This window comes from Capnocytophaga sp. H4358 (assembly GCF_002302515.1).
In the GTDB taxonomy this organism is placed as follows: Bacteria; Bacteroidota; Bacteroidia; order Flavobacteriales; family Flavobacteriaceae; genus Capnocytophaga; species Capnocytophaga canis.
This window is the reverse complement of record NZ_CP022380.1, coordinates 1-115,343: the sequence shown is the minus strand read 5'-3', so window position 1 is coordinate 115,343 and position 115,343 is coordinate 1. Positions and strand designations below refer to the sequence as shown.

Annotated in this window: 101 protein-coding genes and 1 pseudogene (1 of these 102 running past the window's edge); 39 read left to right on the top strand and 63 right to left on the bottom strand. The window is 34.8% G+C overall.

Annotation, left to right across the window (positions count from 1 at the left end):
- The 3 genes from CGC49_RS00505 to CGC49_RS00495 all read right to left on the bottom strand — a co-directional run.
- Positions 1-235 carry the start of a hypothetical protein gene (locus CGC49_RS00505; RefSeq protein WP_042345215.1) on the bottom strand. It extends 251 nt beyond the left edge of the window, so the window shows 235 of its 486 coding nt (coding positions 1-235); it begins with the start codon at positions 233-235; the stop codon falls past the left edge of the window.
- Positions 236-315: 80 nt separating this feature from the next.
- Complete coding sequence (locus tag CGC49_RS00500; protein WP_095893123.1) at positions 316-591, bottom strand: TRL-like family protein; 276 nt, start codon at positions 589-591, stop codon at positions 316-318.
- Positions 592-752: 161 nt separating this feature from the next.
- On the bottom strand, positions 753-2,018 hold the full coding sequence (locus CGC49_RS00495; protein ID WP_095911613.1) for a M64 family metallopeptidase: 1,266 nt from the start codon (positions 2,016-2,018) through the stop codon (positions 753-755).
- A 187-nt stretch (positions 2,019-2,205) separates the two neighbouring features.
- On the opposite strand from CGC49_RS00495, the gene CGC49_RS00490 reads away from it, so the two are divergent.
- Positions 2,206-3,234: a glycosyltransferase family 9 protein gene (locus CGC49_RS00490; protein WP_095912646.1), complete on the top strand. Its 1,029-nt coding sequence runs from the start codon at positions 2,206-2,208 to the stop codon at positions 3,232-3,234.
- Positions 3,235-3,276: 42 nt separating this feature from the next.
- On the opposite strand, the gene CGC49_RS00485 is transcribed toward CGC49_RS00490, so the two are convergent.
- From CGC49_RS00485 to CGC49_RS00460, 6 genes are all read right to left on the bottom strand, one after another.
- Positions 3,277-4,146, bottom strand: coding sequence for a hypothetical protein (locus tag CGC49_RS00485; RefSeq protein WP_095911612.1), 870 nt, complete (start codon positions 4,144-4,146; stop codon positions 3,277-3,279).
- 149 nt (positions 4,147-4,295) lie between these two features.
- Entirely contained in the window at positions 4,296-4,856 is a 561-nt protein-coding gene (locus tag CGC49_RS00480) for an AAA family ATPase (protein WP_042009460.1), read from the bottom strand.
- A complete protein-coding gene (pnuC, locus tag CGC49_RS00475) occupies positions 4,802-5,494 on the bottom strand; it encodes a nicotinamide riboside transporter PnuC (protein ID WP_042345205.1) in 693 nt (230 codons plus the stop codon). Before pnuC ends, CGC49_RS00480 begins: the two co-directional genes overlap by 55 nt.
- Complete coding sequence (locus CGC49_RS00470; protein ID WP_042009463.1) at positions 5,478-5,738, bottom strand: hypothetical protein; 261 nt, start codon at positions 5,736-5,738, stop codon at positions 5,478-5,480. Before CGC49_RS00470 ends, pnuC begins: the two co-directional genes overlap by 17 nt.
- A gap of 66 nt (positions 5,739-5,804) precedes the next feature.
- Entirely contained in the window at positions 5,805-6,938 is a 1,134-nt protein-coding gene (gene bshA, locus CGC49_RS00465) for an N-acetyl-alpha-D-glucosaminyl L-malate synthase BshA (protein ID WP_095911611.1), read from the bottom strand.
- A 169-nt stretch (positions 6,939-7,107) separates the two neighbouring features.
- Positions 7,108-7,809: an IS1 family transposase gene (locus CGC49_RS00460; RefSeq protein WP_095911610.1), complete on the bottom strand. Its 702-nt coding sequence runs from the start codon at positions 7,807-7,809 to the stop codon at positions 7,108-7,110.
- A gap of 312 nt (positions 7,810-8,121) precedes the next feature.
- Here CGC49_RS00460 and CGC49_RS00450 point away from each other — a divergent pair, with 312 nt between their 5' ends.
- Complete coding sequence (locus CGC49_RS00450; protein ID WP_042009465.1) at positions 8,122-8,967, top strand: hypothetical protein; 846 nt, start codon at positions 8,122-8,124, stop codon at positions 8,965-8,967.
- Positions 8,968-9,051: 84 nt separating this feature from the next.
- Here CGC49_RS00450 and fbaA read toward each other — a convergent pair whose 3' ends face one another.
- The 9 genes from fbaA to CGC49_RS00405 all read right to left on the bottom strand — a co-directional run bounded on the left by fbaA (position 9,052) and on the right by CGC49_RS00405 (position 19,584).
- Positions 9,052-10,119: a class II fructose-bisphosphate aldolase gene (gene fbaA, locus CGC49_RS00445; RefSeq protein ID WP_042009466.1), complete on the bottom strand. Its 1,068-nt coding sequence runs from the start codon at positions 10,117-10,119 to the stop codon at positions 9,052-9,054.
- A gap of 128 nt (positions 10,120-10,247) precedes the next feature.
- Positions 10,248-11,243, bottom strand: coding sequence for a C40 family peptidase (locus CGC49_RS00440; RefSeq protein ID WP_095893117.1), 996 nt, complete (start codon positions 11,241-11,243; stop codon positions 10,248-10,250).
- Between the two features lie 136 nt (positions 11,244-11,379).
- A complete protein-coding gene (locus CGC49_RS00435; protein ID WP_095911608.1) occupies positions 11,380-12,531 on the bottom strand; it encodes a tetratricopeptide repeat protein in 1,152 nt (383 codons plus the stop codon).
- A gap of 243 nt (positions 12,532-12,774) precedes the next feature.
- On the bottom strand, positions 12,775-14,328 hold the full coding sequence (locus CGC49_RS00430) for a flotillin family protein (RefSeq protein ID WP_042009467.1): 1,554 nt from the start codon (positions 14,326-14,328) through the stop codon (positions 12,775-12,777).
- Between the two features lie 471 nt (positions 14,329-14,799).
- Entirely contained in the window at positions 14,800-15,585 is a 786-nt protein-coding gene (locus tag CGC49_RS00425) for a zinc ribbon domain-containing protein (RefSeq protein WP_042009469.1), read from the bottom strand.
- 6 nt (positions 15,586-15,591) lie between these two features.
- Positions 15,592-16,686, bottom strand: coding sequence for a Nif3-like dinuclear metal center hexameric protein (locus CGC49_RS00420; RefSeq protein ID WP_095911607.1), 1,095 nt, complete (start codon positions 16,684-16,686; stop codon positions 15,592-15,594).
- Positions 16,687-16,951: 265 nt separating this feature from the next.
- The gene (gene ychF, locus CGC49_RS00415) at positions 16,952-18,043 is read right to left on the bottom strand and encodes a redox-regulated ATPase YchF (RefSeq protein ID WP_095893115.1); all 1,092 of its coding nucleotides are present in this window, start codon (positions 18,041-18,043) and stop codon (positions 16,952-16,954) included.
- Positions 18,044-18,211: 168 nt separating this feature from the next.
- Complete coding sequence (locus tag CGC49_RS00410; RefSeq protein ID WP_095911606.1) at positions 18,212-18,877, bottom strand: SIMPL domain-containing protein; 666 nt, start codon at positions 18,875-18,877, stop codon at positions 18,212-18,214.
- A 65-nt stretch (positions 18,878-18,942) separates the two neighbouring features.
- Entirely contained in the window at positions 18,943-19,584 is a 642-nt protein-coding gene (locus CGC49_RS00405) for a rhomboid family intramembrane serine protease (RefSeq protein WP_095911605.1), read from the bottom strand.
- 57 nt (positions 19,585-19,641) lie between these two features.
- On the opposite strand from CGC49_RS00405, the gene CGC49_RS00400 reads away from it, so the two are divergent.
- The gene (locus CGC49_RS00400) at positions 19,642-20,505 is read left to right on the top strand and encodes a lysophospholipid acyltransferase family protein (RefSeq protein ID WP_042348190.1); all 864 of its coding nucleotides are present in this window, start codon (positions 19,642-19,644) and stop codon (positions 20,503-20,505) included.
- A 13-nt stretch (positions 20,506-20,518) separates the two neighbouring features.
- On the opposite strand, the gene CGC49_RS00395 is transcribed toward CGC49_RS00400, so the two are convergent.
- The 3 genes from CGC49_RS00395 to CGC49_RS00385 are packed head-to-tail and all read right to left on the bottom strand — an operon-like array spanning position 20,519 to position 22,531.
- Complete coding sequence (locus CGC49_RS00395; protein ID WP_095911604.1) at positions 20,519-21,130, bottom strand: fumarylacetoacetate hydrolase family protein; 612 nt, start codon at positions 21,128-21,130, stop codon at positions 20,519-20,521.
- 14 nt (positions 21,131-21,144) lie between these two features.
- A complete protein-coding gene (locus CGC49_RS00390) occupies positions 21,145-21,762 on the bottom strand; it encodes a DUF4230 domain-containing protein (protein WP_095911603.1) in 618 nt (205 codons plus the stop codon).
- 1 nt (position 21,763) lies between these two features.
- A complete protein-coding gene (locus tag CGC49_RS00385) occupies positions 21,764-22,531 on the bottom strand; it encodes a 3'-5' exonuclease (RefSeq protein ID WP_042009481.1) in 768 nt (255 codons plus the stop codon).
- A gap of 279 nt (positions 22,532-22,810) precedes the next feature.
- Between CGC49_RS00385 and CGC49_RS00380 the strand changes: the two genes are divergently transcribed.
- The gene (locus tag CGC49_RS00380; RefSeq protein ID WP_095911602.1) at positions 22,811-24,970 is read left to right on the top strand and encodes a S9 family peptidase; all 2,160 of its coding nucleotides are present in this window, start codon (positions 22,811-22,813) and stop codon (positions 24,968-24,970) included.
- A gap of 235 nt (positions 24,971-25,205) precedes the next feature.
- Positions 25,206-25,337 carry a hypothetical protein gene (locus tag CGC49_RS11325; RefSeq protein WP_255318320.1) on the top strand — a complete coding sequence of 44 codons (132 nt, stop codon included), beginning with the start codon at positions 25,206-25,208 and terminating at the stop codon, positions 25,335-25,337.
- Positions 25,338-25,412: 75 nt separating this feature from the next.
- Here CGC49_RS11325 and CGC49_RS00370 read toward each other — a convergent pair whose 3' ends face one another.
- The 7 genes from CGC49_RS00370 to CGC49_RS11170 form a co-directional block, all read right to left on the bottom strand.
- Positions 25,413-26,390, bottom strand: a complete 978-nt coding sequence (locus CGC49_RS00370) for a hypothetical protein (RefSeq protein ID WP_095911601.1) — start codon at positions 26,388-26,390, stop codon at positions 25,413-25,415.
- A gap of 4 nt (positions 26,391-26,394) precedes the next feature.
- On the bottom strand, positions 26,395-26,892 hold the full coding sequence (locus CGC49_RS00365) for a 3'-5' exonuclease (RefSeq protein ID WP_042345063.1): 498 nt from the start codon (positions 26,890-26,892) through the stop codon (positions 26,395-26,397).
- Entirely contained in the window at positions 26,892-27,992 is a 1,101-nt protein-coding gene (locus CGC49_RS00360; protein ID WP_095911600.1) for a hypothetical protein, read from the bottom strand. Before CGC49_RS00360 ends, CGC49_RS00365 begins: the two co-directional genes overlap by 1 nt.
- 82 nt (positions 27,993-28,074) lie before the next feature.
- Positions 28,075-28,422: a hypothetical protein gene (locus CGC49_RS00355; RefSeq protein ID WP_095911599.1), complete on the bottom strand. Its 348-nt coding sequence runs from the start codon at positions 28,420-28,422 to the stop codon at positions 28,075-28,077.
- 33 nt (positions 28,423-28,455) lie between these two features.
- Positions 28,456-29,427 carry a leucine-rich repeat domain-containing protein gene (locus CGC49_RS00350; protein ID WP_157908979.1) on the bottom strand — a complete coding sequence of 324 codons (972 nt, stop codon included), beginning with the start codon at positions 29,425-29,427 and terminating at the stop codon, positions 28,456-28,458.
- 947 nt (positions 29,428-30,374) lie between these two features.
- On the bottom strand, positions 30,375-30,845 hold the full coding sequence (locus CGC49_RS00345; RefSeq protein ID WP_095911597.1) for a hypothetical protein: 471 nt from the start codon (positions 30,843-30,845) through the stop codon (positions 30,375-30,377).
- A gap of 193 nt (positions 30,846-31,038) precedes the next feature.
- On the bottom strand, positions 31,039-31,215 hold the full coding sequence (locus CGC49_RS11170; protein ID WP_157908978.1) for a hypothetical protein: 177 nt from the start codon (positions 31,213-31,215) through the stop codon (positions 31,039-31,041).
- Between the two features lie 317 nt (positions 31,216-31,532).
- On the opposite strand from CGC49_RS11170, the pseudogene CGC49_RS00340 reads away from it, so the two are divergent.
- Positions 31,533-32,733: pseudogene (locus CGC49_RS00340) on the top strand (IS256 family transposase).
- A gap of 108 nt (positions 32,734-32,841) precedes the next feature.
- Here CGC49_RS00340 and CGC49_RS00335 read toward each other — a convergent pair.
- Both CGC49_RS00335 and gyrA read right to left on the bottom strand, forming a co-directional pair.
- Positions 32,842-34,101, bottom strand: coding sequence for a lipopolysaccharide assembly protein LapB (locus tag CGC49_RS00335; protein ID WP_095911596.1), 1,260 nt, complete (start codon positions 34,099-34,101; stop codon positions 32,842-32,844).
- 38 nt (positions 34,102-34,139) lie between these two features.
- Positions 34,140-36,668, bottom strand: a complete 2,529-nt coding sequence (gyrA, locus tag CGC49_RS00330; RefSeq protein WP_042009187.1) for a DNA gyrase subunit A — start codon at positions 36,666-36,668, stop codon at positions 34,140-34,142.
- 288 nt (positions 36,669-36,956) lie between these two features.
- Here gyrA and CGC49_RS00325 point away from each other — a divergent pair, with 288 nt between their 5' ends.
- The 10 genes from CGC49_RS00325 to CGC49_RS00280 all read left to right on the top strand — a co-directional run bounded on the left by CGC49_RS00325 (position 36,957) and on the right by CGC49_RS00280 (position 46,216).
- Complete coding sequence (locus CGC49_RS00325; protein ID WP_095911595.1) at positions 36,957-38,507, top strand: helicase HerA-like domain-containing protein; 1,551 nt, start codon at positions 36,957-36,959, stop codon at positions 38,505-38,507.
- 174 nt (positions 38,508-38,681) lie between these two features.
- On the top strand, positions 38,682-39,242 hold the full coding sequence (locus CGC49_RS00320; RefSeq protein ID WP_042009192.1) for a hypothetical protein: 561 nt from the start codon (positions 38,682-38,684) through the stop codon (positions 39,240-39,242).
- Between the two features lie 11 nt (positions 39,243-39,253).
- The gene (locus CGC49_RS00315; RefSeq protein ID WP_095911594.1) at positions 39,254-40,027 is read left to right on the top strand and encodes a Rossmann-like and DUF2520 domain-containing protein; all 774 of its coding nucleotides are present in this window, start codon (positions 39,254-39,256) and stop codon (positions 40,025-40,027) included.
- A complete protein-coding gene (locus CGC49_RS00310) occupies positions 40,008-40,517 on the top strand; it encodes an HAD family hydrolase (RefSeq protein WP_095893107.1) in 510 nt (169 codons plus the stop codon). The genes CGC49_RS00315 and CGC49_RS00310 overlap by 20 nt, the downstream gene beginning before the upstream one ends.
- A gap of 162 nt (positions 40,518-40,679) precedes the next feature.
- A complete protein-coding gene (locus CGC49_RS00305) occupies positions 40,680-41,039 on the top strand; it encodes a hypothetical protein (protein WP_231549986.1) in 360 nt (119 codons plus the stop codon).
- 107 nt (positions 41,040-41,146) lie between these two features.
- Positions 41,147-43,435, top strand: coding sequence for a TonB-dependent receptor domain-containing protein (locus tag CGC49_RS00300; protein WP_095911593.1), 2,289 nt, complete (start codon positions 41,147-41,149; stop codon positions 43,433-43,435).
- 72 nt (positions 43,436-43,507) lie between these two features.
- Positions 43,508-43,696, top strand: coding sequence for a hypothetical protein (locus tag CGC49_RS00295; protein ID WP_095911592.1), 189 nt, complete (start codon positions 43,508-43,510; stop codon positions 43,694-43,696).
- Positions 43,697-43,783: 87 nt separating this feature from the next.
- Positions 43,784-44,458, top strand: coding sequence for a hypothetical protein (locus tag CGC49_RS00290; protein WP_147362945.1), 675 nt, complete (start codon positions 43,784-43,786; stop codon positions 44,456-44,458).
- 30 nt (positions 44,459-44,488) lie between these two features.
- Positions 44,489-45,199: a DUF4625 domain-containing protein gene (locus CGC49_RS00285; RefSeq protein ID WP_095911591.1), complete on the top strand. Its 711-nt coding sequence runs from the start codon at positions 44,489-44,491 to the stop codon at positions 45,197-45,199.
- A 126-nt stretch (positions 45,200-45,325) separates the two neighbouring features.
- Positions 45,326-46,216 carry a hypothetical protein gene (locus tag CGC49_RS00280; protein WP_095893103.1) on the top strand — a complete coding sequence of 297 codons (891 nt, stop codon included), beginning with the start codon at positions 45,326-45,328 and terminating at the stop codon, positions 46,214-46,216.
- 58 nt (positions 46,217-46,274) lie between these two features.
- Here CGC49_RS00280 and CGC49_RS00275 read toward each other — a convergent pair whose 3' ends face one another.
- On the bottom strand, positions 46,275-46,799 hold the full coding sequence (locus CGC49_RS00275; protein ID WP_042009213.1) for a hypothetical protein: 525 nt from the start codon (positions 46,797-46,799) through the stop codon (positions 46,275-46,277).
- Positions 46,800-46,855: 56 nt separating this feature from the next.
- Entirely contained in the window at positions 46,856-47,866 is a 1,011-nt protein-coding gene (locus CGC49_RS00270) for a M28 family metallopeptidase (protein WP_095911590.1), read from the bottom strand.
- Positions 47,867-47,999: 133 nt separating this feature from the next.
- Here CGC49_RS00270 and CGC49_RS11365 point away from each other — a divergent pair, with 133 nt between their 5' ends.
- The 4 genes from CGC49_RS11365 to recG all read left to right on the top strand — a co-directional run bounded on the left by CGC49_RS11365 (position 48,000) and on the right by recG (position 53,975).
- Positions 48,000-49,583, top strand: a complete 1,584-nt coding sequence (locus CGC49_RS11365) for a sensor histidine kinase (protein WP_369801093.1) — start codon at positions 48,000-48,002, stop codon at positions 49,581-49,583.
- Positions 49,568-50,461, top strand: coding sequence for a response regulator (locus CGC49_RS11360; RefSeq protein ID WP_369801092.1), 894 nt, complete (start codon positions 49,568-49,570; stop codon positions 50,459-50,461). Before CGC49_RS11365 ends, CGC49_RS11360 begins: the two co-directional genes overlap by 16 nt.
- Before the next feature lie 102 nt (positions 50,462-50,563).
- Positions 50,564-51,820, top strand: a complete 1,257-nt coding sequence (locus CGC49_RS00260; protein ID WP_095911589.1) for a dihydroorotase family protein — start codon at positions 50,564-50,566, stop codon at positions 51,818-51,820.
- Between the two features lie 34 nt (positions 51,821-51,854).
- Positions 51,855-53,975 (top strand): ATP-dependent DNA helicase RecG, encoded by a 2,121-nt coding sequence (gene recG, locus CGC49_RS00255; protein WP_095911588.1) that lies wholly within the window; start codon positions 51,855-51,857, stop codon positions 53,973-53,975.
- A 161-nt stretch (positions 53,976-54,136) separates the two neighbouring features.
- Here recG and CGC49_RS00250 read toward each other — a convergent pair whose 3' ends face one another.
- From CGC49_RS00250 to uvrA, 7 genes are all read right to left on the bottom strand, one after another.
- A complete protein-coding gene (locus tag CGC49_RS00250; RefSeq protein WP_095893099.1) occupies positions 54,137-56,899 on the bottom strand; it encodes a sodium-translocating pyrophosphatase in 2,763 nt (920 codons plus the stop codon).
- A gap of 434 nt (positions 56,900-57,333) precedes the next feature.
- Entirely contained in the window at positions 57,334-58,002 is a 669-nt protein-coding gene (locus CGC49_RS00245) for a PAS domain-containing protein (protein WP_042005977.1), read from the bottom strand.
- A 185-nt stretch (positions 58,003-58,187) separates the two neighbouring features.
- Complete coding sequence (locus CGC49_RS00240) at positions 58,188-58,661, bottom strand: Dps family protein (RefSeq protein WP_042005975.1); 474 nt, start codon at positions 58,659-58,661, stop codon at positions 58,188-58,190.
- Positions 58,662-58,769: 108 nt separating this feature from the next.
- Positions 58,770-59,462 carry an NAD-dependent deacylase gene (locus CGC49_RS00235; RefSeq protein ID WP_095893098.1) on the bottom strand — a complete coding sequence of 231 codons (693 nt, stop codon included), beginning with the start codon at positions 59,460-59,462 and terminating at the stop codon, positions 58,770-58,772.
- Between the two features lie 5 nt (positions 59,463-59,467).
- Entirely contained in the window at positions 59,468-60,187 is a 720-nt protein-coding gene (locus CGC49_RS00230) for a DUF4369 domain-containing protein (protein ID WP_095911587.1), read from the bottom strand.
- A gap of 28 nt (positions 60,188-60,215) precedes the next feature.
- Positions 60,216-61,490 (bottom strand): DUF819 domain-containing protein, encoded by a 1,275-nt coding sequence (locus CGC49_RS00225; RefSeq protein WP_095911586.1) that lies wholly within the window; start codon positions 61,488-61,490, stop codon positions 60,216-60,218.
- 83 nt (positions 61,491-61,573) lie between these two features.
- Positions 61,574-64,405: an excinuclease ABC subunit UvrA gene (gene uvrA, locus CGC49_RS00220; RefSeq protein ID WP_042346896.1), complete on the bottom strand. Its 2,832-nt coding sequence runs from the start codon at positions 64,403-64,405 to the stop codon at positions 61,574-61,576.
- A gap of 480 nt (positions 64,406-64,885) precedes the next feature.
- On the opposite strand from uvrA, the gene CGC49_RS00215 reads away from it, so the two are divergent.
- From CGC49_RS00215 to CGC49_RS00200, 5 genes are all read left to right on the top strand, one after another.
- Positions 64,886-66,055, top strand: a complete 1,170-nt coding sequence (locus CGC49_RS00215) for a hypothetical protein (protein WP_095911585.1) — start codon at positions 64,886-64,888, stop codon at positions 66,053-66,055.
- A gap of 186 nt (positions 66,056-66,241) precedes the next feature.
- Positions 66,242-67,423 carry a hypothetical protein gene (locus tag CGC49_RS00210; protein ID WP_095911584.1) on the top strand — a complete coding sequence of 394 codons (1,182 nt, stop codon included), beginning with the start codon at positions 66,242-66,244 and terminating at the stop codon, positions 67,421-67,423.
- A complete protein-coding gene (locus CGC49_RS00205; protein WP_095911583.1) occupies positions 67,420-67,776 on the top strand; it encodes a DUF1573 domain-containing protein in 357 nt (118 codons plus the stop codon). Before CGC49_RS00210 ends, CGC49_RS00205 begins: the two co-directional genes overlap by 4 nt.
- Before the next feature lie 106 nt (positions 67,777-67,882).
- Positions 67,883-68,005: a hypothetical protein gene (locus CGC49_RS11320; RefSeq protein ID WP_255395912.1), complete on the top strand. Its 123-nt coding sequence runs from the start codon at positions 67,883-67,885 to the stop codon at positions 68,003-68,005.
- A 1-nt stretch (position 68,006) separates the two neighbouring features.
- A complete protein-coding gene (locus CGC49_RS00200; protein ID WP_157908976.1) occupies positions 68,007-69,335 on the top strand; it encodes a hypothetical protein in 1,329 nt (442 codons plus the stop codon).
- A 182-nt stretch (positions 69,336-69,517) separates the two neighbouring features.
- Here the strand turns inward: CGC49_RS00200 and CGC49_RS00195 are convergent, their stop codons facing one another.
- Together CGC49_RS00195 and ppk1 are read right to left on the bottom strand one after the other, a co-directional pair.
- Positions 69,518-70,492 carry a transposase gene (locus tag CGC49_RS00195; protein ID WP_095911581.1) on the bottom strand — a complete coding sequence of 325 codons (975 nt, stop codon included), beginning with the start codon at positions 70,490-70,492 and terminating at the stop codon, positions 69,518-69,520.
- Positions 70,493-70,636: 144 nt separating this feature from the next.
- The gene (gene ppk1 / locus CGC49_RS00190; RefSeq protein ID WP_095911580.1) at positions 70,637-72,718 is read right to left on the bottom strand and encodes a polyphosphate kinase 1; all 2,082 of its coding nucleotides are present in this window, start codon (positions 72,716-72,718) and stop codon (positions 70,637-70,639) included.
- Positions 72,719-72,988: 270 nt separating this feature from the next.
- On the opposite strand from ppk1, the gene CGC49_RS00185 reads away from it, so the two are divergent.
- From CGC49_RS00185 to CGC49_RS00170, 4 genes are all read left to right on the top strand, one after another.
- Complete coding sequence (locus CGC49_RS00185; protein WP_095911579.1) at positions 72,989-73,870, top strand: DUF4835 family protein; 882 nt, start codon at positions 72,989-72,991, stop codon at positions 73,868-73,870.
- A 65-nt stretch (positions 73,871-73,935) separates the two neighbouring features.
- Positions 73,936-75,594, top strand: coding sequence for a DNA repair protein RecN (gene recN / locus CGC49_RS00180; RefSeq protein ID WP_095911578.1), 1,659 nt, complete (start codon positions 73,936-73,938; stop codon positions 75,592-75,594).
- Between the two features lie 24 nt (positions 75,595-75,618).
- Entirely contained in the window at positions 75,619-76,182 is a 564-nt protein-coding gene (locus CGC49_RS00175; RefSeq protein ID WP_042010335.1) for an NfeD family protein, read from the top strand.
- A gap of 145 nt (positions 76,183-76,327) precedes the next feature.
- Positions 76,328-76,828, top strand: coding sequence for a DUF4112 domain-containing protein (locus CGC49_RS00170; protein WP_095912645.1), 501 nt, complete (start codon positions 76,328-76,330; stop codon positions 76,826-76,828).
- A gap of 84 nt (positions 76,829-76,912) precedes the next feature.
- On the opposite strand, the gene guaA is transcribed toward CGC49_RS00170, so the two are convergent.
- From guaA to CGC49_RS00155, 3 genes are all read right to left on the bottom strand, one after another.
- Positions 76,913-78,442: a glutamine-hydrolyzing GMP synthase gene (guaA, locus tag CGC49_RS00165; protein ID WP_095893088.1), complete on the bottom strand. Its 1,530-nt coding sequence runs from the start codon at positions 78,440-78,442 to the stop codon at positions 76,913-76,915.
- A gap of 260 nt (positions 78,443-78,702) precedes the next feature.
- Positions 78,703-78,933, bottom strand: a complete 231-nt coding sequence (locus CGC49_RS00160; protein WP_042010327.1) for a hypothetical protein — start codon at positions 78,931-78,933, stop codon at positions 78,703-78,705.
- A 45-nt stretch (positions 78,934-78,978) separates the two neighbouring features.
- On the bottom strand, positions 78,979-79,905 hold the full coding sequence (locus CGC49_RS00155) for an ABC transporter ATP-binding protein (protein ID WP_095911577.1): 927 nt from the start codon (positions 79,903-79,905) through the stop codon (positions 78,979-78,981).
- A 179-nt stretch (positions 79,906-80,084) separates the two neighbouring features.
- On the opposite strand from CGC49_RS00155, the gene CGC49_RS00150 reads away from it, so the two are divergent.
- Both CGC49_RS00150 and CGC49_RS00145 read left to right on the top strand, forming a co-directional pair.
- Positions 80,085-80,453, top strand: a complete 369-nt coding sequence (locus CGC49_RS00150; RefSeq protein ID WP_013998121.1) for a BlaI/MecI/CopY family transcriptional regulator — start codon at positions 80,085-80,087, stop codon at positions 80,451-80,453.
- Positions 80,454-80,490: 37 nt separating this feature from the next.
- Positions 80,491-81,687, top strand: a complete 1,197-nt coding sequence (locus CGC49_RS00145; RefSeq protein ID WP_232745187.1) for a M56 family metallopeptidase — start codon at positions 80,491-80,493, stop codon at positions 81,685-81,687.
- Positions 81,688-82,072: 385 nt separating this feature from the next.
- Here the strand turns inward: CGC49_RS00145 and pheS are convergent, their stop codons facing one another.
- Entirely contained in the window at positions 82,073-83,092 is a 1,020-nt protein-coding gene (gene pheS / locus CGC49_RS00135) for a phenylalanine--tRNA ligase subunit alpha (RefSeq protein ID WP_198540569.1), read from the bottom strand.
- Positions 83,093-83,489: 397 nt separating this feature from the next.
- Here pheS and CGC49_RS00130 point away from each other — a divergent pair, with 397 nt between their 5' ends.
- A complete protein-coding gene (locus CGC49_RS00130; protein ID WP_095911575.1) occupies positions 83,490-84,710 on the top strand; it encodes a 6-bladed beta-propeller in 1,221 nt (406 codons plus the stop codon).
- Between the two features lie 95 nt (positions 84,711-84,805).
- Positions 84,806-86,026, top strand: a complete 1,221-nt coding sequence (locus tag CGC49_RS00125; RefSeq protein WP_095911574.1) for a 6-bladed beta-propeller — start codon at positions 84,806-84,808, stop codon at positions 86,024-86,026.
- 262 nt (positions 86,027-86,288) lie between these two features.
- Here the strand turns inward: CGC49_RS00125 and purH are convergent, their stop codons facing one another.
- Positions 86,289-87,821 carry a bifunctional phosphoribosylaminoimidazolecarboxamide formyltransferase/IMP cyclohydrolase gene (gene purH / locus CGC49_RS00120; RefSeq protein WP_042005533.1) on the bottom strand — a complete coding sequence of 511 codons (1,533 nt, stop codon included), beginning with the start codon at positions 87,819-87,821 and terminating at the stop codon, positions 86,289-86,291.
- Between the two features lie 76 nt (positions 87,822-87,897).
- On the opposite strand from purH, the gene CGC49_RS00115 reads away from it, so the two are divergent.
- Positions 87,898-89,142, top strand: a complete 1,245-nt coding sequence (locus CGC49_RS00115) for an ABC transporter permease (protein WP_042005541.1) — start codon at positions 87,898-87,900, stop codon at positions 89,140-89,142.
- A 19-nt stretch (positions 89,143-89,161) separates the two neighbouring features.
- Here CGC49_RS00115 and CGC49_RS00110 read toward each other — a convergent pair whose 3' ends face one another.
- Together CGC49_RS00110 and CGC49_RS00105 are read right to left on the bottom strand one after the other, a co-directional pair.
- On the bottom strand, positions 89,162-89,521 hold the full coding sequence (locus CGC49_RS00110; RefSeq protein WP_042005531.1) for a YraN family protein: 360 nt from the start codon (positions 89,519-89,521) through the stop codon (positions 89,162-89,164).
- Positions 89,522-89,523: 2 nt separating this feature from the next.
- Positions 89,524-90,924: an MATE family efflux transporter gene (locus CGC49_RS00105; RefSeq protein ID WP_232745186.1), complete on the bottom strand. Its 1,401-nt coding sequence runs from the start codon at positions 90,922-90,924 to the stop codon at positions 89,524-89,526.
- A 126-nt stretch (positions 90,925-91,050) separates the two neighbouring features.
- Between CGC49_RS00105 and CGC49_RS00100 the strand changes: the two genes are divergently transcribed.
- Positions 91,051-92,031 carry a D-alanine--D-alanine ligase gene (locus CGC49_RS00100; protein WP_095893080.1) on the top strand — a complete coding sequence of 327 codons (981 nt, stop codon included), beginning with the start codon at positions 91,051-91,053 and terminating at the stop codon, positions 92,029-92,031.
- Between the two features lie 64 nt (positions 92,032-92,095).
- Positions 92,096-92,557 (top strand): pantetheine-phosphate adenylyltransferase, encoded by a 462-nt coding sequence (coaD, locus tag CGC49_RS00095; RefSeq protein WP_042005529.1) that lies wholly within the window; start codon positions 92,096-92,098, stop codon positions 92,555-92,557.
- Between the two features lie 12 nt (positions 92,558-92,569).
- Here the strand turns inward: coaD and dusB are convergent, their stop codons facing one another.
- The 6 genes from dusB to CGC49_RS00065 form a co-directional block, all read right to left on the bottom strand.
- The gene (gene dusB, locus CGC49_RS00090; protein WP_095911573.1) at positions 92,570-93,547 is read right to left on the bottom strand and encodes a tRNA dihydrouridine synthase DusB; all 978 of its coding nucleotides are present in this window, start codon (positions 93,545-93,547) and stop codon (positions 92,570-92,572) included.
- Between the two features lie 6 nt (positions 93,548-93,553).
- Positions 93,554-94,294 (bottom strand): 23S rRNA (guanosine(2251)-2'-O)-methyltransferase RlmB, encoded by a 741-nt coding sequence (gene rlmB / locus CGC49_RS00085; RefSeq protein ID WP_198540639.1) that lies wholly within the window; start codon positions 94,292-94,294, stop codon positions 93,554-93,556.
- A 114-nt stretch (positions 94,295-94,408) separates the two neighbouring features.
- The gene (locus CGC49_RS00080) at positions 94,409-96,067 is read right to left on the bottom strand and encodes an MBOAT family protein (RefSeq protein ID WP_042005524.1); all 1,659 of its coding nucleotides are present in this window, start codon (positions 96,065-96,067) and stop codon (positions 94,409-94,411) included.
- 8 nt (positions 96,068-96,075) lie between these two features.
- Positions 96,076-97,530 (bottom strand): lipase, encoded by a 1,455-nt coding sequence (locus CGC49_RS00075; protein ID WP_042005538.1) that lies wholly within the window; start codon positions 97,528-97,530, stop codon positions 96,076-96,078.
- A 399-nt stretch (positions 97,531-97,929) separates the two neighbouring features.
- Positions 97,930-99,051: a 3,4-dihydroxy-2-butanone-4-phosphate synthase gene (ribB, locus tag CGC49_RS00070; protein WP_095893076.1), complete on the bottom strand. Its 1,122-nt coding sequence runs from the start codon at positions 99,049-99,051 to the stop codon at positions 97,930-97,932.
- 55 nt (positions 99,052-99,106) lie between these two features.
- A complete protein-coding gene (locus CGC49_RS00065; RefSeq protein ID WP_042346451.1) occupies positions 99,107-99,661 on the bottom strand; it encodes an RsmD family RNA methyltransferase in 555 nt (184 codons plus the stop codon).
- A 343-nt stretch (positions 99,662-100,004) separates the two neighbouring features.
- On the opposite strand from CGC49_RS00065, the gene CGC49_RS00060 reads away from it, so the two are divergent.
- Positions 100,005-100,511 carry an outer membrane beta-barrel protein gene (locus tag CGC49_RS00060; RefSeq protein WP_042005518.1) on the top strand — a complete coding sequence of 169 codons (507 nt, stop codon included), beginning with the start codon at positions 100,005-100,007 and terminating at the stop codon, positions 100,509-100,511.
- A gap of 82 nt (positions 100,512-100,593) precedes the next feature.
- Positions 100,594-101,559 carry a CPBP family intramembrane glutamic endopeptidase gene (locus CGC49_RS00055; protein WP_095893074.1) on the top strand — a complete coding sequence of 322 codons (966 nt, stop codon included), beginning with the start codon at positions 100,594-100,596 and terminating at the stop codon, positions 101,557-101,559.
- Between the two features lie 356 nt (positions 101,560-101,915).
- Here CGC49_RS00055 and CGC49_RS00050 read toward each other — a convergent pair whose 3' ends face one another.
- The 3 genes from CGC49_RS00050 to CGC49_RS00040 form a co-directional block, all read right to left on the bottom strand.
- The gene (locus tag CGC49_RS00050; protein ID WP_042344594.1) at positions 101,916-103,196 is read right to left on the bottom strand and encodes a Glu/Leu/Phe/Val dehydrogenase; all 1,281 of its coding nucleotides are present in this window, start codon (positions 103,194-103,196) and stop codon (positions 101,916-101,918) included.
- 653 nt (positions 103,197-103,849) lie between these two features.
- Complete coding sequence (locus CGC49_RS00045; protein WP_232745185.1) at positions 103,850-105,970, bottom strand: beta-N-acetylglucosaminidase; 2,121 nt, start codon at positions 105,968-105,970, stop codon at positions 103,850-103,852.
- Between the two features lie 71 nt (positions 105,971-106,041).
- Positions 106,042-106,722 (bottom strand): SDR family oxidoreductase, encoded by a 681-nt coding sequence (locus tag CGC49_RS00040; RefSeq protein WP_095911571.1) that lies wholly within the window; start codon positions 106,720-106,722, stop codon positions 106,042-106,044.
- A 364-nt stretch (positions 106,723-107,086) separates the two neighbouring features.
- Between CGC49_RS00040 and CGC49_RS00035 the strand changes: the two genes are divergently transcribed.
- Positions 107,087-109,015: a S9 family peptidase gene (locus CGC49_RS00035; RefSeq protein ID WP_095911570.1), complete on the top strand. Its 1,929-nt coding sequence runs from the start codon at positions 107,087-107,089 to the stop codon at positions 109,013-109,015.
- A 328-nt stretch (positions 109,016-109,343) separates the two neighbouring features.
- On the opposite strand, the gene CGC49_RS00030 is transcribed toward CGC49_RS00035, so the two are convergent.
- The 6 genes from CGC49_RS00030 to dnaA all read right to left on the bottom strand — a co-directional run bounded on the left by CGC49_RS00030 (position 109,344) and on the right by dnaA (position 115,343).
- Entirely contained in the window at positions 109,344-110,867 is a 1,524-nt protein-coding gene (locus tag CGC49_RS00030; RefSeq protein ID WP_095911569.1) for a catalase, read from the bottom strand.
- 239 nt (positions 110,868-111,106) lie between these two features.
- A complete protein-coding gene (locus CGC49_RS00025) occupies positions 111,107-111,826 on the bottom strand; it encodes a YebC/PmpR family DNA-binding transcriptional regulator (RefSeq protein WP_042006955.1) in 720 nt (239 codons plus the stop codon).
- A gap of 58 nt (positions 111,827-111,884) precedes the next feature.
- Positions 111,885-112,538: a phosphatidylserine decarboxylase family protein gene (locus tag CGC49_RS00020; protein WP_042006957.1), complete on the bottom strand. Its 654-nt coding sequence runs from the start codon at positions 112,536-112,538 to the stop codon at positions 111,885-111,887.
- Positions 112,539-112,691: 153 nt separating this feature from the next.
- Positions 112,692-113,402 (bottom strand): SAM-dependent methyltransferase, encoded by a 711-nt coding sequence (locus CGC49_RS00015; RefSeq protein WP_095893068.1) that lies wholly within the window; start codon positions 113,400-113,402, stop codon positions 112,692-112,694.
- Complete coding sequence (locus CGC49_RS00010; protein ID WP_095911568.1) at positions 113,402-113,869, bottom strand: low molecular weight protein-tyrosine-phosphatase; 468 nt, start codon at positions 113,867-113,869, stop codon at positions 113,402-113,404. Before CGC49_RS00010 ends, CGC49_RS00015 begins: the two co-directional genes overlap by 1 nt.
- A gap of 55 nt (positions 113,870-113,924) precedes the next feature.
- Complete coding sequence (gene dnaA, locus CGC49_RS00005; RefSeq protein WP_042006962.1) at positions 113,925-115,343, bottom strand: chromosomal replication initiator protein DnaA; 1,419 nt, start codon at positions 115,341-115,343, stop codon at positions 113,925-113,927.

Genomic DNA, 115,343 nt, shown 5'->3' with positions numbered 1-115,343 from the left:
TAGTTAAATATATTTTATTTGTACCAGATTCAATAGTTCGGAAAATAGGTAATTGTTCCTCTTTAAAATATGTTGAAAGCACTTGTCTATGTATTTCGTTATCAGGAACATTTTTAACGATGCGTTGATTGAATTCCAACGAATATTGAGCTATTCCAAAGAGATCGATAGATGATTTATTAGTTGATTTACAACCAATAAATATTAAAAATAAACCTACGAAAATCTTTTTCATTTCTTAAATAACTTTGAATTAATAAAAATAAAAAACTACCTGAAATCTTTCAGATAGTTTTAATGATTTTTTTTCGGCGATTACTCTCCTGTAACGATTGTTTCAAAAGTAACGATAAGCCCTAAAATGTTTTTTTGTTTAATATCAACAGTTGAAATTTTTGTGATACCTGCATTTTTAGCCGCTGTTTTGATACTTGCGTCAGCATCGAAGAAAAGTACTCCCAAATATCCAGTAGCTGTAGATGTTCCTGTTTTACTACCTACTGAATTACTTGTAGCGTTTACTGGTAATGTTAAAGAACAACTTGTTAAAGCTAATGCAAGTACTGAAGCTGTGATAAATTTTTTAAGCATAATTATTAAAATTTTAATAGTGAATCTTACTCTTTTGGATTTTCAGTTCCTCCCTGTTTTTAGTTTTCAGCTCTACGTGGGGGCAAATATATAAAAACAAATCAGAAACTTCAAAAAAAATTAACAAATTTAAGGTAATAACTTAACAAAGAATAGGATTATTAGTTAGTGTAAAATTTCACTACCCTACGAATGGCTCGTTCACAAACTGGACAAAATCCTTTAGGTACGTTTGATTTCATTCGGCAATCTTGTACTGGACTAAAAATTCCTTTCGAAACATAACCACCTCCCTCAAAAACGCCTATAACATCTCTATATTCAGCTGTTCGAGGTGTAGGAACAGGTGTTTTTTCGTGAACCATATCCTTCCATTTCTTATCAAAATTAATCATTGAAGTAATGTTTTCCTCCCACGGCTCTACATTGAGATTATAGTAGGAATCAAACGCTGTAGAAGTATAATATTCATCCGCTAAGCCTACTAATCCGTGTCCAAACTCGTGAACAAATACTTTATCAGACAAATCATGATCGGACGTAGCTAAATTCAAGTGATTGTAAAATCCACCTCCTCCGTAGGTTTTTATATTTACCAAAATGTATATCTGATCATACGGTACAAGTGAAGCCGCATCAGCTATAGCTGTCATATTATTGGTTGTTAAATATCGTTCCATATCAAATGTATAAAACGATGCATCGAAAGCCGTTTTTTTAAAAATATGTTTACCAGGAATGTCTGTTCCTGATTCTTGCGAAGGAACTCCTATCGCATAAACATTAAAATCTTTTTTGAGAACATCAAATGGCGGGATAGTAAACATATAATCGGTCATGCGTTTTGCATCAGCATAGAATTTTTGCATTTCATCGGCTGTATATCCCTCTGCCAATATCACCAAATCAACCTTTTTAGATGGCTCACCGTTTTTGAGGATTTCTATCACAGGGTGTGTTGCTACTTTCTCTTTTTTGATGAAATAATCGGTACGTTTTATGGTTTTTTCAAGAATTTTATCGAAATTCCCTTCAGAATTTCGCTTATCAATATGTAATTTTAAGTTTTTTACAGGAAAAGGCACTTGAATAGCATGTGAGAATATTTTTTTTTCCGTTTTTGCAGCTTCTACGTGTAACCATTCACTAAAAAGAGAGTTAAACCCTTTTGAAAAAACTACTTTTTTAGTATCAATATCAATTAATTGTAATCGAAATGTTCCATAATTTGGGAATATTAGATTCTTTTTTGAGCCTCCCCAAAAAGGTTCTTGTTTGAGTTGCGTGACGATTACATCTAAGTTTTCTGCATCACCAATTAATTGAAAATCAATACGAAGACTTTTACTAAAGTCAAATACACTTTTGGATTGTGAATAGGATTGCACAAAAAATAAAAATCCGAAAATAAATAAAAAACGTCTCATCTAATAAAACTTTAATATATTTGTACCTCTATCTTTAGAAAAGAGCATGTCGAGATTTTTTAATGCGTTGTGCCACTCCTCTCTAAAGAGGAGCTGATAGTTCGCAGAAAAAAGATTTTTAAACAAACTCTTTTTTAAAGAAAACACCGTGTCAAATGTACTAATTAATTTCAAAAAAATCAAAAATATGACGAAACATATCGCTGTAATTCGAATGTCTGCTATGGGTGATGTTGCCATTAGTGTTCCTGTGCTTACTGCCTTTGCAGAGCAATATCCACAGGTAGAACTTACTGTGGTTACACGTCCTCTTTTTGCTCCGATATTTTCACATATACCTAATTGTAAGATATTTACTCCTGATCTGAAAGGAAAGCACAAAGGCGTTGTTGGTCTGTTTCGTCTGTACAAGGATTTAAAAAATCAAGGGATTAACGTTGTTGCAGACATACATAATGTATTAAGAACCAATATATTAAAATTATTCTTCTGCCTATCTGGAACTCCTTTTGAACAGATTAAAAAGGGTAGAAAAGAGAAGAAAAACTTAATACGAAGTAAAAACAAAATTTTTAAACAGTTAAAACCTTCTTATGAACGTTATGCAGACGTATTTGCAACCTTAGGCATGCCCATTTCGTTAGAGAAAAAATATTTTGCTCCTCAACCTAAATTGTCAAATTCTGTAAAAAATATACTTTCTAATGGAAAAAGAATAGGAATAGCACCTTTTGCGGCTCATTTAGGAAAGCAATATCCATTTGAAAGAATGAAAAAAGTGATTTTTGAGTTATCACAAGGCTATCCAAATGGTAAAATATACGTTTTTGGTGGGGGAAATCATGAAAAAGAAAAAATAAACGAGCTTATCGAACTAAAAAATGTAGAAAATACAGTTGGAAAATATAATTTTTCAGAAGAATTACAACTAATCTCCCGACTTGATGTGATGGTTGCAATGGATAGTGGCAATGCACACCTGTCGGCTATGTACGGTGTACCCACCATTACACTTTGGGGTGTAACTCACCCTTATGCAGGATTTTATCCGTATCAACAACCAGTTGAAAATGCCCTTTTAGCAGATAGAAAACTCTATCCACTTCTCCCAACATCCATCTATGGGAATAAACATCCGAAAGGCTATGAAAACGCCATCGCGACCATACAAATTGAAGATATTTTGAGAAAAGTAAAAGAGATTCTTGAGGAATAAAGGCTATATATTGGACTGATAAATATGGTTATATTCATTTGCTTACTCTGATATTTTTACTTTTATCAGTTCTGTATTCCCTTGATCGTCATCTGTAATAAGCACCAATTCAGAATCCTTTGCTGAAGTCGAAATGACCGCAACCGACTCTACTTTCAAGTTTTTTTCCAAGTTAGATATATTTCTAAATTTCAGCACTTTAGGTTTTTCAAAATCAGAAAAATCTAACAATCCGATAAGACTTCCCATGATTTCCCCATCATTGTAAGCATCATCCGTAGCTTCTACTGAAGCTGTGAAAACGAATGTTTGGTCTCTCAAAATAGTAGCTCCCGAAAAACCTGCTTCTACCCCTTCAATGGAAGGCAAAGGTACTCGTACGTAACTCAGATTTGGTTTTTCTTGAGTTTTTAAACTCTCCAAAAAATTCTGATAAAAGACTTTAATGATAACATTATTACTTCTGTTAAACAGGTACAAAAAACCATTAGCAAAGGCTGTAGCTTCGATGTTAAGTTCTTCATTTTTCAGTAAATCACTATTTCTAATAAGGTCATAAAAATCTGAAATTGAGTATTTTTCGACGATGATATTTTTATCTAAAAGCACTCGAAAAAACATATCACGCTGAGGAGACTTGGATCCCGAACCAAAAATTACTAATTCCTTTTCCGAAATTACTTCTAAAGTTTCGAAATCCATTTTTCTTTTCTTTTTAATACGATTTCCTTTGAAGTTTTCTTGATTTTCTTCATATAAAAGAATCTTTTTATCTAACTTAAAATCAGAATTAATAACGTATAAGTAGGGAGAGTCGTCACCTATGGCATATATTTTATTATTTATATATGCTACTCCCGAACCACTCGGGAAGTCAACTATTGTTTGGATGTTTTCTATGGAAATATTCATGTTTTTGGGTGTAAATGTACAGTTTATAAAAAAAAGAAATAAACTCAAAACTATTCGCATAATTCTAATTATTAATGTAAAACAAATCAATTTAAGGCTCTTAGGTTCTATTCCTAGATTCAGCTTACAAGAAGTAATGCTTTCGGAAATTACAAACAAGAATAGTTATCGATAGTATCAATTACTTTTTTCATCCGTTGCTCGTGGTTTCCTTCTAAAAGTATATACGATTTTTTATGTTGGTTGAGCATTTGTTTGAATTGCTGAAACATATATTCCCTTTCGTTGGGTTTGTCACGTAAATCATCGGGCAACCAAGGAACATCAATATAGGTTAGAAAAATGAAATCATATTGATTATCAATGGCATACTTCTCAATTAAAGGATCACATTTTCCGTAATAAATATAGGAATAGGTCATCAATTCAAACAAGTTAGTATCACAAAAAATAAATTCGTTTGCTTTTTTGATCAATTCATTTTCCATAACCATCTGTCCTTTTGCAATAGGAAGTAAATCCTCCCAATCACAAACTTCTCGTTTTTCGTCCCATTTTTGTTGTAAATATGTACGCATAAACTCAGGTACCCATTCCGTTTGGTACTTTTGAGCCAAAGCCTGACTGATAGTTGTTTTCCCCGTTGATTCAGGCCCTACGAATGTAACTCGACAGATGTTCGTTGCTGTTTGTTTAAGTTTTTTTTCCATTCAATGTATCCAAAAATAGCTATTACTGTGAATAATAAATACTGAAACGAAGTGAAAAACAGCCCTTTATATGCGTAAACAGGAACAGAAATTACATCGCCAATTATCCAAAAAATCCAGTTTTCTAACTTGCGTTTCGCCATGAGCCACATTCCTACTAAAAATATCGCCGTAGTAAAAATATCTACGCACTCTACCCAACTAAAATACTGAAAACCCATGACAATATTTTTTGTTGAAAATCCATTTTGGATATAGGGTTTTAGGTAATACACCGTTGTGACTAGTACGAAACTGAATAGAGCTAACAGAGAACAAACAAGTACATCATACCGAGTAGTTTTAGAAACATCCACATGAATGTGATCTTTACTGCTTTTTGTCCACAGTATCCATCCGTAAATACTCATTATGGTATAGTAAAAATTGATAAGCATATCTCCCCATAGAGTAAAAACAGCAAGTAAGTACGTGAATATCAATGTGCTAATAATCCCAGTAGGATATACCCAAATATTTCCTCTTTTGGCAAACCACACGCTGAGAAATCCAAAAATTACCCCAATAATCTCTAATACAATCAAATGGGTATCAATACCTTTATACTGAGAAAAAAACCAATCAAAAATGAGGTTCATAGTCATGTCTGTCGGTCTTAACTATTTTCATATACATCAGTCCTATATCTACGAGTTCCATCGCTTCTTTAATTTCTACCATAAGTACCCTCATCACCTGATCATAGTCTCCATAAACTTGTGTACTTAACGGATTTTCAAGTATTGTTAATCCTGAAGCTCGTAGTTTCTTGATAAAATGAATTATTGGTTGTTCAAAATCGTTCTGTAGTGGACTGAATGTTAGTTCTACTGATATTTTCATTTTTTTCTCTTCTGTTTATGACTTTGTTATATTATAAATCTTTCTGATTGCTAAATATTTTTTCACTTACTGAGACTCTCGGCTTCGTATAGTTTTCTCGTATAATTCTTCATAGATAGGTATAATTTTTCGTTCATCGAAACGAGAGGCTGATATCTTAGCTTGTTGTTTAAACCGTTGTAAGCGTTCTTCATCTTCCAAAATATAAATAGCGTTCTTACTCATATCATCGACATTACCAATTGGACTTAAGAATCCTGAAAAACCGTTTTCATTCACCTCATGTAACCCACCTGCATTGGAGGAAATTACAGGTACGCCCGATACCATTGCTTCTAATGCTGAAAGTCCAAAACTCTCTGATTCTGAGGGAAGTAAAAATAAATCGGACATACATAAAATACGGTCTATGTCAAGTGTGTTTCCTAAAAAAAGTACTTTGTCTTTAATTCCGAGTTGTTTACATTGATACTCCGCATGTTCCTTTTCAGGGCCGTCTCCCACCATGATAAGTTTGGCTGGTATTTTTCGCTGGATACGATAGAAAACATTTACCACGTCCGAAATACGTTTCACAGGGCGAAAGTTGCTAATATGCGTGATGATACGCTCTTCTTTTTTTGCCATAATAGAGCGTTTACACGGGATAATATTAGTTTCTTTTTCTACACTAATAAAATTCGGAATCACAACTATATCTTTTTCTATCTCAAAAAGTCGTAATGTATCTTGCTTCAAACTTTCTGAAACTGAAGTTACTACATCCGAAGCATTAATACTAAATGTAACAGCGTGTTTATAGTTTGGATGATTTCCTACTAAGGTAATGTCTGTACCATGAAGCGTGGTGACCATCGGAATATCAATACCTTCTTTTTTAAGCATCTGCTTTGCCATATATCCTGCGTAAGCATGCGGAATAGCATAATGTACATGTAAAATATCTATATTATAATTTTTAATTACATAAGCCATTTTGCTTGACAATGCTAATTCGTACGGTTGATAAAGAAACAACGGATACTCCTCCACATGCACTTCGTGAAAGTGAATATTTGCCTCTAAAAAATCCAAACGCACAGGAGAACTGTACGTTATAAAATGCACTTGATGTCCTTTACGAGCCAATACTAATCCCAATTCAGTAGCTACTACCCCACTCCCTCCAAAGGTTGGGTAACATACGATTGCTATATTCATTTTGAATGTTTTTATTCCAAAGCGTAAAAGTAGAAAAAAATGTCGATATAGCAGAAATTTTTCTTAGTATTTTATTTTTCCGTATGGCTAAAAGCAAAGTATCTAGGTTTCTTATTAGTTTCTTCAAGTGTAATTTAAAAAATTGGTAGTGTTTCCCAAAGTATGATACTCAAATCCACCCAAAATTGATGTAGAAAAACACAATTTCAAAGGCTTTTATATGGTTTTCAAACTTTTTTGAAAAACAACAAGTTTTCCTCACCGCTCGGCGTATCCGATGTCTCAAAAGTGTGTTGTTTCCTTCAATATCAGTAGTGTATTTTTTACCTACTTTATGTGTATATTCTTGAAAAACAGACGCAAAAGCTTCCCAATTGTCTGTACAAATCTCATCAAAACTAACGCCCAATTTCTTCAATTTCTCACGAAGTTTTTGGGCTGTTTTTATGTTTCGTTTGCCCCATACCCACGCTACAATTTCCTTTGTTTCAGCAGAATAAGCATAAATCAACCACTTTTTATTCTTCTTTTTTCCCACAAAAGTCCAAAGTTCATCAACTTGTAACGATTTGTATTTGTTTTGTTTGGGTTTGATTTCTCGATTGAAATTTACCAAAACCGAAAGTACTTTTTTGATGCTAACTTTTTCAATTTCAGCAATATCACGAATACCTACATTTCTTGCCAAAAGCAAGAGAATTTTCGCAGCAATATGCGAAGCCCAACCTTTGTAGGTCAGATTATGATCGCCGATAAATTGGCGTTTACAGGTTTTGCAAAGATAGTTTTGTTTTTTGTTCTTTTTATTCCCATTTTTGACTATCTTTGTGCTTTGACAATTGGGGCAATGGAGTTTAATTGTTATTAGCATTCAACAAAAATACAACTTTATTCCCTGATTGTCAAATTTTTATACCATCATACTTTTTAAAACACGACCAAAAAATTAAATGTAAGTTTAGAAGTCTTGTCTTTCTTTCGAGAGTTTATGTTTTCATAATTTCTAAATTCCATAAAATATTCAAAATTTCGGTAACCAAATGAATTTCAACCTTAGAAGTATTCAGTTGTTCTGTAGATAGAGATTTATAGAAAAATCCTCTTGTGAAAAAAAAGAGGATGAGTTTTTTTGTTACACAAAAAAGGGATATTTTTGTCGCCCAATTTAATATAGTTTTAAGCAATGAAAAAGAATATTTTTTGTTTTATTTTAGGAGGAATGACTTTCTTCTTAGGGACGGCTCAAACTCAAAATCCTTCCCCTGATTTGTACACAGCAAATAACAAAGGGAAATTTTTTATTTTTTGGGGAGGAAATCGCGGTTATTATTCCAAATCTGACATTCAATTTAAAGGAGAAAATTATGATTTCACAATTAAGGATGTAGCTGCCATTGACCGTCCAAAAGGTTGGCACATTGATTATATCAATCCACTTCGGATGACTATTCCTCAAACCAATGCTCGTATTGGGTACTTTATAAATAATAATTATGCCATTTCAGCAGGGGTTGACCACATGAAGTATGTTATGAAACAAGATCAAACTGTAAAAATGAATGGGTACATTAGAAACTCAGGTACAATTCATGACGGCGTTTATAACAATGTTGATAAACAACTTACAGAGGATTTTCTTACATTTGAACATACAGACGGACTGAATTATGTAACAATTGAAGCCTCTCGTGTTGATGATATTTCACGTTGGTTTGGTATTCGCAACACTGATTTTTTTCAAGCAAATCTGACCGAAGGAATTGGCATAGGAGCATTGTACCCTCGTTCCAATACCAAATTGATGAACAAGGAGCGTTATGATCAATTCCATATTGCAGGGGTTGGAGTAAGTGCTAAAGCAGGATTACATTTAGTGTTTTTTAAACATTTTATGATTATTGGAGAGTTAAAAGGAGGATACATCAACATGTACGATATTCGAACAACTTATGATATAGCCGATAAAGCTAATCAGACCTTTTATTTCTTTGAAACAATCATTGCTTTTGGAGGAATATTCAGATTGTAGTTTCCCGAAAAGAAAAAAGTTGTCCGAAAAATAAGAATCATAAAGATTCTACTTTCGGACAACTTCAATTATTATAGCAGAAAATTACAAGGTGTTTACATTATTCAAATCCTCAAACGCTTTTTTCAAACGAGCTACAAACGTTTTTTCGCCTTCTCTAAGCCATACGCGTGGATCGTAATATTTTTTATTAGGTACTTCCTCACCTTCTGGATTTCCAATTTGGCTCATTAGATAATCCTTTTTAGCTAAAACGTAGTCTCTAACTCCTTCTGTAAAAGCATATTGCAAGTCAGTGTCAATATTCATTTTAATTACTCCGTAAGAAATTGCCTCACGAATTTCCTCTACTGATGAACCAGAACCTCCGTGGAAAACGAAATCAACTGTGTTGTGAGGAACATTATAATTTTTAGAGATGTATTCTTGAGAGTTTTTCAAAATTTTTGGTGTCAATTTTACGTTTCCTGGTTTGTAAACTCCATGAACATTTCCGAAAGCAGCTGCTATGGTAAACTGTGGGCTTACTTTCAATAACTCTTCGTAGGCAAAAGCTACCTCTTCAGGTTGCGTATAAAGTTTTGAAGATTCTACATCCGAGTTATCCACACCGTCCTCTTCACCACCTGTAATTCCTAATTCAATTTCCAATGTCATACCCATCTTACTCATTCTTTCAAGGTATTTTTTGCAAATTTCGATATTTTCATTCAGAGGCTCTTCCGAAAGATCAATCATATGCGAACTGAATAAAGGTTTACCCGTTTCTGCAAAGTGCTTTTCAGAAGCATCCAACAACCCATCAATCCAAGGGAGTAATTTTTTAGCACAATGGTCCGTGTGAAGAATAACGCTAACTCCGTAAATTTCCGCTAATTGGTGAATATGTTTTGCTCCTGCAACTGCACCAGCAATGGCTGCTTTTTGGTTTTCATTTGACAAACTTTTTCCTGCCATAAAAATAGCTCCTCCATTTGAAAACTGGATGATTACAGGTGCATTCATTTCTTTTGCTGTTTCCATTACAGCGTTAATTGTACTTGAGTTTACCACATTGACAGCTGGTAAAGCAAATCCTTTTTCTTTGGCATATTGAAAAACTTCTTGTACTTGTTTTCCAACGATTACGCCTGGTTTAATGTTATGTGCCATCTGTTATATAAAAAATTAATATTATAGTACTATTTTCAAAAATCGTAACAAAGATATGAATTTTTGATTATATAATCAAACACAAATTCTATTTTCCTTTTTAAGCAGATTTATAAAAATAAACATGTCTAATTTTTTGTGTAAAATTCATTTTCTCTAACGTATTCAATACCAAAGGAATTTATAGAGCCTAGTATGCGTTTTGTACGCAAGTATCGGTTGGTATTAAAAGCGTCGTACAAAGGGTCATGTGGATAAAAACTTGCTATTTTGACATAATCCGAAGCATGTATGAATCTACCGTTTCCGAGATATATTCCTACGTGAGTTACACGCTCTTGAGGTTGTGACTCATCGGCTTTTGTTCCGAAAAATACCAAATCACCCACTTGAAGTTTAGAAAAATCACCCTTTTCATCGACCAATTTTCCTGTTTTTACTTGTTGTGATGAATCTCGTAAAAGGATTACCCCATGCATAAAGTAAATCAATTTGGTAAATCCACTACAGTCCAATCCTTTGGAAGAAGTACCTCCCCAAACATACGGAATACCCGCCATTTGTTGAGCTAATGACGCAATGCTTTGTTCTGTTAACTTTATATTATTCAGCCATTTATCAAAATGCACAGCATCATTCTTTTTGATGTATGCTTCTCTTCCATCAGGATATATTACTTTGAAAAAATTTCCTTTACGACCTTTCACTTCTAATATATTTCCCATCACTAAATCTGAAATAATAGCCGATTTCAATGAATTTTCTTTATAAGAATGGGTGTAGAGACTGGTAACGATAATTTTCCTCTTTTGATTATATTCTTTTAGTTCCGAGTGCGTCATTTCAACAATAGATTCTGAAATCCAACCTACATACCCCTCAGAGGTTTTGATTTTTCGCCAACCTTTATCTCTATTCAAAACCATTACTGGCATTCCTAATAGCACTTCAGTAACTATTTCGCTACGATGATTACTTTCAGCATGTATTTTCCCTACAGAATTATAGACTACACCCCATGTTTTCCCTTCAATAGGTTCGCAGTTTTCTGAAGAATTTTGTGCCGTAAGAAAACTAAATTTTATAGCACATATCATGCAGAATAGTATTATTTGTTTATTCATTTTCAGTTGTTTCGGATAATTGTCAAAATTACTGGTTAAAACCTACATTTTCAAAATATAGATAGGCATCGTATTCCCTAAAAAGGACATAGTATAGAAAATTTAATGTTTTATATAGCCTCTTCGTAGTTATTTTTTACTTTTTTGACTGTAATAAATTCGTCAGATGAGCAAACGTACTCATTGAATTATCTCCATAATGAATAGCTTGTTTAAAGGCGTATTCAGATGATTTTAAGTCATTTATAATGGTACATATTTCTCCCATACGTCTCCAATAATGAAAATTGTCATCTTCAATAAGCAGTGCTTTATTGATATATTTCAAAGCCTTTTCATAGTTTTTCTGTTTGTAATAAAAATCGGATAACGTAACCCATGCTTTGCTCAATTGAGGGTCTTCATGAACGGCTTTCAGATAGTAGCGTTCAGCCATTAAGCAATCGTTCATTTTTTCATAGCAACGTCCTATATGTAAATAAGTTAAAGGAGAAGCATCGTCCAATGTGAGTGTAATTTTGTAATTTTCAATAGCTTGGATATAGTCTTGCATCTTTTCCAATACCTTAGCTTTTTCGAAATATGCTCCTGTAAAAGTGTCATCACTTGCGATAGCAAAATTGAAGCAATTTAAGGCTTCCGTAAAATTTTCTTTGATAAGATGTTGTTTTCCAAGGTAATGCCAAGCTACTTCACAATATGGATTTCTGTCTAAGTAAGCATTTAAAAAAGAAATTGCTTCATCATTTTCTTCCAAGATATCATAGCAGAATAGCAGTTGCTGCAATGACATATAATCTTCAATATCCTCCATTAAACATTTTCTAAAGTATTTTTTGGCCTTTTCATAATTTTCAATGAATAAGTATTCCATAGCTATTAAAGCATAAATATCCACCAAATCATCTGTCAGAGGCAAGGCGAATTTCAAGAGTTCAATAGCTTTTTCATGGTCATTAAGTTTGGAATAAAGATTCGCTTTCTGCACATAAACCTCTGAATTATAAGGTTCTACTGCTTCGAGTTCGGCAAGTAAATGCGATGCTTGTTGCAAATTATCTTCAAAAATCATTACTTCAATCTCAAAGAGTTTTAACGAACTTGCTGACGGGTGTTGATTTCGACCAATTTGCAAAGCATGTTTTGCCTTAGTCATCTTACCTAATTCTAAATAATATTCTACAATTTCTTCAAATTCATCAACATCAAAGAAAGAAATATGATTTTTTTTCAACATTGACTCGAATTTTGATACAGAATAGTTTTCTTCTTCTGAGAAATGATGCATAAAATACTGCTTTATTTTAAATTTTATGGGTAAAGGTAAGAAAGTTAGTCTGAATAGTCAATTTTTTAGAGAATTATTTATTAACAGAAGTTTACAACGAGAATATACAACCAAGAGTTAATAATAATAATACATCTTGTGATTTACTAACATTAAATTCAAAAAGAGGTGCTTAAAAAGTTGGATTTTTGCTCTAACTTTCTAAGCACCTCGTGTTTACTAAGAATTTAAAATTCCGGATTATTATTTTTCTTTCGTTTCGTTACCTCCGATTGGTTTTGCATCTTCAGGATTTTCACCTTTCAAATAAGTAGGTAGATTCAACCCTGCCATATTGAACAAGTCATTTAAAGGAGGAACAGTTTTCATCATCCCTGATACGAAATTAGCTGTTGAATTAGCTCCATTTTCGTTATTACCTGAATCCCAAACGGTAATTTTATCAATTTTGATATTTTTAACCGCTTCCACTTGTGTTTTAACCAATTCAGGAAGTTTTTCAATTAATAGTAATTGGAAAGCTTTTGTAGGATCACCACCAGCAGCTCCAACCACATCTCTATATCCTTCAGCTTGTTTGGTTAAAATTTCGAACAAACCCTTAGCTTCGGCTTCCATTTTAGCATAAATCGCATCGGCCTCCCCTTTAGCTTTCTCACGAATGCGTTCAGCTTCAGCTTGAGCTTCTATAATAGCTTGTTGTTTAGCAATTTCCGTTGGAACGATGATATTTGCAATTTGCGTTGAGCGTTCTCTTTCCGAACGGGCTAACTCTGCTTTTTGTTCTGCTACATATGCTTCCTCTAAGGCTTTTGCTTGTTGCACTTTCTCTGCAGTAATTGCAATACGTAACGATTCAGCTTCTTTTTCACGTCGCAACGCTTCTGAGTTTGCAATGGCAATTTTAGCTTCATTTTCCCCTTTTATGGCTACCGCATTTGCTTCTGAAATTTTAATACGACTATCTCTTTGAGCTTCAGCTCTACCTATTGATTCAAACTTTTCAGCCTCGGCAATACCAATTGATTCATCTTTTTTGGCCTCTGCAATGCTGATTTCTTTATCTTTTTGGGTGATAGCGATTCTTACGTCTCTATCTCTATGGGTTTCAGCAATTTGAGTATCTTTTTCTCGGTCGGCAATTGCTTTTCCTGTTTCCCCTATTTTTTCTTGTTCAGCAACACTAATTTTTGCCTCGTTGATGGCTTTTGCAGCAGCTTCTTTCCCTAATGCTTCAATATATCCCGACTCATCTTTGATGTCCGTAACGTTTACGTTTATGAGCTTCAAACCTATCTTTTTAAGCTCACTATCAATATTTTTAGAAATATTATCTAAGAATTTATCACGGTCTGAATTGATTTCTTCGATAGTCATGGTAGCAATTACCAAACGCAACTGACCAAATAAAATATCTTTTGCTAACTCTTGAATTTGCTCGGGCAACAATCCTAACAAACGTTCCGCAGCAGCATTCATATTTTCGGTTTCAGTTGAGATTGCAATCGTAAAACGACAAGGTACATCCACGCGAATATTCTGACGTGAAAGAGCGTTCGTTAAATTCGCTTCGATGGAAAGTGGACGTAAGTCTAAATACGCAAAGTCTTGAATCACAGGCCAAACGAAAGCTCCTCCTCCGTGGATACACTTGGCTGAACTACCTCCTGTTTTTCCATAAATCACGAGAATTTTATCAGACGGACAACGTTTGTAACGTGCCACTAATGACGAAATTGTCACGAAAATGACAATTGCAAAAATTACAATTAGCGTAATGGGAGTTAATGTTTCCATAATGGTATAGTTTATTTGTTCATTATTACGATTTTATGACTTCCATTTTTGTATTATCATTACTTTATTATAGCAAATTCAATATTTATTATCGATTTCAGCCGTGGGAGAATTCTTTACTATAAATTTTAAAATATTATTTTTCAGTATCTCCTTTTAGCTTTAAGAAATTCGCCATAAATAATAATAATCTCTAAAAAAGAGATTATTAAATTTTGAATGACATCAAAAAATATCACATTCTTACATAATCTCATATTTTATTGCGAAAACGAAAAGTCGAAAGCCGAAAATCAAATACTTTTGATATTTTAAATTGAAAAATCTTCATGGGTCCGATTCCCCTAAGCCTTCTTTTAATTTCGTTAGTAAGGGCTATTTTCAAGCCCTTACCTCATAAACTATTTATTATCAGTTATTCTATAGCGAAAAATGTTTTGAATGTGAGATAACTTTTGGAAAATCAATTATTTATTGTTTAATACTTTCGAATAGAGCATTCATTTTTTCTTTTTCCTCTTCAGCGAGAGCTGCATCTACTAAAATTCGTCCGCTGTGTTCATCGGTGATGATTTTTTTACGAGTAGCTATCTCAACCTGTACCTGTGGAGGAATCGTAAAAAATGAACCTCCCGAAGCTCCACGCTCCACAGGAACTACAGCCAAGCGGTTTACAACGCTACCTCTAATGCGTTGGTACGCTTTTAGTAGACGTTCTTCAATTTGTTCCGCAAATTCAACTGCTTTTTCACGTAGAATAGCCTCTTCTTTCTCTGTTTCAGCTAAAATGGAATTTAATTCTTCTTTTTTATGTTTCAGGTGAGTTTCCCGCTCTGATTTTTTGTTCTCGATTTGTTTGATACTTTCTTTTTTCAAATCCACTTGAGCCTTGAACTCTTTGATGCGTTTTTCGGCTAATTGAATTTCTAATTCTTGATATTCAATTTCTTTTGTGATTGAGTTGTATTCACGGTTGTTGCGTACGTTTTTCTGTTGAGCAACATATTTTTTTATCAAAATTTTAGCCTCTTCAATTACATTTTTCTTTTGGGTAATGCCCGATTGTAATTGCTCTAACTCTTCTTTGAATTTTACTAAGCGACTTTTGAGACCCTCCACTTCGTCTTCTAAATCAGAAACTTCTAACGGAAGTTGCCCACGAACGTTCTGTAACTCATCAATTTGTGAGTCGATTAGTTGTAAATCATACAACATTCTTAGTTTTTCTTCTACTGTAATCTCGGCTTTTTTTGTCATATCTATTTAGTAATACTTGATGGGATTTGTGTTTATCTTGGATAAAATAATGGCAAAGTTAGGAATTTTTTTTGTAAGATAATCAAATAAAAGTAATTTTGTGTATTGTTCACTTTCAAAATGTCCTATATCGGCCAGTAATAGTTGTTTTTCTGCTTTGAAGAAATCGTGATATTTGAAATCGGCACTTACAAAAGCATCAACTTTTGCAGCTTTTGCAGCATCGATGGCAAACGCTCCGCTACCTCCTAAAACGGCTACTTTTTGAATCATTTTGCCCGTTAGTTCGCTATAGCGTACACAACTTGTTTGCATTTTATCTTTTAAGTGGTAAAGAAAATCGTTTTCGGTCATCGGTTTTGAAAACTCGGCAACAACTCCCAATCCAATATGTTGATGAGCATTTTCCAATACATATACTTCATAGGCAATTTCCTCGTACGGATGGCTTTGACGCAAAGCATTTAGTACCTTGCTTTGTAGATGTTTTGGGAAGATAACCCCAATTTGGGTTTCATCTTCTTTGTGTAGTATATTTCGCTCTCCAACAGTCGGGTTTGAGGAATCATTGCCTTGAAACGTACCTTTTCCTTCTAAATTGAAACTACAATGGCTGTAATTTCCAATATTTCCAGCACCTGCGTCAAATAAAGCTTCTCGCACGATATCGGATTGATTTTTAGGAACATATGTTATTAATTTACGTATTGTATGCTTTTGTGGAATCAATATACGAGTGTTTCGTAGTCCTAAAGCTTCACAAATAGCTTCATTTACTCCAAAAAGAGTATTATCCAAAGCTGTGTGCATACTATAAATAGCAATATTATGTTGAATAGATTTGATGACCACACGTTCAACATACGTTTTTCCTGTCAAACTTTTTAGCCCATTAAAAATGATTGGATGAAAGCTAACTATAAAGTTACATTCTCTGCTAATAGCTTCATCAACAACCTCTTCGGTAGTATCTAAGGTTATCAAAACCCCTGTAACATTCATTTCAGCATCCCCTACCAATAATCCGACATTGTCAAAATTTTCGGCATAGTCAAGAGGGGCTAACTGTTCCAACCGTTGGATGATATGCTTTACTTTCATAATTTTTATATAGATAATAGGACTGTCCAAAAAATTAATACTGAATATAAATCAGATTTTACCAACTTATTTTTATTATGTTATAAAAGACTGATAAAATCTGACTTTTCGGACAGTTTTTAGACATGTTTAAAAATTTCACACATTGTATAAAGGCGAAGTTTTAAAGGTAAGAAACAATGTCTTTCATAAATTTACAAATTGTCACATAGAAACTTAGGAAAAGTTCTCTACTATCAGAAGTCAAACACCTTAGTATGAGTAACTATACGTTGAAACGGAAATGCATTATGTCTCCATCTTTAACGATGTATTCTTTTCCTTCTACACGCATTTTTCCTGCTTCTTTGACCTTACTTTCGCTTCCATAATGTATAAAATCATCGTAGGCAATTACTTCAGCACGAATAAATCCGCGTTCAAAATCAGAGTGAATCACACCCGCTGCCTGTGGTGCAGTATCCCCTTTATGGATAGTCCACGCTCTTACTTCTTTCACTCCTGCCGTGAAATAGGTTTGTAAATTTAGTAATTTGTATGCTGCACGGATAAGTTTTGACGCTCCTGGTTCGTCCAATCCTAAATCTTCCAAAAACATTTGACGTTCTTCATAACTTTCTAGCTCTGTGATATCAGCTTCAGTAGCCACAGCTAATACGATTACTTCTGCATTTTCGTTTTTAATAGCATCACGAACCTGTTCCACATATGCATTTCCAGATTTAGCAGAGGCTTCATCTACATTACATACGTATAGTATCGGTTTGGCAGTCAAAAGCTGAAACGAATCCATCAATTCTCGTTCATCATCAGACACCTGTACAGCACGAGCTGAATTTCCAGATTCTAATGTTGTTTTGATACGATTTAACAATTCTTGTTCTTTCGCAGCTTTTTTGTCACCGGCTTTAGCGGCTCGGTTTACTTTATCAAGGCGTTTTTCTACAGTTTCTAAATCTTTGAGTTGTAGCTCTACATCAATGGTGCCTTTATCGCGGATTGGATTTACACTTCCATCTACGTGAACGATGTTGTCGTTCTCAAAGCAACGCAACACGTGAATGATAGCATTACACTCACGAATATTTCCTAAAAACTGATTTCCTAAGCCCTCGCCCTTACTAGCTCCTTTCACTAACCCTGCAATATCTACAATTTCAACTGTAGCGGGTTGCACACGCTCAGGATTTACGAGTTCTTCCAATTTCTGCAAACGTGGGTCGGGAACATTCACCACACCTAAGTTAGGTTCGATGGTGCAAAATGGAAAATTTGCACTCTGTGCTTTTGCATTTGATAAACAATTAAATAAGGTGGATTTGCCTACGTTTGGTAATCCTACAATTCCTGCTTTCATCTGTGTTATATTTAATTAGGGGTAAGTGAATAGTTAATGTTTCTATACACTGCTACTAAACGCTTTTTTTCAAGTTTGCAAAAGTAATAAAAAATATGGTACAACAAAACAATAAAATTTTAACATTTTATATACGTGTGAATCAAGGGAATATAAAAGACAAAAAAATTACTCTTTCAGTAATTCAAATGAAATATTGACATTAGCTCTAATTTCAATCACACCAACAGCTATTGTACTGTTCATAACATCGTTTTTTGCAAACATAGCAACGTTTTCAAAACGCGGTGCATTGGAATTCAATTCGCTTATAAACAACGCTTTACCAATGTTTTGTTCTAAACTAACGGCATAAAATAACGCTTTTTGACGTGCATTGTAAATTGCTAATGATTGTGCTTCACGTATGAATTTTTCTCTATCTTTAACATCAAACGTTACGCTGTTTATTTCATTAACTCCTGCTTCAAATAAACATTCCATCAACCATTCGTACTTAGAAATATCTTCCAATTTAATATTTATGCCTTGGGAGATGTAATATTTATTTATATGTTTCTCATAATTATAATGTTTTCTCAAGGATACATGACTAGTTTGGAAGTTAGATTTGGGTAATTCATCGGCTAAAGTGTGTAGAACTTTGGCTACGGCTTCTTCGTTTACTTTTTTTAGATGTTTTACATTATCTCCTTCATTTTCAACGTTTAAAGATATATATACAATATCAGGAGATGCAGTCACAACACCTTCACCCACAACGGTTACGCTTGGAACAGATTGTGCTATCATAGTCAAAGGAATAAAAAATAATATTAGCAAAAATGATTTCATATTTGTATGTTTCAAATTATTTGTTTCACGTAAGAAATATTCTATTTTGATACGGATTGTATTTGCTACATCAATCGTTTTCTAAACACAAACAATAAGACGATAGGTACTAACATACCTATAATCAATAGAGGTTGAGTTGTAATCAAATGAGGTTTGAGTATTAATGCATAAAGTAATCCACCAACAGCGCCTCCAAAATGAGCTGAATGACCGATGTTTCCTGACCTTGTTTTCATACCATAGATGGAATAAAGCAAATACCCAATTCCAAAAATATAGGCAGGCATTGGGATGAAAAACACAAAAATCAACATATTGGGAGCAAACAAGATGGAGGCATACAAAATTCCCGTAACCGCTCCACTGGCACCAACGGCAGAGTAATAAGGTTCATTTTTATGAAAATACAAAGTAAAAATATTACCCAAGAGTAGCGCGAGAAGATATGTTATCACAAATGACAATACTCCCACATTGTAAATAACTACATTGGCAAAGAAAAAAAGTGTTAGCATATTGAAAATCAAATGTTGCCAATCGGCATGTAGGAATCCACTGGAAAACATCCGAACATATTCTCCTCGTTGAACATCACGGACATTGAATTTGTATTTTTCAAAAAGAGTATAGTTCTTAAACCCTTGCATTGAGAAGAGGGCGTTTGCTCCTATGATAATAAAAGTGATTAAATGTAAATCTCGCATATTGATTTTGATTTTTTCGGTCAAATATAACTATATTTGCGGAAATTTCCACATCTGATGAATTTATTGATATTTATTTTGGCATTTCCCTTAATATGGTTAGTCTCTGTTTTGCCATTCCGATTATTGTACGTTTTGTCTGATTTTTTTTACATTGTTATATATAAAATTCTGAAATTCAGGGTTAAAGTAGTTCGTAAGAATTTATCCATTGCCTTTCCTTTTAAGAGCGAATCGGAACGATTATCCATAGAAAAAAAATTCTACAAACATTTCTGTGATATATTTTTAGAAATGGTAAAATCTTACGGAATGTCGGAAAAAGAGATGAAAAAACGGATGATTTATTCCAATCTGGAAATTCTCAAAAAATACGAAACTGAAAATCGAAGCATTATTTTCATATGTGGACATTATGCGAGTTACGAGTGGTTGTTGTCGTTGGCGTATTCTTTAAAACATACGTCATATGCGCTTTATAGTCCGTTGAGCAACAAGTACTTCGATAAACTAATCCAGAAAATCCGCATGAAACATAAAAGTTTTTTGATGTCGCGTTACAAGGCTTCTGCGGAAATGAAACGACATAAAGACGAAGGGCTTATTTGCTGTTACGGATTTGCCGCTGACCAGGTTCCTAACAGTTCCAAAAGCTATCGTCGTCCGTTTTTAGGATTACGGGTACCAGTCTTCACAGGAGCGGAACGCATTAGTAAACAGTTAAATACGGTAGTCGTATTCGCTAACATTGAGAAAATAAAACGAGGGTACTATCGGACTACTTTTGAAGTTCTTTCCGAAAATCCGATCGAAATGCCTGATTATCAAATTACAGATATGTTTTTTGAACGTCTCAACAAACAGATTTATTCACAACCTGAATACTATCTGTGGACTCATAACCGTTTCAAACGCATGTAAAATTGTTCTCGAATCATCCCTTTATAGCAAAAGAAAACATCTTTTTATCACCCAAAAAACCTTCTAAAATATCGTTTGCAAGTACTTGTCCTACGTTAGCAGGGGTTCCCGTAAAAATCAAATCCCCTTTGCGTAGCGTGAAATACTTTGAACATTCGGAAACTATTTGGTCAAAGTTCCATAGCATTTGATTTGAACTACCCTGTTGTACCGTTTGTCCGTTTTTCTCTAATCGAAATGAAATGTTAGTCAAATCCAGTGTTGATTTTTGTACAAAATCTCCTATAATAGCAGAACCGTCAAAAGATTTGGCTTTTTCCCAGGATAGTCCGTCCTTTTTTAGAGATGATTGTATGTCTCGAGCCGTAAAATCAATCCCCAAACCAATTTCATCATAGTACTTGTGAGCGAATTTTTCGGAAATAAATTTACCATTCTGATTAATTTTCAATATCAACTCTACTTCGTGATGCAAATTGGAAGTGAACTCAGGAATATAATAGGGTAATTCGGTGTTATGAATCGCCGTGTCGGGTTTCATAAACAATACTATTGATTCGGGATGTTTTCCGTCAAATTCTTTAATATGGTCAATATAGTTTTTACCTACACAAATGATTTTCATAATTTTATGTATATTTAATTGTTTTCAAGTATTCGTAAATCTGTTATGTTTTCAATGGGCTTATCGTTATAAACTACCGTCCAACCGACCGAGCGTGTCAAGAAAATAATGTTTGATAGTTCGGATATTAATCGGTTTTTCGCGTTGCTTTTCAGCGTTGAATTTGCTACTTTTTTCTCTAATTCAGTTTGTATTTTTTTCTGAATTTTGTTTACATCATCTGCATTAAAAGGATTTACTTGACTTTGACTTATGTCGTAATATTTTAAATTTGGATATATTTTTATTTCCTCTTCAGGAATATATTTGATATTCACTATCTTATTTACTTCATCGATGTCGTAAGTAATTTTTGTAAGATCATATGCTACTGTTACATCGGCATTGACTACAATTAGTATTTTTTTGTCGAATGAAAATAAATCTAAAAAATATTTCTGACTATCTGTATATGAAATTACCTCTGAAAAATGACCTTCAGTAACGATAAGTTTGCTGACATTCGCAATTTGGGTCTGAATTAATGCTGTGTCGGCTTCCAAAACTGCCTTTTCTTCTTTTTTATCGAAAATGTATTTCAATCCTAAAAGAAGTACTACCGCAGTGAGCATACCTATGAAAAATCGTTTCATCCTATGAATTAAATTTACGTAACTTAATGGCTGTCAGTACTTTTTTAGTGTATAAAGGAAAATCAGCATTTAGAATCCATCCGAAATAGCCAGGTTCTTCGGCTAAAATATCTTCCACACGTCGCCCTTTGTGTTTTCCAAATGAAAAAATTTCTTCATTTTTATCGTTCATCACGATAAAACCTGCAAAATCAACACTTTGCTTACGTGTTGTAAATTCACTGATTTTTTTAATATCGGTTCCCAAATCATCATATCGTTCAAGTTGAGATTTGAAAATCTCGTACGTGGCATTGGTATCGGCTTCTGCTGAGTGGGCATCATCTAAAATTTTATCACAGTAAAACTTATAGGCGGCACTCAAGGTTCGTTGTTCCATTTTGTGAAAAATGGTTTGTACATCGACTGTAACGCGGTTTCCTAAATCAAAATCTATTTCGGCACGTAACATTTCTTCTGCCAGAAGAGGAATATCGAATCGATCTGAATTAAATCCGGCTAAATCAGAATCTTTAATCATGTTGTGGATTGTTTTTGCTAACTCTTTGAAAGTAGGTTCATTAGCAACTCTTTCATCGGTAATTCCATGGATATCACTTGCTTCTTTTGGAATAGGCACTGTCGGATTTACCAACCAGGTTTTACTTTCTTTATTCCCGTTTGGAAAAACTTTTAAAATAGAAATCTCTACGATACGATCTTTGGTAATATCTGTTCCTGTGGTTTCTAAATCAAAAAAACAAATAGGTTTTGATAATTTTAATTTCATATTCTTTTATTTGATGTGTCTTATCTTATTATAAAGTTTCAAACAGTTGAATTACATTGTATTATATATTTTAATGCAAATTTCTTATTTGGAATGCTCGACAAAGATACGACAGAAAAACAAATTATGATTCATTTAATCAAAATAAAACAGATTTTGCCTCAAATTAGTCTTCATGATTTTTTTGTATGACTTACGCTTATAATAGAATTACAGAAAAACTTTTTTTCAATATTTTTTATATCTTTGTGGAATTATTAATCAATTTTTTTTCATATTATGACAAAAAAAATAAATCAAAAAAAATTCGCTATTGTTGCCGTTTCGCTTATTTTTGCAACTTCTTGTAAAAATAATACCGAAACGATGAAAAAGACAGAATATCCAGATATTCAGCCACCTGTGGCGAAGAAAGTTCCTCACAAATTGGAAAAATTTGGTGATGTGCGTACCGATGATTATTTTTGGTTGAATCAACGTGAGAATCAAGAAGTTATTGACTATCTGAATGCCGAAAATGAGTATTATCAAAAAATGACGGCTCACACTAAAGATTTTCAAAACTCGCTTTTCGAGGAAATGAAATCTCGAATTAAAGAAGATGATTCGTCTGTGCCATATTTCCGAAATGGATATTGGTACATTACTCGCTATGAAATGGGAAAAGATTACCCTATTTATGCACGTAAAAAAGGAACTTTGGACGCTCCGGAAGAAATTATGTTCGATTGTAACGAAATGGCAAAAGGACACGCTTATTTCCAACTTGCGGGAATTTCTGTAAGTGATGATAATAAATGGGCAGCTTTTGGTGTGGATACCGTTTCTCGTCGTCAATACGTGTTGCAAATCAAGAACTTAGAAACGGGTGAAATTCTTTCTGAAAAAATTGAAAACACCACAGGTTCAGCGGCTTGGGCAAGTGATAACAAAACGTTATTTTATACCCAAAAAGACCCACAAACGCTTCGTTCCGATAAAATTTATCGTCACGAATTGGGTACAGATACCAAAAAAGACGTACTTGTTTTCCATGAAAAAGACGATACTTTCTATACCTATGTATATCGTGAAAAATCAAGAAAATACATCGTTATTGGTTCAGGAAGTACGCTTACATCGGAATATCAAATCCTAAAAGCGGATAATCCAACGGGCGATTTTAAAGTATTTCAGAAACGTACACGAGGTTTGGAGTACGATATTTCACACTATGGTGATGCTTTCTACATCGTTACCAATAAAGACAATGCAACGAACTTTAAGTTGATGAAAACCGCTGAAAATGCGACTTCTGCCGAGAATTGGAAAGAACTTATTCCGCATCGTGAGGACGTGTTTTTGGAAGGAATCGAAATTTTCAAGAATTTCTTAGTGGTGGAAGAAACGTTCAATGGTTTAAATAGGATTGAAATTCGTCCTTGGAGTGGTGGGCAGTCGTATTATTTGCCTTTTGAAAGTGAAACTTATACGGCATATACTACACAAAATGTTGATTTTGATACAGATGTGTTGCGTTACGGATATCAGTCGATGGCAACACCTGCTTCGGTGATTGACTTTAATATGGTTACCAAAGCAAAAACGGTGCTAAAAGAGCAACAAGTTTTGGGTGGAAATTTCGACAAAAATAACTACGTAGAAGAACGAATTTGGGCAACGGCACAAGATGGAACAAAAATTCCGATGTCGATGGTTTATCGTAAGGGAATGAAAAAAGACGGCAAAAATCCGTTGTTGTTGTACGCTTATGGTTCGTATGGACATACAGTAAGTCCGTATTTTTCCTCTTCTCGATTGAGTTTGCTTGATAGAGGTTTCATTTATGTGATTGCTCACATTCGTGGAGGACAATATTTGGGCAGAAAATGGTACGAAAACGGTAAAATGTTACACAAAAAGAATACATTTACCGATTTTGTTGATTGTTCTAAACACTTGATAGCTGAAAAATACACTTCAAACGAGCATTTGTATGCCGAAGGAGGTTCTGCAGGAGGTTTATTGATGGGAGCTGTGGTAAATATGGCTCCAGAGCTTTATAACGGTGTGATTGCGGCAGTTCCGTTTGTTGATGTGATAACCACGATGCTTGATGATACAATCCCTTTAACAACAGGAGAATATGATGAGTGGGGAAATCCGAATGAAAAAGAGTATTATGATTATATGCTTTCTTATTCGCCTTATGACCAGGTAAAAGCACAGAATTATCCGAATATGTATGTTTCCACGGGATTACACGATTCGCAAGTACAATATTGGGAACCAGCTAAATGGGTGGCTAAATTACGTCAGATGAAAACCAATAATAATTTGCTTTTCCTCGACACGAATATGGATGCAGGGCACGGCGGAGCCTCTGGTCGTTTTGAAGCTCTGAAAGAAACTGCTAAAGAATACGCTTTTATGTTGGATTTAGAAGGAATAACTAAATAATCTCATAAAAACAAGAAAAATAAGAAAAGGCTATCCGAAAAGGACAGCCTCTTCTGAATAAATTTTCCTTAGAAGAGCATCTTCCAAAAATAGGGAGATGCTTTTTCTTTGGAAATTCGCTTGATAACCAAATTTCCCTTTCTGCTACTTTGTACAACTATTCTCTTTATTTCATTCATTTTCAAATATATTTTTCCTTTGTCTATAAATCTCATCAACCAAATTCGCCATCATCATGGGTGGAACGCTCATTCCAAGTACGTACTGCACGAATGAATACGTGGAAGTTACGCCAAAATCATTACGTTTGCGTAAAATCTACCTAAACGAAAACGACCGCAAACGCTACGAAAAAGAGTTTAAATAATTGTAAGATTTCCTCTAAAAAAAGTGATAAAAAAGCCGAAAGTGTAATACTTTCGGCTTTTATGTTAATATACCCTTATGTATTGGATTTTCCGATGATTTTTTTCCCAATTTCTGTTAGGATTTCTCTCAAATCTTCTGCAAAAATGAATTTTACATCTCGGTTATTTTCCAATAGTTTTGCGTTAAGCTCTTTTTCGGCTTTGGTAACAATTACGATTTTATCAATGAGTTTTAAATTTTCGTTATTCAACTCATCGGCTTTGTCAATTTGAGCAATTATCTGTGTTCCTACACCTCCTGAATAATCTTTTACCTGAATGGCTATTGCATACTGATATTGAGAGGTAAGGCTTGGTAATTTAACTAAAATATCCGTGCCGTGCTGAGCTTCTGCTCTTCCGCCGATACGTTGTACCTCGTAAAAAGGAAATAATTCTCTTAATCCATACTCTAAGGCATATTCCCATTCTTCACGCGTAAATTGCTCGTTGAGTTTTTGGTATAGTTGATTGCTAAATTCGGTTTGGTTAAACACTGCTACTACCGAAGATTCAAATCGGTCTTGATAGGTTTGCGTTTGTTTTAATTTTTCATCATCAGTAGTAATAATTTTCTCTACATCTTCCTTATAGTGATTAATATTCCAAAAACGAGACGGATTTTTAAGTGTAGAGCGGATATTTCCTGAAACATTTGAGCTATGCCTTGAAAAAGATTTGATACGTTTGGCAGGGAAAATATGCCCATAATCGCCGTATTGGTCAGAAATTTGAAAGTCATATCCAGTGTCCCAATCAGCAGTAGCTTCAATCACAGCAACTTCACCCCAATTAGGAAGCTGAGGCACCAACAAAATATCTCCTTTTTTTACACGCTGGAACATCGGTAAATTGCGTTTAGTACCAGCATCAATACGTTCGGGGTGGCGAAGGTCTTGGTTTTGGTCATAACCCCAACCTTGTCGTAACCTACCCTGCTCTAATTCTTCTTTAAAGAAAGAAATGTGTCTTGTGTCAATTCGGTAACACCAATAATTTTTCTTATTTTCCATTATTTTAATTATTAAACATTTTCGTAGCGATGTAAGCACAAGCTTGTGCATCTGCCAATGCGTTATGATGATTATTAAGTTCGAATCCTAAATAACTTGAAACGGTATGTAACTGATGATTTGGAAGTTCAGGAAAAAGCTTTTTTGCTTCTCGATACGTACAAAAAAACGGATTTTGATGAACGGGAAGTTGATAAGCTGACAAAACTGCTCTCAAGCAGCTTTCATCAAAACTACTATTATGTGCAACGAAAGGCAAGTTTTTTATCCGATTGGCAATCCTTTCCCAAACTTCGGGAAACTCAGCCGATTGCAGCGTATCCCAATAATGAATTCCGTGAATATCGGTCGCCCATTGGCAGTAAAAATTGGGAATTGGTTTTATCAGTTGGTAAAATTCACCTACAATTTGGGCGTTTTCTACAAAAACCAACCCCATACTACATACGCTACTTCGGTGCTGATTAGCTGTTTCAAAATCAATGGCAACAAATGATTTCATCACACATTATTTTGTTTTGCTATTTGCTGAAATTTAGTAATGTACATATCCATTTCGTTGACAATCTCCGCAATGAGTTCTTCCCTTTTGCGTGGGTGTTTTAAACGTTCAAACTCAGATGAGTTGAGTTTCCAAAAATCCAAATTGTTACGGTCAGCGAGTTTGTAGCCAAACCAATTGGCAGTTTCTTTAAAATTGGTAGAGGTCTGTTGAACGACATCTAAAATAACTTCGTTTTTTTCGTTAGGTTGCGATTTTATAAATCCGTAGTAATAAGAATTTTCCAGCTCTACGCAGAAATTAAGCGTTTTTCCTTCCTTGGTGGAATAAACTGGAAACCAAAAACCAAACCAACGATGGCGGTTTCTGGCTCTTGCATAAAATTCATTTACATCTTGAGTAAAGTCTTTTGGAATAATTTCATATCCTTTATTTTTGAGTTGTTTTTGCAATTCGTTCCAAAAATAATTTTGCAATTCGTATTTATTAAAACCCTCATTTTCAATAAATAAATCACATTCTCGTAAGAGCTCCTCAATTCTTTTTACGTTGATTGATGTAGCTTCGCTGGTGTACAAATCGCTTTTCAGAATGGAAATAATTCCGAAGACTTCTTCACAAAGTTGCGAGTAAAATTTGGGCAATTTGCTTTGTTTGTCTTTGTCGGTACTAAAATCATTCATCAGTTGAATGAGTTTGGAAACACGCTCAAAAATCTTGTCGGTATTCTCCGGTGAGGTGTGCATTTGAATGTATCCGAGCTGAAAAATTAAATCTTTAAGCTCGTCAATATTGCTTTCAGAGTTTGAAAGAGTGATTTCTCCGTCTTGAATAATATCTTTTAATTTTTCCAAGAAATCGTGATAAACCTCTTGTTTTTTTTCAAAAACTTTTAGGTTTCGTTCTCTTTTTTCTTCATTGGCAGTTTGCCCTTGTAGCAAAAATACCGTGATAATTGCCGTAATTACCACCCCGATTAACGCCCCGTAAAACTGTGAAGGCAGCGATTCCATTTCAAAAATTTTAAATAAAATAGCTCCTCCTAAAAATAATATACTGAATCCAATAATTCCGTATATCCAAAGGTTTTTATTGTTCATATTCTATTCTTTTTATCTTGATTTATAAAATGTTATTTAATAAAAGTAGCAGATAAATTTATCTGCTACTTTTAAGGTTTGTTTAGCTTCGTTTACTCCACGTTCTACCTGCATTTTTAGAGTAATACAATCCTTTGCTTGTAGTTGCCAACAATTCCGAACCATTATCTTTTAATGATTCTATTTCACCCGCAGAAGACCCCGTGTAGCGAGCACTCCAAGTTCTGCCTCCGTTGGTAGAGTAGTAAATTCCTTTGGAGGTTACCGCCAAAAGTTCATCGCCATACGGACACAAATCAAAAAAATCTCCTGCGGAAGACCCCGTGTAACGAGAACTCCAAGTTCTGCCGTCATTGGTAGAATATTCAATACTTCCTTTTCCCTCGTTGATACGAAGCATTTCGCTTCCATAATGAATCATTTTTGCCATTTTATATTTGATTTTATTTGGTTACTAATTCGGTTATTTTATGGGTTTTATGATACCTTCTTCATCATAATATTTCAAATATTCTGATGTTTTGTACCATTCGATACTCTCGGCAGGAACGTAAATCGCCTCTAATAAAGACCTATGAAAAACGTCGTGTTCCAACTCCGTACGATTACCTTTAAAGATGATTGTTTTCAAATTATGACAAACGTCAAAAGCACCGCCCCCAATAAGAGTAACATTTTCAGGAATTGTAACTGCTGTTAGTTTAATACAATTATCGAAAGCATCCTCTCCTATATATTTCAATTTGTCCGAAAACTTAATGGTTTCAAGATTTTCCAAACCCTGAAAAGCATCTTCTCCTATTTTGGTTATTTTACTCAACACAACATCTCCCGCCATATCTACATAAGTAGATTCTGTGTTTAGCCATTTTTCTAACACCAATCCGTCTGAACTCAATTGATAATCCGACTGGGCGTGTATTTCAGTTTTAGGTGTTAAATTTTTAACAGGTGTTGCATCTTTAACATAAGTAGATTCTGTATTTAGTTGTTTTTCTGAGACTAATCCGTCTGAACTCAATTGATACTCCGACTGAGCGTGTATTTCAGTTTTAGGCGTTGTCTCTCCAACAGATGTTTCATCTTGAACTGGTATTGCATTCAGGTAGCTATATCCGAAAACCAATAAAAATGTAGTTAAAAAAGTGAATACTAATCGTTTTGTTTTTCCGTTTTCTATCATTTGCTTTGTTTTTTCCTGATTGGCATTGTGGCTTTCCAAAGCGGCTTTAAAAAGTACTGTACCCCCGATAATACTCAAAAGCACCGCTTTGTTTTTAGCATATTCTTGACGATATTTTTCTTCCTCTTCTTGATATTTTTTGTCTGCTTTCCTTTGCTCTTCCTTGGTTAAAGGGACATCTGTCCATTTCCCATCTTTTTTTACTTTTTTGGTTGTTTGCCGTTTATTACCATAGTGTCCAAAGAGTAGCATAATATGTATAACTAAAATTATTGTTAGTATTTTTGTTAAAGCTGAATAAATTCCATATTTTGTATTAAGGTTTATAAGGAATGACCAAACGATACTTGTGGTAAAACAAGAAGCAGAAAGGGCTAAAAGACAAAATTTTATAATTGTATTTTTATCAAATAATAAGTCACTCAAAAAAAACAGTATTAGTAATATGCAAGACAGTATAACCAAAGCAAAGTCCCACATATTTGCAAAAACAACCATTTTACCTTCTTTGCTTCTTTTTACAGCTTTTTGGTAAAACGATATAATGGGTATAACTACTAAAAAAGCTAAAATAAGTAACAGAATTGTCGCTAAATTCATTTTATATTATTTTAAAACTCCCCTACTCTATTACAGGCTTTTCGGGTTACGCCTTTTTAAATGAACAAATAATAATTTTTCAATGAACGATTATTCATTATCTTAAAGCACTAAATAGGTTTTCAACCTCTAAAAATACGTCTCAGAAACGTATAAAATACCCTTCGGAAATATATTTTATACACTGAAACAACGTATTTAATACTATTTGAAAGCCTATTAAATACATTGATAAAAAGCATTCAATACCCTGATGATATCTATTAAATATAGTTATAAAACCTATTTAATAGCTTGTTTGCTATATTCTATACATTTTTAGCATCCCCCTACCCCTTTAAAGGGGGAATTTAGAAAACTCGGTCGTGTTATAAAAAGTATGATGAAAGTTCCGATTGTCAGGCTGAGCAAAATCCGTGAAGACGGAGTATGTGACGAAGCCTTGTAATTACAGGGCTTCGACTACGCTCAGCCTGACAAAAACACTTCTTTTTTTTAAGGTATCATAATTTTTACATTACCTCTGAAAACTCAACTATTTATTCAATATCCTTTTGTTCCATTGAATAACTTTTGTGGCTTACTTTAAAAGGGAATTGTTATGCGTCTGTTTTCTTTCGTCCGCCTTTAAAGAACTGTTTTAATTGCTCATATAGGGTTTTAATACCTGGAACGTTTTGTCCGCTTAAAAATTTGACATTTCGGTAAAAGGTTATCGAATTGAAATAATTGTCATTATCGAGCAATACTTTGGTATCCGAAAGTTGTTCTGTAATAGTTTTAAGACGAATAAGGCGAGTTTCAATTTGCTGACGAGCTTGATAATCGCGGTCAAATTCCTCCTTATCCAAAAAAGAAGGCACAAACTGAGGATATTGCTCCATAAACTCTTTGCACTTATTTACAAAAAGTTTGTTTTGCTCAGCAATGCTTCCGTACTGTCTACGTTCATCAGGAGTAAGGTTAAATGTTTTTCCTTTTAGCACATTTTCAATGTTTTGCAAGGCTTCATCTAACTTTTGTAATTCTTCGGCAGTAAAAACTACACTGGCTAAATTTTTGTCTGTCATCGTATTAAAGTTTTATAGTTAAAATTTCTATTTTCCCAATTTACACAAAAATGCAAAAAACCGATTACGAGCCATATGCCCATAATCGGTCTGTTTGCTATATATTGTTAGCAAATTTGTATTATGTTGTAAAAAATAAGTTATGAAATGTTGTATATATGCAGAAAAAGTATATACACACACGAAGGAGCTTTTAGTTAAAGCATAAGAAAGGCGTTGCGTTGCGTTGCGTTGCGTTGCGTTGCGTTGCGTTGCGTTGCGTTGCGTTGCGTTGCGTTGCGTTGCGTTGCGTTGCGTTTTCCATATCAATTTGCAATGCAAATATACAGAAATTCAATGAGTTATGCAAGTATTTTGTAATGAAATTCATAAAGTTTTGAGTAGTTAAATGCTTTGTATCAGGTTGCAAATATATGCTAATTTTTCATATCTGAATAGATTTAAATGTTAAAATATTTTGTGATTTTCACATAACACCCAAATAAGTATTTTTTTAAGTTTAATAAAAGTCAATTCATTGTACAAAGGTGAAAAGATAAAAAAAAAAAACTACCATACAAAAAAAAGGAGTATCCCATAATCTGTGTAAGTTGAAAAGTTATTCTGAAATTTTTTGAGCCCTTAAAAGCTCAAAAAAAATTTCGGAAATAACTTTTTAACTATTTTTGACCCATAATTTAAACAGATATGATTAACAAGGAAGAATTGCTCAACAGCAAAGAATTTTACAAGTCATTTAAGACTGCTGAGGACTTGACAGGTTTCTTTAAAGAGCTCCACAAAAAAGCGGTGGAACATATGCTCAATGCCGAACTCGACGTTCACTTGGACAACGAAAAACACGACAAAACTAAAGATGGAAATTATCGTAACGGACACACTTCCAAGAAGATAAAAACTTCCTTTGGCGAAGAACAAATCCAAGTTCCTAGGGATAGAGACGGTAGTTTTAACCCAATGTTAGTCCTAAACGCAAGAACGTTATCGATGGTTTGGAAAACATCATCGTATCGTTCTATGCCAAAGGAATGAGCGTGAGCGACATCGAAGAACAAATCCAAGAAATGTACGGCTTTGAAGTATCAACTTCCACAATATCAAGGATTACCAATGCGGTTACCAATGAAATGGTCTCTTGGCAAACCGCCCATTGGACGAGCTGTATCTCATTGTTTGGATGGACGGCATCGTTTTTAAAGTTCGTGAGAACTCAAAAGTTGTCAACAAAACCATTTACCTTGCTGTGGGCTTGAATCGAGAGGGAAAAAAGGAAGTTTTAGGAATGTGGCTCGGAAAGAATGAAAGTTCCGCCTTTTGGATGAGCGTTCTCACTGATTTAAAGGCTCGTGGAGTGGAAGATATTCTCATTACTGCCACCGATAATTTAAACGGATTTACGCAAACCATTCGCACGGTTTTTCCCCAATCACAAACGCAAATATGTGTGGTTCATCAGATTAGGAATGCTTGTAAGTATGTGGTTTACAAAGACAGAAAAGAATTTACAGCCGATATGAAACACATTTATACTGCCCCTAACAAGGAAGCTGCCAAGGTTGCTTTGGAAGATTTTGCCCAAAAATGGGAGTCAAAATACGGCTATGCTATCAAATCTTGGTATGACAATTGGGACGAATTGACCGTATTTTTCGATTTTCCGTTAGAGATAAGAAAAATTATTTACACAACCAATCTTATTGAGAATCTGAATGGTAAGATTCGGAAATACACCAAAAACAAGCTGTCTTTCCCAACAGACGAAGCTGTGCAAAAGTCCGTTTTCTTGGCTTTGAGAGAAGCTACCAAAAAGTGGAGTATGCCTATCCAAAATTGGGGGATTGTCTTGAACCAATTTATGCTTATATTTGCACAAAGACTCAAACTATAAAAACTTAACCCCAACTTTTTAACTTACACACTTAGAGGGATAGTGTCCAAAAAAAGTTGCCCAATATTGTGGACAACTTTCTTTAACTTCGTTTGAGACAATCAATGACTACTCTCCTAATAAAGATTTAATTCTTTGGAAATTGCTGTGATCCCCTAAGGCACCATAGATACTTTTCAATTGCTCTAAAATATCCTTAGTATTACCTTGTTTTTTTACATAATCTTCCAAAACATCTGCTCCTTTTTTGAAGAAATCATCTTTTTTCACTCTCAATTCTTCGTATTTTTTAACATCTGCTTTTGAGTTACCCAAAGCATTCATCTCCTCAATCAAGGCATTACCCTGAGTAATGTATGATGTTGAGATGTTTAACGCAGCTGCTGCATAGTCTGGTTTTAGTCTTAATGCTTCCTCAAATGATTTACGAGCTTCAACTACATTATTTTGTTGTAAATTGATTACTCCTATGTTGTAATGCAAATCAGGATTATTAGGTTCAATTCTGATAGCTTCTTGCATCAATTCTTTAAATTTATCTTTATTATCCAATTGGAAATAAATCATCGCCTCTTGTACCACGATGTTGGCATCGTTTGGAAATCTCTTACGAGCTTCTTCAAAAGCTTGTAATGCTTCATCGTTTTTACCTTGCTCTACATAAATGTAAGCGATATTTTTTACGATTTCAGCGCGTTTTGATGGGGTTTTCTCGGTTCTTGGATTCGTGTGCGTTCCTCCTTTAACCATCAAATCTCGTTGATTTTTGCTTCCAAATAACTGTTCCTCTCCTGACTGCTTGTCTTTTGCGTAGTAAAGAACCTCTGAACCATCGTAGTTCATGTCTTTTAACTCTTTGTAATATTGCAAAGCCAAATCATAATCTTTATCTTGGACAGCCATTGAAGCCGCATAATACAGGTTTACAGTATCCCTTGGGCTAAATCGGTATACCTGTTCAAAAGCTGTAGTAGCAGTTTTGAAATCTTGCTTTGTGTACGCTTCTTGCCCTTTATTCGATGCAATTTTAGCGGCTACTTCACTTAAAGCAGGTAGTTGAGCTGTAAATTTCCCTTTTCCTCCCTCTATTTCTCTCACTTTGGCAAATGCTTGTGAAGCATCTTTCAATGAGGCAAGTAAATTAGCATTTTTCTTTGCATTTTCCAAACCTACTGTCCCTTCTAAAAAATAGTATTGAGCCGCAAAATCACCACTTGAGGCTATGCTTTTCACCTGAGAAAGCATCGTTTTTGCTCCTGCTAAATCTCCTTTTTTGATTAGCTTTTCAACTTCTCTGAGTTCTTTTTTCTGTCCAAATGCAGTTGCCGAAACTAATAAAGCAGCTGCTATCACTAATGGTTTTTTCATTTGTTTCTGGTAATTAATTCTACAATATTTTTTTGTTTCTATTCTGTACTCTCAATTTCTGTACCATTTTCTTGATTTTCATCCGTTGAAGATTCCTGCTCATCCTCCTTCATAACTTTCGCAACAGCTGCTATAGAGTCATTTCCTTTAATATTGATGAGCCTAACCCCTTGTGTTGCACGTCCCATAATTCGTAAATCGTCTATTGGTAAACGGATAGCTATTCCGGATTTGTTAATAATCATCAAATCTTCACCACTAAGTACACTCTTAATAGCCACTAAGTTACCTGTTTTTTCAGTGATTGAAATGGTTTTTACTCCTTTTCCTCCTCGATTGGTAATTCGGTAAACTGCTTCTCCAGTTTCAGGTTCATCAATGTAAGAACGTTTTCCGTAGCCGTTTTCTGAAACCACCAAAACGGTTTCTTCCTGCGGATTTTCAATAGCGATCATTCCAACTACTTCGTCTGTTTCCACGTCCAAATCAATACCTCGAACCCCTTGTGAGTTACGTCCTACTGCACGTACTTTTTCCTCTTCGAAACGAATAGCTCGTCCTGATTTCACTGCCAACATTAGTTGACTTTTTCCTGAAGTAAGTTTTGCTTCTAACAACTCATCACCATCTTTAATGGTAATAGCGTTTATTCCATTTTGACGTGGACGGGAGTACTCCTCCAATAACGTTTTCTTGACGATTCCTTGTTTTGTCGCCATAATCAAAAAGTTGTTATTGATGTATTCCTCATCTTTCAAATCTTTTACGCTGATAAAGGCTTTAACCTTATCATCTTGTTCAATATTGATAAGATTTTGAATGGCTCTTCCTTTCGATGTTTTTGTTCCTTCAGGAATTTCATACACGCGCATCCAAAAACATTTTCCTTTTTGGGTAAAGAACAACATGTATTGGTGATTCGAGCTTACGAACAGATGTTCTAAGAAATCTTGGTCACGCGTATTGGACGCTTTCTGCCCCACACCTCCCCTATTTTGGGTTTTGTATTCGTTCAACGATGTACGTTTAATGTATCCAGCATGTGTAATTGTGATGACCATTGTTTCATCAGGAATCATATCCTCAACACTAAACTCTCCTCCTGCATATTCAATTTGTGAACGACGTTCATCACCATATTTTGCCTTCACCTCAAGCAATTCTTCTTTGATAATTTCAGTACGACGCTCTTTCCGTGCGATGATGTCTTCCAAATCTTTAATAAGAGCCATAACCTCCTCATATTCAATACGCAACTTATCTTGCTCCAGACCTGTTAGCTGACGCAAACGCATCTCAACAATGGCTCGTGATTGAATCTCAGATAATTCAAAACGCTCCATCAATCTGGTACGAGCTTCGTTCGCATTTTCCGACGAACGGATAATGGCAATTACCTCGTCAATGTTATCAGAAGCAATGATTAATCCTTCTAAAATATGTGCTCTTTCCTGTGCTTTTTTCAGTTCGAACTGAGTTCTGCGATAAACCACATCATAGCGGTGTTCCACAAAATAGTGAATTAAATCCTTCAAATTTAACAATTGTGGACGACCGTCAACTAAAGCAATGTTATTTACACTGAACGATGTTTGAAGAGCAGTATGTTTGAATAAATTATTTAATACTACATTAGCTACAGCATCTCGTTTCAAAACATAAACAACACGCATTCCTCCCCTTCCAGACGATTCGTCTCGCACCTCAGAAATTCCTTCAATTCTCTTCTCATTGATCAAATCCACCGTTTTTTTAATCATTTCAGCTTTATTGACCTGATATGGAATTTCGGTAACTATGATGCATTCCTTTCCATTTACTTCTTCGATATTAGTTTTCGCACGTACAACAACTCGACCACGTCCCGTTTTGAATGCCTCTCGAACGCCTTCATAACCATAAATGATACCTCCTGTAGGGAAATCAGGAGCTTTGACATATTTTATTAGCTCTTCAATATCTATTTCAGGATTTTCAATGTAGGCTACCGTTCCATCAATGACTTCCGTCAAATTATGAGGAGCCATATTAGTTGCCATACCTACAGCAATTCCCGAAGATCCATTAACTAATAAACTGGGGATACGCGTTGGCAAAACCTTGGGTTCCAACAAAGTATCATCGAAGTTATACTGATGGTCGACCGTGTCTTTGTCAATATCAACCAACATATCTTCGGAAATTTTACGCATACGAGCCTCTGTGTAACGCATTGCCGCAGGAGGATCGCCATCAACCGAACCGTAGTTTCCTTTTCCATCAACAAGCATGTAACGTAAGCTCCAATCTTGAGCCATACGTACCATAGTATCATATACTGAGGAATCTCCATGGGGGTGGTACTTACCAAGAACTTCTCCCACAATCCTTGCTGATTTTTTGTGTTGACTATTGCTAAAAACTCCTAATTCATTCATCCCGAACAACACCCTACGATGCACTGGCTTCAAACCATCACGCACATCGGGCAATGCTCGCGAAACAATTACCGACATTGAGTAGTCAATGTAAGCGGATTTCATCTCATCACCAATGTCCACTGGAATGAGTTTTTCTCCTTCTGCCATATTATTTCTTACTATTTTTTATGTTTTGTATTCAATTAACGTGCTAATGTACGAAGAATATTTGTACTGGGCTAATAAAAAAAGATTTTTTTTGTTATATGAAAAATGTACATAAATTAAACAACTTATAATCAATCATATATAAAATATATTTTTTGACATCTTTTTTAGAAAACAAGATGTTAAAAAATAATATTAGCTTTCAATTCTGTTTTTTTGAAATGAAACTTTCTTTTTTTCCACTTTTTGTTGTACCTTTGTTACCTTGTAACTTTGTGAACAAAAAGAATGAGTAAAATAGAATCTTTTAAGGAGCATATCCTTTCGGGATATACCTGTAAGGGCGACTACATTACATTAGGAGGTGCGATATTCGATGGAGAACCCATTGAAAATCTGTTAGTTAATTTACCTCTAAAAACTTTGAATCGTCATGGACTCATCGCAGGTGCGACTGGTACAGGAAAAACCAAAACTTTGCAGGTCATTGCAGAGAATTTATCCAAAAATGGTGTTCCTGTACTTTTAATGGACTTGAAGGGTGATTTAAGCGGATTGGCAGAAGCAGGTGAAGAAAAATCTTTCATTACAGAGCGTCATAGAAAGATAGGGCTTCCTTTTGAAAATCAATCGTTCCCTGTGGAGCTTTTAACCATTTCAGAACAAAAAGGGGTTCGTTTACGTGCTACAGTTTCTGAGTTCGGGTCGGTATTACTTTCCCGTATTTTAGATTTGAGCGATGTACAAGAAGGCGTGTTAGCTGTTATCTTTAAGTATTGTGATGATCACAATTACCCGCTGTTGGACTTAAAAGATTTGAAAAAAATACTCCAATTTGCTACAGAAGAAGGTAAAACTGATTTTGAAAAAGAATACGGAGCTATAGCTAAAACATCAACAAGTGCTATTCTCCGAAAAATAGTGGAATTGGAACACCAAGGAGGAGAATTATTCTTCGGCGAACGTAGTTTTGAACCCTCTGATTTACTAAGAACTAACAACAAAGGTGAAGGGTATGTAAATATTATCCGATTGACAGACATTCAAGATCGTCCAAAGATGTTTTCTACTTTCATGCTCAGTTTGTTAGCAGAAATCTACTCAACTTTCCCAGAGGAAGGAGACCTTAAAAAACCTAAATTGGTGATTTTTATTGATGAAGCTCACTTAATTTTCAGTGAAGCATCAAAAACCTTGTTGAATCAATTAGAAAATATCGTTAAATTAATCCGTTCCAAAGGCGTCGGTTTGATTTTCTGCACACAAAATCCAACAGATGTACCTGATGCTGTACTTTCGCAATTAGGAATGAAAGTGCAACACGCTCTGAGAGCCTTCACTGCCAAAGATCGAAAAGCCATCAAATTAACAGCTGAAAATTACCCAATCACAGAATACTACAACACTGCAGAAGTACTGACCTCTTTAGGAACAGGAGAAGCTTTCGTGACAGTTTTGAACGAAAAAGGAATCCCTACCCCTTTGGTTGCTACCATGCTTAGAGCCCCGATGAGTCGTATGGATATTCTTTCTGATACCGAAATAAATAGTTTAGTAAATCGGTCGGAATTAGCTAAAAAATACAACGAAACCATTGACCGAGAAAGTGCTTACGAGTTATTAAACAAAAAAATAGCTGAAATTCAAGCCAGTGCAACCAAAGAAAAAGAACGTGAGTTAGCTGAAAAACAGCAATCGCGTCAATCACAATCCCCTACAACACGCAAAATATCTCGAACAACTCGCTCAACCGCTCAAAATCCGCTGTTGAAAATGGTGACAAGTGCTACTTTTGTGCGTGGAGTGTTGGGAATACTAAATAAAGTTATTAAAAAATAATAGGAAGTGTTGTAAAAAGTATGATACCTTTAATAAAGTGGATATTTCTGTCAGGCTGAGCGTAGTCGAAGCCTTGTAATTACAGGGCTTCGACTACGCTCAGCCTGACAATCAGAACTAACATCATACTTTTTATAACACTACCAAATAATACATAAAATCAATAGTTAGAACATGAGAAAAATAATTGGATTAACGTTTATTGCTTTATCAATAATAGCTTGTAATTCTGAGAATAAAACCTATTTAATAACCAAAGAAAGCGTAGGTGTATTACAAAAAAATGTAGCTGTACAGAAATTAGATTCTATTTATGCTAAGGATTCGTTAGTGAACAGTACCTATGAAGGAGAACTCCGATATGCGAACACTGAGCGTATTCTAATCTTTGAAAAAGGAGGAAAAGAATTACTGGAAATTACACCTGCTATTAGTGGAAAAACAAATGAAAAAGTCGTGGAAAGCGTACGTATATTAGATCCGCGTTTTACTACAGAAAAAGGAATCTCTTTGGCAAGTACTTACAAAGATATTAAATCAAAATACACTGATTTTGAAATAGAACAGACCTTTAAAAGTATTTTAATTACCCCGAAAGGTGAAAACGTTTATTTTACGTTTGATAAATCGGCTTTAAAAAATAAAAATTTTGGACTTTCATCTGATGTAACCAAAGATGACATCGAGGAAGATGCTAAAATCGACCGAATGGTGGTAGATTGGAGCATATATTAATATAAAAATCGATGAAAAAAACATTGACGATTACAGTTATTGGAGGAGGAAACGTAGCTTTTCATTTGGTTGATACTTTCCTGAAATTAACAGATGTGGAAGTGAAGCAACTTTACAATAGAAGTTGCTTCACTTCTGATTTTGATAAATTTGAAATTAAGAAAACGACTCATATCGCCGAATTAAAACCCACTGATTTGACCATCATTGCTGTGAAAGACGATGCGATTGCTGATGTTTCAGCACGGTTGCCTTACACCAACTCATTAGTGGTTCATACTTCAGGAAATACGGACATTGACTTACTGAATGAAAAAAACAGAAAAGGTGTTTTTTATCCATTACAATCGTTTTCAAAAGCTAAACCCGTAGATTTTAGGAAAATTCCATTATGCTTAGAAGCTAAAAAAGCAGAAGATTTGAACATTTTACGCCATTTAGCTGAATCTATTTCTGAAAATATCTATGAAATTAATAGTTTTCAACGAAAAATACTCCATATTTCAGCAGTTTTTGTAAATAATTTTACTAACCATCTGGTAGGGATTGGTCAAAAACTGTGCGATGAACATAAAATTCCCTTCGAAATACTCAAACCTTTATTAACCGAGACCTTTGAAAAGTTACAAAATATTTCAGCCATAGAAGCCCAAACGGGACCTGCCCGACGCGATGACCAACAAACAATCAAAAATCACATGGCTATGCTAAATGGAGTTGAAAAAGAGATATACAAAACAATTACAAATTCAATATTAACCACATATGGAAAAGAAAAGTTATAAAGAATTTTTAAAAGACGTAACCACATTTGTTTTTGATGTGGATGGCGTACTAACCAATGCTCAAGTATTAGTAACCAATGAAGGAGAATTACTTCGAAGCATGAGCGTTAAGGATGGTTTCGTAATGAAATACGCTATTGAAAAAGGATATAACATTTGCATCATTACGGGCGGAAATAACCAAGGAACTAAAAAACGTTTTGAAGATTTGGGAATTACGGATGTATTCATGAAAAGACACCAAAAATTAGATACTTTTCTTGAATACCAAAAAAACAAAGGCTTAAAAAAGGAACAAATTCTTTATATGGGAGACGATTTACCGGACATTCCTCCAATGAAACACGCTGGATTAGCTACCTGTCCACAAGATGCTGCTCCTGAAGTAAAAGCCGTAGCCGACTATATTTCCCACTTGGAAGGGGGTAAAGGTTGTGTTCGGGATGTAATCACACAGGTACTCAAAGTACGCGGTGATTGGGAGTTTTAAGATTTTCAATATTTTCTTATATTTGCACCCGTTTTCAAAAACGGGTTGCAATACTGGTAAGGAACGATTTCCATTACAATCATTGTATGTAATAAAAAACTAAACCTAAAAATACGCATCTTAATACATCCTATTTCAGGGTCAAGTTATTTGAATATAGCGTTGAGAAAAAAAAATGTACATATCCGCTTGTTGAACTTTTTGCTACTCGTTAGTATGCTTAAAGTCGCTTTTCCTGTAGGGGAATTTTTTCACGAACACCATGAGCATCATTCGGCGGAAGAAATCTGTACACACGCTACCAACAAAAAGTGTCAGCATGAAGCTCACTTCTCGGACTCGCACCAGCATCCAATCGACTGTATTTTCTTTCAATTGCACAACTTTTTTGTGCAACCTTACTTTATTTATACGTTACTTGAACAAAACAATTCTACACGTTTTGTAGATCAAGAAAAAAACTACATAGCGTATCATTTATACACTTCAACCAGAGCTCCACCGAGTGTTGTACTCTCTTAAAATGAACATCTTTTTCGAAGATGTATTCTAAATAATGTTCTGAGGAAGAATTCTTCCTTACAGAATCATTACACTATTTTTTCAAACAAACATATCAAAAGATTTATATGCGAAATATTCTTTATCTTTTGACTTTCAGCTGTATGGCTATTGGTTTCGGACAAGAAAAATTACATCTGAAAGTTGAAGATAGTAAAGAAAAACAACCTTTGGTAGGTGCTGTAATTCATTTTTTAGGAAAACATTACGTCACTAACCTTGAAGGAGAAGTTGCTATACTTAACTTAAAAAAAGGAACATTCCCTATTAGAGTTACGTATTTAGGATTTGAGGAGTATCAAGGTAAAGTGACCTTTCCTACAACTAATTCGCTAGTGGTTATATCCATGATAGAAAGCCTGAATGAACTCTCGGAGGTTATCATATCTTCCTCTTATCAGGGAGTACATCGCAATACAGTCACGGGAGTATTGACCAAGAATGATTTAGAAAAACAATCTGGAGAGTCACTTGCCAAAATGCTCAGTTCTGTGCAAGGTGTTTCGATGATACAAAGCGGAGCTACCATCGCAAAACCCGTAATCCATGGGCTACATAGCAATCGCGTACTGATACTTAATAATGGTATTCGGCAAGAAGGACAGCAATGGGGAGCAGATCATGCTCCTGAAATTGATCCTTCAATGGCAAATCGGATAACTGTTGTTAAGGGTGCGGATGCTGTTCGTTATGGTTCGGATGCTTTGGGAGGAGTTATTTTGCTATCCTCAAGTAAACTTCCGTATGGAGATAATCTGCATGGAGAAGTATCTCCTTCGTTTTCATCTAACGGACGACGAACAACAACTTCTGCAAAGTTAGAAGGAACTGTTCCAAAGGTTCCGCTATGGGCGTGGCGAGTACAGGGAACATTAAAACGTGCTGGGGATATTAAAACCGCTGATTATTATCTTAATAATACAGGAGTTCGTGAAGAAAATTTTTCTCTGGAAACAGGATGGGAGAAGGAACTATGGGGAATAGAGGCTTTTTATAGTCAATATAATAATGAGTCTGGTGTATTCTATGGTTCTCACATTGGAAACTTAGAAGATTTGCAAACGCGTTTTCAAGTGGGTCGTCCTTTGACTACTTATCCATTTTCCTATGAGGTAAATGCTCCAAAACAAAAGGTAAGACATCATTTGGCAAAGGCAAAAGCTTATGTTTTTCTTCCTTTTGGAGGTAAATTAACAGCTCAGTATGCTTTCCAAGATAATATCCGACATGAATACAGTGTCCGGCGATTGGAACGCAGTCGTATTCCTGCTTTGGACATGCACTTAGCAACTCACTCGCTTGATATTTCTTGGGAAAACATGTACGGGAAGTGGAAAAGTCAGTTAGGATTAACTGCTTTAAGTCAAGAGAATTATAACAAACCAGGTACGGGAATTACCCCCGTCATTCCTAATTTTGCTTCTGTTGGATATGGAGCTTTTGCTATTCAAAAGTATGTTGAAAAGCGTTGGGAAGCAGAAACAGGAGTTCGGTATGATTATAAAACATTGAATGCTGATGGTTACGGATTGTTCGGACAACGTTATGGAGGGAATCGTACATTTAATAACTTGACGTATCTTATAGGAGGAAGTTATAAACCAACTGACTTTTGGTCTGTAACATCTAATATAGGAGTTGCTTGGCGTTCCCCTCATGTTAGTGAGCTTTACAGTAATGGGCTTCATCACGGAGCAGGAACTTTTGATATTGGAGATGGTTCACTTACATCCGAAAGAGGTGGAAAGTGGATTACTTCGGTAAAATATCAAAAAGAAAAATTCTCTGCCGAAGTTGATTTGTTTGTTCAGTTAATTCAAAATTACATCTATGATGCTCCAACAGGAAAAACGCGAACTTTATTTTCGGGAGTATTTCCTATCTTTCAATATCAGCAATCCGATGCTTTTTTCAGAGGAGCTGATTTGGAAATTGGGTACCAATTTTTACCTTCATGGAAATATCGTTTAAAGACTTCGGTAGTTTACGCTAATGAAATTAAAACAAGCCGATACTTTCCGTTTATTCCTTCAGAGCGTTTTTCACAAGAAGTTTCATTTGAGTTACCTGACACAGGCATTTGGAAAAATGTATATTTTTCTGCAAAACATCAATTTGTTAATAAACAAACTCGTTTTGACCCATCACAAGAATTGGTAAGCTCTACGCCTGATGCTTATAACCTATTTGATATTGGTTTTGGCGTTAAACTACCTTTAGGAAATCAATCGCTTGATGTACATATGTCTGCTGAAAATATATTGAACCAACTATATAAAGAATACACGAATAGATTTCGATACTATGCACATGATTTAGGTAGAAATATTCAATTACGTATAGTATATTCTTTTTAGTAAGATATAACTAAAAGCAAAAAATGTACAAGAGAAAATTTATTATATGAAATAAATTATTTCCCTAAAGGGATGAAACATTTCCCCAAAGAGATGAAACATTTCCCTAAAGGGATGAAGTATTTCCCTAAAGGGATGAAGCATTTCCCTAAAGGGACGAAGCATTTCCCTAAAGGAATGAAGCATTTCCCTAAAGGGATGAAGTATTTCCCTAAAGGGATGAAGTATTTATATAATGATTTAATATGTTTTATATATTGAAAAAATAAATTTTTATATAGATAACAGTTTATTTAAAGTAAAAAGACAAAAAAAATAATTTAATAACAAATAAAAAAAGATTAAATAATGAAAAATATATTTAGAATAAGTTTTTTAGCAACTATTTTAATTATTATGTCATCTTGTACAAAAGATGAACAACTTCAAAAACCTGATTTAGAAAAAGAGTTTGATATAACGGAACATTTCATAGCAGGTACCATTGGTGATAAGAATAAATCGGTATATGTGATAAACTTTTTAGAAAAAGGGAAAGCCGTATTTTTAAATTCCTCACAAGAGTTAATTGGTAATTACACTCTCACAAAAGACAGTCTTATTTTTGAGATAAAAAGTGATTCAAATTATCGAATTGCAAAATTTGCTCTGAATGATAAGAAACAAGTTACTTCAGCATACTATCGAGCTTTGAAAAAAGTTTACCCTGCTACTGCAACTTTAGTTTCTATTCCTGAAGAAAACCAATTGGTCGGAAAAGTTTTTAAAGGAGAAGAGTATAAGTTTGGGGAATCTTTCCGTCCTGTTTTTCATTACAAGTTTGATGAAAAAGGTACTCATTATGGTTCCGGAGTTGATGTAAATGCTGTTACACCTAATAAGAAACTAGAACTTATTAATAATTGTGTTTTCCGATTTAAAGATACAGGAATTTCAGAAATAGGATATTTTGTAGGAAATACTCTTACAGTTTTCAGATATCAAGGACTATACTATTTCGGAGAATATGAACTACAAAAATAATTATTTATTAACCCTAAAAATCAATTTAAAATGAAGAAAATAAAAAATATACTATCAGTAACAACTTTAATTGCTTTACAAATACTTTTTGTTAGTTGCCAAAAAGACAATAAAGATTTACCCGTAGCCGAACCAAAAGTAGAAAACCTTGAAATAGGTTACGAAAATGGTAAGAAAGCATATACAGAAAGTGATCTACATTTGGAAGCTAACATCACAGCTGAAGGAACAATTAAAAGTGTTCGAGTACAAATCACTCCAAAAGAAGCAGGAGGTTCTTGGTTTGTAGACAGAACTTATACAAAAGGATTTACAGGAAATAAAGAAGTAAATTTACACGAACATTATGACGTTCCTAAAAGAGCAAAAGAAGGAACATATGATGTAGTTATCATCGTAACGGATGCAAAAGGAAATAAAACCGTTGTAGAAGATGTTTTGACCATCGAACGTGATCCTTCTTTGCCGATAGTTACTGAAAAAAGTAGTTCATATGATAATGACGTGCTGAATATTAAGGCAAAGGTTTCTGCACCTAATAAATTAGCCAGTATTCATGTACGAGTGAGAGGTATTGAAGAAACCTACACAGATGAAGATTTGGTAGGAAAGACTTCGTATGATCTTAATAAGGATATTAATGTATCATCACTTGCCAAAGGTCACTATCACTTTTTTGTAACTATTACTGATCAAGTAGGAAAAAAGTTTACATACGAAGATCATTTTGATAAAAAATAGTCACATTTTAAAAACTTCGTCAAAATACGCTGAAAGTTTTGGCGAAGTTTTACAAACAAAAAGAGAAAAGATATTCAATTAGAAATATCTTGAAAAAAGAAAATAACATAATATAATACAAAAATAATGAAACACTTTTTAAAGTTTAGCATAGCATCGTTTCTGGTTATAGTAGGAACGTCTTGCTCAAAAAATGCCCCAGAACCTCATCCAGAAGGAGAACACGAGGCAACAGCTAAGATGGAAGTTATTTTTACTGAAGGACACACCCATCATGGAAATAAATTTTATGGAGATGAAGAAATAAAGGAGCTGAAATATCTAAAAAAAATACAAAAGATAACCTTTATCCTTGAGGAAAATAAATTGAATATGGAAGGAGCGCCAGTACGATTAAAAAAAGGAAAACACTATGGCGTTGAAATAATACATTACAATGCTGAAGGAAAACGTATCAACAGTGAATTTATTTCGGATACAGAAGCTCGTATCCATCAACATTTTTTTATGATGGAAGAAGCTAAAACTACAGATGGACGCCCTACTCCAACAATGAATCAGGTGTTAGAATATACTTATCGTGACACTAATCCTGAAGACAAATACATCAATGAAAAGGGAGTAAAACTATTGAAAAGAACGTGGGACGCTAAAAATCCAACAGAAAATGATCCAATAGGTTTAAAGGGATTTTTTTATGTTAAGGAAAACTACATGACTTTTATGTTGAGAATCACGTTAGCTCATTTCACGGGCATTGGTAAAACAAAACTCAAAGAGGATGGAAGCTTGTATGCTTTTAATGAATTACCGAGCGGTAGTCGATTCTATGAAGCGGACGTAAATGTAAGAATTCCTGTCCGTATTTACACCGAAGAACAGTCTCCTGATTCAGTTTTCAAGGCAGATGCTGCCAAAGAATTTGGCGTTACGGAAGATGAAATTCAGAAAGATTTAGACCATATTGCAAGGCACAAACACGAAGAGGGGCATTCCCACCGAGGAATTCACTTATAAAATGGTTTTAAACAGATAAAAAATAGGCTGTCCGAAAAGGACAGCCTATTTGCTTTGTTTATATCTTCTTCAATTGTTGTTGCATCATTTTGATTTGCTCCGTCATCATGTTTTGCTTGTCGAGCTTTTTAGCCTCGGTTAGTAATTCTTGAGCTTCTCGTTTTCTGCGTTTCTGCATCATAATTCCCGCCAAACTTAATTTTGCCATGGCTACATCATAACTCATATTCAATCCTAATTGTAAGGCTTTTCGGAAATATTTTTCAGCCTGAGAAAGATTGATTTGGGAGTAAATAATCCCATGTAAATAATGGTAGTAACCTTGTTGTTTTCTGATTAAAGCTGTCTCAGGGTCTACAATCTTGCTTAGCCATTTTTGAGTTCCTTGAAAGTCTTGCTTACGCAATCTGAAAAACGCCAATAGTAAAAACTCATTACGGAAGTAGAGCAACACAGGAATTGCAGCTAAAAAAATTAAAGCGATACCATTCCCAATATTTCCTTGCGTAAACTGATAGATAGCATAAGCGAAAATTAATACGGCCAAAATTATTTTGACATATCGATGTTGTATGTATTTCATTATAAATATTTTTTTAAGGTTTGCAAAAGTAGTAATTTATTGTGGTATAATAAAATTTATTTCCCATCTCTATCGACTTTGATTCGCTCCGAACGATTTGCCAGTTCCCATGCCAAAGCAAAAATGAGTTTGGTTCGTTGAGTCATTGCAGGAAAGTCAATTTTATCAATGGTATCTGTAGGTTGATGATAATCAGGATGTACACCATTGAAAAAGAAGACAGAAGGGATTCCGTTTTTAGCAAAATTGTAGTGATCAGAGCGATAGTAAATCTGCCAAGGGTCGTTACGGTCATCGTACTTATAATCTAAGTTCAATTGAGTATATTTTTTGTTTACAGCCTCATTAATTTTATGTAAATCAGAGCTAAGTCTGTCAGCACCGATTACATAAATGTAATTGTTATCGGTATGCAAATCATCGACACGTCCAATCATATCAATATTAATATTAGCCACAGTATTTTCAAGCGGATACAATGGATTTTTAGCGTAATAGCTTGAACCAAAAAGCCCAATTTCTTCGGCAGTAACTAACAAAAAGAGTATGGAACGTTTGGGAGCGTGTCCTTTTTTCTTAGCCTCATTAAATACCCTTGCAATTTCCATCACAGCAACCGTTCCAGAACCATTGTCGTCAGCTCCGTTAAAAATATTACCTTTTTGTGTTCCTATGTGGTCATAATGTGCTGATACAACGATGATTTCCTCAGGTTTTTCGCTTCCTTCAATGAATGCCCAAATGTTATCGGAATCCCCAAAACGATTTTTAATAAATGATTTCGGTACGGTTTGAAACCATCCTTTTGCTTTGGGTGGATAGTTAATACCTTCTTTTTCAAAGTATTTTACAATATAGTCGGCAGCCTTCTTCTGCCCCTCACTACCCGTCATACGCCCTTCCATTTCATCAGAAGCAATGACTTCCAAGGTTTCACGTAAGCGTCGTTCTGAGATTTCATTGATTTGACTGTCAATTGATAATTTGCTCAAATTATTCGAAATTTCCTTTTGAGCAGTACACCCGAATGCTAAAATCGAAATAAATGCGATGCACGTTTTTTTCATTTTTTATAGATTTTTTTGTAAGGGACAAAAGTAACGATTCTTATGCTGAAAATCAAACTTTTTGTTTATGAACGAAAAAATAGTAATTTTGTGGGTTGAACCTACAGTTGAGCAATAACGTTTCGATATCAAAATGAAATCAAGAATTATTTTTAAAATTATATTAGGATACGTACTGTTAATCAGTGTTTCGTTCATCACGGGATACATTATTTACAATCAAATTCAAAAGCTAACTTTTTTGGAAGAAGAAGGCATTTATGAACGACGTAAAGTTCTAAAAATAAGCAAAATACTCACTTTAATGAACGAAACTGAAAGTGCTGGAAAAATTGCTATCCGAACCGATGATGAAGAGGCTTTGAACTTTTTTTTAGACCGAAATTATGCCTTGCAAGACTCCATCATAAAATTTAAAAAAGAAGTTAAAAACAGTTCGTATGTTTCTTTGTTTGATTCAGTGCAAATTTTATTGGAATTAAAAAGCGAAAATTTGCAAGAACTTAAAATTTTACAAAGCAGTGATAGTTCATCCGTAATCATCCGCAATGCTATTGAAAAATTATCAAGTTTGGAACCCACATTGGGATATTTCCTATTGAACGACAATGCAATAGCCAAAAAAAAACGGACAGCATCGAAGTCACAACAAACCTTATCAACAGGAACCTCTTACGCCTCTATCATTCAGAAATATAAAAACATTAAAATTCCTCCAACACGCAGTCAGCAAAAATTTGACAACACGGTGTTAGAAACCTTACAGTTACTCAACAAAGTACATGAAGAAACCATCAAATATAAAGATCAACAAAGTGAAAAAATTCATACACTTTGGCATACTGACAATCTTTTATCGGATAAATTACATCAGTTACTTTCTGATATTGAAGATAATATACTCAAAAGTGCTCAAGAGTTCAACGAACAACGACAGGCTGTTTTTGAAAAAAGCCGTTCTTTTTTAACAATATCATACGTTATAGCTCTTTTACTAATGGTGGTATTTTCATTCATCGTTATCAATGATTTTTGGAAAATACAACGTATACGTCAGAAATTAGAGGTAGCAAACTTAAAAAATAAACGACTTTTAAAAAGCCGCGAACAACTCATCTCAATGGTAAGTCATGATCTTCGTACTCCGTTGAGTTCCATTATAGGATACACTGAATTACTTGATAATCAAAGTACAAATGAAAAAACAAAAAATTATCTGTCAAATATCAAACATGCCTCTGATTATATCACTAAATTGGTAGATGAATTATTAGACTATTCCAAAATTGAAGCAGGGAAAATTAGCTTAGAAAAAGTCCCATTGAACGTTTCAGAACTCATTGAAGAAGTTGCGACAAATATATATTCCATCCATAAATCAAAGCCTGTTGAACTAATATTTAATTTTTCTGAAAACGTTCAATATCAATGGTTTTCAAGCGACCCTTATCGTATTAAACAAATCCTTTACAACTTGATTTCAAATGCTTTCAAATTTACTGATAAAGGAAAAATACGCATTACAACCACTGAAAAACAGATAGATAACAGCAAATTCGAAATTTCAATTTCAGTATCGGATACAGGAATAGGTATCAAAAAAGAACAACAAGCACATATTTTCGACGAATTTACACAAGCCAATCAAGAGGTATCAAAACAATATGGCGGATCTGGTTTAGGATTACATATTTCTCAAAATTGGCACAACTCTTAAAAGGAAATATCACGCTCGAAAGTCAAGAAAACAAAGGAAGTACATTCACATTGACGTTCGTTACCAGTAAAATTTCAGAACAACCTTTACAAGCAGACACTGTTGTTGAAATGTCTGAAAAAGCAATTGATGATATCAACATTGTTATTATTGACGATGACACGAATATTTTGTCACTTATGAAAGAACTTTGCAAACAGAAAAATATTGGGGTTTTTGTGTTTGACAACAGTAAAGACGCCATTACTAACATGGAAACCCTAAATTTTGACTTGGTAATTACAGATATTCAATTACCAGAAATGAATGGGTTTCACTTTGTTACACTTTTCAATGAAAAGTACGGTAAGAGCATCCCTGTACTTGCCATTACAGGACGTAAAGATGTGCCAAATGACTTCTATGTACAAAGTGGATTCTCAGGAGTGTTACACAAACCTTTTTCACCTACCCAGTTCTACGAAAAGCTGCAAGAGTTCTTTCCAAGGATAAACACACAAACATCTCCATCTATCCTTACAAATGATAAAACATACAAAATCAATTCATTAGAAGATTTTATGGGAGATGATAAAGAGCAAATTATTACCATCTACAAAAATTTTTGTAAGGATACTTTTGAAAATATAGCGACTCTAAAATCTTGTTCCGATACTCAGGATTACGAAAAAATACGAGCCATTGCTCACAAAATGTTGAGTATGTTCGGACAAATCCAAGCGACTCGCGAGGTGATATTGCTACGACAATTGGAAGAAATTTCCGAAGAAAATCCTGCAGAAATAAATCTCAAAATACAGGAAATAGAACGTTTATTTATTCATGATTGTAAACCTGCTATTGACCAATATTGCAAACAGTTGTTGCAAGATTCATAAAAAGATAAAAGCATAATTGTATAATTCGAGCCAAAATTTTATTTTTGCACATCGAACATCCAGATATTCCCTACAAGGAATGAAGTTAATACGCATATCGAAATGAATATTTTACTAAAATCAGCCGTTGTCATTGACCCAAAGAGTGTTTTTCACCAAAAAACAAATGATATCCTAATTACTAACGGAGTTATTACCCGAATAGCTCCTAACTTATCTACTGAAAAAGTGGATACTGTCATCGAAAATGTATATGTTTCATCGGGATGGGCAGACAGCAGTGTTTGTTTTGGAGAGCCAGGCTATGAGGAGCGTGAAACTTTAACAAACGGAATGCAAACAGCTGCAAAAAGTGGTTTTACACATGTGCTAATAAACCCTGCAACAAATCCTATAACTGATACAAAGTCAGCTGTTTTATATCTGAAAAATGAAACAAAAAACGAGTTAACTACAGCACATCCCATCGGTGCTTTAACACAAGGAAGCAAAGGAGAAGTACTCGCCGAATTGTTCGATATGAAAAACGGAGGGGCGGTAGCATTTGGGGACTACAAAAAAGCTATTAGTAATAACAATCTATTGAAAATAGCGTTGCAATACACACAAGTCTTTGACGGAATTGTAATTTCATTTCCGAATGACAGCAAAATAATGGGAAAAGGTGTTGTGAATGAACACATTTCAGCCACTAAACTTGGTTTAAAAGGCATTCCTGCATTGGCAGAGGAATTATGTGTGGCTCGTGACTTAGCAGTATTAGAGTATGCGGGTGGAAAATTACATATACCGACGATATCATCCAAAAAATCAGTGGTAATGATTCGGGAAGCTAAGTCCAAAGGATTAAACGTAACTTGCAGTGTAGCAATTCATAACATTCATTTTGATGATAGTGTACTGACGAGTTTTGACACGAACTTTAAGGTGTTACCTCCATTGCGAGATATGGAAACGGTAGTCGCTTTGCGAGAAGCTCTCAACGATGGAACTATCGATTTTATAACCTCAGACCATTTTCCATTAGACATTGAATGTAAATTTAAAGAGTTTGATCATGCTTCCTATGGAACAATTGGCTTGGAGACGATTTTCGGAATTTTAAATCAATACGTCCCTTTAGAAAAAGCTGTTAAACTACTTACCGCTGCTCGTCAACGATTTGGAATTGAAACCCAGCCCATTGCAGAAAACCAACAAGCTGACATCACAATATTTAGAACAGATGAAACTTATCTATTTGAAAATAAGCATATTTTATCAAGTTCTCATAATTCCGCTTTCTTAGGAGAAACCCTTCAAGGAAAAGTTATTGGATGTATTGCTAATGGCAAAGCAGTGATCAACGAGGTTAATTAGATTCCTTATTGTTACAATAATGACCTAAATTAGCATGAACAATCCAGAAGTTTTACATACACCCATTGCTTATCTGAAAGGAGTTGGTTCACAACGAGCTGATTTATTGTCAAGTGAACTAGGAATATTTCAATTTCAGGATTTACTTAATTTATTTCCTTATCGGTATATAGACCGTACTAAATTCTACAAAATCAACGAACTTTACGTTAATAATACTACTGAAGTACAAATAATTGGAAAAATTGTACATATAAAAACAGTAAGCTCAAACGCCTCAAAAAATGCAGATCGTTTGGTGGCAACCTTTGTGGACGACACAGGAAGCATTGAATTAGTTTGGTTCAAGGGTGTAAAATGGATTCGGGACTCCCTGAAAATCAATGAGCCTTACGTAATTTTCGGGAAAACAAATGTTTTCAATGGAGCGTTTTCGATGCCACATCCTGAAATGGACTTGATAACCGATTATAACAAAACTATGGGAAACAGTATTCAACCTGTCTACCCTTCTACCGAAAAATTAGTAAAGCGAGGCATAACAAACAAGGTCATCCGTCAACTGATTTTACATATTTTTGAACAAGTAGGTGATGTTTTTTACGAAAATTTACCCGAAAATATCCTTAACTCCTTGAATTTAATATCCAAAAAAGAGGCTCTACACAATATTCACTTTCCAAAAAACCAAGAATTACTAAGTAGGGCTACCTTACGACTCAAGTTTGAAGAACTATTTTACATTCAAATACAACTGGTTCAGAAAAATTTTCTACATAAACAAAAAATAAAAGGATTTCCATTTGAAAAAGTAGGAAAATATTTTATGGACTTCTATAATAACCATCTACCATTTCCTCTCACCAACGCACAGAAGAGAGTTTTAAAAGAAATTCGAAAAGATATGGGTTCCTACTCACAGATGAATAGACTGTTGCAAGGTGATGTAGGATCAGGAAAAACCATTGTTGCCCTAATGTCAATGTTGTTAGCTGTGGATAATGGTTTTCAAGCGTGTTTAGTAGCCCCAACTGAAATTTTAGCAAATCAACACTATCTGGGAATCAGCGAATTATTAAAGAAAACGAACATTAAAGTAGCTCTATTGACAGGTTCGTCGAAAACTTCAGAGCGTAAAACCATAACCGAAACATTGAGAAACGGCGAACTCTCTATATTAATAGGTACACATGCTATTTTTGAAGATAAGGTAATTTTCAATAACTTAGGATTAGCAATCATCGATGAGCAACATCGTTTTGGAGTGGCACAACGTTCCAAAGTATGGCAAAAAAATTACATACCTCCTCATATTTTGGTAATGACAGCTACTCCAATTCCACGTACATTAGCTATGAGTGTATATGGTGATTTAGACATATCCGTAATTGATGAACTCCCACCAGGACGAAAGCCGATTAAAACTATACACTACTATGAAAATAAACGGGCTGAAGTGTACGAATTCATCAAAAAGGAAATCGATAAAGGACGACAGGTTTACATTGTTTATCCTCTTATTGAAGAATCAGAATCTGTTGATTTTAAAAATCTTACAGAAGGATATGAACTAATTTCATCCATATTTCCTTTACCAAAATACAAAGTTTCTATCGTCCATGGAAAATTGAAGCCTTCTGAAAAGGATGCAGAAATGGAGCGTTTCGTTCGAGGTGAAACTCAATTAATGGTAGCAACAACAGTAATCGAAGTGGGGGTAAATGTACCAAACGCTTCCGTAATGGTCATTGAAAGTGCGGAGCGTTTTGGACTATCGCAGTTACATCAGCTACGTGGACGTGTCGGACGTGGTAGCGAACATAGTTTTTGTATTTTAATGACAGGAGAAAAGTTAAGTAGTGATTCTAAAACACGTATGCAAACGATGGTGAACACCAATGATGGATTTGAAATTGCCGAAGTAGATCTACGATTACGAGGGCCAGGTGATTTGATGGGGACTCAACAAAGTGGTGTACTTAACCTAAAAATCGCAGACATTGTAAAGGATCAATCCATCTTGAAAGCTTCTCGTTATCAAGCAATCGATTTACTCAGGAGCGACCCTTACATTCAAAAAAACGAAAATAGAATGGTAGCATACACGCTGACACAATTACACAAGTACAAAAATATTTGGACGCATATCAGTTAGAATAATAGTTTTAAAATAGACAATGTGATGAAAGTCAATGTGGTAAAAAAGCAGTATTTTTTACCACATTGACTTTTTTTAAGAATATCCAATCTTGAAGATATAACAAAAAAAGGAGAACTTCTCTTTGAAATTCTCCTTTTTTCGAATAATATGAACACTTACTTGGAAGTCAAACGAACATCTACACGTCTGTTTTTTGCTTTACACTCAGGTGTGTCATTTTCAGGACAAATAGGATGTTCTGAACCATAACCTGCAGAACTAAGTTGTGAAGGATTTACCCCCAAAGCTATCAATTTAGCTTTTACAACCTCAGCTCTTTTAGCTGATAGTTCTATATTTTTTTCATTATTTCCTGAATTGTCAGTGTACCCACCTATACGAAGTCCTGCTTTATGGAAAGTATTGAAAATCATAGCGATATTTTTCAATTGCTCTTCCGATTCTTCGATAAGTTCATCACTTCCTGATTTAAAAAAAACACGATCCAACGTAATCCAGTTTTGTTTTGAGTCTCTTTCTACATCGAAATTTTCATCCAATAAAAGATTTACGATTTTTCTCTCTGAAGAATTTATTCCTACATTTATTGCTGAAATTTCAGACAACTGCAAAGGAGTGATTTCCCCTACGTTGTATTTGTAATTTCCGTAAGCATCTAACAAGCCTTCGTCCAAATTACTTGTAGTAACATCTTGCTTATTTTCGATTTCAGTTACAGGAACATTTTTTTCCATAACTTTATTTTCAGCTACTACAGTAGTAGTGTGTCCCCCCAGTATAGGAGCAATAACCAAACCTACCAGACAGGTTAGTTTTATTAAAATATTCATCGAAGGTCCTGAGGTATCTTTGAAAGGGTCTCCTACAGTATCTCCCGTAACGGCTGCTTTATGAGCATCTGAACCTTTTTTCTCAATTTTCCCATTGATTTCAACACCTGCTTCGAATGATTTTTTAGCGTTATCCCAAGCTCCTCCAGCATTATTTTGGAAAATAGCCCAAAGCACCCCTGAAACAGCTACTCCTGCCATATATGCCCCTAAGGCCTCTGCCCCCATTACAAATCCTATAACGATAGGCGTGATAATTGTAATAGCTCCAGGAAGCATCATTTCACGAAGAGCTGCTTTGGTTGATATATCCACGCATTTTCCGTATTCAGGTGTTCCTGTTCCTTCCATAATTCCTGGAATTTCACGGAACTGACGGCGAACTTCTTGTACCATATCCATTGCAGCCTTTCCTACTGATTGCATAGCTAAAGCGGAGAATACTACTGGAATCATACCTCCAATAAACAAAGCTGCCAATACATCTGCCTTAAATATATTAATTCCGTCGATTCCTGTAAAAGTTACGTAAGCTGCAAACAACGCCAATGCCGTAAGTGCAGCTGAAGCAATAGCAAATCCTTTACCAACCGCAGCTGTAGTATTTCCTACTGAGTCTAAAATATCAGTGCGTTGGCGTACTTCTTTTGGTAATTCACTCATTTCAGCAATACCTCCTGCATTGTCTGCAATAGGCCCAAAAGCATCAATAGCCAACTGCATAGCCGTAGTAGCCATCATTGCTGAGGCTGCAATCGCAACACCATAGAAACCGGCTAATTCATATGACCCCCAAATTGCCACAGCAAACAATAGCACTGATGAAAAAGTAGATTTCATACCCGTAGCCAAACCTGCGATGATGTTGGTAGCCGCTCCAGTTGAAGAGTTTTGAACTATATTCAAAACAGGTTTTTTACCTAATGCCGTAAAATGTTCAGTAAAGGCAGAAATCAACAATCCTACAGCCAAACCTACTACGGTTGCAAAAAACACATTACTACTTGCAATTTCCTTAACCCCTTCTCCAAAGAATTTCATTTGAATAGTATCTGGAAGCATTATATCAATCAAAAACCAACAAGATATGAGGGTCAATGCTAATGCTACATAGTTCCCCATGTTCAACGATTGCTGTACTTGTTTTTCTTTCGCCTCATTATTTTTAATACTTACGAAGAATGTTCCAATGATAGAAGCTATGATTCCAACTCCTGCAATCACAAGAGGGAGTAAAATAGGCCCTAATCCATTGAAATTATCAGTATAAGCTATGCCAGTAGCTTCTGAAATATCCTTGATAATGTAGTTACCAAGTACCATTGAAGCCAAAACAGTTGCAACATAGGAACCAAAGAGGTCAGCTCCCATACCTGCCACATCACCTACGTTATCACCTACGTTATCAGCAATAGTAGCTGGGTTTCGAGGATCATCTTCGGGAATTCCAGCCTCTACTTTACCCACAAGGTCAGCCCCTACGTCCGCCGCTTTAGTGTAGATACCTCCACCCACACGAGCAAATAACGCAATAGACTCAGCTCCTAATGAAAATCCAGCTAAAGCCTCTAAAACGATAGTCATTTCATTGTAGAAATTACCTCCTTCGGTGATGAATATGTTTATAAAAATCAAGAAGAACAAACTAAGCCCCAAAACAGCTAAACCTGCTACTCCTAAGCCCATTACTGTTCCTCCGCCGAAAGAAATTTTTAATGCTTTTGGCAAACTGGTACGAGCAGCTTCTGTAGTGCGTACGTTGGATTTAGTAGCTATTCGCATACCTATGTTTCCCGCTAAAGCAGAAAATAACGCTCCAAAAACAAAAGCAACCACAATGAGCCAGTGCGAAGTTTCAACCATTCGGGAAACCACAAAAAGAGCTACAGATGCAATGATAACGAAAATAGCCAAAATACGATACTCCGCATTCAAGAAAGCCATTGCTCCTTCTTGAATTTTTTCAGAAATACTTTTCATTCGTTCCGTGCCTGTGGTTTGCTTGTTAATCCACAATGACTTGGAAATCATAAACAACAGCCCTACAATTGCCAGAGCTAAAGGAAGATAAATTATGTATTTTTCCATATAAAAATAAATTACTAAAAAATTGATTGTTTATGGGGGTAAAAATACTATTTTAAAATCAAATTGAAAAGAAAATCTTAAATTTTAACATTATCTCGAAAGTATATAGAAAGCATTTCAGAATCTTTTATCTAACATCTACCAGTGTAAATCTTATCTAATAATTTGATTATTAATAAATTCTTATTTTAATTTTCAATAAATATATTCACTTATATTAGCAAAAAGACATGAAAATAGAAGATTATAAAGCAAAGATTGGAAAATAATTTTCAAAAAAAACATACATTCATTTTGAAATTTTCATTATGTAACTTGATACAAGCTATTATAAAAATACAAATATCAAATAATTCTATGAAATGAAAGTAAATAAAGAAAAGGCTATTAGGAAAAAACCTAACAACCTTTTCGTTCAATGAGTATGGATAATTTTAATTTGCTGCAAACAAACGAGCGAAGAAACTTTTACGTTTCGATAGTTCACCTCGTTCTTCACTGAAAATATCATCAGAAATTTCTTCAGTGGTAATGCTCTTATCGCCTCCTTCATGTTCAAAACGAATGTCTTTATTATTTTCATCCATGATGTCCATAATAAATTCTATGTATGATTTGCCATGCTTTTCTAGGAATCCTTTGAAGTAACGGTTACTCAATTCCATACCTCCGATCTTCTCTAACTTTAATAAAGTCTGATAAAGAGGCTCTATATGTTCCTTAATCACATGTTCAGGTACAGATCTTCGTCTTGCCATGATGCTAACAACCTCACCTAAGATATTTCTTCCTACCTCAAAATCTGTAATCACCCAATAGTATTTTCCTGTTTTGGTCAAATTTTTGATAATAGCGTGAAAATTTCTACCCGCATTAATATTATCCCAAGTGATTTTAAAAATGATTTTAGGCATATCAGGATGGCGAATAATGTTGTGTGGTTTACCCAACAGCTCAGAAGGAGTATATTCGCAAACATCCAAAAACGTTTGATTCACATCGGTAATAGTACCGAATTTATCAGTGGTGCTGACAATCGTCCTTGTTTTATCCCAAGCAATCTCCTCATTAACAGGAGTTGGTCTATTTACTTGCTCTGACATAATTTTTTCTTTTATAATCCGATACAAATGTACAAAAATATATTCAGAATATAAAAAATTAAATTACTAAAAAACGAAAGAGAAAAATATTTTTTTGTTGCAACATATTTTTTTGAATTATTCAACTGATTATCAGTAAACAAAAAAAACTATCTAAAAAGTTTTTTTAGATAGTTTTTATAATTTTACGCATTGATGTAAGCTCTTAACATCCAAATCGTTTTCTCTTGCTCAGGAATAAATCCACCTACCAAACCTATGGTTCCTTCATCTTCTGCTTCATTACAAGTTTCTAACAAACCTCGTTCAAACTTCAATAATTCAGCTAAGTTATTGATAACCAATTTAACTGCCTCAACATCATCGGAAACATCTTTTCCAACAGTAATTGTTGAATGTTTAACGTATGCCTCCAATGTATGTAAAGGTGTAAATCCTAAGGTTAAAATGCGCTCTGCAATCTCATCGATTTGGGATTGCACTCCATCATAGAGTTCCTCAAATTTCTCGTGAAGTACAAAAAAATTCTTTCCTTTGATATTCCAATGCAAACCTCTCAAATTTTGATAATAAGTTTGGAAATTTGCTAATAAAACGTTCAATTCATTGGCTACTTTTTCTGCTTTTGACTTTTCAAGTCCTAATACATTATAATTCATAATCCTTTTTATTTACATTTTGATTTCTTTTGCAAAGGTAGTGTTATTTATTTTTGAAAACATACTTTCTCTATTGATTTTTTTTATATTGATATAGAGGAACCCATATTAGATAATATGTGATTTGATTGTTTCTATTGCTTTTTGTACTCCTGAAGATGCTTTCTGTGCTATTACTGTCAGCTGTTTATTAGACTGAATCTGTGGAAATGGATCTACATAGTACACGGGAGTTTTTGGTTGCGTATAGTGTATCAATCCTGCGGCGGGATAGACTTGCAGTGAGGTTCCTACAATCAGGAAAATATCAGCAGTTTCCACCTGCTCAATCGCTTTTGTTATTAAAGGAACATCTTCTCCAAACCAAACAATATGCGGACGCAATTGCACTCCCGATGGACTCAAATCTCCGAGAAGAATATCATCCTGACAGTCGAAAATCTCTGCATCATTATCTACGCCTCTTGATTTTAATAGTTCTCCATGGAGATGTATGACATTGGAACTTCCTGCTCGTTCGTGCAAATCATCTACGTTTTGTGTAATAATTACAACATCATACTCATTTTCTAACTGAACTAACAACTGATGTGCTTTGTTAGGTTTAACCTCTTTAAGCTGTCGTCTACGTTGGTTATAAAACTCCAATACCAATGAAGGATTTTTAGAAAAACCCTCGGGAGATGCTACTTCCATCACATCATGTCCTTCCCATAAACCATTGGCATCACGAAACGTTCTGATACCGCTTTCCTCGCTGATACCTGCTCCTGTGAGTACGACAATTTTCTTCTTCATTATAAAAATTACTGATTTTTTTCTTTTACCTTATTGATGTATTCCTTCAATTCCTTGCCGTATTTTGCGGCTGTAATCTCTGGGGTAAGTGAATTATATACTGAATCTAAGTATTTTACGTTCGTATCAGGCACATCTGTCAGTACAATATAGGGAGCAACGTGTGAATCGCCATGGGTTATCGCAAAATTCAACGCATACAAATGTCTTCTTAACTGATTCTTTTCTATGATTTTAGCTAATGAATCTGCCTTTGGTTGATATCCCTCCTTAATTGATTTTAATTGTATCTCCAACAATTCCAAGTTACGTATATTAAATTTACGAATGTTCTTTGAATACTCTTCCCATAATTTTTGACTTTCCGAACCTTCAATTTTAGCATGAATGTCAAAAAGTTCATGTTTACTATTAATTGTAATGGTAGTTGGTTCTCCAAAAAAGGCCAAACGATCACCAAAAGTCTGGTCTTGGTTTTTTCCTAAATCTAAAAAAATATAAAATATTTCAGGAGATAATATTTCTTTTTTAAATGTAAATTCTCCGCTTCCTTTGGCTTCGACAGAATCTATATTTACGAGTTTCTCACCATCAAATTGTTGTAAGAAAATTGTTCCCTTTTTGAGTCCTTCAACATTTCCTTGAACAATCATTGTTTTTTCGTTACCTCCTGAATTTGAGCAACCTATAGCTAACAGCACACTAATTAAAAAGATTATTTTTTTCATATACATATAAAAATTTAAACACTTATTATCAACTCATAACACCTTGTGTAACAGACACATACTCCATCAAGAAAGCAGAAAGCATTGCAGCGTACGTCCCTACAATATATCCTAAAACAGCTAAAAGTACGCCTACCGTTGCCAACGAAGGATGAAATGCTGATGCCACTACAGGAGCCGAAGCAGCCCCTCCTATATTTGCTTTACTTCCCACAGCCAAGAAAAAAAGTGGAGCTCGAATAATTTTCGCTACAATGAACATCAACCCTACATGAACCGCCATCCAAATTATTCCAACAAGAAGCAATCCTAAGTTATCAAAAATTTTAGTCAGATCCATTTTCATACCGATGGTTGCCACCAGAATATAGATGAATACGCTACCAAACTTACTTGCTCCTGCTCCTTCGTAATTCTTTGCTTTTGTGAAAGATAATGCTAAACCAATTAAAGTAGCAAAGGTTATCATCCAAAAGAATTTATCTCCAAAAAAAGAAAGAGCACTGGTTTTATCTCCAATCACATGAAATTTATTTTTTAAAAAATCGGTAAGAAAATCAGCTCCAAAATGCGAAAGACCTACTCCTCCAAAAGTAATTCCTAACATGATTTTGTAGTCAGTCAACATTGGTATTTTCTTTGTTTTCTCACTAAAAGTGATTACTTTTTGTTTTAACTCTTCAATAGACGAATTATCGGCCTTGAGCCATTTATCTATTTTTTGAGAACGAGCAATGAAAAACAATAGAAAAGCCATCCAAATGTTAGCCACTACAATATCCACAAGCACCATAGCTCCGTATTTTTCAGGATTATATTGGTATATTTCAAGCATAGCAGCCTGATTAGCACCACCTCCAATCCAACTCCCTGCCAAGGTGGACAATCCTCTCCAAACAGCATCAAAACCCGCACCACCAACAGCCTCTGGCATGATCAATGACACTATCAAAATAGCGATAGGCCCTCCAATAACAACTCCTATCGTTCCTGCAAAAAACATAACGAGAGCCTTAGAACCCAAACGAAAAACTGATTTTAAATCAACACTTAGGGTCATCAAGATTAAAGCCGCAGGTAACAGATATCGACTTGAAACAAAATAAAGATTCGAATTCTTGCTGGAAATGATTCCTACAGAATTAACTATAGCGGGAAGCATGTAACACATCAATAAGGCTGGAAAAATAGTATAAAATATTTTCCAAAACCTTGTTTTTAAAGAAGATGTGTAAAAAACTATTCCCAAACATACCATTAGCACACCTAAAACAATAGCGTCATTTTGAAAAGGTAATTCCATCGGCTTTTTATTTTTGTGGCGAAGATACCATTTTTTTGGTTTTTGACAAACTTTCTCACAACTATCCAGAAGTAAAGTCTCTTTTACGATGTTTTTTGAGCAAAATCCTGTAAAAACTGAGCTGTAAAACTTTTCGTATCTTTAGCTACTTCTTCGGGAGTTCCAAAGGCTACTAATTGACCGCCACCTTTACCACCCTCATAACCAATATCAATGATATAATCAACTTTCTTGATAACATCTATGTTGTGTTCAATAACCAAAACGGTATTTCCTTTATCAACCAATTTATCAAGAACTTGCAAAAGCACGTTTACATCCTCAAAATGCAATCCTGTGGTAGGTTCATCTAATATATAGAAGGTGTTTCCAGTATCTTTTTTGGATAGTTCGGTTGCTAATTTTACTCGCTGAGCCTCACCTCCGGAGAGGGTAGTTGATTGCTGTCCTAAGGTGATATATCCCAAGCCAACCTCTTCAATGGTTTTTAGTTTTCGGTAAATTTTGGGAATATTTTCAAAGAAAATGACGGCTTCGGCAATGGTCATATCCAATACATCGGCTATGGATTTCCCTTTGTAACGTACTTCTAAAGTTTCGCGATTGAAACGCTTTCCTTTACAAGTCTCGCACTCAACATATACGTCGGGAAGAAAATTCATTTCAATAACTTTAAGTCCTGATCCTTCACAGGTTTCACAACGTCCTCCTTTAACGTTAAAACTAAAACGCCCTGGTTTATAACCACGAATCATCGCTTCGGGGGTTTGTGTGAAGAGAGTACGTATTTCACTAAAAACTCCTGTGTAAGTCGCTGGATTGGAACGAGGTGTGCGTCCAATGGGCGACTGATCAATGGCAATTACCTTATCAATATGTTCCAAGCCTTCTATTTTTTTGTAAGGCATCGGTTTTTTTACGGCATTGAAAAAATGAGCGTTCAAAATCGGGTAAAGTGTTTCATTAATTAGGGTTGATTTACCACTTCCCGAAACTCCTGTAACACCAATCATCATCCCCAAAGGAAAAGTTACCGTAATATTTTTTAAGTTATTCCCTGAACATCCACTTAAAATCAATGACTTGCCATTTCCTTTACGTCGTTTTTCTGGGATATGAATTTGTTTTCGGCGACTGATATAATCGGCAGTGGTGGTTTTGGCATCCATCATCTGCTGAGGAGTTCCTTCAAAAATGATCTGTCCGCCGTCTTTTCCTGCTTTTGGCCCAATATCAACCACATAGTCGGCTTCTAAAATCATCTCTTCGTCATGCTCAACCACAATGACTGAGTTTCCAATGTCGCGTAGAGATTTTAATGAATTAATTAGCCGCTGATTATCTCGCTGATGTAGGCCGATGCTTGGCTCGTCCAAAATGTACAAAACTCCCGTAAGTTGCGACCCTATTTGTGTTGCTAAACGAATGCGTTGCGATTCTCCTCCTGACAAGGATTTGGAACTGCGATTGAGTGACAAATAGGTCAAACCGACATCTACTAAAAACTGTAACCTATTTGAAATTTCCTTAATGATTTCTGAGGCTATCTGCAACTGCCTTTTAGTTAATTTTTTAGGAAGATTCTCGAACCATGCCAACAACTCTAAAATGTCCATTGCCGACAGTTCAGCTATGTTTTTTTCGTTCACTTTAAAGAATAAAGCCTCCTTTCGGATACGCGTTCCGTTACACTCTCCACAGGGGAGTGTATCCATAAATTCAAATGCCCAACGTTTAATCGAAACGGAATCTGAATTTTCATACTGATCGGCGATGAATTTCACAATCCCCTCAAAATCAAACTCAAACTCACGAGTGATCCCCAACACATCTGACTTTATAGCATATTTATCCTTTCCACCATTAAGGATAATATCCATCGCCTCTTGAGGTAAACTCTCGACAGCATCGGACATTTTGGCTCCAAATTTCTGTAAAATGAGTTCTAATTGCTTAAAAATCCACGTATTTTTTTGTTCCCCAATAGCGACAATAGCTCCATTTTTTATGGATATTTTTGGATCGGGGATAATTTTTCGTTGATTTACCTCATGCACTTCACCCAAACCATTGCAATGTGGACACATTCCCTTAGGAGAATTGAACGAAAAAGTATTCGGCTCGGGCATGGGATAGGAAACTCCCGTTGTAGGACACATCAAATTACGGCTAAAGTACTGTATTTTATTATCTTGATGTTCTAAAACCATCAATACGCCATCTCCGTAGTGCATGGCAGTCTTTATGGTTTCTTGGAGTCTTTTCTCGGTAGTTTCATCATTGCTTATGGAAAGCCTATCTATCACGATTTCAATATCATGAGTTTTGTAACGATCGAGTTTCATTCCCTTTTGAAGGTCAAGAATCTCGCCATTAACACGCACCTTTACGAATCCTTGTTTGGCGATTTGCTCAAAAAGTTCACGATAATGCCCTTTTCGGGATTGTACCACAGGAGATAAAATACTGATTTTTTTTCCTTTATAATGTTCAATAATCAGTTCCTGAATCTGAGCGTCACTATAGCTAACCATTTTTTCACCCGTAGCATAGCTATACGCATCAGAAGCTCTGGCGAAAAGTAATCGCAGAAAATCATATATCTCAGTGATTGTTCCAACAGTGGAACGTGGTGATTTTGAAGTAGTTTTCTGTTCAATGGCAATCACAGGCGAAAGTCCATCAATCTTATCAACATCGGGACGTTCCAACCCTCCCAAAAACTGACGCGCATATGCAGAAAAGGTTTCGATATACCTACGTTGTCCCTCCGCATAAATAGTATCAAACGCCAATGAGGATTTCCCACTACCTGAAAGTCCTGTAATGACAACTAATTGCTCACGAGGAATGCTGATGTCTATATTTTTAAGGTTATGCACCCTCGCTCCTTTTACTTCTATTTTATCTTCCATTCACCGAAAAAGTTAAGGGGACAAAGATAGTGATTTTTTCTGTTATGACAGATGGTAAAATTCTTAATATTTGGCTGTTTTTTTCATATACAACTCTTAGATTATAGATGTATAAAAACATTTTTTTTGAAAACTATCTCGGAAAGTTAAAAGCATAAAGCAGTCACTATATTTCTATATTAAACTTATTGTTTAACACAAATTTTAACATGTTATTTTTGTTTAACACAAATAAACAACTAACTTTGCATTAGGCTAAAAATAGATAGTATTGCGAAGTTTTTTTAGATTTGCTTATTAGCTATTAAGATAACAATTCTAAAAAGTTATGCCAAATTAAGCAGAAGAGAAGCTACTGAAACTTCAGAAATTAATTAACATTTACCAAGAGGAGCTGATTATTTACTTGAATCATCGTAAACTATATGTTTTGAAAGTTCACAATTTTCATCTCCTCTTTTTTGGAAAAACACAATGAGTATGAGATATTTACTATTCCTATCCCTTTTATTGTTATTCGGTTGCCAATCAACATCGGAGGGCAATGAACCTAATTCACGAGAATTTTATAACACGGTGGATATTTCAAAGAAAGAAGATATTCAATATCATTCTTTTACGTTAGACACACTGAAAATGAACCCCGAAGGGACATCCTATGTCGGAAAATTTTTGATGTGGAAAGATACACTCTATTTCGTAGACGAACGCTTTTCCTATATTTTTCAATTTACGAATGAAGGAGAGTTTATACAGCGACACGCGGGAAAAGGAAAAGGACCTAATGAAGTACTTAACATTGATTATCTGACATTTGGTGAAAACGAATTTGTAACTCTTAACGGCAATAATAATTCTTTTGATGTGTTTGACACACGATTTGAAAAAAAGGATTTTATGCGTATCGATGAAAGTATCACAAGAAGTTATGAAGAAATGTTAAACAATCCCATCCCTTCATTAAATGATGTGTATGAATATGATTATGCTTTACCAAAAATACTAAAGAAATGGGGAAAAGAACGTATCTCTATCATAATAACAGCCTCTCATCCTAAATTCAATGGCTATTTCGATTCTGATTTATATTACAACCAAGCTCGTTGCTTCGGAATTGTTAATTTAAAAACAGGAAAATTAGAAAAAATTTTAGGCAGACGTTCTCCCATATATCTATCCCAACAAAATATTCCGAATTTCGATCATTTAAACTATGACACCTACGAGGAATCAGATGAGGTATATCTTAATTTTTGGGCAGATTCTGATATTTATCTTTACAGTAAACAAAAGAATAAAATCAAAGGAAAGTTTGGAAAGGCAGGACGGGATATGAAAACAGATTATCGCCGTACCAACACGTTTGAAGATGCTGAAAACAATTGGAAAAGCGATTATGCAACGTATGGTTACTACACGTTTTTAAAATATTTCCCTGAAAAACAGCTGATTTTCAGAGGTTATTCTAAAGGTAAAGGTGCAACAAACCATGGATTGCAAATTTACAAAAACCATCAATTGATTGCAGATTTAGACGTACCTAAAGGATTTGAAATTATCGGACATTCCAACGGTATGTTCTACGGCGTCACGCCACAAGACCCTGATATAGATTTTTTAACGGTTTATAAAATTAAATTTTCGCAATGAGCTACAGATATTTTTTTATTGTATCATTTTTATTAGCCTACTTTGAGGAAAAAATAGTTGTATTTCAGAAAGTATGATAAATTAAATTAATGAAATTCAGAAATTTATAAATAAATGTAACTTATTACTGTTAGATTTTTTCTTTTTATCAAATGTTTGTTCAGATTATATCATAAAATATTGATTATGAAGTATATTTATGTCATATCCGCCGTTTTATTGTTATTCGGTTGCCAATCAACATCGGAGAGCAATGAACCTAATTCACGAGAATTTTATAATACGGTGGATATTTCAAAGAAAGAAGATATTCAATATCATTCTTTTACGTTAGACACACTGAAAATGAACCCCGAAGGAACATCCTATGTCGGAAAATTTTTGATGTGGAAAGATACACTCTATTTCGTAGACGAACGCTTTTCCTATATTTTTCAATTTACGAATGAAGGAGAGTTCGTACAGCGACACGCAGGGAAAGGAAGAGGACCTAATGAAGTATTTTACATTGATTATCTGACATTTGGTGAAAACGAATTCGCTACGATGAATGGAAACAATTGGGCGATTGACATATTCGACACTCAATTTCAAAAAAAGAATTTTTTTAGGATAGACAACAACAGCACAAGAACCTACGAAGAATTATGGCACGAACCCATGGTTACATTGGCAGATTCGTACAGTTTTGACTGCGTTAGACCTAATACCTTCAAACGATGGGATGAGGACAGAGTGGTTTGTTCTATTTTTTCAAAACACGCATTCTTGAATGGATACAGCACTTCAGAAAAGTCAGAATTATACTATAACTACGCACGTTGTTTCGGAATCATAAATTTAAGAACAGGAAAGTTTGAGAAAATTTTAGGCAGACACTCTCCCGTATATTTATCTCAACAAAACATCCCTAATTTTCAATATTTAAACTATGATACCTATGAAAAAATAGATGATGTATATATCAATTTTTGGCCTGATCCTGACATTTATCTTTACAATAAAAAAGAGGATAAAATCAAAGGAAAATTTGGAAAGGCAGGACGGGACATGAAAACAGATTATCGCCGTACCAACACCTCTGAGGAAGGTCATAGGAATTGGAAAAGCGATTATGCAACGTATGGTTACTATACGTTTTTAAAATATTTTCCTGAAAAACAGCTGATTTTCAGAGGTTATTCCAAAGGTAAAGGTGCAACAAACCATGGATTGCAAATTTACAAAAACCATCAATTGATTGCAGATTTAGACGTACCTAAAGGATTTGAAATTATCGGATATTCCAACGGTATGTTCTACGGCGTCACGCCACAAGACCCTGATGTAGATTTTTTAATGGTTTATAAAATTAAATTTTCGCAATGAGCTACAGATATTTTTTTACTGTCTTATTTTTATTAATCTCCTGTCAAGAGAAAAAAACAAAAACAGGCTCTGTAAAACAGGCTTCAAGCTCTGTTGAATATGAGGTATCGGCGGGTGTTTTAGAACCAAAAAGAAATCGGATTAAAATTCAAAACGTCAAAAAAGGAGAGCGTTTGGTTCAAAGATTCATTCTTTCAAACACAGGAACTGAAATGGTTCGCATTTTAAGAAATGATGCTTCATGCAATTGTACAGAAGTGCTAATTTCCAAAAAAGGGAAGTGTTGTAAAAAGTATGATACCTTTAATAAAGTGGATATTTCTGTCAGGCTGAGCGTAGTCGAAGCCTCGTAATTACAGGGCTTCGACTACGCTCAGCCTGACAATCAAAACTACCATCATACTTTTTATAACACAACCCAAAAAAGAAATTCAAACAACTGATACGATTTCTGTTCAAATGATTGTTGAAACCTCTGACAAAGAAGTAGGTAACCACAATGTTAATACGGTTTTAACTACTAACGGAAAGCAGAAATTTTATAATTTAGAGATTGATTTTACTGTCGTAACCAATGATTAATATGAAACTTATTTTTATTATTTTACTTTTTTCTTCTCCTCTATTCTCTCAGAATAAATATGAAGGACATGTATTGGATGTTAAAACCAATGCCCCGATTTATGGGGTGTATATTTCCGTGAATGATAAGGTAGTAGCCTCTACCGATGACAATGGTTTTTTCAGTTTTGAAGGAGATGAAATCACTACCAACGACCGCATTTGTTTCAGTCATATTTCCTACAAAACACTATGCCTTTTTGGAAATGAAATTGGTCATCAATACCATTTAGAACTTGGTGTGAATGAACTAAGTGAAGTAAATATTTATCAGGGAGGTGAAAAAGTTTGGAATGTGTTGGAAAAGGTTAAGGACTTTGAAAAGAAAAAATCCTACTACGTAACTCCTGATTTTTGGGCAAAATCACATGGAACAGCCCGATTTTACAACAAAAAAGGTACGCTTGTGGGGTATTCTGAAATTGTAGGGCAAACTATGTTGCTTGGTGACGTGCGAAAAAATCCTTTTTGTATCGGTTTCAACATCCCACAGCAAATACGCCGTAGCCCCGAAAAAATGCTTTTAGAAACAGATAAAACGCTTAAAAACAATGGTATACTTTTTAAATCTCCTTTGTACTTCTATGGATTTTCCATGTTAAAATTAACACACCCGCTATTTGAAAAAAACACCTCTAAGTTTGTTTTTGAAAAGGTTGATGATGAGTATCTTACTGAAAATGCTCATACAATTTTGGAATACAAGCAAGTGAAAGAAATATCGACCATTATGGGAAAATGTTCTAACATGAGCGGAAAAATATGGTTAGATGAAAATAATAAAATATTCAAAGAAACCGCTTCCTTTGATGAAGATAATGTCTCTCGGCATATTTTAACCGTTGAATATGTAATCATTGGGGAACATCACTACCCTTCCAAAATTTCATACCACAAATTTGCTTTGACAAGAGAAGTGATTAGTCAAAAAACACACATACAACTGACGCACATCACTCCTGTGAAAAATGAATATGACGGCAGACACGGCTTCTTAAGTGAAATGTATCTGTATCCATCGTTGAAATATGATTCCAAATTTTGGAAGAAATACCCCATCGAAAACACCATAACCTATGATGAATTAAAGAAAATGGCTGAAGGCATGTCGTTAGATGCCTTTTTTAGGAAAGCAACTGATTCCCCCGAAAATTTATTCAACAAACAAGGCGAAAATTACAAATACATAATAGACAGAGTCATCCCTACTATGGAATATTTCAAAAAAGGCAATGTGGTAAAAAATGGTGCTTTTTTAATTGATAAAAAATGCTTATATTTCGCACATTGATTGGAAGAGGAAACAAGCTCTGCTGAGGAATAAGCGAGAAAAAGCGAATAGCTTTTACGAAGGTTACGAACATAGTTCATTGTCAGCAATACAATCAATGTTCAAAACGATAGTTTTAGGGGTGAGTTTTTCTCACCCTTTTTTATTAAAACTATCGGATGAACCCTATGGCTAAAAAAACCTTATCCCCCTTGATTTTTAAAATATAAATACCATTTTATAAAGTTCTTTTTAGCCTCAAAACGAAGTCCTCTATGCAAGGTTAATTTCTCTTTCAAATGCGTAAAATAGGCTTCTAAACGATTGGTAGTATAAGGGATTTCACTATCTTTCAGATATGCAAACATATTGGGTAAGGCATTGATAATATGATAAGTAGCTAAGTGTAGATTTTTATGTTTAAACCACTGAAATCCAGTTTCTTCATTCATTGATTTTTCTTCTATAAAATATTGATTTTCAACATACCACTGGTAAAATCCATTTACCCAGTCGTTAGCCTGTTCATTGGTTTTTAGATGCGTAATTTCTTTGGATAAACACAAAAGCTGTTGGCTAATAAAATGTTTTGGGCTACCACTTAAATAGTTCTTAATCTGTCGTTTAATATGCACTAAACATCTTTGGATAATCACCTCTGGAAATACCTTTTTTACCGCTCCTAAAATAGATTTATGCCCATCGCAGGTTACACTGTAAACTGCCACATTCAGCTTCTTTAAGTTTTCCAAATCTTCCTTTATATCACGAAGTTTTTCCTTGTTGGTTTGGCGGTAAAGTTGCACATATCGAATGTCATAATCGTAGTAGAGTATCAGGCATAATCCATTGGAAAAGTAGGTGCCATCAATCAAGAGATGAACCTTTGTCTTGCTTTTGATGCTGAGGGTAGGAACTTGTGAAAGGTAATGTTTAAAGAGGTTTTGAAGGGTAGATTGGCTCATTGTGCTATCCCTCGAAAGGGTTTTATAGACTTGCCTTTCCATTATCCATTTTCTGAACCAAATGAATTGATTTTTTCTTTTTACACCAATGTTTTTAATCGTAAAATTTGCCTGACAATCTCCACATTGAAAGCGTTGTTTTCCATTTCTTTTTCCTTTTTTGATGATGTGATTAGAACCACAAACTGGACATTTTTTATTCGTTTTGGACATAAAATAAGAGTTATAATGAAACCACTTTCATTATAACTCTTATAAGTCTATAAAAGACAATGCTTTACAAGGTTTTTAAGCACCATTTTTTGTTATATTGTCTCAAAAAAATTAGAGATAGAGATATGAAATAGAATATTAATATTACAAATCCCTATCTTGGGCGTAATAATCGTACATCGCCACTTGCGAACGAACTTTTAAATCGTCATTTCGGCGGTAGGCATTATCTTGTTTTTGTGAGATAATACGTGCTTTCACATTGTCCGACCATCCAATTTCAAAGGTGTCCATCAATTCTTTTTTGATAGCAGCATCATAAATTGGGCAACCGACCTCCACTCGGTGGGAAATATTACGAGTCATAAAATCAGCCGAAGAAATATAAACCTTCGGATTGCCATTATTTCCGAAAATAAATAGTCGAGGATGCTCCAAAAACTTGTCGACAATACTGATAACTTCAATGTTTTCACTCATTCCTGAAACTCCTGGAATCAAACAGCAAATACCACGAACAATCATCTGAATTTTAACCCCTGCCCTACTCGCTTCATAAAGTTTATCAATCATTTTATAGCTGGTTAAGCTATTCATTTTCAATTTTATGAATGCTTCTTTACCGTTCTTAGCATTGGTAATTTCTTGCTCAATGAGTTTAGTAAGTATTTTCTTTGTATAGTGTGGCGACACAATCAAATGTTTATAGCGTTGGATGATATAATTCGTATCAAAGAAATTAAACACTTTATTAACCTCCTTAAGAATATCTTGATTGGCGGTAAACAGGGTGTAATCGGTATAGATTCGTGCGGTAGATTCATTGAAATTTCCTGTACTAATGAATCCATATCGTTTGAGCTCCTTCCCTTCTTCACGTTCAATAACACATATTTTACTGTGGACTTTCAACCCTCGAACCCCAAAAATAAGTTTTACACCTTCCGCTTTTAACAATTCTGCATATTTTATGTTTGATTCCTCATCAAAACGAGCTTGTAGCTCAATTTGTACGGTTACTTTTTTACCATTCTTAACCGCATTTATTAATGAGTTCACCACTTGTGAATTTTTTGCCAAGCGATAAACGGTAATTTTTACGGATTTCACTTTGGGGTCCAAAGCCGCTTCTCGCAAAAACCAAACAATATTGGAAAAAGTATGATAAGGTGTGAATTGCAAATAATCTTTTTCGGCTATCTTTTTGAGTAAACTTTCTCCTGACGAGAGTCCTTTTACGGGCAGTGGCTGAATGGGCTCATAGGTCAAATCATAGCGTCCCATACTTGGAAAATTCATATAGTCACGTCGGTTGTGATATCTTCCTCCTGGTATGATGCTATCAGTGTCCACAATATCCATCTTCTCAAACAGAAATGCCAAAGTATCCTTGTCTATTCCTTTATCATAAACGAAACGGACTGGCTCTCCACTGCGTCGCCCTTCTACACTTGACGAAATTTTTTCAACAAAACTTTTACTTAAATCATCATCAATATCAAGCTCTGCATCTCGGGTGATTTTAATCATATGTGCCGTAAGTGATTCATAACTGAAGATGTAAAAAATTTGATGCATACAAAAGCGTATGATGTCATCAATCATAATAATATAATGCTTTCCATCCACTTTAGGCAACTCCACAAAACGATCAATAGTAGTAGGTAACTCAATGAGTGCATACTGTATTTTCTCTTTATATGCTTTCGAAGAAAAGAATTTTTGAATACCTTTGGTTTGTCCCTCTTCTTTCAAAATCATTTTGATTGCTAAATACGCCACATCATCCTTCAACTCAGGAAACGCTTCCAGATCATTTAGAATGATAGTAAACAAAGCTGGACGCACTTTGGAAAGAAAATAACTAGTCACAAACTTCTCATGTTCAGGAAGTAGCGTTTTTTCATTCACAATAAAAATCTGTTCTTTTTCCAATTCTTTAGTTACTGAACCTATAATGTTCAGACTCTGTTCCTGCAATTGGATAACCTCTTTGGTGATTTCTTCAAGCAATTCTTTAGCGTGGATGTCACTACTATCGTTCATCACAATACGCTTAATCGTAGCATAACGCACTTTGAAAAATTCATCTAAATTATTTGAAAATATTCCTGCAAAACGCAAACGCTCCAATAGCGGAACGCTTTCATCTGCTGCCTCTTGCAATACTCTCTCGTTGAATTTCAACCAACTAAGTTCCCTGTTTATGTATTTATTCTTTGCCATATTGATGTAATAAGAAAAACTAAAGATGTCTTTTTTGTCAAAATCCGCACTGTAAAGTACACGATTAAATAGAAATCTTTTTTAACATTTAATCCACCTTTAAGAAGCGTTTCTCAACTGCTTTTAGTACAACTCTTTTTGGACTGCACTGCCACAAAATTACGAAAAAATATTTAACATTCATAGAATTCATTTCACAAAACAAAAAAAGAACCCGAATTTCAATCTTCTCGGAATTTTATTTATATTTGCGTGAAATTAGTGTACATGATGAAGAAAATAATATATATCTGTACGTTGCTTTTCAGCGTTTTAACTTCGGCTCAAGAGTTAAATGCTGTGGTAACGGTAAACACCCAACAGGTGAACCTCTCCAATAGAAATGTTTTCAAAACATTGGAAAAATCTTTGCATGAATTTATCAATAATACTACATGGACAAGCATAAAAACACATGATAATGAACGTATTAGATGCAATTTTACTTTCGTAATTACCAAGTATGAGAACAATCAGATGGAGGGAAGTTTGCTTGTGCAGTCATCTCGCCCTGTCTTCAATACGGCATATCAATCGCCCGTAGTGAATTTGCAAGACAAAGATGTATCTTTCAGTTATCAAGAGTTTGAAACACTGTCTTTTACCAATAATTCGTTTGAATCGAACTTAACCTCCATCGTGGCATATTATGCTTATTTAATCTTAGGTTTTGATGCCAATACATTCGTGGAATCAGGAGGACACCCCTATTTTGTACAAGCTCAAAGCGTTGTAACAAATGCTCAAAGTAGTGGCTATGCAGGTTGGACAGACAATGGGGATAACAATCGTTGGATGCTCATAAAAGAATTATTATCAGAGAATTACACAAATTATCATAAAATTTGGTACACCTATCATCGTTTGGGATTAGACATAATGAATATGGATGAGAAAAAAGCAAAGGAGGAAATAAAAAATGCGTTGCTACAAATTGAAAAAATCCCAAGCCTACGACTTAATTCCTACGCTGTGAACATACTATTTGGGGCAAAAACGGACGAGATTGTATCCATCTATTCAGGAGGAACCATGTTCAGCACCAAAACTTTGAAAGAATCACTGCTGAAAGTAGCTCCCTCACAGGCAATTAAATGGAATATGATTAAATAGTTGCAAATTCTGACTATCCAAAACGTAATTCATAATTTCAAATTCTCACGAAAAAAAATAAAAACATGCTAAAAGCACTATCTATAAAAAATTTCGCTTTAATTGATGATTTACACATCAATTTCCCTGAAGGGTTCATCATCATCACAGGAGAAACAGGAGCTGGGAAATCCATACTATTAGACGCACTTTCATTGGTGCTTGGGAAACGAGCCGACATGTCAGCACTCCGAAATAAAGAAGAAAAATGCGTTATTGAAGCCGAATTTTCATTGGAAAAATACAACTTTCTGACTCTTTTTAGTGACTTAGAAATTGACTACGAACCGCAAACCATCATCCGTAGAGAAATTCTACCCTCGAACAAATCAAGAGCGTTCATTAACGATTCACCCGTGACCTTAGATACTCTTAGCCGATTGGGAGAGGTGTTAGTCGACATACATTCGCAACATCAAACACTTTCTATTGGAAATTTAGATTTTCAGTTCGATATCATTGACGCTATTGCTGGTAACAAACACCTAATCTCGGAATATGTATCCCTGTGGGAAAAACTCAAAAAAAACCAGAAAAAACTTCAGGAATTCATTGATTTCCAAAAGAATGCAAATAAAGAATACGACTATAATTTTCATCTACTAAAAGAATTAAAATCCGCTCCTCTGCAAAAAGGTATCCAAGAGGAATTGGAAGAAACCTATGAAGAGGCATCTAATAGCGAGGAAATAAAAGAATACATAAAAGAAAGTTTACAATTGTTGAGCGACGAAAATGTAGGTATCGTAAACCAACTGCGTGAATTAAAACGTGTTTTCACAAAACTCACCGACTACAAACAACAGTATCGTGATATTTTCGAACGCATTGAATCAGCCTTCATTGAATTGGATGACTTACAAAATGAGGTCTTTGACATCGACGAAAACATCGAAACTGACCCAGAAACTTTGGAAAAAGTATCACAGCAATTACACTTGATTTACGACCTACAAAAAAAGCACAAGGTCTCAACTGTGGATGAACTTATTGCCATTCAAACCCAATTGGAAGAAGCCGTTTCCCAAACTGAAAACATAGAAAGTTCAATTGAAGAACAACGTAATATTGTTGAAAATCAACAAATTGAAACTATCGAAAAGGCATCGGAACTGCACGAAACACGCAAAAAGGTCATTCCAGAATTAGATACCAAACTAACTAATTTCATGCATGAACTTGGGATGCCAAATGCACGTTTTCAGATAGAGTTACAGTCCACACAAACGTATCAAAACAACGGAATGGATCAGCTAACTTTTTTATTTTCAGCTAATAAAGGTGGAAATTTTGGAACTTTAAAAAAAGTAGCTTCTGGCGGAGAATTGTCGCGAATTATGCTTGCGGTGAAAGCTATTATGGCAGAACATACAGCATTACCAACCATTATGTTTGACGAAATTGATACAGGCGTTTCAGGCGAAATATCTCTAAAAATGGGGGAAATAATGAAAAATATGAGTAAAAATCGACAAGTTTTTGCCATAACACACCTGCCACAAGTAGCTGCCAAAGGTCATTATCATTTTAAAGTTTTTAAGGAAGATATTGAAGGAAAAACTACCACTCAACTAAAACAACTTTCAGAAAATGAGAGAATTATTGAACTTTCGGAAATGTTAGAAGGAAAAAACAGTGGTGAATCGGCAAAAAATCATGCAATAGAATTACTAAAAAAAGGTTAATAACATATTAAAAATCAGAACTCTATGGAACTATTTAATTCAATGGACATATTCCTAAAAACATTTTGGTATATCGCTATTCCAACATCAGTTATCTTTTTAATCCAAACAGTAATGACTTTCATCGGTATGGGAAGCTCAGATGGCATTGATGCGGACTTTGATGGAGATTTTGAAGGAGAAGATACCCCATTCCAGTTATTTTCATTCCGAAATTTGATTAACTTTCTCTTAGGTTTCAGCTGGACTGGAATTTCATTTTACCAACTTATTGAAAATAAGATTCTTCTAACTTTATTAGGAGTCGTTATCGGCTGTCTATTCATTTACCTATTCTTTTTGGTCATAAGAGCATTAATGAAACTCACCGAAGATAACTCATTTAAAATCAATGAAATAATAAACAAAACTGCAGAAGTTTATTTAACCATTCCACCTCATAAATCGGGCAAAGGGAAAATAACTCTCAGCGTAAAAGGTTCATTCCGAGAGCTTGAAGCAATGACTGACGGTGATAAGATTCCGTCAAATTCTATCGTAAAAATCGTTGGAATCGAAAACACTGTGGCCATTGTGGAAAAAGTCTAAAAGTGCTAAAACATGTAAAAAGGAAAAATACGATAATTAACCGATAAATGGCGATTTGTCCTATTTTTCAACGATATAACTTAATAAAATTAACTTTTTTAAAACAATCACTTAAATTAGTTACATGACTGAGAACACCAAAAATATGCAATCACAAAAACAAGTCAATCTACAGTCCTACAAAGAGTTAAAACGCTCAAGACTTGATAATAGTGTTCATTATAACATCATCAAGTATACAAAAAAATATATGGATGACTACTACCTTGATGGGATTATCGGACTGATTCCTGTGGTTGGAGATTTTTTTACTCAGTTCTTTAGTTTTTCATTTTTGTATGTATCAATATTCAAAATTCGATCTTATCGATTAACGGTCGCTATTCTTTTCAACTCTCTTTTGGACGTGTTGATTGGGCTTATTCCCTATTTGGGTATGGTATTAGATTTTGTTCATCGTTCGCACAAAGAAAATTTCGATTTAGTCATCGGCTTTGTGAACGATGACAAAGAAATCATCAAAAAAGTAAACCGTCGTGCCTTGTGGACAACTATTGGCGTTATTGTGCTTATTGTACTAATTATCATAATGATTGGCTTTGTGCTATCTCTTGTTAAGGATTTATTCGACTGGATTTTTGGGTAGCTAAAAAGGTTGCCAAATTGCTTTGACAACCTTTTGATTTGTTTAATATATATAACTATTGCTCTGCCATGAATGGGATAAAAATTATTCCCATTCAATGGTTGCAGGTGGTTTTGAGCTAATGTCATACACTACTCGGTTGACGCCTTTCACCTTGTTAATAATTGCATTTGATATTTTTTGTAGGAAAGTGTACGGCAAATCAACCCAATCAGCGGTCATTCCGTCTACACTTTCTACAGCACGCAAAGCAACAACCTTTTCGTACGTACGCTCATCTCCCATAACACCTACACTATTGATTGGCAACAAGATGGCTCCTGCTTGCCATACTTTATCATAGAGATTATGTTCTTTGAGACCGTTAATAAAAATGGCATCTACTTCTTGTAAAATTTGCACTTTTTCAGCGGTAACATCCCCCAAAATACGAATCGCCAATCCTGGACCAGGGAACGGATGTCTGCCTAACAATTCCTCATCAATACCTAAGGTTTTCCCCACACGGCGTACCTCATCTTTGAAGAGCATACGCAAAGGCTCTACTACTTTTAATTTCATAAAATCAGGTAATCCTCCTACATTGTGATGTGATTTTATGGTCGCTGAAGGGCCTTTCACCGATAACGATTCAATAACATCAGGGTAAATCGTCCCCTGCCCTAACCATTTCGCATCTTCAATTTTATGTGACTCATCATCAAACACTTCGATGAAAACACGCCCTATGGTTTTTCTCTTGTCTTCAGGGTCTGACTTTCCTGTCAAAGCAGTCAAAAAACGTTCCGAAGCATCTACTCCTTTTACGTTTAATCCCATCCCTTCATATTGTTTCAGAACATTCTCAAACTCGTTTTTACGAAGTAACCCATTGTTTACAAAAATACAATGAAGTTGATTTCCGATAGCTTTGTTAAGCAGTACTGCTGCCACAGTTGAATCAACGCCTCCTGAAAGCCCTAAAACCACTTTTTCATCACCAACTTGCTCTTTAAGAGACTGTATGGTCATTTCCACGAAATTATCTGGTGTCCATGTTGGAGTAATTTTTGCTATTTTCGTAAGGAAATTTTCTAACAATTTTTTTCCATCAATTGAATGTGATACTTCAGGGTGAAACTGAATAGCATAGGTTTGTTCCCCATCAATCCGATAAGCAGCATTAACCACATCATTAGTACTCGCCAAACACACACCTCGAGTAGGCAATTCTTTAATTGTATCACTGTGACTCATCCACACCTGGCTATCTATTGCAATACCGTCAAATAAGGGTTCATTTTCCTTAATGAACGAAAGATTTGCACGTCCATATTCACGAATATTTGACGGAGCTACGTTTCCTCCATTGAAATGAGCCAAATATTGAGCTCCGTAACAAACAGCTAATAACGGTTTTTTACCTTTGATTTTTGACAAATCGGGTAATAATGCGTCTTCACTTCGCACCGAATAAGGTGACCCTGAAAGAATTACCGCTGAAAAATCATCTAAATTTTCAGGTAAATGATTGAATGGATGTAACTCACAAAAAAAATTCAGTTCACGTACTCTACGAGCAATCAACTGAGTGTACTGCGAACCGAAATCTAAAATTAAAACACTGTTATTCATTGATTTATGTAATGTATAGTCTAAAAAATAATCCGAATCTCAGGCAGAATTACAAAAAAATGTAAATCGCCGAATATTATGGGTAATAAATGCAAAAAAGACCGCCTGAAAAGTTAATCTCCGTGCTATCCTATCATTCCGATTAAAAGGAGGAACCCTATGAACCTTGTGAATAAAGGTTTCCAAGAAATTAAAGATGGCAAAATGGTGTAAGACAAAACTTTTCGGACAGCCCTCTAAATAAAAAGTGCAACAAAAAATTATTTAAAAAATGAATGTGAAACCACGTCTCTACGTTCGTCATTTCTTTTGTTGTATTTTCTCAATTGCCCCAACCAATAGAACAGGAACACAAACCCAATGAGGATAAATGTCCAAGTCATAAAATTGGCTCCCCACCAACTTTCAAGTTCCAACGTACGCAAAAAATCCAATGGAGCAAACAGAATTTCCTCAAAAAAATATTGGATAGCTTCAAAAAATGCTTTCATATACAGATATGTTTTTTTAAGTATAACTAATTCGGTACAAATATATTAATTCTTTTTTGATAAATAAACTTTTTCATCTTTTTTTAATGGATTCTTATGGTAAAAATAGACAGGTTCGGCATTTGAAACAGCTGTTATTAAAAACATATCTCCTTGATAATAAGAAGATAATATCATTGCTTCCCAATCTGATTTTTCGACAACTTCAATTTCATATGGCTTGAGTAACAAAACGTTATTTTCTCTGCTATATCGAGTAACGTCTCCGAAAAGTGATGCTGTGTAAAAATCCTTATTTTGGCGATAAACATCTAACAAATTTCCGAACATTATTGAAATTCCATCTTTCATTATAAGTACTTTATCAGCAAAAGCAAGAGCCTCACGGCTATCGTGCGTAGCAACAATACAGCTGATATTTTTATCTTTTAAATAAGCAAATAACGTCCGTTGTAGTTTATTACGGCGAAAAGTGTCGATTTGGCTGAAAGGCTCATCAAGTATCAGCAATTCAGGTTCTTGTGCCAAAGCCATCGCCAAACCAATGCGCTGCTTTTCACCTCCGCTGAGCAAATGTGCCTTTCTGTCCGAAAAACGTTCCATTTCCACAAGCGAAAGTAACTCGCTTACACGTTGTTTTTTATAATCTAAATCAATGTTAGACAAGAATTTACCAATATTCTCTGCCACAGTATGATACGGACTCAAACCAAAATCCTGTGCTAAATACTTCATTTTTTCATAGCCTGGAACCAACTGACGTGAAGGACCTACCACCTTATTCTCGTTGAAAAAAATGGTTCCTTCTTGTAAATCAAAAAGTCCGTAAATAGCTTTCAACAGTGTACTTTTACCACTGCCACTTTCGCCCATAACGGACAGATGTTCACCTTGTTGCAATTCAAACGAAATATCGCGAAAACCAGCATTGAAGCCGTCGTAGGTATATGATATATTATTAACTTTGAGCATCTTTCAAAAAAAAGCAAATATATAATAAATAACCAAAACTACAATACTTACAGAAAATCAACTATTTAGAAGTAAATTTTCTATTGCAATGAAAAATATTTTGAAAAAAGTTAGAAGAAAATTTTTTCTATTTAAAATTTATTTCTACATTTGTAGTGTAAAATCTAAACTTGTAGAAAATGAAAAAATTATCAAATACAGAAGAACAGCTTATGGAATATTTATGGCAGAAACAAACTGCCTATATGAAAGATTTATTGGAGGCTTATCCTGACCCAAAACCGGCAAGTACAACTATCGCTACACTTCTTAAACGAATGATTGACAAGCAGATGGTTGGGTATCATCAGCGGGGAAATTCACGTGAGTATTATCCGAAAGTTTCTAAAAACAGCTATTTTTCCCGAAAGATGAAAACCATTATCAGTGATTATTTTGGAAATTCAGCTTTTCAGTTTGCTTCCTTTTTTGCAAAGGAAATTTCGATGACTCCCGAGCAATGGGAAGAATTAAAAAAGATAGTAGATTCAAACCTTAAAAAGGAATAAAATGATACCGTATCTTATCAAAACGCTATTATGTGGTATGTGTTTTTACACATTGTATCACTTGTTGCTATCACGAGAAAAAATGCTGATATTCAATCGGTTTTTCTTGCTTTTAGCTTTGATAGCTTCGTTTGTTTTTCCGCTGATTACCATTGAAATGCCTTTTCAACCCGTATTTGAAAAAACATTCGAGCAAACAGCCGTTACACAAGAAATTAACAATTCCTCGATTTACGCAAATCCAACAACAGAGCAACTCATTACAGAAACTAAAGACTTTACAAATCTGATTATCATATTATTATATGGTTCGGTCGCATTTCTGATGCTATTTCGATTCTTACGTAACTTGCTTAAAATCTTCAATAAAATCAAAAAGCATCCTAAACAACCTTATCAAGGAGCTTATTTGGTGATTTTGGAAGAAGAATGTGCACCCCATTCATTTTGGAATTACATTTTTATCAATAAAAAAGACGCCTATGAACAAAAAGTTTTATTACACGAACTGACCCACATTCGGCAAAAACATTCTTTGGATTTACTTTTTGTCGAGTTTTTGAAAATCGTGTTTTGGTTTCACCCTGTGGTGCATTTGTTTGGGAAAGCTATCCGAATCAATCACGAGTTTTTAGCCGATGCTTGTGTGGTTTCTAAACACACAAATATTGCAGAATATCAAATGCTTATACTCAAAAGAGCTGCTTCTGCAAATGTCCCATTTTATAATTATTTCAATTTTTACAACACAAAAAAACGTTTGATTATGTTACAAACAAAAGTAAATCATTTTCGTAATTTATGCAAAATGGCGTTGCTTATTCCAACAAGTGTTCTATTCCTTGTGGTTTTCGCCCAAAAAAGCTACGCCCAAGAAGTGGAAAAGCAAAAAGAAGTTTCTCCCTTACAAGCATCTACCAAATATAAAATAATAAAAGTGCAAGGTGTAGGTCTTCCTAACGGAAAAGGAGAAAAAACGACTGTTGTTTTGACAGATGAAGCAGGTAATGAAATTGTGGAGCAAATTACCAATAATGAAGATAGACAAGCTTTTACGAAGAAGTATGGCTTACAATTACCGCCTCCGCCACCACCTCCGCCGTCTGCTATCAGAGTAAAAAAAGCTGAGGAATTACCACCGCCTCCTGCTCCTCCAACACCGGTTGGCAAAATGAAAAAAAGTACGGAATTACCGCCTCCGCCACCACCTCCGGTGCCTGTCAAAGAAAAGTAATGTCGTTTTTCTGTGAATGAAAACAAAAAAGCAAGTTTTTAAGACTTGCTTTTTTATTGTAAAGTCATTGTATAAACTTTAAGCTATCATAAAATACACTTCTATAAGCAGATTCAACCCAATTAAAGTGTAAATAATTGTCATAACACCTATACCAAGACTAATGAAACCTTTAGTTTTTCGTTTTTTAGTCAGTAAAAAGTAGGACTCCGCCATCAAATACAAAGAAGAAATACCGCTCCACAGAAAAAGACATAAAAACAAAAACTTTTCCATTTTGATGCCATCCATTTTTGAAAAGACATATCTTATGATGAAAAACACCAAAAAGAAACCTAAAAAACGGACAAGAAAATGTATTATGTTCGATTTCATTTATTTTCTGTTAAAAAGAACTTTTGAACTGCTCTAAAAAACGGACATCGTTCTCATAAAACATACGAATATCTCCAATTTGATAAAGCAACATCGCTATACGTTCTACTCCCATTCCGAAAGCAAAACCGCTGTACTCTTCACTATTTATATTGCAGTTTTTCAATACATTAGGGTCAACCATTCCACAACCCATAATTTCGAGCCAACCCGTTCCTTTGGTGATGCGATAATCAATTTCATTATTCAAACCCCAATAAATATCCACTTCCGCAGAAGGCTCTGTAAACGGAAAATACGACGGACGCAAACGAATTTTAGACTTCCCGAACATTTCTTTAGTGAAATAAAGCAATGTTTGTTTCAAATCGGCAAAAGATACGTCTTTGTCGATGTAAAGTCCTTCTACCTGATGGAACAAACAGTGTGAACGTGCCGAAATAGCTTCATTTCTGAATACACGTCCTGGAGAAATGGTACGAATTGGCGGTTGGTGGCTTTCCATATACCGAACCTGTACCGAACTAGTATGCGTACGGAGCAAAATATCAGGATTGGTTTGAATGAAAAACGTATCTTGCATATCACGAGCAGGGTGATATTCAGGTAAATTCAATGCCGTGAAATTATGCCAATCGTCTTCAATTTCAGGTCCTTCGGAAACGTTAAACCCAATGTTAGAAAAAATTTCAATAATTTGATTCTTCACTAATGAAATTGGATGACGTGCCCCGATTTGAATTGGAGTAGCGGGACGGGACAAATCGCCACAAACACCTTGGCTTTCGTTTTGTTGTTCCAAATTGTCATGCAGAGCCTGTACTTTGGATTCTACCTTGGATTTAAGTTCATTTAGAATCTGTCCGAATGATTTTTTCTCTTCATTAGGAACATTTTTAAACACTGCAAAAAAGTCATTTAAAACACCTTTTTTTCCTAAATACTGGATACGAAATTGTTCTACCTCTTCCTTTGTTGCTCCAACAAAGGCTTCCACTTGAGCGATATGCTCTTTAATTTTATCAATCATTATCCGTTAAGATTTTCTCTCTGTTAGGTGGCAAAAGTAATGTTTTTTTACCAAATTCGAAAATAGTCATATAGAAATTTTACTTCGACAGATTCTATTTGCAAAGGCTCTTGATAAACCATATTAGTAACACTTGAGAACTGATCGTCATTTAAAGTAGCAGTCAGTCAATCTTTACAAATGAACCTACAATAAAAATATTTTCATTCGTTTGTTTTTAATAAGCATCATCTCATCAGTAATTCAAAATATTAATTATCAAATAAATACATAATTTAATACAGGTACATAAACGAATTCACTTATATATTTCAATATCATTTTGTACATTTGCAGGAAGTTAAAATTTACACAAAACTTATTTCAAAATTTATTCAATATCTTAATCTGATTGTAAATGAAAAACATCACCTACATAGGTTACTTGTCATTTTTACTATTAAGTTGCCAAAGTTCGAACGTAATCGGTCGTTACTCAGAGGAACAAGTTGTTTTATTAGAACTTGAAAATACAAAAATTATTACCCCAAAAACAGAAACTATCAAGAAAATAGACTTAAATCCTTTTCTTGGGAAAAAACAATTTGAGTTTGGAAACTTAGTAAACGAAGTAAAAATTATCCCGTTGGAAACCAATAACAAAAGTCTGGTTGACGGTATTTATAAAATCATAACTACGGAGGAATATATTTATATAATGGATAATTTCAAAGACGGAGGAATTCTGATTTTTGATAGAAATGGAAAATTCATAAAACGATTTTCTCACGGACAAGGGCCTGGAGAACTTTCCCGATTGTACGATATTGATTACGATTTTAAAAATGATGAATTAGTAGCCTATCAACATTCTTTTTTGTTGTTTTTTGATAAAGTGGGAAATTTTCTTCGGCAGAAGAGACTCCCTTTAGGGTTTAACAATTTAGTAGTAACTGATGATGGTTATATTTTTAAAACCCTTTCAAAACGAGGAGATCCTCATTTAGAGGATAAAAGAGATTACACCTTATTGCTAGCGAGTAAAAATTTTAAATTGAATTTTGTTGCCCTTCCTGAACGAAAAAAAATAAAGGCTCTATCGGCTTACACTTATCTTTACAAAAATGGCGATTTAATCAGTTTAACAGGACAAATGACTGATACCATCTACAAATATAACTCCAAAACAAATGAATTAACCTCCGAATTTGTGTTAAATTACGATAAAAAAGTCCCTCGTAAGTATCTTTATGGAGAAACTTTTGAAACGTTTACAAAAGCTACCCGAAATAACGACTACTATTTTAACATAGGAGAATACTTTGAAACTTTTTCGCAAAATGTTTTCTTTTTACATAATAACTATACTGAACTGAAAACCGTTGTATATCGTGATAAAAAAACGGGAAATATGGTGGGAGGTAATAACGCTAATCTTAAACCAAAAGAAATCCCTCCAATAGCTTTTCCCAAAGCCGTGTACAAGGATTATTTTGTTTCTACCTACATTCCAAGTTCAGAAGATTATGAAATCTTAAAAGATAGTAAAACCATCTCAGCAGAAGACAAAGAAAAAATAAAACATTCAAAAGATGATGACAATCCCGTGTTGGTATATTTTAAATTGGAAGAGTTTTAGTTTTTCCTTATTGAGAAGTTTGTTTATAATACTTATCTTCGTTAAACATAATATTTAACTGTTTAGAAAAAGAATCTTTTTAAAATAAACGCCGTATGAAACAAATATGCTTTTTAGTTTGTGTACTTCTTTTTAATAGTTGTCAAAACACACCTGAAAAAACTCGCTATACCCAAGAACAAATAGCTTCCCTACAATTGGAAGAAACAAAAATATTGACCCCTAAAATGGACTCTATCAAGAAAATAGACTTAAATCCTTTTCTTGGAAAAAAACACTTTGAGTTTGGAAATTTAGTAAGCGACGTAAAAATTATCCCGTTGGAAACCAATAACAAAAGTTTAATTGGTGGTATTTATAAAATCATAACTACGGAGGAATATATTTATATAATGGATAAATTCAAAGGTAGGAATATCATCATTTTTGACAAAAGCGGAAAATTTATAAAACGATTTTCTCACGGACAAGGGCCTGGAGAACTTTCCCGATTGTACGATATTGATTACGATTTTAAAAATGATGAATTAGTAGCCTTTCAACATTCTTTTCTGTTGTTTTTTGACAAACAAGGGAAGTTTCTTAGACAGGAACGACTCCCTTTAGGGTTTAACAATCTAATAGTAACTGATGATGGTTATATTTTTAAAACCTTATCACAACAGGGAGGAAACACACATTTGGAAGAGAAAGAAAAATACACATTATTAGTAACGGATAAAAAATTTGAGTTGAATTTTGTTTCCTTACCTGTAGACCAAGAAACAAGAGCTCTTTCCGCTTACACTTACTTACATAAAAATGATAATTTGTTTAAAATTACAGGTGAATTTACAGATTCTATCTACAGTTATGAACCAAAAACAAACAAATTAACAACAGAATTTGTATTAGATTACGATAGAAAATTACCTCTAAAATATGTTTACGGGAAAACATTCGAAGAGTTTGACCGCATCACTCAAAATAACAACTATTACTTCAATATAGGCGACTATTTTGAAACTTTTTCCCAAAATATTTTCTTTTTAGAAAATTATTATATAGGATCACAAACTGTCATTTACAGGGATAAAAAAACAGGAAATATGGTCGGAGGTACTGATGCTAATTATGATCCAAAAGAAATTCCTCCGATTGCTTTTCCGAAAGCGGTGTATAAGGATTATTTTGTGTCCACATACATTCCTGGTTCCAAAGACTATGATTTTTTAAAAGATAGTAAAATCATCTCAGCAGAAGATAAAGAAAAAATAAAACTATTGGAAGATGATGACAATCCCGTGTTGGTATATTTTAAATTGAGAGAGTTTTAGGATATGAAAAACAAATTTCTACAATTGTTTTTAACTTGGAAAAATAGTACCCGTTTATTATTTAGATGAAATTGTATTAGTCGCCAGAGAATTAAAGAACAAACCCTAAATACAAACTTAAAACGCTGTATTTAGGGTTAATCATAAAATTTTTGATAGGAAACTTTAAGCGTATTTCATAACAAAAACTAAACAAGTAAGAGTCATAAAAACTTCAATAAAACCTTAATCAAGTAATGATTTCTAATTAGGCCTCATGTGTCTAATGCTTAAAATGGCGTATTCCTGTGAAAACCATTGCCATCTGGTGACTATTGCAATAATCAATACTCAACTGGTCTTTAATCGACCCTCCAGGCTGAATAACATCTGTAATTCCTGCTTTATTAGCAATTTCGACACAGTCAGGAAAAGGGAAAAAAGCATCACTCGCCATTACGGCTCCGTTTAAATCGAATTTAAATTGCTTCGCTTTTTCTATGGCCTGCATCAAAGCATCCACTCTACTTGTTTGTCCAGTACCACTTGCCAACAACTGTTTATTTTTTGCCAAAACAATGGTATTTGATTTGGTATGCTTACATATTTTTGAAGCGAAGAACAAATCTTCCAACGCTCCATCTGTTGGCCTCTGTTCAGTTGCGTATTTCACATCAGCCAAACTATCTGTACTAAGGTCCTTATCTTGTACCAAATAGCCGTTCAAACACGAGCGAACAGAAGTTTCTGGCAGTGTTATATCTTTCTGCACTAATATAATACGATTTTTTTTCTGTTCCAAAATTTCCAAAGCATCATCGCTATAAGAAGGAGCAATGATCACCTCAAAAAACAACGAATTCATGTCATTTGCTGTTGCAGAATCTATTTTGGTGTTTGAAATCAATATGCCTCCAAACGCCGACACTGGGTCACCTGCCAAAGCTGCCGCGTATGCCTCTTGAATGCTTTTACGAGTAGCAACACCACAAGCATTGTTATGCTTCAAAATAGCAAAAGTAGGATCCTCATGTTTGAATTCCAAAATCAGATTCACAGCTGCATCTACATCTAATAAATTATTGTAAGACAATTCTTTACCATGTAACTTTTCGAATAAAGCATCAAAATCACCATAGAAAAATCCTTTCTGATGTGGGTTTTCGCCGTAGCGAAGTACCTGCCCTTGATTTTCACTGATTTTAAGTACAGGAATTTCTTCTGTTTGGTTGAAATAATTGAAAATAGCTGTGTCGTAATGAGAAGATACCTGGAAAGCCTTTGCTGCAAAATTTTTGCGTTGCTCCAAGGTGGTGGCTCCGTGTGAGTTTAGTAAAATATCCAATAAGTCAGGATACTGCTCCACCGAAGCTACACATAATACGTCTTTAAAATTTTTAGCTGCCGCACGAATCAGAGAAATACCTCCAATATCTATCTTTTCAATAATATCACTTTCAATTGCACCACTAGCAACGGTTTTTTCAAATGGATACAAATCTACAATAACAATATCTATTTGAGGAATTGCATACTGAATCATCTCAGCAACATCACTGTCATTATCCTGACGATTAAGAATACCGCCAAAAATCTTAGGGTGTAGTGTTTTTACTCTTCCTCCAAAAATCGAAGGGTAATCCGTTACTGTTTCTACGGGAATCACCTCTACGCCTAAATTTCTGATGAAAGATTCTGTACCACCAGTTGAATACATAGTTATCCCTAAACTATTCATTTTATGAATAATAGGTTCTAATCCTGTTTTGTCGAAAACAGAAATCAAAGCAGATTTAGCTTGTTTTGTGGGTTTCATTAAAAAAAATGTCTTATATTTGGGTGCAAAAATAGTATTTTTACACAAGATAATAAAGCATCTCTATCAAAAAATTATGTTTATATACCTACAGCTACTAAAAGAAAGTTTCCGTTTTGCAACCAAGTCATTACGAGATAATAAGCTACGTACTTTTTTATCTTTATTAGGTGTTAGTGTTGGAATATTTCTGATTATTTTAGTACTTTCAGCAGTGGATTCATTAAATCGAAACATTCAAGAAAATCTTGCAGGATTGGATAAAAACTCTATGTATGTATCGAAGTTTTCATTTGGCCCTACAGATGTTCCTCGTTGGCAACGGCTTAATTTTCCACAGGTTACATATCAGGAGTATGAGTTTTTAAAAAAAGATATTCCCAATGTGGAAGCCATGTCTTATGCAATTTTTGGAGTAAGTTCTTCCATAAAATACGAAGGAAAAACCATTGAAAATGTTCCTGCAAGAGCAGATACTTCGGAAATATCAGAAATTGAAGATATTAAAGTTGAGAAAGGACGATTGATGACTGAATCCGAATCAAGAGTAGGAGCTCCGGTTATCGTTTTGGGACATCAGATAGCCCAACAACTTTTTGAAAACGAAGATCCTATAGGAAAAGAAGTTCGTTATTTAAGCAAAAAGATGGTGGTTATTGGCGTTTTGAAAAAATACGGCTCAGTGAGTGATAATGACGAAAAAGTATTTTTGCTTTCTACTTTTGTTAGAAGTTTTATGAACACAGGCACACAAGGGGTTCCCAGCGGAATTGCCATAAAACCTAAAAAAGGAGTTAATATGCAAGAATTTGAAGATATTCTTGTACAGCGTTTTAGAAAATACAGGGGCTTGAAACCCGAAGAAATCAATAATTTTTTTCTGAATAAAATGTCCTCTTTTACAGATATGATTGACCAAACTATAGGCATGATGAATTTGGTAGGGTGGATTGTTGGTGGATTTTCGATTTTGGTGGGTGGTTTCGGAATTGCTAATATAATGTTTGTAAGCGTTCGAGAAAGAACAAGCCTTATCGGGATACAAAAATCGTTGGGAGCTAAAAAGCATTTCATTCTGTTTCAGTTTTTGTTTGAAGCTGTACTTTTAGCATTGATTGGAGGTTTTTTAGGATTGCTTTTTGTATGGCTTGGAACGATTCTCGCTTCTCAACTAACCGATGAACTCACTTTTGTGTTATCAGTTCAAAATGTAATTATTGGTTTGGGGGTGTCGTTTCTTGTCGGACTGATTTCAGGAATCATTCCCGCGTTGAATGCCTCGCAGTTGAACCCTGTGGAAGCTATCAGAACAGGAATGTAAGTCACTGAATAAAAGTAATTTAAAATGGATAGAAAGCATCTTCGATATAGTTGATACTGCATCCAGTTTGGTTCTTTACTATTGAAATGATATCAAATTGCACTTCCGTATCCAAATCGTTTTTTAAAACATACTGATTTGCTGCTTTAACCACTAAGTTAATTTTCGATTTGTTGACAAAACTCTCTGGTTCTCCATAGGCAACGGAGGTTCTGGCTTTAACCTCTGTTATATGTAAAATATTGTTTTTCAGAGATATAATATCTATTTCAGCGTGAGCATAAATGAAATTCTGAGCCAAAATGGTGTGTCCGTTTTCGATGAGAAAATCAACCGCTATTTGCTCGGCTTCCTTTCCAAAATCATTGTGTTGTGCCATAGTTATTTTTGATCTTTTGGTGAGGTTCTCTGAATCATTCGTTTAGAAATAATATTAAATCTCCATAGTAGCCATACAGCAGCAACAGTTAGTCCGAAAAGTAAACCTATCCAAATCCCCATGGTACCTAACTCAGTCTTCAGTCCTAAGTAGTAGCATACAGGAAAACTCAATATCCAGTAGGCAACAAAAGTAATATACATAGGCACTTTAACATCTTGTAGTCCTCGCAATGCCCCCAAAGCGGTCACTTGTAATCCGTCAGAAATTTGAAAAATAGCTGCAATCAGCAAGAGCTTAGCCGCCTCACCAATAACGAAAGCATTCTCCGTTAATTTTTCTAAATTATCCATCTCTAAATATAAGGTCGGCAACCAAGTTCTAAAAACAGTTAACAATAATGCAAAAAAAGATTGAGTGAACAGTACCAATACGAATACGGATAAACCTATGCGACGTAAATTAAAAAAATCCTTAGTGCCTAATTGATTTCCGACACGTATCATGGCCGTTACTCCCAAACCGTTAGCAACCATAAAAGTCATTGATGCTAAATTTAACGCTATTTGATTGGCTGAAAGCTCTTTCTCTCCCAAGATACCACTCATCCAAATAGCAGCCGTAAAAATGCCTACCTCAAAAATCATTTGTAACCCAGAAGGAATCCCTATATTGATTATTTTCTTTATATTTTTTCTATCAAACGTATTCCACTGTAAACCAACAACATACTCTTTTGTCTGTTTTATCTTTTTTAACATCCACCAAAGTAATATGGGCATTAAAAATCGTGAAACAAGTGTCCCAACTCCTGCTCCTATAACTCCTAAGGCAGGCATCCCAAGTTTTCCATAAATGAATATATAATTGAAAATTATATTAATAATATTACCTATAAGAGTGACATACATGGCATATTTAGTCAGGGACAGACCATCAGCAAATTGCTTGTATGCCATAAAAAATCCAAGTGGAATAAGAGAAAAAGCCACCAAAAAAGTGTAAGGAACAGCAAGTTTAACCACATTCTCAGGTTGTCCTGTTAAATACATCAAAGGCTCAGCGAAAAACAAGAGTAAAAATAGGAAAAAACACAAAACACTATTGAGTAAAATACCGTGTTTTAGAATCGATTTTACTTCCTCTTTATCACCTTCTCCATCAGCTTTCGCAACTAAGGGCGTAAGTGCTGTGGAGAAACCTATCCCAAAAGACATAGCAATGAAAATAGCACTATTTCCCAATGCCACTGCAGCCAACTCTGTAACGCCCACTTTACCGACCATTACATTGTCGATAAATCCAACAAAAACGTGCCCTAACATCCCTAATATAACAGGGTAAGCAATGATTAAATTCTGTTTAAATTCTTTTGTGTAGTTCAAAAGTTTATGGAATATCACAATCTCTATTTTTTTAACAAGGGACAAAGATACAGAAACTATTTTTATCAACCACGAAAAAAATGTTCTTATGAGTTCGCTATTTCAACAAAAACCTATATCTTTGGCTGAAAATATTTCGAATCAATGAAAAAGAAAATTGCAGTAGTAATGGGAGGATACTCAGGGGAATGCGGTGTTTCTCTCAAAAGTGGGCAACTGATTTTACAGAATTTGGATAAGGAAAAATACGAAGTTTTTGAGGTACATATTCTCAACGAAGGTTGGTTTTTGATAGACAAATCGGGAGGCAAATCATTTTCTATCAACAAGGGAGATTTTTCGGCTACTAAGGACGGTGAAAAAATAACCTTTGACCTTGTCGTCAATACAATCCATGGTACTCCTGGCGAAGATGGACAGCTCCAAGCCTATTGGAAACTGATAGGAATTCCCTACACAGGTTGCGATTTTTATCAATCGGCATTGACATTCAACAAACGCGATACTCTCTCCGTTTTGGCTAAATTCAACATCCCGAAAGCAAAATCAATCTATGCATCGAAAAAAGATAAATTAGATTTCAATCTGATTTCTAAGGAATTAGGACTACCTTTATTTGTAAAAGCAAATCGATCAGGGAGCAGTTTAGGGGTTTCCAAAGTGCGTACCTCCGCTGAATTTGAAGAGGCTTTACTCAATGCTTTTCAGGTAGATGATGAAATCTTGATTGAATCTTTTCTTAGTGGACGCGAAATATCTGTAGGTGTGATGCGTCTAAATGGAAAAACCACCGTTATGGGACATACCGAAATTATCTCTGAAAATGATTTCTTTGATTATGAGGCGAAATATCTTGGAAAATCAAAGGAAATTACCCCTGCTCTACTCAGCAATGAACTTATAGAACGCATTGATGGACTGACTATAAAAATATATGATATTCTGAATATGAAAGGGTTCTCACGGATTGATTATATCATCATGGATAATATTCCTCATTTTATTGAAATAAACACCAACCCTGGACTATCACCACAGAGTATTTTCCCACAGCAGGTAGCTCACAAAGGATTAAATTTTTCAGACTTATTAGACTCAGAGATTAATTCTGCCTTAAGTAACTGATTAACAAAATATTTCTCTTAGTAACCGAATAAAAATATACTTAAAACGATAACATATAAAGAGCATGAAAAGAGCATTATTCCCTGGATCATTTGACCCGATCACCTTAGGGCATTACGACATTGTTTGCCGTGCGTTGGATCTATTTGATGAGATTGTCGTTGCTATTGGAGTGAATAACGATAAAAATTATATGTTCTCAATAGAGGAACGTAAAACCTTTATCGAAAAAGCCTTTGCCGACAAACCTAAGGTTAAAGTGACTACTTATCAAGGACTTACGGTAGATTATTGTAAAGAAATTGGAGCTTCGTTCATTTTGCGAGGGCTGAGAAATCCAGCTGACTTTGAATTTGAAAAAGCTATAGCTCATACTAATCGTAAGTTATCGAAAATCGAAACCGTTTTTCTACTTACAGCTTCAAGCACGTCCTACATTTCATCATCTATAGTTCGGGATGTGATTCGGAACAATGGAGATTACACCGTTTTAGTACCTAGCAGCGTAGTTGTTAATCCAAAATAGCATTTTCTAACGCTATCCCATTTTTTCTGCAACTTCCTCTAATACAGCCAAAATCTCCGAAAGAGAATCCAAAGTTACCATCTTTTGACGGTATTCTTTGAAATTAGGAATTCCACGAAAGTAGTTGGCATAATGGCGACGCATTTCTAACACTCCTTGCCGTTCGCCTTTCCATTCCGACGCCCATGTAAGATGTTTCTTTACAGCTTGTACTCGATCGATAATAGTAGGAGCTGACAAATTTTTGCCTGTACTAAAATAATGCTTTATCTCATTGAAAATCCAAGGATAACCGATTGCTGCACGACCTATCATGATGCCATCAACTCCAAATTTTTGGCGGTACTCGAGTGCTTTTTCGGGGCTGTCGATATCTCCATTTCCAAAAATAGGAATCTTTACTCGTGAATTCTCTTTAATTCGAGCAATATGAGTCCAATCGGAGTGTCCTTTGTAGAGTTGTGAACGTGTACGAGCATGAATTGAAATTGCCTGAACTCCAACATCTTGCAATCGTTCCACAACTTCATCTATGTTGATAGAGGCTTCATCCCACCCCAAACGAGTTTTCACCGTCACAGGCAATTTTGTACTATTAACAACCGCTTTTGTAAGACGTACCATCAGGTCAATATCCTTCAAAACCCCTGCCCCTGCTCCTTTTGAAACAACTTTTTTCACAGGGCAACCGAAGTTGATATCCAACACATCGGGTTGAACAGCTTCTACAATTTTAGCAGAAAGAGCCATCGCCTCTTCGTCACCTCCAAAAATTTGAATACCTACGGGACGCTCATAGTCAAAAATATCCAATTTTTGTCTGCTTTTAATCGCATCACGAATCAATCCTTCAGAAGAAATGAATTCGCTGTAAAGCATATCTGCTCCGTGAATTTTACATAACCTACGGAATGGTGGATCACTAACATCCTCCATTGGAGCTAACAACAACGGAAATTCGCCTAACTCTATATTGCCAATTTTTACCATAATCCTCTATTTTGTCAATCGTTGTCGTACCACTTCATACAAAAATACTCCACAAGCCACCGAAACATTCAACGAACTTATATCGCCCAACATGGGAAGTTTTGCCTTTTCATCTGACAATTTTAACAATGCTGGTGATACTCCTACATCTTCTGCTCCCATAATGATTGCTAATGGCTCGGTCATTGTGACATCATAGATTTGCTGATCTGTTTTCTCAGTAGCTACAACTGTTTTAATGCCACTTCCTTGTAGGTAATAAATCGCATCACGGAGGTTATCAACCTTACATATAGGCACTTTGAATACTGCTCCTGCAGAAGTTTTGACCGTATCCGCCGTAACAGAAACGCTTCCTCTCTTAGGAATGATAATCCCTGAAACCCCTGTACATTCAGCAGTTCGGATAATAGCTCCAAAATTACGGACATCAGACAGATGGTCTAATACCAAAAATAATGGTGTTACTCCACTTTCAATGGTATTAATAACTAAATTCTCAAAATCGTGATATTCCACAGGTGACACATTAGCTACCACTCCTTGGTGATTTTTTTTCGTCAAACGATTTAGTTTTTCTACGGGAACATACGAAATCATAATCTGTTCCTTCTGCAATAAAACTTGCAACTCTTGAAACAAACTACCTTTTAAACCCTTCTGTACGAAAACCTTATCAACGGTTTTTCCTGCTGTAATAGCTTCAATCACGGCACGAATGCCAAATATTTGATAGTCTTTGTCCATCATTGTGTATTGAGAGATTTTTAATTGTTTAAGATTCAAGATTCAAGGTTTAAGGTTTAAGGTTTAAGGTTCGTTATCGTAATTCGCAATTCGTAATTATTAATTATTCGTTCATTAAAATTGAAAATAGATAAAAGGCTGAAAATCCGAAGAGTAGGCCTGATAACACATAATCACTGTTACAACAGCAATCCCAGCTTTCACAACGATATGACTCTCAGAAAAAATATGCTCTATTTCATCCTTCCAACGATTTGGTAACCAATGAACTATATAGCCTATAAGCATAACCGTAAACACGGATTTATAATGCCACAGTACGTCAAAAGCCATCCCCCATTGCATATCATTAGCTACTTGGCTAAACCATTCTCCAATAGATTGCATATCCTTCCCACGAAAGAAAACCCGTGTGAAAGTAATAAAAGCAAAAGTAAATCCTATTTTCCAAACAGTTGCTAACCAATGGGTAGATTGCTCGTACGGACTTACCTTTCTCCAATATTTGTATGCCACTACACCCAATCCATTCAAACCTCCCCAAATTACGTACTTCCACGAAGCTCCGTGCCACAACCCCCCGATGAGCATTGTGAGCATTATGTTGATGTTTGTAATTACGTGTCGTTCAAAACTCTTACTGTAAAAGGACAATAAGGAGCCTCCTATAAGCAAGACTCCCATAATGATTGAAAACCAAAAGCTATTCATGGCAACCACCACTCCCACAATGAAAATTAAGGAGATGATAAACGTTCCTACGGAACTTTTTCGGTTTCCTCCTAAAGGAATATACAAATAATCACGCAACCATGTGGACAATGAAATGTGCCAACGTTTCCAGAAATCTCCACAGTTAATAGCCTTGTAAGGCGAATTAAAGTTTACCGGAAGCTGGAAACCCATAAGCAATGCTACTCCTATGGCTATGTCCGTATAACCCGAAAAGTCACCATAAATTTGGAGAGAATAACCTATAATTGCCATTATATTCGTAAAACCTGAATACATGGTTGGATTGTCAAAAACCTGATCCAAAAAATGCAAAGCTATGAAATCGGCAAAAATCATTTTTTTAACAAGACCTTTGAGAATCAAATAAATCCCTCTGTTGAACGCTTCATTGGTGATAACTGTTTTCTTTGTAATTTGAGGTACAAAATTTTCAGCTCTCACGATTGGCCCTGCTACTAATTGTGGAAAAAAACTGACATACAAGCCAAAATCAAGAATGTATTTTAACGGAGCTATTTTCTTTCGGTAAATATCAACGGTATAACTAATTGTTTGAAAGGTATAAAACGAAATTCCGACAGGCAAAATAATGGTACTGACACGGAAGTAACCCTCTGAATCAAAGCCATTTGCCCAATATGCCAGATAGTTAAACACCTCATATTGAGTATTGAAAAGTGTATTATGAGTATCGGTTAAGAAATATGCATACTTGAAATAAGATAAAACGAATAAATTCAAGATTATACTGATGGTAACAGCTATTTTTCGTTTGCGTTCTTCTGTCTGCTGATAGATATAATTTCCTAAATAAAAATCAGTTATGGTACTAAAAACCAACAACAGAACAAATAAACCACTGGCTTTGAAGTAGAAATACATACTTGCGAAGAGCAAAAACAGATTTCTCATTCGTCTTCGGCGGTAAATCACGGTGAAAATAGCATAGACAATAGCAAAAAATATCCAAAAATCAATTCGGACAAAATTTAACGGATGATTTTCATCAAATGTAAATATATTTTGAATAAAATCCATACTAAAATCTATTCAATTGCTAAAATATTCTCATACAAAGAGTTGAAGAATAATTCAGAGATGCGTTGCGTTCCCTTAGGTTTCAAATGTACATAGTCGGACGATGCCAAATTTTCCGATACCCAAATCGGCATTGAGTTTTCACCTCCCATAGCCTCGTAAATACTCCAAAAGGCAACGCCATTTTCTAAGCACTTTTTCTTCATTTCCTCATTCAACTTTGGTAAAAACGGATAAGTCACCATTTTCCCATTTTCGGAAGTAGACATATCACTGGGCCCTATAACTATAAAAATAGCATCCGGATTACTGCGTTTCACCCATTTTATATTTTGAATAAGAGAGTGTGCATAGTCCGTAACCTGTTTATCTTTGCGAATATACGGAATAGTGTTTCCTCCATATTGAAAGATGAATATATCCGCTTTTCGGTCGGCTGACATTTGTTCGAAATTCTCTCGGTTCAATCGAGTAAACACACGTCCAGCCTCGCCACGCATAGCGACATTGTCCATACTAACACCTGTATCCCTATCCAAAGTAATTCCATAAAAATCAGGACTAAACTTGCCTTCTAACTCCACTCTGATTTCCTTTGGAGTATTCGCAAAATTCAGTTGAAAATTATGATATTTTCCATCTGTTTTGAGAAAATCCTCCTTCAACAGTTTCCCATTTTCATAGACAGTAATCTTAACTTCGTGGGTATTGTTTCCGTAATGTAAACCAAACTTAGTGTAAGTTTGTAAGCGTTTGTACACATTTCCAAAAGGTTTGACCACAAAGTGTGCTTTTTTGACGCTGGTGGTGTCTGCATCATAACTTGTAAATCTTGAAAAAGTAGCAAACAAACCGTATTTTTCGTGGGGTACTTTTGATTTTCGATTTCGGTCAAACGAGGCAAAGCGCAACCAATTTTCACTCGTACTTATGTTTACACTGGTTTGTGAGTAAACAACCTTAATTGGAATAAAACCTGGCCCTCCTCCACCAAAAGCATTTTGAAATCGATTGCGAACGTATTTAGTAATGCGATCACCTTCAATCTGTGAATCACCATAATGTATAATCCGACAGCTGGATTTATTTAATTTTTCGCGTAGTAGTGTAATAAAATCAGTGACATTATCAGGATAATACATCTTGCCTTCAACATTAGTAATGAGTTCTGGCTTCTCTTTTTTCGGAGTAGTCAAATCACTCGTAGTTTTGGTTTTCACCGCAAGGACTTCTGTATCTTCAACAGAAACAACGCTCTCAATAATATCCTTGGCTTTGCTATTATCACTACGATTGTTGCGAATTAAAATATCTGACGTGGGATATTTAATCATTGTATTTCCTAACACAATTCCTTCTTTTACAGACCCTTGTAACGTCAAATAGCGTTCACTAAAAAAAGTAATCACAAAGAGTGTCATAAGCACTCCTAGTATGAATATGACTATTTTTTTGGGATTCATGTTGTTTCCTTTTTTATTCAAGCCACGAAAATACAATTTTTTAAGAAATTACAAGCAGTTTCTATTTTTTTTTTGAAAAATATTATCGTAAAACGTTTTTTCATCTAAGAAAAACAAACCGTGCTGAAGCAAAAAACCTCCGATAACAATTTTAGCGATATTCTAATTTCACTGAATTATTTCCTTATTTTAAAAATCTAAAAATGAAAATACCATAAAAAAGACCTTCCTAAAAAAGAAGGTCTCTTTATTATCTTAAGAAGCATTGATATTAATATGTATAAATGAAAAAATCTTAAATAAATGATTATCAGATATGATTCTAATCACACGATCTTTTCCTTCTCATGATTGAACTGTTGAGAAACCTATGCTACAAGTGAAACTTCATGCTTATGACTAATAGGATATCTGTTCAACTATTTCAAGTCCATATCCTGACATTCCAACATAATGAGATTGTTTTGAATTTGTCAATAAACGAAGTTTACGAATATTTAAATCGTGCAGAATTTGTGATCCCATACCAATGTCTTTAGTATCTGCAGATGTTACAGGAGCATAGCTACCACTCTGTTTTTCTTTAATTTCAGTGATACGTTTCAGTAAATTCTGTGAATAACCTTCTTTGTTGATAACAATCACTGCCCCTTTCCCTTCTTCGTTGATTTTCTTGAAAATTCGTTCTAAGGGATTCTCTTTTTCAGAAGCTAGTACTTCCAAAATATCATTACTAATGAATGAGGCGTGTACTCGAGTCAAAATAGCTTCATCCGATTCCCAAGTACCTTTGGTAAATGCCAAATGAATTTGTTTGTTTGTTGTTTGTTCGTAAGCACGTAAACGAAATTCACCATAAGGTGTTTGGAGGTGAAAATCCTCTTTTTTCACAATTAAGGTATCTTTTCGCATACGATACGCTATCAAATCTTCAATAGAAATGAGTTTCAAATCAAATTTTTTAGCTACTTCTGCCAATTGAGGCAATCGTGCCATCGTTCCATCCTCATTGAGGATTTCTACCAAAATCCCAGCAGGTTGCATTCCTGCTAACCGAGCCAAATCAATAGCAGCTTCCGTGTGTCCCGTTCTGCGAAGTACGCCTCCTTCCTTAGCTCGAAGTGGGAAAATATGTCCTGGTCGTCCCAAATCAAATGGTCTTGTTTCAGGATTTACGAGTGACAAAATTGTTTTGGCTCTGTCGTGTGTTGAAATACCTGTGGTACAACCATGTCCTTTTAAATCGACCGATACAGTAAATTGAGTTTGGTGGAGTACGGTGTTATTTTGTACCATCATCGGTAGATCCAATTCCTCACAACGTTTTTCGGTAAGTGGAGCACATACCAATCCACGTCCATGAGTGACCATAAAATTAATCATCTCCGGTGTTGCTTTTTCAGCTGCTGCGATAAAATCTCCTTCATTTTCACGATTTTCATCATCCACAACGATGATGACTTTCCCTTTTTTTATGTCTTCAATAGCTTCTTCTATTGTGTTTAATTGAATTTTGCCCATTGTTTGTTTTATAGTTAAAGTGCAAAGATATGATTTTTTTAAACAATAAATAAGATTAGTTCGTATCTTCTTCGGTGTTCTCAAAAAAACTGAACACACTACCACCATATTTTTTGTCATATGAAAAATGAGGTAAGGTTTCCAATTCTACGTGTTTGGAGTGTTCGATGATGAGAATCCCATTTTCATTTAAGAGATTTTTGTTAAAAACAAGCTGTATAATTTCGTTAAACTTATCTTGTTGAAAATCATACGGAGGATCTGCAAAAATTACGTCAAAAGTTTGAGTTGTTTTTTGCAAAAAAGTGTAAACGTCTGATTTTATAGCATTTATACCAAATTTTAATTCATCACTTATTTTATTAATAAACTGTATACAACCGCTGTGACTGTCCACCGAAATAAGGTGTTCACATCCTCTACTGGCAAATTCGTAGCTGATATTTCCTGTTCCTGAAAACAAATCCAACACAGATATTTCATTAAAATAATATAAATTATTCAGTATGTTGAACAAAGCTTCTTTAGCAAAGTCAGTAGTTGGACGAACGGGGAGTTTTTGCGGAGCCACCAATCGTTTGCCTTTGTTTTTTCCTGAAATGATTCTCATTTGTAATCTAAAACTAAAAATTTGTGCAAAGATAAGCTCTTTTCGTCTAAAAGAAAAAACAAGGTTATTCTTTACTATCAAACATTTTATAATTAACAGTTTACATTAAAAAAACGAAATTTATAACCTCATAATTCGTTTATTTGAACCATTTTTTAATCTTGAAACGTTAGTAAAAAACATAAAGCTCCCGTAAATTAAGTTCCAAACCACACAAAAACATACAATAGCTCTAAAAGTACTATTTCATGCGTTTTATCAACGAAAAAAACTTTGAAATTTGGATTATAACAAAAAAACATTACCTTTGCCTAATTAACTTTTTTAAAAAATAACAACTAATATGAAAAAAATGTTTTTACTTTTGGGGCTATTAGCCTCGTTTACAGTTGCTTCTGCACAGAACGATTTAGGAGTTGGCAACTTACAGCTGAACGCGGGATTTGGGCTTTCAAGTTGGGGGACTCCTGTTTATTTAGGGGTTGATTATGGAGTTGCAGAAGATTGGACTGTAGGAGGTGAGATTTCCTATCGCTCAACCAACTACGGAGTTGCAGATAGAAATGTTAAGTATACCAATGTAGGTGTGGTTGGTAATGTTAATTATCATTTTAATCGTTTGTTCCAATTACCTTCACAATTTGATTTATATGCAGGAGGAAGTTTGGGATATTATTCTTGGACAAATAATTACAAAGTGGAGGGCTTCAATCATCACTACACATCAGGATTTGGATTTGCACTTCAATTGGGAGGACGTTATTTCTTTACTAACAATTTTGGTGTGAACCTTGAATTAGGAGGAGGCACTGTTTCGGGAGGAAAATTAGGAATCACGTATAAGTTCTAATCTTAAATTTATTTATCAAACAAATTGACTTATTTAATGACAATAAAACTTTAAATAAGTCAATTTTTATTTCTAATGAATTATGTATATAGAAAATGCTTACCACGGAAAAAGCCCTAAATGGCTTTATCTCATTTATTCCTTAGGTTTCCTTGGGTTTATGGGACTGAATTTTTTAGTATTGCTTTTTTTTGACTATCAAACGTTGATGCAAAATCAAATTGAGAAAAAAGGCGAGTTGCGTTACTTTGCCGAAGATTTGATGTCAGGTTTTGTGTTGTTTTTAGTAGCATTATTAGTTTGGGTACGCTACGTTCATAGGCAACCTTTACGTGCATTTCATACCTCACGGCCTCGTGTGGATTGGAAGCGATTTTTCTTTGCTTTTACTCTTTGGGGCGGTATCTTGGTGTTGACTACTTTTATTGATTATTGGATGAACCCACAGGATTATGTGTGGAATTTTCAAGCAGATAAATTTTTTATACTATTGTTATTATCGGTTTTATTAATTCCTATTCAAGCTGGTTTTGAAGAGTATTTTTTCAGAGGGTATTTGATGCAAGGGATAGGTATTGCTGTTAAAAACCGCTGGATACCGCTATTGGTAACTTCTATTTTGTTCGGACTAATGCACAGCGCAAATCCAGAAATTGAAAAATTAGGTTATGGATTTATTTTCTACTATATAGGAATAGGATTATTTTTAGGTATGATAACCTTATTTGATGAGGGATTGGAGTTGGCATTAGGATTCCATATAGCTAATAACCTCATTACGGGATTATTAGTAACTACCAATTGGGGAGTTTTTAGGCTCCCTGCTCTGTTTGTTAATACGGCTGACCCAACGGATGGAGCTTATTATCAGTTATTGTTTTTGGGAGTTTTTATTTTACTTTGTTTCTACATGTTTTCAAAAAAATATGGCTGGAATCTGAAAGATTGGAAACAAAAACTCTTTGGAAAAGTAATGTCTGAAAAAGAGTTTTTTAATAAAATAACCCCTGAAACACATGCCCAATCAGAAAGAGAGATAGTGAAATAAAGGCAGCTCACTCTTAAATTCTCACAATAGTTTTTAAGGGTAGAAACAGGAAAATATTTACATTAGAATTCCGTTTTTAAAACAAAACCCCGATTTTCAGCTTTTTGCCGAATTTCGGGGTTTGTTTATAGCAGATATTCAAAATATGGTTGTGTTATAAAAAGTATGATGGTAGTTTTGATTGTCAGGCTGAGCGTAGTCGAAGCCCTGTAATTACGAGGCTTCGACTACGCTCAGCCTGACAGAAATATCCACTTTATTAAAGGTATCATACTTTTTACAACACTTTCCAAAATATTTATCTGATAATACAACAGTTTGTAGGTTTTCTAAAAAATACAAATTTGATAGCACTACTATGGGAATACACCTCTTTCTTTGTACACCTGTTCTAATTTTTCTAATGCTACTATATAGGCTGCCGTTCTGTAGTCGGTTTTATATCTTTCTGCACAAGAAACTACGTTGTCAAATGCTGTTTCAATTTTATCGTTAAGTTTTTCCAAAACTTCTTCGATTTTCCAAATCTCAGCCCGTTTGTTTTGTAACCACTCAAAGTAAGAACCAATAACTCCTCCACTATTACAAAGGATGTCAGGAATTATGTGGATACCCTTTTTCAAAATAATTTCTTCAGCTGCAGCATCTGTTGGTCCATTGGCTCCCTCAGCAATAAGCGTAGCTTTGATTTCATTGGCATTATCTACTGTGATTTGATTTCCTAATGCTGCAGGAATCAAAATATCACAAGGTGTTTTCCAGAACTCGGCATTCTCAATTTTTTGAGCTTTTTCGAAACCTCCAACGCCTCCTTTGTTAGTTTTTGCGTATGCCGACAATTCCTCGGGATCAATACCATTTGCGTTAGCAATAGAACCTGTATGGTCTTGTACTGCAATCAATTTAGCACCTTCTTTATGCAAGAAATGAGCCGCCCAATATCCTACGTTACCAAAACCTTGAACAATATAGGTCTTGCCATTCAAATCAACGTTGTTTTTCTTAGCCCACTTTTTAATAGCCGTTACAACTCCAAATCCAGTAGCACGATCTCTTCCTGCTAAACCTCCTGAAACCACAGGTTTTCCTGTAACCACGTGTAGATTTACAGATCGATTTGCAGGTGATTTTGCTGAGGCATAGGTATCTGAAATCCAAGCCATTATCTGAGCATTAGTATTTACGTCTGGAGCTGGAATATCATAATCAGGACCAATGTTATCACCTAAAGCATAAGTAAAACGACGTGTAATACGCTCTAACTCACCTTTTGAATATTTTGAAGGGTCAATCTGAATCCCTCCTTTTCCACCTCCGTACGGAAGTCCAGCAATTGCAGATTTCCAAGTCATCCAAGTTGCCAGAGCCTTAGCTGCATCAATATCCACGGTTGGATGATAGCGCAACCCTCCTTTGTAAGGCCCCAATGCATTATTGTGCTGTACGCGATAACCTGTAAAAACTTCTATAGAACCATCGTCCATCTTCACAGGAAAGTGAACTACGATTTCATTTTGGGTAGAAGCTAAAATCTTGCGAACCCCAGGATCCAAATTCATTTTATCAGCGGCCTTGTTGAACTCGTGCATCACGTTTTCATACATTCCTGTTCTTTTCTTTTCTGTTTCGTTACTCATATTTTTTATATTTATAATAAAAATGAGCGTAAAAGTATGTACTAAAATTGAATTATCCAAAAAAAAGATAAGTGTTTTTATATGAATTAGCAAAAAACGAAATTTTTAGAAAGATAAAGAAAGTAACTATTTTTAGATTATGTAAGAAGTTATTTAACTTTTTTCAAAATAAGTTGATTTTTATTTCATAATATTGCTTTATTGATGAGTAAAATAAAATGTAAAAAAGTTTTTCTAAAATAGATTTTCTCTCTAATCTGACCTTTCTGTATATACCTCAAAACTCCTTTCAGTTTTTTTTTCTTACTCGGTTATTTTCTTTAGCCAAGGAGAATGTATGAGTTTCTGTCACGCAATTACTTTAGAAAAATCGCTCTTTTGAAAATTTTAAAACTTTCTTCAATAAAAAGTAAAAAAATCGCTTGTTACCCCTAAAAACTTTATATAATTGCAATTTATTTTGAGTTAAAAAAGTCGTTTTCAGATTTTATCCTAAATTTTGAGTCTGTTTGTAGTAAAATGAAAAATATTCTATTGACATGGAGAAGTTTATAGATTTTCCGAAAATATCTGAAAGAAAAAAGAAGCTACCCGATTCGTAAATTTTGAATTTCAGGGCAACTTCTTTTTATTTTGCTCATAAACTATAATAATTACTCTGTTACAATTTCAAAATGTTTTAACCGGATTTGAAAAGGAGTATCAGTGTTATTAATAAAACGAACGTATTTCACATTGTGGACATTTTCTGAACTATTCCAACGACTATTGCGGAGGCTTCCTGAAATATCTTTCCAATCAATTCCATTAGTAGAAATCTGTATTCTTCCTTTCTCAAAATGCTTAGCATCTCCAAGATCTACTGAAATAGTTTTAACTGAAGCTACTTTTTCTAGTTCAATACCTAAAAAATCATCTTTTTTCACTGAAATATACTCCAATGCTGGAGAAATACGTACTCCCCCACCCTTTTGAAGTAATGGCTGATATTTTATTTGTTGAATATTAGTTATCAGTTTATTTGGATTGAAATTTAAAGTCAAAGCTAATTGTTCTCCAGTTTCTTGATTATATTTTCCTACTGAATATTTCAATATTTCAGCAATCAAAGGCTCTACAACCAAAGTCGCCACACGCACCCCAGGTTGGTATGGATTCTGATTATAGGTTTGATCAATATTAAATTGTTGTTTCTGTAAATTTTGTAATCTTGCATATCCTGCTTTGAATTTTGCATACCCTTTTTGATGTAGAGCTTCATATAACTCAATAGCTTGTTTTCCTTGCTGTCCCACAACTTCTAATTGTAGTAACCATGGGCGTAGTTCTTCTATTAAAAGAGGATTTTCTTTTGTACTTAATAATTGTTTTGCTGCCGAAATGATATTGTCAAACTCTTTTTGTACACGTTCTATTTGTGGATTTTTTTCCCTTGTTAGATTTTTCAAAAACTCTTTAGCAACGGGAGCAAATTCAACAGATTCTACTCTTCTGTACTGATGTCCGTTAACTCCTAAATCGGAACTATGCTTAGCAAACGTAAGTAAAGCTTTTTTGTTTTGAGGCATTAATCTTGCCATAGCTTTATGCCAAGCTCGTTCAGAATCGTAGGTTGCTACGTTCCAGGTGTAATCAGCTACGCCGTAAATTGCAATCATCGAAGCCTCAGGATGTTCCATCGGATTGGATACAAAACCTGACATATCGTCTTTGATATCATTCGTATTTCCATAGGCAGCTCCTAAAAGCATATGATTTCGCACATAGTCTGACACTGGGAAGTTCCACCAAATGTAGGCTTTACGTTTTATTTTAGCATTTATCCATTCCATGGTGGCTTTGTCGATATCTGCAACGACTGTGTTACCTGTCCACATTATGTGAATAGATGGATGTAGTACTTCTCCTAAAGTTTCTAAATATCTTTTCTCAGGATTTGACCAACCTTTGTTATATTCAGTAGGACACATTATTAAAGGATTAACGTCTTTTTTCTTTTCTACAAACTCGGTATGTAAAAAGTTTAACAATTCGGCTTGTTTCTGTGGATTTGTACCTTCACCTGAAATATCATCAAAAAAAACTGCAAAAGCTCGTACACCTAACTGATACATATCCTCAAATTTACGCAAAAGATGCTGACGGTCAGTATCATTCCATTGGATGTCCTTACCTGGGTGTATAGCCCATACGAAATCCACGTAGTTTTTATTAGCTTCCTGTACCAGCTCTTGCAATTGTTCAGCTTCTTTTGTAGGATAAGGTTTTCGCCAGTTGGGTGAGCTGTGATATGGATCGTCCTTCGGGCCATAGATATAGGTGTTAAGTTTATTCTCACCGTAAAATTCTATTTGGCGCAATCGTTTTTCGTGACTCCAAGGAGTTCCATAGAATCCTTCAACTACCCCACGATATTCCAAATCAGGATAGTCAATAATTTCTCCCAAAGGAATCTCCGAGTTTTTACTAAGCTGTTGAAAGGTACGGAGACCATAGTAGACTCCTCGTGGGTCATTCCCTACGATGTACACTTTATTTTTCTCAATACGCAGGTAGTAACCTTCTTTCTTATTGGGTGCTTTATGAGCATGTTTTTTAAACGTTTTATCGTCTTTTTCACTGAGAATAATTCGGAAAGGAATGGATTTTTTAGTAGAAATTTTCTTTCCTGTAAAAATCATTTTCTTGGGTATTGGATTCAGGAGTGAGTCATTAGCACTCATCTGCGTTACAGATAGCAACAGACATGCTAAAAAAAGAATTTTTGTTTTCATCATCATATAATTTTAATTAAGTTGAGTCTTTATTGAGTTGAAATATAATTGTTTATAATAAAAAATTTTTTTTAAGGCGTAGAATTAGAAACCTGTATTATTTTTCCATTAAAAAACGTATATCCCTGTAAAGCAAATTCACTGATATAAATTGCCATCTCTTCGGCTGTGACGTTTGCTTGATAATTAGGAAAGGCCTCTGCTAACATTTCTGTTTGCACTGCTCCCAATGCTAATACGTTGAAAATGATTTCTTTTTCCTTATATTCCTCTGCTAAAAGTTCGGATAAAGTTATTAAGGCTCCTTTCGATGAGGAATAGGCTGATAGTTCTGCAAATTTCATACTTCCTTGTACTCCTCCCATGCTACTGATATTCACAATATGAGCTTTTTTCACCATAAAAGGAATTATCTTTTGGATGAGCATCGCCACACCAAAAACATTTACTTTATACACTTCCATAAAATCAGTAGTAGTAAGCTCTTCGAAAGGTTTTTTGATTAATTTTCCAGCATTATTGATTAAAATATCTACTTTTCCCCATTCCTCTCGAACAAAATCAACCACTTTTTCTAAATCTTCCTCCAATGTAATATCAAAAGGAAAAAAATGAATGTTTTTATGATTCAATTTCAGCAAAGGAAGTGTATTTCGAGATAATGCCAACACCTGATGCCCTTGATCTGCCATTTGTTTGGCTATCTCTAAGCCGATTCCTCTACTTGTGCCTGTGACGATTACGTTTTTCATGCTTATTTACTTTTTTTGTCGTGCAAAAATAAGAATAAAAGAGAGATAAATCAACTGAAAATACTGTTTTTCATTTGACAACATTGCTTTTTTTCATAGATTTGCAAACATAATATTGCTTTGGAATAAAATTGATTGAACATTCTGTTTAAGAATAGAATATTTCCTTTAATTTTAACTTGTAATAGCATAAAAAATATATTCTTAAAGAGAGAAAATTGGTATTTAGATCACTTTTTGGGGAAATATCATTTTAAATAGTAAAATATGTATCAAAAACTTTAAGAATGATTTATTTGTGGTAAAATTTCAATATTTTTAGAATCTAATTTGTGTAAGTTTTAAAGAAAAATAGAAAAATCAAATGAAAAAAAGATTAATTATGCTTGTTGCAGGGCTTATAGCTAATACTATGGATGCACAACAACCGCTAACACCTGAAAAACTATGGGAATTAGGGCGTGTGGGAACGATGGGATTAACTCAAGACAAAAATTTTGTGCTTTTTAGTGTTGCATACCCTAATGTTAAGGAAAATTCGTTTCGTCGTGAATTGTTCAAATTGTCGGTCAAAGGAGGTGTTCCGATTCCTATTTCAGAGGAGGAACTCAAACGTGAAACTACGAAATTTAATGCAACTAAAGACAAAAAGTTAGTTCATAAACCCGTAAAAATCAATAAAGTATTTGCTTCCGATTTTTATAATGACTTAGACAAATCAACTGGACAGAATTATAAAAGTTTAGATCATCGCCATTGGGACAAATGGATGGACGGGGCATACAATCATGTTTTCATTGAGAATATGATTGATGGAAAACAAGTCGACATTATGGAAGGGCTACCCTACTATTGTCCGCAAGAACCTTTTGGAGGAACGAGTGACTACATTTGGAGCAACGATGGAAAGAAAGTACTTTATGTAACTAAGGCTAAAGTAGGTACAGACTATGTAGTAAGCACTAACACAGATATTTACGAATATGATCTTGCTACACAAAAAACAAAAAACTTGAGCGAAGGGATGATGGGGTATGACACACATCCATTATACAGCTCAAAGGATGTTTTAGCTTGGTTGAGTATGAAAAACGAAGGCAACGAAGCTGACAAAAATGATTTGGTCATTCTTGAAAATGGACAAAAACGTAACATCACAGCTCACTGGGACAATACGGTAGCAGATTACATATGGAGTAATGATGGCAAAAAAATATATTTTACGGCTGTAGTAAAAGGGACTACACAATTATTTGAAATCAATCCGTTTGAGAAGCATCCGATGCCTAAACAACTCACCAAAGGCATGTTCGACATCACAGGAATCGTAGGTCAGTCAGCTAACTTATTGGTAGTTACTCGTACCGATATGAATCGTGCTGCAGAGATATATACTATTGATTTACAAGTGAATAAAAAGAAAAAAAATATAAAAAATTTCTTAGAAGTTAATCAATTGACTCACGTAAACGACGATGCTTACAAACAAATTGCCAAATGTGAGGTGAAAGAACGTATTGTAAAAACTACTGATGGTAAAGACATGCTTACATGGGTAATCTATCCTCCTAATTTTGACCCAAATAAAAAATACCCAACTTTACTTTACTGTCAAGGAGGGCCACAATCAGCTCTTAGTCAGTTCTATAGTTTTCGTTGGAACTTTCAATTGATGGCATCTCAGGGGTACATTGTCGTAGCACCAAATCGCCGTGGAATGCCTGGACATGGCGTAGAGTGGAATGCTCAAATCAGTGGTGATTGGGGTGGACAAGTGATGCGTGATTACCTTTCAGCAATCGACGATGTTGCTAAAGAAAAATATGTGGATAACAATCGATTAGGAGCTATTGGAGCAAGCTATGGTGGATATTCGGTATTCTATTTAGCAGGTATTCATAACAAACGTTTCAAATCGTTTATCGCTCATTGTGGAGTATTTAATTTACAAAGTATGTACGGTACTACCGAAGAAATTTTCTTTACTAATAACGAATTAGGCGGAGCATATTGGGAAAAAGACAATCCAAAAGTACAAAAATCTTATACCGAATTTAATCCTATTGAAAAAGTAGCCAATTGGGACACTCCTATTTTGATTATCCATGGAGGTAAAGATTATAGAGTTCCAAAAGAGCAAGGTTTTCAAGCCTTTACGGCAGCTCAACTATTAGGAATCAAAAGTGAATTACTGTATTTTCCCGACGAAACTCACTGGGTTTTACGACCTCAGAATGGAATCTTTTGGCAACGTAATTTTTTCAGATGGTTAGATGAAACATTGAAAAACTAATGGTCATAACAATATTTTCAATTATAGCACAATACTGAAAAATAGTTGGTGAAAGCTTTTGAAACATAGTCTAACATAGGTTTAGGCAGAAGAAGCTCCCCTTTTCGGAAAACCTCTAAAACTATCGTTTTACACATTAATCCTATTACTGAAAAGTTGATCTCCGCCAGAGTTTTTTCCTCTTCGGACTAACAAGCGTAATATAATAATTAATTTGTAAAAAAACACCAACTATTTTTCAGTACATTACCTAAAATTGTCGGTATAATAATAAATAAGAAAAGGAGACTGCCTTTTTTGGACAATCTCCTTCTTTACTTTCTTAATTTTATTTGTGTCCGAAAGGGCATTCCATTTTTTTATGAGCCACGGGACCTAAGTTTAGTGCTGGATGTTCGTATTTCAATACTTCTTCCATTGTAAGACCAAGTGCATCAGCTACTCCTTTTGCGTAAGCTGGGTCAGCGTGATAGCAATTGCGGATGTGTCTTATTTGAATAAATTTTTGAGCAGGGCCGATGGCTCTTGCTGTATTTTCAAACAAGGCTTTTTTCTGCTCGTCATTCATCAATTGGAATAATTTGCGTGGTTGTGTGAAGTAATCATCATCATCTTCACGAAAATCGTAATTGTACGCATCTCCATCAATTCTCAATGCAGGTTCTTGGAACTCTTTTTGCTCTTGCCACACACCAAAGCTATTCGGCTCGTAATGTTTGGTAGAACCATAATTTCCGTCTACTCGCATAGCTCCATCTCTGTGATATCCGTGTACAGGACATTTAGGAGCGTTTACTGGAATTTGGTTATGATTTACTCCCAAACGATAGCGATGTGAGTCTCCGTAAGAGAACAAGCGACCTTGCAACATTCTATCAGGAGAGAAACCAATTCCAGGAACCACATTAGCAGGGCTGAAAGCAGATTGCTCTACTTCGGCAAAGTAATTTTCAGGGTTTCTGTTAAGTTCAAATTCTCCAACAGGGATTAAAGGGAAATCTTTTTTGTACCAAACTTTGGTCAAATCGAACGGATTATAGTCCAAATTACGAGCTTGTTCTTCGGTCATAATTTGTACGAACATTTTCCATTTCGGGAAGTTGCCATTTTCGATGGCTTCGTACAAATCTTTTTGATGCGACTCTCTGTCCATTCCCACTAATTTAGCAGCTTCTTCATCGGTTAGATTTTCGATGCCTTGTTGTGAAATTAAGTGGAATTTCACCCAATGACGTACACCTTCTTTATTGATGAAAGAAAACGTGTGGCTACCAAATCCGTGCATTGTTCTGTATGATTTTGGAATACCACGGTCACTCATCACGATAGTTACTTGGTGAAGAGCCTCAGGAAGAAGTGTCCAGAAATCCCAGTTGTTATCCGCAGAACGCATATTGGTACGTGGGTCGCGTTTTACGGCGTGATTCAAATCGGGGAATTTCAAAGGGTCGCGAAGAAAGAACACAGGCGTGTTGTTGCCCACCAAATCCCAGTTTCCTTCATCAGTGTAGAATTTCATTGCAAAACCGCGGATATCACGCTCAGCATCAGCCGCTCCACGCTCTCCAGCAACGGTAGAAAAACGTACGAACATTGGCGTTTCTTTCCCGATTTCAGCAAAAATAGATGCTTTTGTGTACTTGGTAATGTCGTGAGTTACTCTAAAAGTTCCGTAAGCTCCTGAACCTTTGGCGTGCATTACACGCTCAGGAATTACTTGGCGGTCAAAATGAGCCAATTTTTCTAAAAACCAGATGTCTTGCAAAAGAGCTGGTCCTCTTTTACCCGCAGTCATTGTGTCTTGATTATTCGCTACGGGAGCTCCCGTTGTAGTTGTCAGTTTATTGTTCATCTTTATTAGTTTTTACTGTTTATAATGCAAAGGTATAATTATAAAACATGCAAAAAGCAATAGCTTTTGCGATATTTTTTATATTGTCATAAGTAAAATTTATAACTATTGATAATGAGAAGAATCATGTGATATTCACATTATAATCTATTCAACTTCTAAGATAAAGATTTATACAAAAATAAGACTGTACGAAATCTTTCCATACAGTCTTTTTACTATTTTCTATTATGCGGAGATTATGATTCTGCTTCTTTCATAGTGTGGTAAACATTTTGAACGTCTTCATCTTCTTCAATTTTTTCAAGAAGTTTTTCCACATCAGCTTGTTCCTCAGGACTGAGTTCTTTGGTTACCTGCGGAATACGTTCAAAACCTGAGGATAGAATCTCAATACCACGTCCTTCCAACTCTTTTTGAATAGCCCCGAAACTCTCAAAAGGAGCATAAATATGAATCCCATCTTCATCTTGAAAAACTTCCTCAGCTCCGAAATCAATCATCTCAAGTTCAAGTTCTTCTACATCTAAGCCTTCAGCATTGATTCGGAAATTACAAGTATGGTCAAACATAAACTCTACAGAGCCAGATGTTCCTAAAGCTCCATTACATTTATTGAAATAACTTCGGATGTTTGCCACTGTTCGGTTATTATTATCTGTGGCAGTTTCAATTAGAATAGCGATTCCATGAGGTGCGTACCCCTCAAAAATAACTTCTTTATAGTTTGCAGTATCTTTTTCAGAAGCTTTTTTGATGGCACGTTCCACGTTTTCTTTCGGCATATTTGCTGCTTTGGCATTCTGGATTACGGCTCTTAACCGAGAGTTAGACTCAGGGTGAGGCCCTCCTTCTTTCACAGCCATTACGATGTCCTTACCTATGCGTGTGAAAGTTTTTGCCATTGCTGCCCAACGCTTAAATTTTCTAGCTTTTCTGAATTCAAATGCTCTTCCCATAAATAATTGATATTCTTTACTTTATGTTTATATTTTAAATATAAATATGTTATTAAAATTAATCTTTTTTTGCCACAATATCAATACCGCCTTTAACTGTTTGTCCCAATTGGACATTGATTTGAGTATCTAACGGTAGATATAAATCCACACGTGAACCGAATTTAATAAATCCAGCATCAGCTCCTTGAATAGCTATATCGCCCTCTTTAGCATAGTTTACAATACGCTTCGCCAAAGCTCCTGCAATTTGACGATATAATATTTTCCCAAAAGTATGATTTTCAACAACAACGGTTGTTCTTTCGTTTTCTTCGGATGCCTTCGGATGCCAAGCAACTAAATATTTTCCAGGATGGTATTTGCTAAATACAACCTCTCCGCCTATAGCATAACGAGTTACATGCACATTTATTGGCGACATAAAAATTGATACTTGTAAACGTTCATCTTTGAAATATTCTTTTTCGAATACTTTTTCAATAACTACCACTTTTCCATCAACGGGAGCGATGATGTGATTTTCATTTCTTTGCGTATTTCGCTTTGGATTTCTAAAAAATTGTAATACCAAAATCAAAAAAATAAGTGCAATACCTTGAATGAGTTTCTGTAACCAAAAAATATCTACGAAATAATGTGCCAGTAAAGCGATTCCTGCAGTTACTATAAATGTTCCTAAAATAATTTTAAAACCTTCTCTGTGAAACATATTTATAATGTGTTGATTATTAAAAATTTGAATTGATTATTCGCAAAAAAAAATAAATCCGTATTTTGATATGGCAAATATATAAATAAAAATGAAAACTAATGTATATTTAATCACTACATAATAACGAATTTATTAAGATTCAAACAATTTCTAACTTCCTATGATGAAGATTGTCGGACGTTTTTGCAAAGAAATATTCATCTTTTTCCATTGCGTGACGGTCTGTGTTTTGATATATTCGGTCGGTAATGTGATTTCAGTTGCTATGCACAACATCGTATCATTTTGCAAAGTTTCTACCAAATCGGATAACATTTTATCATTCCGATAAGGAGTTTCAATAAAAATTTGTGTTTGTTTATATTCCTTAACTTTTCGTTCCAATGCCTTGATTGTTCGTCTTCGTTCAGATTTTTCTATGGGCAGATAACCATTAAATGCAAAATTTTGCCCATTCAAACCGCTTGACATCATGGCTAATAAAATCGATGATGGACCTACCAAAGGAATCACTCGTATGTTCTTTTGGTGTGCTAATTTCACAATCTCAGCACCAGGATCAGCAATACCCGGGCAACCAGCTTCGGAAATAACACCAACAGAAAAACCTGACATACAAGGATTTATAAAAGAATAAATATCATTTTCGAAGGTATGCTTATCAATGGTAAACAGCACCAATTCCTGCTGTGGCTTCTCAGGTGTAATTTGTTTGATAAATTTACGAGCCGATTTTTCATTTTCTACAATAAAATGAGTCAACTCCTTAACTATATTTGTTATCATCGGAGGTAATACATTACCTATTAAGCTATCTCCCAACAAATTAGGAATGAGATAAACGTTTCCTAAGTTACTCATTACGGATGCTTTGAATTTAACTTTTCAGCAATCACCTCACAAGCCTCGTCAATCATCGTAAAAACAGTTCTAAATCCATTTTTATCTCCATAGTAAGGATCAGGGACTTCTTTCTTTTTCATGGAATCTAACACATCTAATAAAAATGACACTTTTTCTTTATGTTTCTCATTTTCAGCTATGTTACACACATTTGTATAATTACTTCTATCCATTACAAAAATATAGTCAAAGTCTTCAAAATCTGTTTTTTTGAATTGTCGTCCTTTGAGATTTGCAATGTCAATACCATTTTTTCGAGCTACTTCTATCGAACGAGAATCAGGAGCATCCCCAACATGGTAGTTTGATGTTCCTGCCGAATCCACTTCAAATTTTGCAGGATCCAACTTAGCTCGTAAAACTCCCTCCGCCAACGGAGAACGACAAATGTTGCCTAAGCATACCATTAATATTCTTGTTTTCATTTCCTTAGGATAATAATAATATATAAAAAGAAAAAACTAATTCAATATCAATGAATTAGTTTGAAAATTTTGAGGTTAATTCTTCAACATATCGCTTGAATTCACGGTCTGTTTCCGTTAGATTTTCAACCGTTTTACAAGCATGCAATACGGTTGCATGGTCACGTTGCCCAATTTGTGAACCGATAGCTGTCAATGAATTTTTTGTATATTTTTTTGCGAAAAACATCGCCAACTGACGTGCTTGTACTACGTTTCGTTTACGAGTTTTTGACTGCAATTCCTCCAAACCCACATTAAAATAATCGGAAACGATTTGTTGTATGTGGTCGATGGTAATTTCCTTTCGGTGATTTCGTATGGAGCGTTCGATGATGCTTTGTGCTAATTCAATCGAAAATTCCTTGCGATTAAAGGCTGCTTGAGCAATAAGTGAATTACTTACACCTTCCAATTCTCGCACATTAGTTCTAACATTTTCAGCTAGATATGAAATAATTTCATCTTCTACTTCTGCACCGTCCGTGTAGAATTTATTTTTTAAAATTTTATAGCGAGTCTCATAGTCTGGAGTTTGTAACTCAGCAGACAGCCCCCATTTGAAACGCGACAATAAACGTTGTTCAATATCCTGCATGTCAACTGGAGCTTTGTCCGATGTCAAAATAATTTGCTTATTGTTTTGTTGTAAATGATTGAATATGTGGAAAAACGCATCTTGTGTCTTTAATTTAGATGACAAAAACTGAACATCATCGACAATCAACACATCAATGAGTTGATAGAAATGAATGAAATCATTAAGTGATGTTTTGTCCTTATCTTTTGACATGGTAGCGTTTACGAACTGTTGGGTAAATTTTTCTGCTGACACATAAAGTACTTTCTTTTTAGGATGTTTTTCCTTGATATCCACCCCAATAGCGTGTGCTAAATGTGTTTTTCCCAACCCTACTCCACCAAAAATAAACAGTGGATTAAACGCCGTTCCTCCAGGCTTATTGGCTACTGCCATCCCAGCTGAACGTGCCAATCGGTTCGAATTTCCCTCAACAAAATTATCAAAATTTTGGTTCAAATTGAGCTGTGGGTCTATAGTAATTTCGCGAATACCCGGAATTACAAACGGATTTCGAAGTTCAGGATCTTTATTTTGGATAGGTAAAGTAAGTGATTGCCTTGCTAATTCTGGACGGTTAGTACTCGGCAATTGTTCTCTGGTTAGAGAGTTGATTACATAAGTCAAACGGGCTTTTTCTCCGAGAGAAAAAGTCATGGCAGACTTCAAAAGAGAAATATAATTTTGCTCTAAGTACTCATAGAAAAATTTAGTAGGAACACCTATTTTTAAAGAATTATTTTCCAAACTAATAGGTACAATGGGAGCGAACCAAGTGTTAAATGGTTGCTCTTCAATATTGTCTCTGATGAAATCAAGACATCTCCCCCACGCTTTTTCGGCTAAATCTTTCAT

Coding starts and splice junctions, on each gene's coding strand:
- CGC49_RS11170 (WP_157908978.1), bottom strand. CDS start 31,215: ATGAATTTCATTACAAAATACTTGCATAACTCATTGAATTTCTGTATA.
- CGC49_RS00030 (WP_095911569.1), bottom strand. CDS start 110,867: ATGAACAATAAACTGACAACTACAACGGGAGCTCCCGTAGCGAATAAT.
- CGC49_RS00175 (WP_042010335.1), top strand. CDS start 75,619: ATGGAACTATTTAATTCAATGGACATATTCCTAAAAACATTTTGGTAT.
- pheS (WP_198540569.1), bottom strand. CDS start 83,092: ATGATTGATAAAATTAAAGAGCATATCGCTCAAGTGGAAGCCTTTGTT.
- CGC49_RS00360 (WP_095911600.1), bottom strand. CDS start 27,992: ATGAACAATAAAAACCTTTGGATATACGGAATTATTGGATTCAGTATA.
- CGC49_RS00210 (WP_095911584.1), top strand. CDS start 66,242: ATGAAGTATATTTATGTCATATCCGCCGTTTTATTGTTATTCGGTTGC.
- fbaA (WP_042009466.1), bottom strand. CDS start 10,119: ATGGCACATAACATTAAACCAGGCGTAATCGTTGGAAAACAAGTACAA.
- CGC49_RS00150 (WP_013998121.1), top strand. CDS start 80,085: ATGAAAAAATTATCAAATACAGAAGAACAGCTTATGGAATATTTATGG.
- CGC49_RS00395 (WP_095911604.1), bottom strand. CDS start 21,130: ATGAAAATCATTTGTGTAGGTAAAAACTATATTGACCATATTAAAGAA.
- CGC49_RS00035 (WP_095911570.1), top strand. CDS start 107,087: ATGAAAAAAAGATTAATTATGCTTGTTGCAGGGCTTATAGCTAATACT.
- CGC49_RS00185 (WP_095911579.1), top strand. CDS start 72,989: ATGAAGAAAATAATATATATCTGTACGTTGCTTTTCAGCGTTTTAACT.
- CGC49_RS00080 (WP_042005524.1), bottom strand. CDS start 96,067: ATGGATTTTATTCAAAATATATTTACATTTGATGAAAATCATCCGTTA.
- CGC49_RS00450 (WP_042009465.1), top strand. CDS start 8,122: ATGAAAAAGAATATTTTTTGTTTTATTTTAGGAGGAATGACTTTCTTC.
- CGC49_RS11320 (WP_255395912.1), top strand. CDS start 67,883: ATGATTGTTGAAACCTCTGACAAAGAAGTAGGTAACCACAATGTTAAT.
- CGC49_RS00285 (WP_095911591.1), top strand. CDS start 44,489: ATGAAGAAAATAAAAAATATACTATCAGTAACAACTTTAATTGCTTTA.
- CGC49_RS00440 (WP_095893117.1), bottom strand. CDS start 11,243: ATGAATAAACAAATAATACTATTCTGCATGATATGTGCTATAAAATTT.
- CGC49_RS00400 (WP_042348190.1), top strand. CDS start 19,642: ATGAATTTATTGATATTTATTTTGGCATTTCCCTTAATATGGTTAGTC.
- CGC49_RS00370 (WP_095911601.1), bottom strand. CDS start 26,390: ATGGAAAATAAGAAAAATTATTGGTGTTACCGAATTGACACAAGACAC.
- CGC49_RS00200 (WP_157908976.1), top strand. CDS start 68,007: ATGAAACTTATTTTTATTATTTTACTTTTTTCTTCTCCTCTATTCTCT.
- CGC49_RS00155 (WP_095911577.1), bottom strand. CDS start 79,905: ATGCTCAAAGTTAATAATATATCATATACCTACGACGGCTTCAATGCT.
- CGC49_RS00250 (WP_095893099.1), bottom strand. CDS start 56,899: ATGGAAAAATACATAATTTATCTTCCTTTAGCTCTGGCAATTGTAGGG.
- CGC49_RS00485 (WP_095911612.1), bottom strand. CDS start 4,146: ATGAATATTTCCATAGAAAACATCCAAACAATAGTTGACTTCCCGAGT.
- CGC49_RS00275 (WP_042009213.1), bottom strand. CDS start 46,799: ATGAAATACATACAACATCGATATGTCAAAATAATTTTGGCCGTATTA.
- CGC49_RS00310 (WP_095893107.1), top strand. CDS start 40,008: ATGGAAAAGAAAAGTTATAAAGAATTTTTAAAAGACGTAACCACATTT.
- CGC49_RS00500 (WP_095893123.1), bottom strand. CDS start 591: ATGCTTAAAAAATTTATCACAGCTTCAGTACTTGCATTAGCTTTAACA.
- CGC49_RS00010 (WP_095911568.1), bottom strand. CDS start 113,869: ATGAAAACAAGAATATTAATGGTATGCTTAGGCAACATTTGTCGTTCT.
- CGC49_RS00390 (WP_095911603.1), bottom strand. CDS start 21,762: ATGAAACGATTTTTCATAGGTATGCTCACTGCGGTAGTACTTCTTTTA.
- CGC49_RS00205 (WP_095911583.1), top strand. CDS start 67,420: ATGAGCTACAGATATTTTTTTACTGTCTTATTTTTATTAATCTCCTGT.
- CGC49_RS00350 (WP_157908979.1), bottom strand. CDS start 29,427: ATGCTACTCTTTGGACACTATGGTAATAAACGGCAAACAACCAAAAAA.
- bshA (WP_095911611.1), bottom strand. CDS start 6,938: ATGAATATAGCAATCGTATGTTACCCAACCTTTGGAGGGAGTGGGGTA.
- CGC49_RS00480 (WP_042009460.1), bottom strand. CDS start 4,856: ATGGAAAAAAAACTTAAACAAACAGCAACGAACATCTGTCGAGTTACA.
- dusB (WP_095911573.1), bottom strand. CDS start 93,547: ATGGTAAAAATTGGCAATATAGAGTTAGGCGAATTTCCGTTGTTGTTA.
- CGC49_RS00335 (WP_095911596.1), bottom strand. CDS start 34,101: ATGAAAAAACCATTAGTGATAGCAGCTGCTTTATTAGTTTCGGCAACT.
- guaA (WP_095893088.1), bottom strand. CDS start 78,442: ATGAATAACAGTGTTTTAATTTTAGATTTCGGTTCGCAGTACACTCAG.
- CGC49_RS00435 (WP_095911608.1), bottom strand. CDS start 12,531: ATGCATCATTTCTCAGAAGAAGAAAACTATTCTGTATCAAAATTCGAG.
- CGC49_RS00385 (WP_042009481.1), bottom strand. CDS start 22,531: ATGAAATTAAAATTATCAAAACCTATTTGTTTTTTTGATTTAGAAACC.
- CGC49_RS00125 (WP_095911574.1), top strand. CDS start 84,806: ATGAAACAAATATGCTTTTTAGTTTGTGTACTTCTTTTTAATAGTTGT.
- CGC49_RS00045 (WP_232745185.1), bottom strand. CDS start 105,970: ATGAAAACAAAAATTCTTTTTTTAGCATGTCTGTTGCTATCTGTAACG.
- CGC49_RS00195 (WP_095911581.1), bottom strand. CDS start 70,492: ATGTCCAAAACGAATAAAAAATGTCCAGTTTGTGGTTCTAATCACATC.
- CGC49_RS00170 (WP_095912645.1), top strand. CDS start 76,328: ATGCAATCACAAAAACAAGTCAATCTACAGTCCTACAAAGAGTTAAAA.
- purH (WP_042005533.1), bottom strand. CDS start 87,821: ATGAAACCCACAAAACAAGCTAAATCTGCTTTGATTTCTGTTTTCGAC.
- uvrA (WP_042346896.1), bottom strand. CDS start 64,405: ATGGAAGATAAAATAGAAGTAAAAGGAGCGAGGGTGCATAACCTTAAA.
- CGC49_RS00130 (WP_095911575.1), top strand. CDS start 83,490: ATGAAAAACATCACCTACATAGGTTACTTGTCATTTTTACTATTAAGT.
- CGC49_RS00280 (WP_095893103.1), top strand. CDS start 45,326: ATGAAACACTTTTTAAAGTTTAGCATAGCATCGTTTCTGGTTATAGTA.
- ribB (WP_095893076.1), bottom strand. CDS start 99,051: ATGGGCAAAATTCAATTAAACACAATAGAAGAAGCTATTGAAGACATA.
- rlmB (WP_198540639.1), bottom strand. CDS start 94,294: ATGGACAAAGACTATCAAATATTTGGCATTCGTGCCGTGATTGAAGCT.
- CGC49_RS00405 (WP_095911605.1), bottom strand. CDS start 19,584: ATGCGAGATTTACATTTAATCACTTTTATTATCATAGGAGCAAACGCC.
- CGC49_RS00270 (WP_095911590.1), bottom strand. CDS start 47,866: ATGAAAAAAACGTGCATCGCATTTATTTCGATTTTAGCATTCGGGTGT.
- CGC49_RS00060 (WP_042005518.1), top strand. CDS start 100,005: ATGAAAAAAATGTTTTTACTTTTGGGGCTATTAGCCTCGTTTACAGTT.
- CGC49_RS00075 (WP_042005538.1), bottom strand. CDS start 97,530: ATGAATCCCAAAAAAATAGTCATATTCATACTAGGAGTGCTTATGACA.
- CGC49_RS00495 (WP_095911613.1), bottom strand. CDS start 2,018: ATGAGACGTTTTTTATTTATTTTCGGATTTTTATTTTTTGTGCAATCC.
- CGC49_RS00115 (WP_042005541.1), top strand. CDS start 87,898: ATGTTTATATACCTACAGCTACTAAAAGAAAGTTTCCGTTTTGCAACC.
- CGC49_RS00420 (WP_095911607.1), bottom strand. CDS start 16,686: ATGAAAGTAAAGCATATCATCCAACGGTTGGAACAGTTAGCCCCTCTT.
- gyrA (WP_042009187.1), bottom strand. CDS start 36,668: ATGGCAGAAGGAGAAAAACTCATTCCAGTGGACATTGGTGATGAGATG.
- CGC49_RS00050 (WP_042344594.1), bottom strand. CDS start 103,196: ATGAGTAACGAAACAGAAAAGAAAAGAACAGGAATGTATGAAAACGTG.
- pnuC (WP_042345205.1), bottom strand. CDS start 5,494: ATGAACCTCATTTTTGATTGGTTTTTTTCTCAGTATAAAGGTATTGAT.
- CGC49_RS00025 (WP_042006955.1), bottom strand. CDS start 111,826: ATGGGAAGAGCATTTGAATTCAGAAAAGCTAGAAAATTTAAGCGTTGG.
- CGC49_RS00300 (WP_095911593.1), top strand. CDS start 41,147: ATGCGAAATATTCTTTATCTTTTGACTTTCAGCTGTATGGCTATTGGT.
- CGC49_RS00345 (WP_095911597.1), bottom strand. CDS start 30,845: ATGACAGACAAAAATTTAGCCAGTGTAGTTTTTACTGCCGAAGAATTA.
- dnaA (WP_042006962.1), bottom strand. CDS start 115,343: ATGAAAGATTTAGCCGAAAAAGCGTGGGGGAGATGTCTTGATTTCATC.
- CGC49_RS00245 (WP_042005977.1), bottom strand. CDS start 58,002: ATGTCAGAGCAAGTAAATAGACCAACTCCTGTTAATGAGGAGATTGCT.
- CGC49_RS00320 (WP_042009192.1), top strand. CDS start 38,682: ATGAGAAAAATAATTGGATTAACGTTTATTGCTTTATCAATAATAGCT.
- CGC49_RS00240 (WP_042005975.1), bottom strand. CDS start 58,661: ATGAATTATAATGTATTAGGACTTGAAAAGTCAAAAGCAGAAAAAGTA.
- CGC49_RS00215 (WP_095911585.1), top strand. CDS start 64,886: ATGAGATATTTACTATTCCTATCCCTTTTATTGTTATTCGGTTGCCAA.
- CGC49_RS00225 (WP_095911586.1), bottom strand. CDS start 61,490: ATGGAATTACCTTTTCAAAATGACGCTATTGTTTTAGGTGTGCTAATG.
- CGC49_RS11365 (WP_369801093.1), top strand. CDS start 48,000: ATGAAATCAAGAATTATTTTTAAAATTATATTAGGATACGTACTGTTA.
- CGC49_RS00295 (WP_095911592.1), top strand. CDS start 43,508: ATGAAACATTTCCCCAAAGAGATGAAACATTTCCCTAAAGGGATGAAG.
- CGC49_RS00020 (WP_042006957.1), bottom strand. CDS start 112,538: ATGTTTCACAGAGAAGGTTTTAAAATTATTTTAGGAACATTTATAGTA.
- CGC49_RS00410 (WP_095911606.1), bottom strand. CDS start 18,877: ATGAAATCATTTTTGCTAATATTATTTTTTATTCCTTTGACTATGATA.
- CGC49_RS00315 (WP_095911594.1), top strand. CDS start 39,254: ATGAAAAAAACATTGACGATTACAGTTATTGGAGGAGGAAACGTAGCT.
- CGC49_RS00100 (WP_095893080.1), top strand. CDS start 91,051: ATGAAAAAGAAAATTGCAGTAGTAATGGGAGGATACTCAGGGGAATGC.
- CGC49_RS00325 (WP_095911595.1), top strand. CDS start 36,957: ATGAGTAAAATAGAATCTTTTAAGGAGCATATCCTTTCGGGATATACC.
- CGC49_RS00110 (WP_042005531.1), bottom strand. CDS start 89,521: ATGGCACAACACAATGATTTTGGAAAGGAAGCCGAGCAAATAGCGGTT.
- CGC49_RS00160 (WP_042010327.1), bottom strand. CDS start 78,933: ATGAAAGCATTTTTTGAAGCTATCCAATATTTTTTTGAGGAAATTCTG.
- recN (WP_095911578.1), top strand. CDS start 73,936: ATGCTAAAAGCACTATCTATAAAAAATTTCGCTTTAATTGATGATTTA.
- CGC49_RS00040 (WP_095911571.1), bottom strand. CDS start 106,722: ATGAAAAACGTAATCGTCACAGGCACAAGTAGAGGAATCGGCTTAGAG.
- CGC49_RS11325 (WP_255318320.1), top strand. CDS start 25,206: ATGGGTGGAACGCTCATTCCAAGTACGTACTGCACGAATGAATACGTG.
- ppk1 (WP_095911580.1), bottom strand. CDS start 72,718: ATGGCAAAGAATAAATACATAAACAGGGAACTTAGTTGGTTGAAATTC.
- ychF (WP_095893115.1), bottom strand. CDS start 18,043: ATGAAAGCAGGAATTGTAGGATTACCAAACGTAGGCAAATCCACCTTA.
- CGC49_RS00430 (WP_042009467.1), bottom strand. CDS start 14,328: ATGGAAACATTAACTCCCATTACGCTAATTGTAATTTTTGCAATTGTC.
- CGC49_RS00015 (WP_095893068.1), bottom strand. CDS start 113,402: ATGAGTAACTTAGGAAACGTTTATCTCATTCCTAATTTGTTGGGAGAT.
- CGC49_RS00290 (WP_147362945.1), top strand. CDS start 43,784: ATGAAAAATATATTTAGAATAAGTTTTTTAGCAACTATTTTAATTATT.
- CGC49_RS00055 (WP_095893074.1), top strand. CDS start 100,594: ATGTATATAGAAAATGCTTACCACGGAAAAAGCCCTAAATGGCTTTAT.
- CGC49_RS00355 (WP_095911599.1), bottom strand. CDS start 28,422: ATGGCAAAAATGATTCATTATGGAAGCGAAATGCTTCGTATCAACGAG.
- CGC49_RS00145 (WP_232745187.1), top strand. CDS start 80,491: ATGTGTTTTTACACATTGTATCACTTGTTGCTATCACGAGAAAAAATG.
- CGC49_RS00065 (WP_042346451.1), bottom strand. CDS start 99,661: ATGAGAATCATTTCAGGAAAAAACAAAGGCAAACGATTGGTGGCTCCG.
- CGC49_RS00470 (WP_042009463.1), bottom strand. CDS start 5,738: ATGAAAATATCAGTAGAACTAACATTCAGTCCACTACAGAACGATTTT.
- CGC49_RS00460 (WP_095911610.1), bottom strand. CDS start 7,809: ATGCTAATAACAATTAAACTCCATTGCCCCAATTGTCAAAGCACAAAG.
- recG (WP_095911588.1), top strand. CDS start 51,855: ATGAACAATCCAGAAGTTTTACATACACCCATTGCTTATCTGAAAGGA.
- coaD (WP_042005529.1), top strand. CDS start 92,096: ATGAAAAGAGCATTATTCCCTGGATCATTTGACCCGATCACCTTAGGG.
- CGC49_RS00365 (WP_042345063.1), bottom strand. CDS start 26,892: ATGAAATCATTTGTTGCCATTGATTTTGAAACAGCTAATCAGCACCGA.
- CGC49_RS00490 (WP_095912646.1), top strand. CDS start 2,206: ATGACGAAACATATCGCTGTAATTCGAATGTCTGCTATGGGTGATGTT.
- CGC49_RS00380 (WP_095911602.1), top strand. CDS start 22,811: ATGACAAAAAAAATAAATCAAAAAAAATTCGCTATTGTTGCCGTTTCG.
- CGC49_RS00425 (WP_042009469.1), bottom strand. CDS start 15,585: ATGACAAAAAAAGCCGAGATTACAGTAGAAGAAAAACTAAGAATGTTG.
- CGC49_RS00230 (WP_095911587.1), bottom strand. CDS start 60,187: ATGAAAAAAATAATCTTTTTAATTAGTGTGCTGTTAGCTATAGGTTGC.
- CGC49_RS00260 (WP_095911589.1), top strand. CDS start 50,564: ATGAATATTTTACTAAAATCAGCCGTTGTCATTGACCCAAAGAGTGTT.